This window comes from Aeromonas sp. S18(2024) (genome assembly GCF_041402525.1).
Taxonomy (GTDB): Bacteria; Pseudomonadota; Gammaproteobacteria; order Enterobacterales; family Aeromonadaceae; genus Aeromonas; species Aeromonas enteropelogenes.
The window spans coordinates 509,340-623,803 of the sequence record NZ_JBGLQV010000002.1 but is presented as its reverse complement, the minus strand read 5'-3'; the positions used below and the strand labels follow the sequence as shown (position 1 = coordinate 623,803).

The 114,464-nt window shown below is 58.1% G+C and carries 107 protein-coding genes and 2 tRNA genes (2 of these 109 cut by a window edge); 58 read left to right on the top strand and 51 right to left on the bottom strand.

What is annotated here, in order from left to right:
• The 9 genes from ACB034_RS06075 to ACB034_RS06035 all read right to left on the bottom strand — a co-directional run.
• Nucleotides 1-173, bottom strand: partial view of a PTS transporter subunit EIIC gene (locus ACB034_RS06075; protein ID WP_042028143.1) — the 5' portion only. Its footprint begins 1,258 nt before the window's first position; the window shows 173 of its 1,431 coding nt (coding positions 1-173); it begins with the start codon at nt 171-173; the stop codon falls past the left edge of the window.
• Nucleotides 174-269: 96 nt separating this feature from the next.
• A complete protein-coding gene (panF, locus tag ACB034_RS06070; RefSeq protein WP_371172340.1) occupies nt 270-1,721 on the bottom strand; it encodes a sodium/pantothenate symporter in 1,452 nt (483 codons plus the stop codon).
• Entirely contained in the window at nt 1,711-1,974 is a 264-nt protein-coding gene (locus ACB034_RS06065) for a YhdT family protein (protein ID WP_042028224.1), read from the bottom strand. Before ACB034_RS06065 ends, panF begins: the two co-directional genes overlap by 11 nt.
• A 94-nt stretch (nt 1,975-2,068) precedes the next feature.
• Complete coding sequence (gene accC / locus ACB034_RS06060) at nt 2,069-3,409, bottom strand: acetyl-CoA carboxylase biotin carboxylase subunit (RefSeq protein ID WP_124239058.1); 1,341 nt, start codon at nt 3,407-3,409, stop codon at nt 2,069-2,071.
• Nucleotides 3,410-3,424: 15 nt separating this feature from the next.
• Nucleotides 3,425-3,883, bottom strand: coding sequence for an acetyl-CoA carboxylase biotin carboxyl carrier protein (gene accB, locus ACB034_RS06055; protein WP_371172339.1), 459 nt, complete (start codon nt 3,881-3,883; stop codon nt 3,425-3,427).
• Nucleotides 3,884-3,919: 36 nt separating this feature from the next.
• A complete protein-coding gene (gene aroQ / locus ACB034_RS06050; RefSeq protein WP_026457432.1) occupies nt 3,920-4,369 on the bottom strand; it encodes a type II 3-dehydroquinate dehydratase in 450 nt (149 codons plus the stop codon).
• A 287-nt stretch (nt 4,370-4,656) separates the two neighbouring features.
• On the bottom strand, nt 4,657-4,785 hold the full coding sequence (locus ACB034_RS06045; protein ID WP_371172338.1) for a hypothetical protein: 129 nt from the start codon (nt 4,783-4,785) through the stop codon (nt 4,657-4,659).
• Nucleotides 4,782-6,728 carry an acetate--CoA ligase gene (acs, locus tag ACB034_RS06040; RefSeq protein ID WP_371172337.1) on the bottom strand — a complete coding sequence of 649 codons (1,947 nt, stop codon included), beginning with the start codon at nt 6,726-6,728 and terminating at the stop codon, nt 4,782-4,784. The genes ACB034_RS06045 and acs overlap by 4 nt, the downstream gene beginning before the upstream one ends.
• 240 nt (nt 6,729-6,968) lie before the next feature.
• Nucleotides 6,969-9,413 (bottom strand): EAL domain-containing protein, encoded by a 2,445-nt coding sequence (locus ACB034_RS06035; RefSeq protein WP_371172336.1) that lies wholly within the window; start codon nt 9,411-9,413, stop codon nt 6,969-6,971.
• Between the two features lie 262 nt (nt 9,414-9,675).
• Here ACB034_RS06035 and ACB034_RS06030 point away from each other — a divergent pair, with 262 nt between their 5' ends.
• Nucleotides 9,676-9,945, top strand: a complete 270-nt coding sequence (locus ACB034_RS06030; protein WP_042028137.1) for a hypothetical protein — start codon at nt 9,676-9,678, stop codon at nt 9,943-9,945.
• A 4-nt stretch (nt 9,946-9,949) separates the two neighbouring features.
• On the opposite strand, the gene ACB034_RS06025 is transcribed toward ACB034_RS06030, so the two are convergent.
• From ACB034_RS06025 to torC, 4 genes are all read right to left on the bottom strand, one after another.
• Nucleotides 9,950-10,318 (bottom strand): hypothetical protein, encoded by a 369-nt coding sequence (locus ACB034_RS06025; protein WP_042028136.1) that lies wholly within the window; start codon nt 10,316-10,318, stop codon nt 9,950-9,952.
• 4 nt (nt 10,319-10,322) lie between these two features.
• On the bottom strand, nt 10,323-10,991 hold the full coding sequence (gene torD / locus ACB034_RS06020; protein ID WP_042028135.1) for a molecular chaperone TorD: 669 nt from the start codon (nt 10,989-10,991) through the stop codon (nt 10,323-10,325).
• Nucleotides 10,992-11,089: 98 nt separating this feature from the next.
• Nucleotides 11,090-13,582: a trimethylamine-N-oxide reductase TorA gene (gene torA, locus ACB034_RS06015; RefSeq protein ID WP_371172335.1), complete on the bottom strand. Its 2,493-nt coding sequence runs from the start codon at nt 13,580-13,582 to the stop codon at nt 11,090-11,092.
• Nucleotides 13,583-13,609: 27 nt separating this feature from the next.
• Nucleotides 13,610-14,773 carry a pentaheme c-type cytochrome TorC gene (torC, locus tag ACB034_RS06010; RefSeq protein ID WP_371172334.1) on the bottom strand — a complete coding sequence of 388 codons (1,164 nt, stop codon included), beginning with the start codon at nt 14,771-14,773 and terminating at the stop codon, nt 13,610-13,612.
• 148 nt (nt 14,774-14,921) lie between these two features.
• Between torC and torR the strand changes: the two genes are divergently transcribed.
• The gene (torR, locus tag ACB034_RS06005) at nt 14,922-15,635 is read left to right on the top strand and encodes a two-component system response regulator TorR (protein WP_042073307.1); all 714 of its coding nucleotides are present in this window, start codon (nt 14,922-14,924) and stop codon (nt 15,633-15,635) included.
• A 64-nt stretch (nt 15,636-15,699) separates the two neighbouring features.
• On the opposite strand, the gene ACB034_RS06000 is transcribed toward torR, so the two are convergent.
• Nucleotides 15,700-16,104: a GFA family protein gene (locus tag ACB034_RS06000; RefSeq protein ID WP_342013086.1), complete on the bottom strand. Its 405-nt coding sequence runs from the start codon at nt 16,102-16,104 to the stop codon at nt 15,700-15,702.
• A 25-nt stretch (nt 16,105-16,129) separates the two neighbouring features.
• Nucleotides 16,130-17,182 carry a TMAO reductase system periplasmic protein TorT gene (gene torT / locus ACB034_RS05995; protein ID WP_371172333.1) on the bottom strand — a complete coding sequence of 351 codons (1,053 nt, stop codon included), beginning with the start codon at nt 17,180-17,182 and terminating at the stop codon, nt 16,130-16,132.
• A 70-nt stretch (nt 17,183-17,252) separates the two neighbouring features.
• Here torT and torS point away from each other — a divergent pair, with 70 nt between their 5' ends.
• The 14 genes from torS to ACB034_RS05925 all read left to right on the top strand — a co-directional run bounded on the left by torS (nt 17,253) and on the right by ACB034_RS05925 (nt 33,830).
• Nucleotides 17,253-20,093 carry a TMAO reductase system sensor histidine kinase/response regulator TorS gene (gene torS / locus ACB034_RS05990; protein WP_371172332.1) on the top strand — a complete coding sequence of 947 codons (2,841 nt, stop codon included), beginning with the start codon at nt 17,253-17,255 and terminating at the stop codon, nt 20,091-20,093.
• Between the two features lie 164 nt (nt 20,094-20,257).
• Nucleotides 20,258-21,511, top strand: coding sequence for a serine hydroxymethyltransferase (glyA, locus tag ACB034_RS05985; RefSeq protein WP_061476031.1), 1,254 nt, complete (start codon nt 20,258-20,260; stop codon nt 21,509-21,511).
• 154 nt (nt 21,512-21,665) lie between these two features.
• Nucleotides 21,666-22,115: a transcriptional regulator NrdR gene (gene nrdR / locus ACB034_RS05980; protein ID WP_005298086.1), complete on the top strand. Its 450-nt coding sequence runs from the start codon at nt 21,666-21,668 to the stop codon at nt 22,113-22,115.
• 57 nt (nt 22,116-22,172) lie between these two features.
• Entirely contained in the window at nt 22,173-23,282 is a 1,110-nt protein-coding gene (ribD, locus tag ACB034_RS05975; protein ID WP_371172331.1) for a bifunctional diaminohydroxyphosphoribosylaminopyrimidine deaminase/5-amino-6-(5-phosphoribosylamino)uracil reductase RibD, read from the top strand.
• A 126-nt stretch (nt 23,283-23,408) separates the two neighbouring features.
• Entirely contained in the window at nt 23,409-24,062 is a 654-nt protein-coding gene (locus tag ACB034_RS05970; RefSeq protein WP_224210277.1) for a riboflavin synthase, read from the top strand.
• A 132-nt stretch (nt 24,063-24,194) separates the two neighbouring features.
• Complete coding sequence (gene ribBA, locus ACB034_RS05965; protein WP_371172330.1) at nt 24,195-25,304, top strand: bifunctional 3,4-dihydroxy-2-butanone-4-phosphate synthase/GTP cyclohydrolase II; 1,110 nt, start codon at nt 24,195-24,197, stop codon at nt 25,302-25,304.
• A gap of 130 nt (nt 25,305-25,434) precedes the next feature.
• The gene (ribE, locus tag ACB034_RS05960) at nt 25,435-25,905 is read left to right on the top strand and encodes a 6,7-dimethyl-8-ribityllumazine synthase (RefSeq protein ID WP_026456817.1); all 471 of its coding nucleotides are present in this window, start codon (nt 25,435-25,437) and stop codon (nt 25,903-25,905) included.
• Between the two features lie 14 nt (nt 25,906-25,919).
• Nucleotides 25,920-26,333, top strand: a complete 414-nt coding sequence (gene nusB, locus ACB034_RS05955) for a transcription antitermination factor NusB (protein WP_033114140.1) — start codon at nt 25,920-25,922, stop codon at nt 26,331-26,333.
• Between the two features lie 201 nt (nt 26,334-26,534).
• Entirely contained in the window at nt 26,535-27,494 is a 960-nt protein-coding gene (thiL, locus tag ACB034_RS05950) for a thiamine-phosphate kinase (protein ID WP_042028119.1), read from the top strand.
• Nucleotides 27,491-27,985, top strand: coding sequence for a phosphatidylglycerophosphatase A (locus ACB034_RS05945; RefSeq protein WP_124239044.1), 495 nt, complete (start codon nt 27,491-27,493; stop codon nt 27,983-27,985). The genes thiL and ACB034_RS05945 overlap by 4 nt, the downstream gene beginning before the upstream one ends.
• Before the next feature lie 486 nt (nt 27,986-28,471).
• Complete coding sequence (locus tag ACB034_RS05940) at nt 28,472-30,196, top strand: dipeptide ABC transporter ATP-binding protein (protein ID WP_371172329.1); 1,725 nt, start codon at nt 28,472-28,474, stop codon at nt 30,194-30,196.
• A gap of 59 nt (nt 30,197-30,255) precedes the next feature.
• Complete coding sequence (locus tag ACB034_RS05935) at nt 30,256-31,812, top strand: ABC transporter substrate-binding protein (RefSeq protein WP_026456636.1); 1,557 nt, start codon at nt 30,256-30,258, stop codon at nt 31,810-31,812.
• Nucleotides 31,813-31,909: 97 nt separating this feature from the next.
• Nucleotides 31,910-32,884, top strand: a complete 975-nt coding sequence (locus tag ACB034_RS05930) for an ABC transporter permease (protein ID WP_026456637.1) — start codon at nt 31,910-31,912, stop codon at nt 32,882-32,884.
• A gap of 4 nt (nt 32,885-32,888) precedes the next feature.
• Nucleotides 32,889-33,830, top strand: coding sequence for an ABC transporter permease (locus tag ACB034_RS05925; RefSeq protein WP_042028115.1), 942 nt, complete (start codon nt 32,889-32,891; stop codon nt 33,828-33,830).
• Nucleotides 33,831-33,941: 111 nt separating this feature from the next.
• Here ACB034_RS05925 and dxs read toward each other — a convergent pair whose 3' ends face one another.
• Genes dxs through xseB form a run of 3 tightly spaced genes read right to left on the bottom strand, consistent with a single transcriptional unit; the run spans nt 33,942 to nt 36,974 of the window.
• The gene (gene dxs, locus ACB034_RS05920; RefSeq protein ID WP_371172328.1) at nt 33,942-35,810 is read right to left on the bottom strand and encodes a 1-deoxy-D-xylulose-5-phosphate synthase; all 1,869 of its coding nucleotides are present in this window, start codon (nt 35,808-35,810) and stop codon (nt 33,942-33,944) included.
• Between the two features lie 21 nt (nt 35,811-35,831).
• A complete protein-coding gene (ispA, locus tag ACB034_RS05915) occupies nt 35,832-36,722 on the bottom strand; it encodes a (2E,6E)-farnesyl diphosphate synthase (RefSeq protein ID WP_371172327.1) in 891 nt (296 codons plus the stop codon).
• The gene (xseB, locus tag ACB034_RS05910; protein ID WP_042028110.1) at nt 36,723-36,974 is read right to left on the bottom strand and encodes an exodeoxyribonuclease VII small subunit; all 252 of its coding nucleotides are present in this window, start codon (nt 36,972-36,974) and stop codon (nt 36,723-36,725) included. It lies immediately after the preceding gene.
• Between the two features lie 212 nt (nt 36,975-37,186).
• Here xseB and pomA point away from each other — a divergent pair, with 212 nt between their 5' ends.
• The 3 genes from pomA to greA all read left to right on the top strand — a co-directional run bounded on the left by pomA (nt 37,187) and on the right by greA (nt 39,489).
• Nucleotides 37,187-37,945, top strand: coding sequence for a flagellar motor protein PomA (gene pomA / locus ACB034_RS05905; RefSeq protein ID WP_026455722.1), 759 nt, complete (start codon nt 37,187-37,189; stop codon nt 37,943-37,945).
• 8 nt (nt 37,946-37,953) lie between these two features.
• Nucleotides 37,954-38,856 (top strand): flagellar motor protein MotB, encoded by a 903-nt coding sequence (locus ACB034_RS05900; protein WP_026455723.1) that lies wholly within the window; start codon nt 37,954-37,956, stop codon nt 38,854-38,856.
• A 156-nt stretch (nt 38,857-39,012) separates the two neighbouring features.
• A complete protein-coding gene (gene greA / locus ACB034_RS05895) occupies nt 39,013-39,489 on the top strand; it encodes a transcription elongation factor GreA (protein WP_042028108.1) in 477 nt (158 codons plus the stop codon).
• A 50-nt stretch (nt 39,490-39,539) separates the two neighbouring features.
• Here the strand turns inward: greA and ACB034_RS05890 are convergent, their stop codons facing one another.
• Nucleotides 39,540-40,133: a PilZ domain-containing protein gene (locus ACB034_RS05890; protein WP_124239039.1), complete on the bottom strand. Its 594-nt coding sequence runs from the start codon at nt 40,131-40,133 to the stop codon at nt 39,540-39,542.
• A 106-nt stretch (nt 40,134-40,239) separates the two neighbouring features.
• On the bottom strand, nt 40,240-40,536 hold the full coding sequence (yhbY, locus tag ACB034_RS05885) for a ribosome assembly RNA-binding protein YhbY (RefSeq protein ID WP_026455726.1): 297 nt from the start codon (nt 40,534-40,536) through the stop codon (nt 40,240-40,242).
• 97 nt (nt 40,537-40,633) lie between these two features.
• On the opposite strand from yhbY, the gene rlmE reads away from it, so the two are divergent.
• The 15 genes from rlmE to pnp all read left to right on the top strand — a co-directional run bounded on the left by rlmE (nt 40,634) and on the right by pnp (nt 56,036).
• Entirely contained in the window at nt 40,634-41,263 is a 630-nt protein-coding gene (gene rlmE, locus ACB034_RS05880) for a 23S rRNA (uridine(2552)-2'-O)-methyltransferase RlmE (protein ID WP_371172326.1), read from the top strand.
• A gap of 45 nt (nt 41,264-41,308) precedes the next feature.
• On the top strand, nt 41,309-43,258 hold the full coding sequence (gene ftsH, locus ACB034_RS05875; RefSeq protein WP_124239038.1) for an ATP-dependent zinc metalloprotease FtsH: 1,950 nt from the start codon (nt 41,309-41,311) through the stop codon (nt 43,256-43,258).
• 60 nt (nt 43,259-43,318) lie between these two features.
• Entirely contained in the window at nt 43,319-44,164 is an 846-nt protein-coding gene (gene folP, locus ACB034_RS05870) for a dihydropteroate synthase (RefSeq protein WP_371172325.1), read from the top strand.
• A gap of 17 nt (nt 44,165-44,181) precedes the next feature.
• Complete coding sequence (gene glmM / locus ACB034_RS05865) at nt 44,182-45,516, top strand: phosphoglucosamine mutase (protein WP_371172324.1); 1,335 nt, start codon at nt 44,182-44,184, stop codon at nt 45,514-45,516.
• Between the two features lie 131 nt (nt 45,517-45,647).
• Nucleotides 45,648-46,412, top strand: a complete 765-nt coding sequence (gene tpiA / locus ACB034_RS05860; protein WP_124239035.1) for a triose-phosphate isomerase — start codon at nt 45,648-45,650, stop codon at nt 46,410-46,412.
• On the top strand, nt 46,413-46,739 hold the full coding sequence (gene secG, locus ACB034_RS05855; protein WP_026455732.1) for a preprotein translocase subunit SecG: 327 nt from the start codon (nt 46,413-46,415) through the stop codon (nt 46,737-46,739).
• A 7-nt stretch (nt 46,740-46,746) separates the two neighbouring features.
• Nucleotides 46,747-46,831 (top strand) — tRNA-Leu (locus ACB034_RS05850).
• Between the two features lie 92 nt (nt 46,832-46,923).
• A tRNA-Met gene (locus tag ACB034_RS05845) sits at nt 46,924-47,000 on the top strand.
• Nucleotides 47,001-47,166: 166 nt separating this feature from the next.
• Nucleotides 47,167-47,625 (top strand): ribosome maturation factor RimP, encoded by a 459-nt coding sequence (gene rimP, locus ACB034_RS05840; RefSeq protein WP_042028103.1) that lies wholly within the window; start codon nt 47,167-47,169, stop codon nt 47,623-47,625.
• A gap of 14 nt (nt 47,626-47,639) precedes the next feature.
• The gene (nusA, locus tag ACB034_RS05835) at nt 47,640-49,142 is read left to right on the top strand and encodes a transcription termination factor NusA (RefSeq protein ID WP_026455734.1); all 1,503 of its coding nucleotides are present in this window, start codon (nt 47,640-47,642) and stop codon (nt 49,140-49,142) included.
• Nucleotides 49,143-49,162: 20 nt separating this feature from the next.
• Entirely contained in the window at nt 49,163-51,865 is a 2,703-nt protein-coding gene (infB, locus tag ACB034_RS05830; RefSeq protein ID WP_042073280.1) for a translation initiation factor IF-2, read from the top strand.
• A gap of 55 nt (nt 51,866-51,920) precedes the next feature.
• The gene (rbfA, locus tag ACB034_RS05825) at nt 51,921-52,355 is read left to right on the top strand and encodes a 30S ribosome-binding factor RbfA (RefSeq protein ID WP_042028100.1); all 435 of its coding nucleotides are present in this window, start codon (nt 51,921-51,923) and stop codon (nt 52,353-52,355) included.
• A 1-nt stretch (nt 52,356) separates the two neighbouring features.
• Entirely contained in the window at nt 52,357-53,307 is a 951-nt protein-coding gene (gene truB / locus ACB034_RS05820) for a tRNA pseudouridine(55) synthase TruB (protein ID WP_026455737.1), read from the top strand.
• Between the two features lie 143 nt (nt 53,308-53,450).
• On the top strand, nt 53,451-53,720 hold the full coding sequence (rpsO, locus tag ACB034_RS05815) for a 30S ribosomal protein S15 (protein WP_026455738.1): 270 nt from the start codon (nt 53,451-53,453) through the stop codon (nt 53,718-53,720).
• 168 nt (nt 53,721-53,888) lie between these two features.
• The gene (pnp, locus tag ACB034_RS05810) at nt 53,889-56,036 is read left to right on the top strand and encodes a polyribonucleotide nucleotidyltransferase (RefSeq protein WP_124239032.1); all 2,148 of its coding nucleotides are present in this window, start codon (nt 53,889-53,891) and stop codon (nt 56,034-56,036) included.
• Between the two features lie 91 nt (nt 56,037-56,127).
• Here the strand turns inward: pnp and ACB034_RS05805 are convergent, their stop codons facing one another.
• From ACB034_RS05805 to ACB034_RS05760, 10 genes are all read right to left on the bottom strand, one after another.
• Nucleotides 56,128-57,186, bottom strand: a complete 1,059-nt coding sequence (locus tag ACB034_RS05805) for a chemotaxis response regulator protein-glutamate methylesterase (protein WP_371172323.1) — start codon at nt 57,184-57,186, stop codon at nt 56,128-56,130.
• Nucleotides 57,183-57,674, bottom strand: a complete 492-nt coding sequence (cheD, locus tag ACB034_RS05800; protein WP_052445763.1) for a chemoreceptor glutamine deamidase CheD — start codon at nt 57,672-57,674, stop codon at nt 57,183-57,185. The genes ACB034_RS05805 and cheD overlap by 4 nt, the downstream gene beginning before the upstream one ends.
• Nucleotides 57,675-57,679: 5 nt before the next feature.
• On the bottom strand, nt 57,680-58,483 hold the full coding sequence (locus ACB034_RS05795; protein ID WP_371172322.1) for a protein-glutamate O-methyltransferase CheR: 804 nt from the start codon (nt 58,481-58,483) through the stop codon (nt 57,680-57,682).
• 51 nt (nt 58,484-58,534) lie between these two features.
• Nucleotides 58,535-60,706, bottom strand: a complete 2,172-nt coding sequence (locus ACB034_RS05790; RefSeq protein WP_371172321.1) for a methyl-accepting chemotaxis protein — start codon at nt 60,704-60,706, stop codon at nt 58,535-58,537.
• Between the two features lie 47 nt (nt 60,707-60,753).
• Nucleotides 60,754-61,317 carry a chemotaxis protein CheW gene (locus ACB034_RS05785; RefSeq protein ID WP_061476111.1) on the bottom strand — a complete coding sequence of 188 codons (564 nt, stop codon included), beginning with the start codon at nt 61,315-61,317 and terminating at the stop codon, nt 60,754-60,756.
• 219 nt (nt 61,318-61,536) lie between these two features.
• The gene (locus ACB034_RS05780; protein WP_371172320.1) at nt 61,537-63,747 is read right to left on the bottom strand and encodes a chemotaxis protein CheA; all 2,211 of its coding nucleotides are present in this window, start codon (nt 63,745-63,747) and stop codon (nt 61,537-61,539) included.
• 23 nt (nt 63,748-63,770) lie between these two features.
• Nucleotides 63,771-64,097: a lipid asymmetry maintenance protein MlaB gene (locus ACB034_RS05775; RefSeq protein ID WP_042028090.1), complete on the bottom strand. Its 327-nt coding sequence runs from the start codon at nt 64,095-64,097 to the stop codon at nt 63,771-63,773.
• A 13-nt stretch (nt 64,098-64,110) separates the two neighbouring features.
• Nucleotides 64,111-64,479, bottom strand: a complete 369-nt coding sequence (locus ACB034_RS05770; RefSeq protein WP_026455745.1) for a response regulator — start codon at nt 64,477-64,479, stop codon at nt 64,111-64,113.
• Between the two features lie 9 nt (nt 64,480-64,488).
• On the bottom strand, nt 64,489-65,691 hold the full coding sequence (locus ACB034_RS05765) for a methyl-accepting chemotaxis protein (protein ID WP_201940697.1): 1,203 nt from the start codon (nt 65,689-65,691) through the stop codon (nt 64,489-64,491).
• Nucleotides 65,692-65,976: 285 nt separating this feature from the next.
• Nucleotides 65,977-67,065 (bottom strand): ketoacyl-ACP synthase III, encoded by a 1,089-nt coding sequence (locus ACB034_RS05760; protein WP_371172319.1) that lies wholly within the window; start codon nt 67,063-67,065, stop codon nt 65,977-65,979.
• A 202-nt stretch (nt 67,066-67,267) separates the two neighbouring features.
• Here ACB034_RS05760 and ACB034_RS05755 point away from each other — a divergent pair, with 202 nt between their 5' ends.
• The 3 genes from ACB034_RS05755 to ACB034_RS05745 all read left to right on the top strand — a co-directional run bounded on the left by ACB034_RS05755 (nt 67,268) and on the right by ACB034_RS05745 (nt 71,037).
• Nucleotides 67,268-68,215, top strand: a complete 948-nt coding sequence (locus tag ACB034_RS05755; RefSeq protein WP_371172318.1) for a LysR family transcriptional regulator — start codon at nt 67,268-67,270, stop codon at nt 68,213-68,215.
• A gap of 129 nt (nt 68,216-68,344) precedes the next feature.
• The gene (locus ACB034_RS05750) at nt 68,345-68,956 is read left to right on the top strand and encodes a LysE family translocator (protein ID WP_223378856.1); all 612 of its coding nucleotides are present in this window, start codon (nt 68,345-68,347) and stop codon (nt 68,954-68,956) included.
• 209 nt (nt 68,957-69,165) lie between these two features.
• The gene (locus tag ACB034_RS05745; RefSeq protein ID WP_371172317.1) at nt 69,166-71,037 is read left to right on the top strand and encodes a U32 family peptidase; all 1,872 of its coding nucleotides are present in this window, start codon (nt 69,166-69,168) and stop codon (nt 71,035-71,037) included.
• A 177-nt stretch (nt 71,038-71,214) separates the two neighbouring features.
• Here the strand turns inward: ACB034_RS05745 and ACB034_RS05740 are convergent, their stop codons facing one another.
• The 3 genes from ACB034_RS05740 to ACB034_RS05730 all read right to left on the bottom strand — a co-directional run bounded on the left by ACB034_RS05740 (nt 71,215) and on the right by ACB034_RS05730 (nt 74,153).
• The gene (locus ACB034_RS05740; RefSeq protein WP_371172316.1) at nt 71,215-72,003 is read right to left on the bottom strand and encodes an SIR2 family protein; all 789 of its coding nucleotides are present in this window, start codon (nt 72,001-72,003) and stop codon (nt 71,215-71,217) included.
• A 126-nt stretch (nt 72,004-72,129) separates the two neighbouring features.
• Nucleotides 72,130-72,609, bottom strand: coding sequence for a methylated-DNA--[protein]-cysteine S-methyltransferase (locus ACB034_RS05735; RefSeq protein WP_371172315.1), 480 nt, complete (start codon nt 72,607-72,609; stop codon nt 72,130-72,132).
• The gene (locus ACB034_RS05730) at nt 72,606-74,153 is read right to left on the bottom strand and encodes an AlkA N-terminal domain-containing protein (RefSeq protein ID WP_371172314.1); all 1,548 of its coding nucleotides are present in this window, start codon (nt 74,151-74,153) and stop codon (nt 72,606-72,608) included. The genes ACB034_RS05735 and ACB034_RS05730 overlap by 4 nt, the downstream gene beginning before the upstream one ends.
• A gap of 301 nt (nt 74,154-74,454) precedes the next feature.
• Here ACB034_RS05730 and ACB034_RS05725 point away from each other — a divergent pair, with 301 nt between their 5' ends.
• From ACB034_RS05725 to ACB034_RS05700, 6 genes are all read left to right on the top strand, one after another.
• Entirely contained in the window at nt 74,455-74,844 is a 390-nt protein-coding gene (locus ACB034_RS05725; RefSeq protein ID WP_052449271.1) for a type IV pilin protein, read from the top strand.
• Between the two features lies 1 nt (nt 74,845).
• Complete coding sequence (locus tag ACB034_RS05720) at nt 74,846-75,265, top strand: GspH/FimT family pseudopilin (protein ID WP_223378847.1); 420 nt, start codon at nt 74,846-74,848, stop codon at nt 75,263-75,265.
• The gene (locus ACB034_RS05715) at nt 75,265-75,663 is read left to right on the top strand and encodes a prepilin-type N-terminal cleavage/methylation domain-containing protein (RefSeq protein ID WP_216994143.1); all 399 of its coding nucleotides are present in this window, start codon (nt 75,265-75,267) and stop codon (nt 75,661-75,663) included. The genes ACB034_RS05720 and ACB034_RS05715 overlap by 1 nt, the downstream gene beginning before the upstream one ends.
• A complete protein-coding gene (locus tag ACB034_RS05710; RefSeq protein ID WP_371172313.1) occupies nt 75,657-76,205 on the top strand; it encodes a PilW family protein in 549 nt (182 codons plus the stop codon). The genes ACB034_RS05715 and ACB034_RS05710 overlap by 7 nt, the downstream gene beginning before the upstream one ends.
• Nucleotides 76,202-77,821 carry a hypothetical protein gene (locus tag ACB034_RS05705; protein WP_371172312.1) on the top strand — a complete coding sequence of 540 codons (1,620 nt, stop codon included), beginning with the start codon at nt 76,202-76,204 and terminating at the stop codon, nt 77,819-77,821. Before ACB034_RS05710 ends, ACB034_RS05705 begins: the two co-directional genes overlap by 4 nt.
• A 92-nt stretch (nt 77,822-77,913) precedes the next feature.
• Nucleotides 77,914-78,315: a VOC family protein gene (locus tag ACB034_RS05700; protein WP_371172311.1), complete on the top strand. Its 402-nt coding sequence runs from the start codon at nt 77,914-77,916 to the stop codon at nt 78,313-78,315.
• 72 nt (nt 78,316-78,387) lie between these two features.
• Here ACB034_RS05700 and ACB034_RS05695 read toward each other — a convergent pair whose 3' ends face one another.
• From ACB034_RS05695 to ACB034_RS05680, 4 genes are all read right to left on the bottom strand, one after another.
• Complete coding sequence (locus ACB034_RS05695) at nt 78,388-79,866, bottom strand: carboxypeptidase M32 (protein WP_371172310.1); 1,479 nt, start codon at nt 79,864-79,866, stop codon at nt 78,388-78,390.
• A gap of 114 nt (nt 79,867-79,980) precedes the next feature.
• Nucleotides 79,981-80,562, bottom strand: a complete 582-nt coding sequence (smrA, locus tag ACB034_RS05690) for a DNA endonuclease SmrA (protein WP_371172309.1) — start codon at nt 80,560-80,562, stop codon at nt 79,981-79,983.
• Nucleotides 80,563-80,661: 99 nt separating this feature from the next.
• Entirely contained in the window at nt 80,662-80,832 is a 171-nt protein-coding gene (locus ACB034_RS05685; RefSeq protein ID WP_082037553.1) for a DUF3149 domain-containing protein, read from the bottom strand.
• Between the two features lie 121 nt (nt 80,833-80,953).
• A complete protein-coding gene (locus tag ACB034_RS05680) occupies nt 80,954-81,844 on the bottom strand; it encodes a TraB/GumN family protein (RefSeq protein ID WP_371172308.1) in 891 nt (296 codons plus the stop codon).
• An 87-nt stretch (nt 81,845-81,931) separates the two neighbouring features.
• On the opposite strand from ACB034_RS05680, the gene ACB034_RS05675 reads away from it, so the two are divergent.
• Entirely contained in the window at nt 81,932-82,264 is a 333-nt protein-coding gene (locus ACB034_RS05675; protein WP_124239012.1) for a DUF1904 family protein, read from the top strand.
• A gap of 83 nt (nt 82,265-82,347) precedes the next feature.
• On the opposite strand, the gene ACB034_RS05670 is transcribed toward ACB034_RS05675, so the two are convergent.
• From ACB034_RS05670 to ACB034_RS05655, 4 genes are all read right to left on the bottom strand, one after another.
• Nucleotides 82,348-83,175 (bottom strand): SDR family oxidoreductase, encoded by an 828-nt coding sequence (locus tag ACB034_RS05670; protein WP_342013063.1) that lies wholly within the window; start codon nt 83,173-83,175, stop codon nt 82,348-82,350.
• A 107-nt stretch (nt 83,176-83,282) separates the two neighbouring features.
• A complete protein-coding gene (locus ACB034_RS05665; protein ID WP_061475998.1) occupies nt 83,283-84,731 on the bottom strand; it encodes an OprD family outer membrane porin in 1,449 nt (482 codons plus the stop codon).
• A 490-nt stretch (nt 84,732-85,221) separates the two neighbouring features.
• Entirely contained in the window at nt 85,222-87,159 is a 1,938-nt protein-coding gene (locus ACB034_RS05660) for a methyl-accepting chemotaxis protein (protein ID WP_371172307.1), read from the bottom strand.
• A 120-nt stretch (nt 87,160-87,279) separates the two neighbouring features.
• Complete coding sequence (locus tag ACB034_RS05655; RefSeq protein WP_371172306.1) at nt 87,280-88,170, bottom strand: DMT family transporter; 891 nt, start codon at nt 88,168-88,170, stop codon at nt 87,280-87,282.
• A gap of 288 nt (nt 88,171-88,458) precedes the next feature.
• On the opposite strand from ACB034_RS05655, the gene ACB034_RS05650 reads away from it, so the two are divergent.
• Nucleotides 88,459-89,370 (top strand): LysR substrate-binding domain-containing protein, encoded by a 912-nt coding sequence (locus ACB034_RS05650; protein ID WP_371172305.1) that lies wholly within the window; start codon nt 88,459-88,461, stop codon nt 89,368-89,370.
• Between the two features lie 55 nt (nt 89,371-89,425).
• Here the strand turns inward: ACB034_RS05650 and ACB034_RS05645 are convergent, their stop codons facing one another.
• The 6 genes from ACB034_RS05645 to ACB034_RS05620 all read right to left on the bottom strand — a co-directional run bounded on the left by ACB034_RS05645 (nt 89,426) and on the right by ACB034_RS05620 (nt 95,832).
• Nucleotides 89,426-90,670, bottom strand: a complete 1,245-nt coding sequence (locus ACB034_RS05645) for a cytosine permease (protein WP_371172304.1) — start codon at nt 90,668-90,670, stop codon at nt 89,426-89,428.
• A gap of 15 nt (nt 90,671-90,685) precedes the next feature.
• Complete coding sequence (locus tag ACB034_RS05640; RefSeq protein WP_042028063.1) at nt 90,686-91,081, bottom strand: gamma-glutamylcyclotransferase; 396 nt, start codon at nt 91,079-91,081, stop codon at nt 90,686-90,688.
• A gap of 63 nt (nt 91,082-91,144) precedes the next feature.
• The gene (locus tag ACB034_RS05635) at nt 91,145-92,101 is read right to left on the bottom strand and encodes a carbamate kinase (protein WP_371172303.1); all 957 of its coding nucleotides are present in this window, start codon (nt 92,099-92,101) and stop codon (nt 91,145-91,147) included.
• Between the two features lie 2 nt (nt 92,102-92,103).
• On the bottom strand, nt 92,104-93,516 hold the full coding sequence (locus ACB034_RS05630) for a DUF1116 domain-containing protein (protein ID WP_371172302.1): 1,413 nt from the start codon (nt 93,514-93,516) through the stop codon (nt 92,104-92,106).
• 8 nt (nt 93,517-93,524) lie between these two features.
• Entirely contained in the window at nt 93,525-95,072 is a 1,548-nt protein-coding gene (fdrA, locus tag ACB034_RS05625; protein WP_371172301.1) for an acyl-CoA synthetase FdrA, read from the bottom strand.
• Between the two features lie 94 nt (nt 95,073-95,166).
• On the bottom strand, nt 95,167-95,832 hold the full coding sequence (locus tag ACB034_RS05620; RefSeq protein WP_026456678.1) for a cysteine hydrolase family protein: 666 nt from the start codon (nt 95,830-95,832) through the stop codon (nt 95,167-95,169).
• Between the two features lie 102 nt (nt 95,833-95,934).
• Between ACB034_RS05620 and ACB034_RS05615 the strand changes: the two genes are divergently transcribed.
• From ACB034_RS05615 to ACB034_RS05605, 3 genes are all read left to right on the top strand, one after another.
• Nucleotides 95,935-96,159: a hypothetical protein gene (locus ACB034_RS05615; protein WP_042028059.1), complete on the top strand. Its 225-nt coding sequence runs from the start codon at nt 95,935-95,937 to the stop codon at nt 96,157-96,159.
• A gap of 284 nt (nt 96,160-96,443) precedes the next feature.
• Complete coding sequence (locus ACB034_RS05610; protein WP_371172300.1) at nt 96,444-96,911, top strand: DUF2877 domain-containing protein; 468 nt, start codon at nt 96,444-96,446, stop codon at nt 96,909-96,911.
• Between the two features lie 375 nt (nt 96,912-97,286).
• Nucleotides 97,287-98,621 (top strand): tyrosine-type recombinase/integrase, encoded by a 1,335-nt coding sequence (locus tag ACB034_RS05605; protein WP_371172299.1) that lies wholly within the window; start codon nt 97,287-97,289, stop codon nt 98,619-98,621.
• A 9-nt stretch (nt 98,622-98,630) separates the two neighbouring features.
• Here ACB034_RS05605 and ACB034_RS05600 read toward each other — a convergent pair whose 3' ends face one another.
• The gene (locus tag ACB034_RS05600; RefSeq protein ID WP_279981774.1) at nt 98,631-99,653 is read right to left on the bottom strand and encodes a hypothetical protein; all 1,023 of its coding nucleotides are present in this window, start codon (nt 99,651-99,653) and stop codon (nt 98,631-98,633) included.
• Between the two features lie 585 nt (nt 99,654-100,238).
• On the opposite strand from ACB034_RS05600, the gene ACB034_RS05595 reads away from it, so the two are divergent.
• From ACB034_RS05595 to ACB034_RS05585, 3 genes are all read left to right on the top strand, one after another.
• Nucleotides 100,239-100,415, top strand: coding sequence for an AlpA family transcriptional regulator (locus ACB034_RS05595; RefSeq protein ID WP_279981773.1), 177 nt, complete (start codon nt 100,239-100,241; stop codon nt 100,413-100,415).
• A gap of 427 nt (nt 100,416-100,842) precedes the next feature.
• A complete protein-coding gene (locus ACB034_RS05590) occupies nt 100,843-101,511 on the top strand; it encodes an inovirus Gp2 family protein (RefSeq protein ID WP_371172298.1) in 669 nt (222 codons plus the stop codon).
• A 122-nt stretch (nt 101,512-101,633) separates the two neighbouring features.
• Nucleotides 101,634-102,662 (top strand): Fic family protein, encoded by a 1,029-nt coding sequence (locus tag ACB034_RS05585; RefSeq protein ID WP_198505936.1) that lies wholly within the window; start codon nt 101,634-101,636, stop codon nt 102,660-102,662.
• 32 nt (nt 102,663-102,694) lie between these two features.
• Here ACB034_RS05585 and umuC read toward each other — a convergent pair whose 3' ends face one another.
• A complete protein-coding gene (gene umuC, locus ACB034_RS05580) occupies nt 102,695-103,954 on the bottom strand; it encodes a translesion error-prone DNA polymerase V subunit UmuC (RefSeq protein WP_371172297.1) in 1,260 nt (419 codons plus the stop codon).
• A complete protein-coding gene (gene umuD / locus ACB034_RS05575) occupies nt 103,935-104,378 on the bottom strand; it encodes a translesion error-prone DNA polymerase V autoproteolytic subunit (RefSeq protein WP_049048522.1) in 444 nt (147 codons plus the stop codon). Before umuD ends, umuC begins: the two co-directional genes overlap by 20 nt.
• A gap of 116 nt (nt 104,379-104,494) precedes the next feature.
• Here umuD and ACB034_RS05570 point away from each other — a divergent pair, with 116 nt between their 5' ends.
• Entirely contained in the window at nt 104,495-104,683 is a 189-nt protein-coding gene (locus ACB034_RS05570) for a DUF3283 family protein (RefSeq protein ID WP_050664990.1), read from the top strand.
• Nucleotides 104,684-104,727: 44 nt separating this feature from the next.
• On the opposite strand, the gene ACB034_RS05565 is transcribed toward ACB034_RS05570, so the two are convergent.
• Nucleotides 104,728-105,645 (bottom strand): WYL domain-containing protein, encoded by a 918-nt coding sequence (locus tag ACB034_RS05565; RefSeq protein WP_224159575.1) that lies wholly within the window; start codon nt 105,643-105,645, stop codon nt 104,728-104,730.
• Nucleotides 105,646-106,025: 380 nt separating this feature from the next.
• Between ACB034_RS05565 and ACB034_RS05560 the strand changes: the two genes are divergently transcribed.
• From ACB034_RS05560 to ACB034_RS05535, 6 genes are all read left to right on the top strand, one after another.
• Complete coding sequence (locus ACB034_RS05560) at nt 106,026-107,270, top strand: hypothetical protein (RefSeq protein ID WP_371172296.1); 1,245 nt, start codon at nt 106,026-106,028, stop codon at nt 107,268-107,270.
• 244 nt (nt 107,271-107,514) lie between these two features.
• Complete coding sequence (locus ACB034_RS05555; RefSeq protein ID WP_371172295.1) at nt 107,515-107,958, top strand: hypothetical protein; 444 nt, start codon at nt 107,515-107,517, stop codon at nt 107,956-107,958.
• 133 nt (nt 107,959-108,091) lie between these two features.
• Entirely contained in the window at nt 108,092-108,691 is a 600-nt protein-coding gene (locus ACB034_RS05550; protein WP_279981766.1) for a DUF1819 family protein, read from the top strand.
• The gene (locus ACB034_RS05545; protein WP_095593102.1) at nt 108,688-109,311 is read left to right on the top strand and encodes a DUF1788 domain-containing protein; all 624 of its coding nucleotides are present in this window, start codon (nt 108,688-108,690) and stop codon (nt 109,309-109,311) included. Before ACB034_RS05550 ends, ACB034_RS05545 begins: the two co-directional genes overlap by 4 nt.
• Before the next feature lie 173 nt (nt 109,312-109,484).
• Nucleotides 109,485-113,180, top strand: coding sequence for a BREX system P-loop protein BrxC (gene brxC, locus ACB034_RS05540; protein WP_279981765.1), 3,696 nt, complete (start codon nt 109,485-109,487; stop codon nt 113,178-113,180).
• A 184-nt stretch (nt 113,181-113,364) separates the two neighbouring features.
• Nucleotides 113,365-114,464 carry the 5' portion of a DUF262 domain-containing protein gene (locus ACB034_RS05535; RefSeq protein ID WP_371172294.1) on the top strand. Its footprint extends 652 nt past the window's final position, so 1,100 of the gene's 1,752 nt are visible here — the first part of the coding sequence; it begins with the start codon at nt 113,365-113,367; its stop codon lies off the right edge, out of view.

Genomic DNA, 114,464 nt, shown 5'->3' with positions numbered 1-114,464 from the left:
TGGCTGAAGATCGCCTGACCGGTGAGGGAGAGCACAGCCATGTCCAGCGCATCGGGTTGCCCGAGTCGATAGACCAGGGCCGCCACCGGCAAGATGGAGACGGGCAGCAGCAGGGCATAGCCAAGCCGCTGCAGGGCTTGGGTAACGACTTGTCGGGTGTCTTTTACGGGCATACGACGCCATTATTCTGTGACTCGGCGCACAGTTTACCCGTAAAACACCCATTTGGGGATAGTTTCTGAACCCCTAATTCATTTTTTACTCAATTTTTACTCGAACAACTCCCGCACTTCCCGCGAGGGCGGAGCACTGAGCAGGCTCACCACCACGAAGGCGAAAAAACCGAGAGTCAGGCTGGGCACGATGGCGTGCAGACCAGCCAGCTTGATCCCCCACTGGCTCAGGATGCAGTAGCACAGAATGCCGCAGATCATGCTGGCCAGGGCGCCGCGACCGTTGGCCCGCGGCCAGTAGAGGCCGAGCACTAGCGGCCAGAGGAATACCGCCTGCAGGCCGCCGAAGGCGAGCAGGTTGAGCCAGATGATCATCTCGGGGGGCTGCAGCGCCGCCAGCAGTACCAGAGTGCCGAGGATCAGGGTGCAGAGCAGGGAGAGGCGAGGAATGCGTACCTCCAGCTTCTCCTGCTTCGGATTGAGGTAGTTGAGGTAGAGATCTTTCACCAGGGTGGCCGAAGCCTGGATCAGCTGGGAGTCGATGGTCGACATGATGGCCGCCATGGGCGCCGCCAGGAAGACCCCGGCCAGCCAGGGGGGCAGCACCTCCATCATGAGAGAGGGCATGATCTTGTCCGGACTGTCCATGCCGGGCAGGATGGCGCGGCCGAGGGCCCCGGCCAGGTGCATGCCGAACATCAAGAGGGCGCTCACCACTGTGCCGATCAGGATGCCGCGATGAAGCGCCTTGCTGTCGCGATAACCAAAGCAGCGCAAGGCCGAGTGGGGCAGCCCCACCACCCCGATGCAGACCAGGATCCAGAAGCTCAACATGAAGGGCTGGGTCAGCATGTCGCCGGCCCCCTGCGGGCTTACCAGCTTGGGATCTATCTCTTTGAGCTGGTGGATGAGGTTGGGCAAGCCATCCCCCACGATCAGGATCCCCGCCAGCAGGGCACCGGTGCCGATCAGCATGATGATCCCCTGCAGGGCATCGGTCATCACCACGGCGCGAAAGCCGCCGATGATGGTGTAGAGCAGCACGCAGCCGGCAAACAGGAACAGCCCCTGCTGGTAGGAGAGGCCGGTGGCGGTCTCCAGCAGGCGGGCCCCGCCGATGAACTGCACTACCATGGTGGCGATAAAGGCGAGGATGATGGTCACCGAGCCCAGGATCACCACGGCCCGGCTCTGGTAGCGAGCCCACAGCATGTCGTTGATGGTCACCGCATTGACCCGGCGGGCGATGATGGCGAACTTCTTGCCAAGTACCCCCAGGGTGAGCCAGACGGTGGGCAGCTGGATCATCGCCAGCAAGACCCAGCCAAGACCAATCTTGTAGGCAGCGCCGGGGCCGCCGATAAAGGACGAGGCCGACGTATAGGTGGCTACCAGCGTCATGGCCAGTACCAGGCCGCCCATGCTGCGGTTGCCGATGAAGTACTCGCTGACGAAGTTGCCGGCGGCGCGATGGCGGCTGGCCCAGAAGCCAACCCCCAGCACCAGCACCAGATAGATGAAGAGCGGCAGCATCAACTCAAGATTCATGGGAGGGCTCCTTGGGCTGAAGCGGCTCGGGATCGAGGGGGATCTCCACGAACAAGCGGTTCACCATCAGGGCGCAGAGCAGGATGAACAGTAGTGGCATCACCATGCAGCTGAGCAGGAACCAGAGCGGCAGCCCCCACAGCTCCAACTGCGGCGGAATAAAGTAGGCGGTGCCATACCAGGCAAAGAAGTAGAGCAGGGTCAGCAGCAGGCAGAAGACTGCTTCCCGGCGGGCGAGAGCGAAACGGTTCACCTTGGCCTCCGACAATTTCGAGGGGCGCAAGGATAACAAAAAAGGGCCATGTCGCCATGGCCCTTTTTCAGCAGAGGATCTGCGGACGTGAGTCTTACAGACCCAGCTTCTTGTGCAGGTAGTGGATGTTGGTTCCACCGTGCTGGAAGTTTTCGTCCTTCATGATCTCTTTTTGCAGCGGCACGTTGGTCTTGATCCCCTCGACCACCAGCTCGTCCAGCGCGTGGCGCATGCGGGCGATGGCGATGTCACGATTCTCGCCGTAGCAGATCAGCTTGCCGATCATCGAATCGTAGTGGGGCGGTACCTTGTAGCCCGCATAGATGTGGGAATCCCAGCGCACGCCCAGACCGCCCGGTGCGTGGAAACGCTGCACCAGACCCGGCGAGGGCATGAAGGTGGCCGGATCCTCGGCATTGATCCGGCACTCAATGGCATGGCCACGGATGCGGATGTCCTGCTGGGTGATCGACAGGGGCTGGCCGGCGGCGATGCGCAGCTGCTCCTTGATGAGATCCACGCCGGTGACCATTTCAGTAACCGGGTGCTCAACCTGGATACGGGTGTTCATCTCGATGAAATAGAACTCGCCGTTTTCGTACAGGAACTCGAAAGTACCCGCACCGCGGTAGCCGATCTCGATACAGGCGCGCACGCAGCGCTCGCCGATGAACTTGCGCATTTCGGCGGTGATGCCCGGTGCCGGTGCCTCTTCCACCACTTTCTGGTGGCGACGTTGCATGGAGCAGTCACGCTCGCCCAGATAGATGGCGTTGCCCTGGCCGTCAGCCAGTACCTGGATCTCGATGTGACGCGGGTTCTCCAGGTACTTCTCCATGTAGACCATGTCGTTCTTGAAGAACTGGCCCGCTTCGGATTTGGTCAGCGCGATGGCGGAAGCCAGTTCGGCTTCGCTGCGCACCACGCGCATGCCGCGACCACCACCGCCACCGGCGGCCTTGATGATCACCGGATAGCCGATGCGCTTGGCGATGGCGGCGTTGTGCTTGGCGTCGTTGTCGACCGGACCGTCGGAGCCCGGTACGCAGGGGACGCCCGCCTTCTTCATCGCCTCGATGGCGGAGACCTTGTCACCCATCAGGCGGATGGTCTCGGCGCGCGGGCCGATGAAGATGAAGCCGGACTTTTCGACCACTTCGGCAAAATCGGCGTTCTCGGAGAGGAAGCCGTAACCCGGGTGGATGGCCACGGCACCGGTTACCTCGGCGGCGGCGATGATGGCCGGTACGTTGAGGTAGGAGTCGGTACTGGCCGGCTTGCCGATACAGATGGATTCGTCGGCCAGCAGCACATGCTTGAGCTCCCGGTCGGCGGTGGAGTGAACGGCCACTGTCTTGATCCCGAGCTCTTTGCAAGCGCGCAGGATCCGCAGGGCAATTTCACCGCGGTTGGCGATGACTACTTTGTCCAACATGGGTGGCGATTTCCCTTATTCGATGATGAACAGCGGCTCGTCGAATTCGACGGCCTGACCATTTTCAACCAGGATCGCTTTGATCACACCGGCTTTGTCAGATTCGATTTGGTTCATCATTTTCATGGCTTCGACGATGCACAGGGTATCGCCGACATTGACGTGCTGGCCCACTTCCACGAACGGCTTGGCTTCCGGGCTGGAGGAGCGGTAGAAGGAGCCGACCATGGGGGAGCGCATCAGGTGACCGCTCGGGGCGGCATCGGCGGCGGCCGGCGCAGCAGCCGGTGCGGCGGCAGCAACAGGCGCTGCAACCGGAGCAGCTTGCGGCATGATCATCTGCGGGGCGGCAGTCACCTGACCGGAGAAGTTGCGGCTGATGCGAACGGACTCTTCACCCTCGGAGATCTCCAGTTCGGCGATGCCGGACTCTTCAACCAGTTCAATCAGCTTCTTGATTTTGCGGATATCCATTAGCATTCTCTTTCTTCTTTATCAGATAAGTGATTATCAAGCCGCGCGCAGGTGGTGCACGGCCGCGGTTAAAGCGAATTGATAGCCATCGGCTCCCAGCCCGCAGATGACGCCCTTGGCGACATCGGAGAGGTAGGAGTGATGACGGAAGGGCTCCCTGGCATGAACATTTGACAGGTGCACTTCGATAAAGGGGATGGCCACACCCAGCAGGGCATCGCGGATGGCGACACTGGTGTGGGTGAAGGCGGCCGGGTTGATGATGATAAAATCCACCTGGCCCATGGCCTGATGAATGCGGCCGACCAGCTCGTGTTCGGCGTTGGATTGCAGGTGTTCCAGGCTGACGCCGAGTTCACTGGCGCTGTGCGCCAGATCGGCGACGATCTCATCGAGCGTCTTGCTGCCGTAGATACCCGGCTCCCGTTTGCCCAGCAGATTCAGGTTTGGTCCGTTAAGCAGAAGGATTCGGTGATTTTGCGACATATTGAGTACATCCTCGATGATATTGCTGCTATCTGTCAGCTATCTTGCGGACTACCAGAAATCTAGCCATTTTCTGCGCAAATGGGTGTGCCCTGGCACACAGATTTCGCAATTATATTGATTTCGTGAAAATTAACAGCATTTTACTGGTCTAATCTCTACATCTGCCTATTTTTTGCTCACTTATGTGCCCCGTCCACCATCTGCGCAGGGGGCCGATTCCGGCTCCGCAGAAACAACAAAGCCGACCCAGGGTCGGCTTTGTTCATCGATAAAACGGGGCTCGATCAGGCGGCTTCCGACTTCTCGCGGATCAGCTTGTCTACCACACCCGGATCCGCCAAGGTGGAGATGTCTCCGAGGCTGTCGGTTTTGCCGGTGGCGATCTTGCGCTGCATTGTGGAACGCATGATCATGCCGCTTCCGACTTCTCGCGGATCAACTTGTCCACTACCCCCGGATCCGCCAGGGTGGAGATGTCTCCCAGGCTGTCAGTCTCGCCGGTGGCAATCTTGCGAAGGATGCGGCGCATGATCTTGCCGGAGCGGGTCTTCGGTAGCCCCTCGGCCCAGTGGATGACGTCCGGAGTGGCGATGGCGCCGATCTCTTTACGTACCCACTCCTTGACCTCTTTGTGCAGCTCGCGGCTCGGCTCTTCCCCGGCGATCAGGGTGACGTAGGCATAGATACCCTGACCCTTGATCTCGTGGGGCACGCCGACCACGGCCGCCTCGGCAATCTTGGGATGGGCCACCAGGGCCGATTCGATCTCGGCGGTACCCATGCGGTGGCCGGAGACGTTCAGTACATCATCCACCCGACCTGTGATCCAGTAGTAGCCGTCGGCGTCGCGACGAGCTCCGTCGCCGGTGAAGTAGCGACCCGGGAAGGTGGAGAAGTAGGTCTGCTCGAAGCGCTCGTGATCGCCAAACACGGTGCGCATCTGACCCGGCCAGGAGTCGGTGATCACCAGGTTGCCCTCGGTGGCCCCCTCCAGCGGTTCGCCCATGTTATCGACCAGTGCCGGTTGTACCCCGAAGAAGGGACGGGTTGCGGAGCCGGGTTTCAGGTCGGTGACGCCGGGAAGCGGAGTGATCAGGATGCCGCCGGTCTCGGTCTGCCACCAGGTATCGACGATGGGGCAGCGCTCGTCGCCTATGGTGCGGTAGTACCACTCCCAGGCTTCCGGGTTGATGGGTTCACCCACGGATCCCATGATGCGCAGGCTCGAACGGGAAGTACCCTCGACTGCCTCGTTGCCCTTGGCCATCAGGGCGCGGATGGCGGTGGGGGCTGTGTAGAGGATGGTGACCTGGTGCTTGTCCACCACTTGGCTCATGCGGTTGCTGGCCGGGTAGTTGGGCACCCCTTCGAACATGATGGTGGTGGCACCGTTGGCAAGCGGGCCATAGACCAGATAGGAGTGACCGGTGACCCAGCCCACGTCGGCGGTACACCAGTAGATGTCTTCTTCGTGGTAGTCGAACACGTACTTGAAGGTGAGGGTGGCATAGACCAGGTAGCCGCCAGTGGTGTGCAGCACCCCTTTGGGCTTGCCGGTTGAACCTGAGGTATAGAGGATGAACAGCGGATCTTCGGCGTTCATCGCTTCGGGCGGGCAGTCGCTGCTGACGGTGGCGGTTGCTTCGTGCCACCACACATCGCGATGGCTGTGCCAGGCGACATCGCCGCCGGTACGCTTGAGCACGATCACCTTGTTGACCTGGGTTTCCGGGTTGGTGAGCGCTTCGTCCACATTCTTCTTGAGCGGCACGGCACGCCCGCCACGCAGCCCCTCGTCGGCGGTGATGACGATGTGCGAACCCGAATCTATGATGCGACCGGCCAGCGCTTCCGGCGAGAAACCACCGAAGACGATGCTGTGTACGGCCCCGATGCGGGTACAGGCCAGCATGGCGATGGCCGCTTCCGGCACCATGGGCATGTAGAGGCAGACCACGTCACCCCTACGCACCCCTTGTGCCTTGAGCACGTTGGCAAATTTGCACACTTCGCCGTGCAGCTCGCGATAGGTGAGCTTGCGATCCTCGGTCGGGTTGTCCCCTTCCCAGATGATGGCGACCTTGTCACCACGCTCGCGTAGGTGGCGGTCCAGGCAGTTGGCCGAGACGTTGAGCTGGCCATCCTCGAACCACTTGATGGAGACGTGGCCCGGGTCGTAGGAGGTGTTCTTGACCTTGGTGTAGGGCTTTATCCAGTCGAGGATTTTGCCCTGCTCGCCCCAGAAGGCGTCCGGGTTTTCAACGGAGGCCTGGTACATGGCCTCATAGCCTGCCTTGTCCAGCAGGGCGCCGTTGCTGATATGGGATTTGACCGGGTAGACCTTGCTCTCGCTCATCTGTCACTCCTGTGAAAACATCCTTTTAATAATTGAGTAACAACTTATACCTTTGGCATGAGGGGGCAATTAGACTTTTGGATAGGCGGTGCTCCGCACCCGTACACAGGGGATGACAGAGGGGAAAGTCTTTGCAACGAAACGCCCATGGAGGGCTTTTTTTATCCGGTTGTCAGTTAGGGGGTAGGAAAATTGGCCCCCGGCATTTGCTGCACCGAGGGCCTGTTTCAATAGTGTGACCTAGGATTGGGGGGGCGGAGCCAGCCGGTGGCTCATATGCTCCACCTGTAGCGGCTTGCTGAACAGATAGCCCTGACCTTCACCGCAGTTGAGCGACTGCAAGAAGGCATACTGGGCCTGGGTCTCGATCCCTTCTGCCGTGACCTCCATATCCAGGCTGTCCGCCAGATTGATGATGGTGCGGCACAGCTCGCGGCTGTTCTTGTCATCGGGTAGCGCCTGGACGAAGGCGCGATCTATCTTGATGCGATCGATGGGCAGGCTTTTTAGCAGGCTTAGGGATGAGAAGCCGGTGCCAAAGTCGTCGATGGCGATCTGCACCCCGAGATTTTTCAGGCGGGTGAAGAGTTCAAGACTCTGATCGACCCGCTGAATGATGCTCTCGGTGACTTCGATTTCCAGCCGCTCTGGCGGGAATCCGGTCTCCTTCAGGATGGCGGCGACCCGCTCCACATAACCGGGGGAGCGCATCTCCCGCACCGATACATTGACCGAGAGGCGGGGCACGTCAAGACCTGCCGCCAGCCAGCGCTGCCCTTGGCGGCAGGCGCTGCGCATCACCCACTCCCCGATTTTTTCGATCAGTCCGCACTCTTCCGCCACCGGGATAAAGCGGGTCGGAGCGATCATCCCTTCATGGGGGTGTTGCCAGCGTATCAGGGCCTCCAGTCCACTTAAGTAGCCAGTAGTGAGGTCGGTCATGGGTTGGTAGAAGATACAGAGCTGATTTTGCTCCAGCGCCTTGAGCAGCCCTTGCTCCATCTGCATTCTTTCCCGGGCACGGGCGGCCATGCAGGGGGTATAGAACTGGTAGCCGTTGCGCCCCTGGCTCTTGGCTTCGTACATGGCGCTGTCTGCTGCGCTGATCAGGCTCTCGGGCGTATCGGCATGGTCCGGGTAAAGGGCGATCCCGATACTGGCGGAGATGGCGACCTGCTCATGGGCCAGTGCTACAGGCTCACGCAGCACATCCAGCAGGGTACTGGCCAGCATCTCCAGCTCTTCGGGTTGATCCAGATAGGGGATTAACACCAGAAATTCGTCGCCACCGAGCCGGGTGGCGAGATCGTGTGCTTGCAGGCAGCCGTGGATCCGCTCGGCCAGGCGCTTGAGCAACTGATCGCCGACCCCGTGGCCCAGGCTATCGTTGATGAGCTTGAAGCCGTCCAGGTCGATAAACAACAGCCCCAGTCGCTTTCGGTTGAGTTTGGCCGTCTTCAGCTCAAGGGTCAGCCGCTCCTGCAACAGATGGCGGTTGCCAAGCTCCGTCAGGGGATCGTGGTAGGCCAAATGGTTGAGCTCGGCCTCGACCTTGCGGATGGCGCTGATGTCGGAGAGGGCTATCACGAAGTGAGTGGTGTTGTTGAAACTGTCGTAGACGGCGCTGATTTGCTGCCAGGAGGAGAAGTAGCTGCCATCCTTGCGCAGGCACAGTCGCTCGCCATGCCAGGTATTGTTGCCCGGTTGCAACTGGTACCAGGGATAGTCGCGCGCACCGTGAGTTTGCGGATGCATGACCATATCCATAGTGTGCCCCATCACCTCGTCAGAGTCGTACTGGGTCAGCATGGTGAATGCCGGGTTGACCGAGATGATGTGGTGGTCGTGATCGAGAATGATGATCCCTTCGGCCGTGGTATCGAACACCACGTTGGCCTGGTGCAGCCGCTCCTCCTGGCGGCGGCGGGCGGTGGCATTGTGGATCACCCCCATCACACGGCGCCCGACGGATTCGGTGGCAGGGACGTGATCGGCATGGATGTCGACCCAGTGACGCTCATCGAGGTGGTTGATGTAACTCAAGGTGAGGTGGATTGGCTGATCCCCCAGCAGGGCGGTCTTGAGCTGGTTGCCGGATTCGGGCTCGAAACAGTCGACGAACGACTGCAGCCCCCCGAGGAAGCGGTTGTTTCGAGGGCCCAGCAGGGAGCCAATCTGCCCCTCAAACAGCAGACGGTCTTCTGTAACATGCCATTCCCAGACCCCGATCTGGGCCGCGCGCATCGCCAGTTGCAGCCGCTGCTCGGTTTCGTACTGCTCCGTGATGTCCCGCACGATGGCGAGGATCCCGTTAAGCTCCCCCCTTTCATTGCGCATCGGGCTGTAGGTGGCTTGCCAGCGTCGGTAGCTGCAGCCGTGAGCGGCGGTTTGACCCGAGATGGCGATATCCACATAGGGCACACCGCTGCGCATGATCTGCTGAAACATGGGCTCCAGGGTAGGGGCCAGCTGGGGCACCACCTCCCGCAATAACTTGCCATGGTGCTCCGCGATGCTCTTGCCGTTGATGTCGGCCAGTACCTGGTTGACCTTGCGATAACGAAATTCGCGATCGAATACGCCTATGCCCAGCGGCGCCGTATCCATCAGCTGTTCCAGAACGGTGTGATCAGACAGCTGGGTCAGGAGTGCCTCGGCATCGGCATTGAAAAGCTTCCCGTCCATGAAGACCTCGGCATTGACTGATTTGTTATTTAAGTGGATTTCAGTATGGCACGAACTCTCGGGTAGGGAGTCAGCTGGGGTTAGGTGATCGTTTTCAGAGGGCGGCAAAAACCTCGTTCAGACCAGGCAGCAAGGGCATCTACGGAGAGATCTGCCCTCTGATAAAGGAATTAATAGCGACCTTGCTCTTTCCTCGAGCATAAGATGCGGCAAAAATATGGAAAACAAGGCGTATGAGAGACGATAAAGAGGAGTTTGTTTGATGATTGGATTGATGTTGCTGGCCGCAGCCTGGCAGTTTGAGGCCCCCGCGTTCGAATCGGATTTTGCCGGCCAGGGCTATGTGGAACAGGGGGCTGGACTGGCGCCATCGGTGCGTGAACAGGTAGCCGATTCATTGAACCAGTCGCTGGTCGATGAGCCGTTCCCGCTCCAGTTCAAGAAAACGCCCCGCTATCAGGGCGACTCTCCGCTGACCCGCTATCTCAACGAACGGGATGACAGCTGGCAGCTGGAAATCGGCGGCCAGTAGGCCGTCACCCCTTCTCGCGGCCGAAGGCCTGAATGCCCCGCACGAAGACCAGCCAGCCGATCAGGTGGAAAGGCAGCGCCATGGCGTAGAGCAGCAACCAGTGGGCCTCGGTGCCGCTGCTATTGATGAAATCGATCCAGGAGGCCAGCAGGGCCAGCATGCCCGCTATCTGGAAGCGGCGGCGCAGCACCACCTCGACGCCCAGATTGGCAAGATAGAGCGTCAGCAGTATGCCGGCAAAGCCGGTGAGCTGGGCGGTGCCGTAGAGTTCTCTGTCCGGGTTGAACAGCAGCACGGCGAGGGGAGTAATGCCCTGATCCAGCGGGATCAGGGCCAGCAGCCAGCATGCGATCAGGAGCAGGGCTGTCTTCATCGGCTTAGCCGGCGCTTTGGGCCGGTTTGATCAGGCTCAGGTAGTTGGCATCCATCTTGAGGAATACCCCCAGCAGCCGGGCACTCGCTCCGTAGAAGCCGAATTCGTCGGCAGCGCGACAGGCGCTCTCGAACTGCTCGAACCACCCCAGCAGGTGATGGTGCAGCAGCGCTTCCTGCTCCTTGAGCCACTCCTCGCGCTGGGCGGCCGTGGTCGCCTCGGCGGCGCGGATGATGAGGTTGCCCATCAGGTCCAGCTCGATGGCCAGGTGATCGGCGGGCTCCTTGTACTTCTCGCTGATGTTGATGCCGAGGCGATCGAGGCGCGCCTGCATCTCGGCCATGGGGGCCTGCATTAGCAGCTTGCCATCACCGCGGTAGAGCGACTCATAGGGCAGGGCACCCTGCTTGGGATCGACCAGAAACAGGCCGGCGAAGTCGGCAGCGAGCTCCAGCTGGCGATCGGGGCGCACCAGCAGGCGGGCGATGGCATCGTTCAGTTCGGCCACGGCCTCGCGCATGGGGTCGAGGGTAGAGAGGCTCTTCAAGAAGCTGCGTACGTCGTAGGTGTCGTATTCAGCGATCTGTGCATCACTGAGTTCGGCAGCGAACAGGGTGGAGAACCACCAGTAAAGCTCGGCCCGGCGTTCGCTGGTAGCCATAAATTCCTGCATTTTTCCTCCGTGGATGACAATCGGGAGCCATAGAGGCTCCCGATTCTAACGACTTTAAAAATAAAGGAAACTCAAGGGGGGACTTTCGTCCCCCTGGTTCACAGTGCCGGGAACATGGGATCTATGCCCTTGGCGGATTCCGGTGCCCCGAAGGCAGTGACGGCTGGCGCCTGCCCTTGGAACTTCTCGATCTCCACCAGCGCGGTGTGGGCCGTGGTGGCTTGCGCCAGGCTGGAGGAGCCGATGTCCGCGGTCAGCACGTTGGGATCGCCATAGGTACAGAGAGTCCCCACCTTACCGCCTTCCTGCGGGCCGTACCAGGCACCTTCCTGGATGCGCACCACGCCGGGGGCGTAGTCTTCGCTCACCACCAGACCGGCCAGAACCTGACCGCGGCCGTTGAAGACCCGCACCAGATCCCCGTCCTTGAGCCCGCGTGCCTTGGCGTCCTGCGGGTTCATGTAGACCGGCTCGCGACCCTGCACCGTGTAGGTGGCACGGTAGTTGTCGGAGGAGCAGAGCTGGCTGTGCAGGCGCTTGTCCGGGTGACAGGATTGCAGGTGCAGCGGGAACTGCTTGCTGCCATGGCCGCCGTGGGAGCGCTCGTAAGGCTCGATCCAGACCGGGTGGCCCGGGCAATCCGCGTAACCGTAGTCGGCGATGGTCTTGGAGTAGATCTCGATAAGACCGGACGGGGTGCCCAGCGGCTCCAAATCCGGTTCCTGACGGAACGACTCGTGACGCACCCAGGGCTTGCCCGCCGGGAAGGTGACGAAACCTTCACCATGCCAGAACTGGCTGAAGCGGGGCAGGCGGATGCCGATGCCGCGGCCCTGCAGGCGGGCATCGTCATAGATGCTCTGGATCCACTCCAGCTTGGTCTTGCCACCGGTGAACTCGGCCTCGCGGTCGAAGCGACGGCACAGATCGGCGAAGATGTCGTAGTCGTCGCGCGCCTCGAACAGCGGTTCGACCACCTTGTGCATGGCCAGGATGCCGGCGTTGGAGTGGGAACCCCACTGCTCGATGTCATCCCGCTCATAGGTGGTGGTGGCCGGCAGCACGATATCGGCGAAGCGGCAGCTGGCGGTCCACTGGTGATCCACGCTCACCACGGTTTCCAGCTTGCGCCAGGCGGCGATCATCTTGTTGCGATCCTGCTGGTGGTGGAACGGGTTGTTGCCGCAAAACACCGCCATTTTCATCTCCGGGTAGGTGATGGTCTGACCGTTGAAGGCGATGGTCTTGCCCGGGTTCAGGATGCAGTCGACGAAACGGGCCACCGGGATGAACTTGGAGTAGCCCTTCCAGTCGCCGTTGTGCAGCGGCTTGACCCCGGGAATGACGGAGCTGAAGCCGGACATGATGGGACCGGTAGAAGTGATGGTACCGGCGCCGTTGTAGTGCCAGCCAAAACCGTAGCCGCCCCCCGGCAGGCCAATTTGGCCCAGCATGGAGGCCAGTACCACCAGCATCCAGGCGTACTGTTCGCCGTGGTGCATACGCTGCACACACCAGCCGCCGATGAGCTGGGTGCGGCCGCTGGCCATGGTGCGCGCCAGCTCGCGAATGGTCTCGGCAGGCACGCCACAGATGGCGGAGGCCCACTCGGCATCTTTCACCTGACCATCCTTGGTGCCCAGCAGATAGGGCAGGAACTTGTCAAAGCCGGTGGTGTAGTTTTTGAGGAAGGCCTCGTCGTGACGCTTTTCGCTGTAGAGGGTATGGGCGATACCCAGCATCAGGGGCACGTCGGTCTGCGGGTTCAGGGTAACCTGATCGCAATTGAGGTACTTCTGGGTCTTGGACTTGACCGGGTCGACGCTGATGACCTTGATCTCGCCCTTGGCCACTTTCTCTTTCAGCTGTGCCCAGTATTCGTAGACGCTGTGATCCGGCACCAACCAGCCCACCTGCAGGTTCTTGATGGGATCAGAACCCCAGATGACGATGGTCTTGCTGTGCTCCAGCACCAAGGGCCAGGAAGTCTGCTGCTCGTACACCTCCATGGCGCCCGCCACGTGGGGCAGGATCACCTGGGCGGCGCCGGTGGAGTAGTCACCGGCCTTGGCCAGATAGGTACCGTGCAGGTTCATGGCGCGGCCCAGCATGGCGCCGGCGGAGTGCAGCTTGCCGACCGACTGCCAGCCTGAGTGACCGGCGTAGAGGGCGCTCGGGCCATAGGTCTTCTGCACCCGCTCCAGCTCGTGATAGAAGAAGTCCAGCGCCTGGGACCAGGTTACCCGCACGAAGCGGTTCTGGCCGCGCTCGCTGGTGTCGGACTGGTGGCCCTTGCGCAGCCAGTCCAGACGCACCATGGGGTAGCGGATGCGGGAGGGGTTGTAGACCACTTCACTCAGGGCCTTGAGCATCTCGGTCGGATGCTTGTCATGCTCGAACGGCAGGGTCTCGACCCAGCGGTCGTTGACCACACGGGCGCGGAAGGCGCCCCAGTGGGAGCCGGACTGCACCAGTTTTTCGCCGGACTCGGCGGCCATCACGGCGCGACCGAGCAGGGAGGGGCCGATCAGGGCACTGGCACCGCTGGCCAGCAAGCCACCCAGAAAACCACGACGGGAAATATTGATCATCTTGTTATTCCTCTTTCGAATCCGGAATTAGTGGCTGCCCTGACCACCGGTATCGGCGGCATGGTTTTGCAGGTACTTGAGCAGGGTGCGCTCCTCTTCCTTGCTCAGGCGATAGTAGGCAGACATGGCCTTGAGACCCGAGATCCAGCCGTTGGCGGTGAAGTGAGCCGGATCCGGCGCCGCGTGGCAGGAGTTGCAGGTGGACTTGTACATCTCGCCGGCATAATCCCAGATCGGTTTGAGGGAGGATTCGAGGCCCTTGCCATCGACCCAGGCCTGAACCTGCACCTGTTCCCACTTGATATGGGTGGCGCTGTCAGTTTCCTGTTTCAGGATCTTCTCGTTTGCCTTGAGCTCGTCACGGATGGTGGCCACGAAGACTCGCTTGCCCATGTACTCGCTCAGCACGCGGCCCTTGCCTTCGGTTTCGCGCCAGCCTTCGATGGTCACCTTGAGGCGATCGCCGCTGCGGGCCACGACTTCGATGCGGGAGGCGGGCAGCAGCTTGCCGACCGGATCGGTGCTCTCTTCGCTTTCGTAGAGATCCTTCTCACCCAGGGTGTAGAGGGTCTCGGCGGCCGGTGCCTGCTGGGCTTCGCTTGCCAGGGTGGCGTAGGTGGCACGGAAGCCGCCCGCCATGTTCGGCAGTTCATGAGCGATGCCCTTGTGGCACTCGATGCAGTTCATGTTCTTCGCGGCGGCCTCGGTCATCGCCTTGGCGGCGGCAGGAGACTGCTTGGCGTGGTCCATGTTGTCGTAACTGTGGCAGGACTTGCAGGTCTTGGAGTTCTGGCTGCTCATGCGCGCCCAGACCTTCTCGGCCAGGTGCAGACGCCGGTCTTCAAACTTCTCCTGGGTGTCGATGCTGTGACCGATGTACTGCTGATAGAGGTCGTTGGCCGCCTCCATCTTGCGGGCTACCTTGCCGATGAAGTCCTTCGGCTGGTGGCAGTCGGTACAGACGGCCTGGACGCCGGAGGCGTTCTTGAAGTGAATGGACTCCTTGTACTCGGGGTACACGGTGTCCTTCATGGTATGGCAGGAGATACAGAACTCGAGGGTACTGGTCTTCTCGAAGCCGTAGTGCAAGCCAACGGTACCGGCCAGGGTGACCCCGACGCCGGCCAGAACCAGCGCCAGCACCGACCAGCGACGGCTGGGTGTGCGCAGGAAATGCCACAGTTTTTTCATAATGGTCTCTCACATCACTTTTTTGATGGAGGCCATGATAGGGAGGCGTTGTGAACAGGGCTGCCGTCGGAAATTAATGAAATAGGGGTATTTATGACAAAATATGAATAGAATAACCCTCCCTTGTTGAACGCCGCGGACCTTGCCCATGAGCCACCACATTCTGGTTGTTGAAGATGATGCCGTCACCCGCGAGAAGCTGACCGGCTATTTCGAACGGGAAGGCTATCGGGTGACCGCGGTCGAAAACGGCCAGGAGATGCGGGCCGTGCTGGCAGAGCAGGAGGTGGCGCTGGTGATGCTGGACATCAACCTGCCGGGGGAGGATGGCTTGCTGCTGACCCGTGAACTGCGCGCCCGCAGCACTGTGGGGATCATCCTGGTCACCGGTCGCAGCGATGCGGTGGACAGGATCGTTGGCCTCGAGATGGGAGCCGACGACTATGTCACCAAACCATTCGAGCTCAGGGAATTGCTGGTGCGGGTCAAAAACCTGCTATGGCGCATCTCCCTGGCCGCGGCAACGCCGTGCGAGCCGGCCCCGGCCGACGATGCGGTGCGCTTTGGTCCCTGGCGCTTCGATATTCCCCGTCGCCAGCTCAGCAAGGACGGGGTGCCGGTGCGCCTGACCAAGGCGGAGTACGAAGTGCTGGTGGCCTTCATCGCCAATGCCGGGCGGGTGCTTAGCCGGGAGCGGATCTTGGCCCTCACCAGCCACCGCGGCGATGGCCCGAGCGATCGCACCATAGATGTGCTGATCCGCCGGCTGCGGGGCAAGATGGAGCAGGATCCCCGGGATCCCCAGCTGTTTGTCACCGTACACGGGGAAGGCTACCTGTTCGCAGGCGAGATAGCTTCTTAAAACCAGGGGCGCCATATCAGGGCCTGGTGCTTTTCCCCGCGCAGGCCGTCATATCAAGAGGGACTCAGGCCGGTGGCCGGGTGTCGAACTGCGGGCAGTCGTCCCCGATCTGGTGCCAGGGTGCCTTGGAGCCGACGAAGATGTGAAAGGCGGGGCGCTGGCTCGGCGTTTCGTCCAGCACGCCCAATCTCAAATTGATCTTGCCGCTGCTGCGTTTCTGACTGAACAGGCTGGAGCCGCAGTGGCGGCAGAAGGCGAGGGTCGTCTCCGCCGATTTCTCATAGCGGGTGATGGCATCAATGCCCTTCACCACATTGACCTTGTCACCATCCAGCCCGCCGACGGAGGCGTAATCCGCCCCTGAAAACTTGCGGCACTCGCTGCAATGGCAGTTGCCCATGTAGTCGAATTGATCCGGCAGGGTCAGGGCGACGGCGCCGCACAGGCAGCTCGCATGCAATGTTCTCAACTCTTCTTCCTTGAGTTTGGTGGCGTTACTTGCCGCTGGCGTCGGTACCGACCCGGTAGACGGGGCGAAAAGCGCCATCAGACAAAGAGTTGCCCGGGTCGGCCAGAGGGGCCTCCAGGGTCAGGATGGGGGGGCCCATCACTCGCGGGCACTGGCGTTCGCCAGCATCGGGCTTTTGCAGCAGACAGACCGCCTGGGCCACCGCAAGGCGTCCCTGCAGGCGCATCTGATCGCTGTTGGCGGCCAGGATCTTGTCCCGGCGCAGGCCGCGCTGGACCCCGTGGCTGAAGTAGGTGCTCAGCACTTTGGGACGATCGAGCTGGCGCTGCGCCAGCTCGTTGACCGCCACTTCGGCGGCGATGGCGCCCCCCACCAGATAGTCGAGGTCAGGATGGCGAGCCAGGGTCTGCTGCACCAGGGTACGCTGGATCTCGCGGCTGTTGTCGCCGCGCGCCGTACTCACCAGTCTGATGGCGCTTCCCTTGATGCCGTCGGCAAAACCCGGCTCGACGAAGTTGTTGCCGCCGCTCGCCTGCGGGCCGGGGAAGAGGGCCACCGAGACCGGTGGGCTTCCGGCAGGGTGGCGCTGTGCCAGCCAATGGCCAATCTGCCAGCCCATCTGGTACCAGGAGACCCCCACCTTGGCCCGCACCAGCCCGGCGGGCAGATCATTGACCAGGCCGAATACCGGCAGCGGGCTGGCCTTGATCGCCTCGTTCAGGCCGTCGTAGCTCACCGCGCCGAGCAGGATGGCGTCGCTCCCCTCGCTCACGCACTGCTGCAACTGCTGGCGCTGTTCGGCAATGGCGCCGTAACCGCCCGCCTCATGAATGCGCAGTTTCACGCCAAGCCGCTTGGCCTCTTCCACCATGCCCTGATTGACCGACAGCCAGTAGGCGTCGCGCAGATGGGGATAGAGGGCGCACAGGGTCAGGGGGCGCGCAAGGGGGGCTGGCGCTGGCCAGTCGAGGCTGACCGGTTGGCCGCTGAAGGTGCCGTCGGGCCAGTGATCCACCTCAAAGGCAAGAACGGAGGCCGGGAGCAAGATGAACAACAGGGAGAGATAGACGCTTCGCATGGCCAGGGGTTTTGTTAAAGTGTGGAGCCATATTATCCGGTCAAAGTCGACCACAACCAAGGTACTTCCCGTGAGAATCTTTTCCGGCCTGGGCGGCAAGTTGTTGCTGGCCTTCTCCCTGATGGCGCTGTTGACCCTGAGCGCCTCCCTGCTGGGGTGGATCGGGCTCACTCATCTGCGTCAGCTGGAGCAGGGGGTACAGCAAACCCTGGCGGATCAGGAGTTGGCCCGCACCCTGGCACGCCTGAGCGGCGAGATCCAGAGCTCCTCCCATCTGCTGGCCTCCGCGACCAGCGAAGGGGAGCGGGAGCATCAGGGGCGGCTGCTCACCCTGCAGGGGCAGCAGATGCAGCGCGTGCTGGAGCAACTGGGCCATGGGGGTGGCAAGCAGACGCCCGATGAGTTGCACCAGCTCAGCCAGACCATCATCGGCAACCTGGGCCAGCAGGGCTGGCTGGTAGGGGAGCGGCTCACGTTAATGGCTGAAGGTAGTGCCCTGCGCTCCCGCCTGGTGGAAGCCGCCGGTCAGGTGGCGGAGCTGGCCCGCAGCCAGATGGAGAACGCTGAAACCGTGATGGTGGCGGGGCTTGGCTCTCTCTATTCACTGCAAGGACGGTCTGCAGATCGGGCTATCGATCGGCTACTGGAGCAGGATCTCGACTGGCTGGAGCAGATGACGGAGCTGCGCCATCGCACCCTGATGCAACAGCAGCGCATCGAGGAGATCTGGCGCAGCGAGCAGCAGGAAGGGCTGCAAACCCTGCTGCAGGACGTGCGCCGTGAGTTGGCTATCCTGCGGTTGCGATCCGGGGCTGTGACTGACCCCGCGCGCCGCCAGGCGGTGGAGCAGGCGCTGACTGTGCTGGAGCAGAGCGATCGGCTGGTGCAACTGCGCAGCGACTGGCTCGGCAAAGGGGAGGCGCTGCGCGTGCTGGCCGCCGCCAACGAGGCCCTGATGGAGAGCCTCAACCGTCAGGTCGGTAGCCTGGTGAACAAGGCCCGGGACTCCCTGGGGGAGAGCCAGCAAGCCCTGAGTGCCCGGTTGCAACTGCTGGAACAGGCCCTGATGGTGATCGGCCTGTTCACCCTGGTGCTGCTCATCCTGCTGATGTGGCGCATGGTTTATGGCCGCATCGTCTGGCCGCTGCAGCATGCAGTGGAGGGAATGAGTCGCCTGGCCAAGGGGGATCTGACGCCGTTGACGCCGGTCGGGGAAGCGGGGCGTGACGAGCTGGCGGAGCTTGCGCGCGCCCTGCAAGTGTTTCGTGACAACGCCATCGAGCTTGGCCGCTACCAGCGGGAGCTGGAGTCGCGGGTCGAGGAGCGCACGGAACAGCTCAGCCATGCCAATGCGCGCCTCAACGAAGAGGTGGAGAAGCAGCGGCTGGCCCGCGCCGAGGCAGAGCAGGCCAACCGGGCCAAGTCGGTGTTCCTCGCTACCATGAGCCACGAAATTCGTACCCCCATGAACGGCATCCTCGGCGGCCTCACCCTGCTGGAGGACACCCATCTCAGCGAGACCCAGCAGCGCTACTTGGCCGCCATCGAACACAGCGGCGAATCCCTGCTGGAGATCCTCAACGACATCCTCGACTACTCCAAGATAGAGGCGGGCCATGTGGAGGCGCGCCGCGAGCCTTTCCCCCTCCATCAGCTCGCCGATGAGCTTATTGCCCTGTTCAGACCGAAGGCCGAGGGAAAAGGGGTGGCGCTGGCGCTGGAGTATGCCCCTTCGCTCCCCCCCGTGGTGGAGGGGGATGTGGGCAAGCTACGCCAGGTGTTGGCGAACCTGTTGGGCAATGCGGTCAAGTTTACCGGCGAGGGGCACATCACCCTGGTGGTGGCCCCTCTGGCTTGTGCGGGGCCCTGTGCCGAGCCTTGCATCCGCTTCGTGGTGAAAGACACGGGCCCCGGCATCCCGGCGGGGGAGCAGGAGGCGGTGTTCGAGGCCTTCCGCCAGCGCAAGCGGGACATGGGCCATCAGGGGGGCACGGGGCTGGGGCTTGCCATCAGCCGCCGGCTGGTGGCGGCCATGGGCGGAGAGCTCAATCTCTCCAGCGAACCGGGTCAAGGGTGTGAATTCAGCTTCAGCCTGCCGCTGCAGCGCTCGGCTGCCCGGTTGCCGACGAGCTCCCAGCCGGTGCGCCTCGGCCAGCCGCGGGAGATCCTGCTGGTGGAGGACAACGAGATCAACCGGCTGGTAGCCCAGGGCATGCTGGCACGCCTCGGCCACCGGGTTACTCTGGCCGAAGACGGGCGCACCGCGCTGGCGCGGGTGACCGAGCGCCCCTTCGAGCTGGCCCTGCTCGATATCAATCTGCCGGACATGGATGGCATGACGTTGCGCGAGGATCTGGTGGCCATCAGCGAGGAGGAGCATGGCCGCGGCCTGCCTGCCATCGCCATCTCTGCCCAGATGTACCCGGAGGATATCCGCCACTGTCTCGCCGCCGGGTTTGCCGATTTCGTCGGCAAGCCGGTGCGACTGGCGGCCCTGGCCAGCGCCATCGAACGCCAGTTTCAGGAAGAGGGCGAGCCTGCCGCACCACTGCTTGTCGATCAGGGTTTGCCGCCCGTCCCGGCTGAGCCGACGCGGATCGCCAACCCGGTGCTGGAAGCTGACCTGCACCTGCTGGGCGGGCCGCGCATCCGCCAGCTGGCCGAGTTGTTCGCTAGCCAGGGGGGCGAGCTGGTCGCCAGACTGGAGCAAAGCGATGATGAAGAGCAGAGGCGATCTCTGGCCCACAAGCTCAAGGGGAGCGCCCTGGCCCTGGGGCTCGGAGAATTTGCCGATTACTGCGCCGTGCTGGAGGCTGGAGAGGGGGATCCTGGCACATTGAGGGGGCGTTTCGAGGCGGCGCAGCAAGCGTTGGAAGCGTGGTTTTCACACAATGTTCCCCCGGCATCCTGATCGAGGAGGGGGGCCTTCAGATCTGAAGACGTGATCGCACTCGTTTTTTACAACATAAATTCAACATTTTTTTGGGTGGTTGGACTGTCTCTTTGATCCAGCTCACGTTACAATGCGCTGCCCCACTTCACCTAACGCGCAAACGATTTTCAGGAGAGAAACGGATGTTGAAACGTGACATGACCATCGCCAATTATGATCCGCAATTGTGGCAGGCCATCACAGACGAGACCCGTCGTCAGGAAGAGCATATCGAGCTGATTGCGTCTGAGAACTACACCAGCCCCCGCGTCATGGAAGCCCAGGGCTCCCAGCTGACCAACAAGTACGCCGAAGGCTACCCGGCCAAGCGCTACTACGGTGGTTGCGAGTATGTGGATGTGGTCGAAACCCTGGCCATCGAGCGCGCCAAAGAGCTGTTCGGTGCCACCTACGCCAACGTGCAGCCGCACTCCGGCTCCCAGGCCAACAGCGCCGTCTACATGGCCCTGCTGCAGCCGGGCGATACAGTGCTGGGCATGAACCTGGCCCACGGCGGTCACCTGACCCACGGCTCCCCGGTCAACTTCTCCGGCAAGCTGTACAACATCATTCCCTACGGCATCGACGAGTCCGGCAAGATCGATTACGACGAGATGGAGCGTCTGGCCGTTGAGCACAAGCCGAAGATGATGATCGGTGGCTTCTCCGCCTACTCCGGCATCGTCGACTGGGCCCGCATGCGCGAGATCGCCGACAAGATCGGTGCCTACCTGTTCGTCGACATGGCTCACGTGGCTGGCCTCATCGCCGCTGGCGTCTACCCGAACCCGGTTCCCCATGCTCACGTGGTCACCTCCACCACCCACAAGACCCTGGCCGGTCCGCGCGGTGGTCTGATCCTCTCCGCCGCTGACGACGAAGATCTGTACAAGAAGCTCAACTCCGCCGTCTTCCCGGGTGGCCAGGGTGGCCCGCTGATGCACGTCATCGCTGGTAAGGCCGTAGCCTTCAAAGAGGCGCTGGAGCCCGAGTTCAAGACCTACCAGGCCCAGGTTGTCAAAAACGCCAAGGCGATGGCCGCCACCTTCATCGAGCGCGGTTACAAGATCGTCTCCGGCGGTACCGACAACCATCTGATGCTGGTTGACCTGATCGGCCGCGAGCTGACCGGTAAGGACGCTGACGCAGCGCTAGGCAAAGCCAACATCACCGTCAACAAGAACTCGGTGCCGAACGATCCGCGTTCCCCGTTCGTCACCTCCGGTGTGCGTATTGGTACCCCGGCCATCACCCGCCGCGGTTTCAAGGAAGCCGAGTCCATCCAGCTGACCCACTGGATCTGCGACGTGCTGGACAACCACGACAACGACGAAGTGCTGGCCAACACCCGCGAGAAGGTGCTGGACATCTGCCGCCGTTTCCCGGTTTATGCATAATCAGCCTGACCTTTTAGGTTGAAGAGCAATGCCACCCTCGGGTGGCATTGTTTTTTCTGGGCTTTTACCGGTTTTGGATGGCCGTGTTACACTGAGCGGCCTAGTGCCTGGCCCCGCGGGGCAGGAGCCCGTTTTTGTTAACGCCGGAGGTCCGATGCATTGCCCTTTCTGTAGTGCCGTTGATACCAAGGTGATCGATTCTCGCCTGGTGGCAGAAGGCCATCAGGTACGCCGCCGTCGTGAGTGTCTGCTCTGCCACGAGCGTTTCACCACCTTCGAGATGGCCGAGCTGGTGATGCCACGGGTCATCAAGAGCAACGGCTCGCGCGAGCCGTTCAACGAGGACAAGCTGCGTGCCGGCATTCTGCGGGCGCTGGAGAAGCGCCCGGTGAGCATGGAGGCCATCGAAAAGGCGGTCAACCATATCAAGTCCCGCCTGCGCGCCACCGGCGAGCGTGAAGTCGCCTCCGAGCTGGTAGGCAATCTGGTGATGGACGAACTCAAGGGGCTCGACAAGGTGGCCTATATCCGTTTCGCCTCCGTCTATCGCAGCTTTGAAGATATTCGCGAGTTTGGCGAAGAGATTGCCAAGCTGGAGAAGTAAGCCTGCGTCAGGCTTTGTATGAATGACCCTCTTTTCTCGCCTGTAACGGGAGCCCAGATGTTTAGTCAAGACGATTACCGATGGATGAGCCGGGCCCTCGAACTGGCCCGTCGTGGCCGCTACACCACGGCGCCCAACCCCTGTGTCGGCGCCGTGCTGGTGAAGGCCGGCGAAGTGGTGGGGGAGGGCTGGCACCAGCGTGCCGGTGAACCCCATGCCGAGGTCTATGCCCTGCATGCCGCGGGTGAAAAGGCACGCGGCGCCACCGCCTACGTGACTCTGGAACCCTGTTCCCACCATGGTCGTACCCCGCCCTGCGCCGAGGCGCTGATCAAGGCCGGCGTGAGCCGGGTGGTGGCCGCCATGGTAGATCCCAACCCCCAGGTGGCCGGTCGCGGCCTGCGGATGCTCTCCGAGGCGGGGATCAAGGCTGATTTCGGCCTGCTGGCTGGCGAGGCCGAGGCGCTCAACCCGGGCTTTTTCAAGCGGATGCGCACCGCGTTTCCGCTGGTGACGGTCAAGCTTGGCGCCAGTCTCGATGGCCGCACCGCCATGGCGAGCGGCGAAAGCCAGTGGATCACCTCCCCCGATGCACGCCGCGACGTGCAGCGGCTGCGGGCCCGCCACGATGCGGTGCTCTCCAGCGCCGAAACCGTGTTGGCTGATGGCGCCTCCCTGACCGTGCGCTGGGATGAGCTGCCCTCCTCGGTCAAGGCCGCCTATCCCAAGGAGACCCTGCGCCAGCCGCTGCGGGTCATCGTCGATTCGCAAAATCGCCTGACCCCCGACCTGCCCCTGTTCCAGAGCGAGAGTCCTGTGCTGCTGGCCCGCCACCAGGCCGGCGGAGAGTGGCCTGCGTGGGTGCAACAACTGGAGCTGCCGCTGCACGAGGGAAGGCTGGACCTTGTCAGCCTCTTCATGCAGTTGGCCAAGCAGAACGTCAATTCGGTACTGGTGGAAGCGGGGCCGCGGCTGTGCGGCGCCCTGCTGGACAAGGGGCTGGTGGATGAGCTGGTGCTCTATCAGGCACCGAAACTGATGGGTGATGAGGGGCGCGGCCTGTTCCATCTGCCCGGGCTCACCCGTCTGTTCCAGGCGCCTAAGCTCAATATCAAGGATGTACGGCTGGTGGGGCAGGATATTCGCATCACGGCCAGGATTGCCTGACGAGCCGGCTGCTTCCACGGTTGGTCGTGTGAGGGAGCGCAAGCCATTCGGACCATGGCTAAAGATAACCTGAACTTTTCATTTTCAGCGGGGCCGGCCGGCCCCGTCATCAGCAAGGTGATCTGCATGTTTACCGGAATTATCGAAGCGGTGGGAACCCTGGCCAGCCTGCGCCGCCAGGGCGAAGACATGGCCCTCACCGTACACGCGCCGACCCTGGATTTTGGCGATGTGAAACTGGGTGACTCCATCGCCACCAACGGCGTTTGCCTCACCGTGGTGGCGCTGGGTGACAAGAGCTATACCGCCGACGTGTCGCTGGAGACCCTGTCGCGCACCGGCTTTGCCGAGGCGAAGGTGGGCGATAGAGTCAACCTCGAGAAGGCCTTGATGCCCACTTCCCGCCTCGGCGGTCATCTGGTCTCCGGCCACGTGGACGGGGTGGGCGAGGTCAAGAGTGTCGCCAGCAGCGGCCGCGCCATCGAGTACTGGATCAAGGCGCCAGGGGCGCTCTCTCGCTACATCGCCGAGAAGGGATCCATCGCGGTGGATGGCATCAGCCTCACGGTCAACGCGGTGCAGGGGGATCTGTTTCGCCTGACTATCGTGCCCCACACCGCTCAGGAGACCACCATAGCCCAGTGGAAACCGGGCCGGCGGGTTAACCTCGAGGTGGATCAGATTGCCCGCTATCTGGAGCGGCTGATGATGGGCAAGAGCCAGGAGAGCACGGCCTCTAACCTGACGCTGGAGAAGCTGGCCAAGGCCGGTTTTCTCTGAGGCGAAGCAAAACGCCGTTCTGTGATCCCGCTCCGATTGAAATGGGCCAGGGAGCCCCAATCTAGAGCCACATAAACCCAGGTCGAGTTGAGCCCGCAGGCTCAATCCCCACGCACATTGATGGAGTAGCCCATGGCGCTGAGCACAACCCAGGAAATCATTGCCGATATCAAGGCTGGCAAGATAGTGATCCTGATGGACGACGAAGACAGGGAGAACGAAGGGGACCTCATCATGGCCGCCTCCTGTGTCCGCCCGGAAGACATCAACTTCATGGCCCGCTACGGCCGTGGCCTCATCTGCCTGACCCTGACCCGGGATCGCTGCAAGCAGCTGGCGCTGCCGCTGATGGTCGATCGCAACAACGCCCAGTTCTCCACCGCCTTCACCGTGACCATCGAAGCGGCTGAAGGGGTCACTACCGGCATCTCCGCCGCCGATCGCGCCGTGACCGTACAGGCTGCCGTGGCGCCGGACGCCAAGGCCTCCGATCTGGTGCAGCCAGGCCACATCTTCCCGCTGATGGCGCAGGATGGCGGCGTGCTGACCCGCGCCGGCCACACCGAGGCGGGTTGTGACCTGGCTCGTCTGGCCGGTTACGAGGCGGCCTCCGTCATCGTCGAGATCCTCAACGAGGATGGCACCATGGCGCGCCGCCCGGACCTCGAGATCTTCGCCGAGCAGCACGGCATCAAGCTTGGCACCATTGCGGATCTTATCGAGTACCGCAACCAGCACGAGACCACGGTCGAGAAGGTGGCCGAATGCAAGCTGCCCACCGAATATGGCGAGTTTGATCTCATCACCTTCCGCGACACCATCGACAACCAGGTTCATTTTGCCCTGAAAAAAGGCGAGGTGCAGGCGGATCAGCCGACCCTGGTGCGGGTCCATCTGCACGACGTGCTGAGCGATCTGCTGATGACCGACCGCCACGCGGCGCGCAGCTGGCCGCTGCCCAAATCCATGGCCCGTATCGCTGACGAGGGCGGGGTACTGGTGATCCTGGGGGCGGAAGCCCATGGCGCCGAGCTGCTGGCCCGGGTCAAGGGGTTCGAGGCCGCCGACAAGGGGCTGGCACCGGAAGGGGCCAAGTGGCAAGGCACCTCGCGCCGGGTCGGCGTCGGCTCCCAGATCCTCAAGGCGCTGGGGGTGGGCAAGATGCGCCTGCTGAGCTCGCCGAAGAAGTACCACGCCCTCGGCGGTTTTGGCCTGGAAGTGGTGGAATACGTCGGCGAATAAGCGCCTCGTTTCGCTTAAATCACTATCATGGCCGCCTGTTGCGGCCATGGTTTTTGTCGTGGGTCTGTTGTGCTAGAATGTGCGCACTTTTGACTCCGGCCCTTTTGATTGCACAGATACAGGATTTCCAATGAAGGTTATCGAAGGAAATATTGCCGCTCCAGCAGCGCGCGTTGCGATTGTCGTTGCCCGCTTCAACAGCTTCATCAACGACAGCCTGGTGAGTGGCGCAGTGGACGTACTGAAGCGTCAAGGCCAGGTACAGGACAGCAACCTGACCCTGGTGAAAGTGCCGGGTGCGGTTGAAATGCCACTGGTCATCAAGAAACTGGCCAAGAGTGGTCAATACGACGCCATCGTGGCGGTCGGCACCGTCATCCGTGGCGGCACCTACCACTTCGATCTGGTCGCCAACGAAAACAGCAAGGGCATGGCCCAGGTAATGATGGAATATGAAATTCCGGTTGCCTTCGGCGTACTGACCACTGAAAACATTGAACAAGCCATCGAGCGTGCAGGTACCAAGGCGGGTAACAAGGGTGCAGAGGCTGCACTGGCAGCGCTCGAAATGATCAACGTCCTGAAAGAACTGGACGTGTAACGAGGAGAAATGCATTGAAACCGTCCGAGCGCCGTAAAGCCCGCCATTGCGCCACCCAGGCCATCTACCAGTGGCAGATGACCAAGGCCAATGTGGGTGACATCGAAGAACAGTTCAAGATCGATCAGGACACCAAGGGTGTGGACCTGAACTATTTCCGCGATCTGCTGTTCGGGGTATCGCTCCACTGCAACGAGCTGGACAAGGTGTTTGCACCTTTCCTCTCCCGTCCGCTGGAAGAAGTGGACATGGTGGACAAGGCGATCCTGCGTCTGGCGACCTATGAGCTGACCCGTCGTGATGATGTACCGCCGCGCGTGGTGATCAACGAAGCGATCGAGCTGGCCAAAGCCTTTGCTGCCGATGACAGCCACAAGTTTGTCAACGGTGTACTGGACAAGGTGATCAAGTCGCTGGACAAGCGCTGATCCTGACGTTCATCAGCATTCAATGCTGATAGATGCTCTGTCGCGAGAAGTCGTCAGCAAGGTGAAGAGCAGCGCAGGGGCCGGAATGTATAGAAATACATGAGGAGCCCGAGCAGCAGATGAGCCTTGATCACGATTTCGCAGCAAGAGCAGCAACAGCATCTAATAGAGGAGCCAGCTTAACTGCTGGCTTTTTACTGTATGGGTGAATTTGAGCTGATTGATAAGTACTTCAAGGTTCCCCACGCCCGCAAGGACGTGGTGATGGGCCCCGGAGACGACTGCGCCCTGCTGACCCTGCCTCCCGATACCCAACTGGCGGTGAGCACGGATACCCTGGTGAGCGGCGTGCACTTCTTTCCCGACATGGATCCGGTGGATCTCGGCTACAAGGCGCTGGCGGTCAACCTGTCCGATCTCGCCGCCATGGGGGCCGAGCCGCGCTGGGTCTCCCTGGCCCTGACCCTGCCCGCCATCAACGAGTCCTGGGTGGCCGGCTTTGCCGAAGGTTTCCTCGAGCTTGCCGAGTACTACAACGTGGCCCTGGTCGGGGGCGACATGACCCGTGGCCCCCTCTCCATCACCATCTCGGTGAAAGGCTCAGTACCGGCCGGACGTGCCCTGATGCGCAGCGGCGCCCGGGCCGGCGATGGCATTTATGTCACCGGCACCCTGGGGGACGCCGCCCTGGCGCTCTCCCACCTGCTCGGCAAGCGTACTCTCAACGAGAACCAGCTGGCGGCCGTGCTGCCGAGGCTCGATCACCCCCATCCCCGCATCCTGGCCGGTCAGGCCCTGCGCGGGCTGGCGGGCAGTGCGCTGGATCTCTCCGACGGGCTGGCCTCGGATCTTGGCCACATCCTCAAGGCATCCGGCGTGCGGGCCCAGATCGATCTGGATCTGCTGCCCCTCTCGCCGGTGCTGCAGGATGCGGTGAGCGAGCAGGAGGCGTGGCAACTGGCCCTGGCCGGTGGCGACGACTACGAGCTCTGCTTCACCGTGCCGGAAGAACACCGCGGTGCCCTGGATACGGCGCTGGCTCACAGTGGCGTCAAGTTTACCCGCATTGGTCGCATCGTGGCCGGTGATCCCGGGATCGACTATCTGCGCGGCGAGCAGCCGGTCGAGCTGGCGCTGAAAGGATGGGATCACTTCGCATGAGTTTGTTCAGAATAAAGCCCGAGCTGAAACGGCTGAACCTGAAGAACCCGCTCCATTTTTTGGCGGTGGGCTTTGGCTCCGGTCTCTCCCCCAAGGCGCCGGGCACCATGGGAACCCTGGCCGCCATCCCGCTCTACCTGCTGGTGAGTGGTCTGGCTACCCCCTGGTTTATCGCCCTGTTGCTGGTGGGCTTTGTGGCGGGAATTCGCATCTGCCAGAGCGCCACCGATGCCATCGGCATGCCGGATCATGGCGCCATCGTTTGGGACGAGGTAATAGGCTTTGGTGTCACCATGATAGCGGCGCCGGCTGGTTGGGAATGGGTTGTGGCCGGCTTCGTGCTGTTTCGCCTGTTCGACGTGCTCAAACCCTGGCCCATTTCCTGGTTTGACCGTCGCATCCACGGCGGGCTTGGCATCATGCTCGACGATCTCATCGCCGGATTGTTCGCCCTGTTTTGTATGCAATTGCTGGCCTTCTGGCTCGGCTGAGCAACCCCTTCAGGGGAGGACGGCTCTGCTCCTCCCCGATTTATATCTGCTTAATTTTCATTCGTCGGCATATGCTGCCAGTAAAAATCCATTTCACATAAATATTCACTACTCAATCGAAGCTCGCTACTAATAATGCAATAGTGCTTATTGCCATCTGTTGCGCCATTGTTGAAATTAAAGTATTGATACAGTGTAATTGATGGGTTTATAGGCTGTATTTGTGATGAAAATCATAACTTTCATCTACTGTGTTGTTGGTTATCTGAGCAAAGTATTGCGAAATTGTATAACTCAATCATTTACACCCGTTGGCAAACCGTCTAAGTTACTCGCGGGTTATTCCAAAAAAATGCAAAAAACCCGCCCGGATCGCTGGTTTCACTGCCTCATGGATTGAGCAACTATTGCCCAAGGTAACAACCGGCATCTGCGGCTGATTTACGGACGAATTATTTGGGACGGATGTCCCCCGCAGAGGTAAACATGTCCTTGCTCGAAGTAAAGAACTTGCGGATCGAGTATCCCTCCCGCTATGGGGTGCTGGCCGCAGTCAAAGATCTCTCTTTCTCCATCGAAAAAGGGGAAATCGTCGGCGTCGTGGGTGAGTCAGGTGCCGGCAAGTCCACCATCGGCAATGCCGTCATCAATCTGTTGAGTCCTCCCGGTCGCATCGCCCGCGGCGATATCTATCTCAACGGTGAGCTTATCTCCGGCAAGAGCCAGAACGAGATGCGGGCCATTCGCGGCTCGCGCATCGGGTTCATCTTCCAGGATCCCATGACTTCCCTCAACCCGTTGTTCACCGTCGAACATCAGCTGGTTGAAACCATCCTCGCCAATACCGATCTGACCCGCCAGCAGGCCTTTGACAAGGCACTCGAGCTGATGGGGGCGGTGGGGATCCCGAATTCGGATCTGCGCATCAAGCAGTATCCGCACCAGTTCTCCGGCGGCATGCGCCAGCGGGTGGTCATCGCCATCGCCCTGTCGTGCGACCCCGAGCTCATCATCGCCGACGAGCCGACCACGGCGCTGGACGTCTCCATCCAGGATCAGATCCTCCAGCTCATCCGCACCCTGTGCAAGGAGCGTCAGGTGGGCTGCATGTTGGTGACCCACGACATGGGGGTGGTCTCCAACGTCACTGACAAGGTGGCTGTGATGTATCGCGGCGATCTGGTGGAATTCGGCACCACCGAGCAGGTGCTGGGGGCTCCCAACCATCCCTACACCCGCAGTCTTATCTCGGCGGTACCCCGCTCCGACGTCAAGCTGGTGCGCTTCCCGCTGGTCTCCTATATCGAGGATGCCGGCGCTCCGGATACCAGCATCGATCTCAAGACCCACTGGCTCGGCCAGAGCCAGGATGAGCGCTCATACGAAGGAGCCCTGCTGCGGGTGGAGAACGTGGATCTCAAGTTCGTCACCAAGGACTCCATCTTCCCGAGCCGCCGTCAGTATGTGCGGGCCTGCAACAACATCAGCTTCGAGATCTTCGAAGGGGAGACCTTCGGTCTGGTGGGAGAGTCGGGTTCCGGCAAATCCACCATCGCCCGTGCCATCACCGGTCTCTATCCGCCTGACACCGGCAAGATCGTGTTCGAGGGGATCGATCTGACTGCGCTCAAGAGCGAGAGCGAGCGTCGCCCATTGCGTCGCCAGATGCAGATGGTGTTTCAGAACCCCTATTCGTCGATGAATCCGCGCATGAAGGTGCGCGACATCATCGCCGAGCCGATCCGCTTCCACAAACTGGCGGACAGCGAGAGCCAGATCGAGGGGATTGTCGGCGATCTGCTGGATCACGTGGGGCTCGGCCGCGGTGCCGGGGTCAAGTATCCCCACGAGTTTTCCGGCGGTCAGCGCCAGCGCATCTCCATCGCCCGTGCCTTGGCAACCCGTCCGCGCTTCCTCATCTGCGACGAGCCCACCTCGGCGCTGGATGTGTCGGTGCAGGCCCAGATCCTCAACCTGCTCAAGGATCTGCAGAAGGAGCTCGGTCTCACCATGCTGTTCATCAGCCACGATCTGCCGGTCATCCGCCAGATGTGCGATCGCATCGGGGTGATGCAGCACGGCAACCTGGTGGAGGTGGCCGAGACCGAGAAACTGTTTACCAATGCCGAGCATGAGTACAGCCGCAAGCTGATCTCGCTGATGCCGGAGTTCAAGGGAATGTCCCGCGAGGGGCTGGAAATCGCAAGCTAGGAAAGCACCGGTTCGCCGGTTTGTCTGTCAATAAAAAAGCCAAAAGCATGGAGAAAACAATGAAGAAAGGATTGTCCAAAATTGCCATGGCGCTGTTTGCCGCCGGTTTCGCGTTCAGTGTCTCTGCCGCCGATATCAAGGTAGGCGTCGCCTCCGATGCCACCTCGCTGGATCCCCAGGAGCAGCTCTCCGGCCAGACTCTGGAAATGTCCCACCTGGTGTTCGATCCCCTGATGCGTTACACCCAGGACCTGCAGTTCGAGCCGCGCCTGGCCGAAAAATATGAGCGTATCGACGACAAGACCGTCCGCTTCCATCTGCGCAAGGGCGTCAAGTTCCACTCCGGCAATGACTTCACCGCCGATGACGTGGTGTGGACCGTCAACCGTCTGAAGGCTTCCCCTGACTTCAAGGCGATCTTCGACCCCATCGCCGAAGCCAAGAAGGTGGATGATTTCACCGTCGATCTGATCACCGCCAAGCCGTTCCCGTTGGTGCTGCAGACTGTCACCTACATCTTCCCGATGGACTCCAAGTTCTATACCGGCAAGACCGAAGCGGGCAAGGACAAGGCCGAGATCGTCAAGAACGGTGACTCCTTTGCCTCTACCAATGTCTCCGGTACCGGTCCGTTCAGCGTCAAGTTCCGCGAGCAGGGCGTGAAGCTGGAATACGTGCGCAATGCCAACTACTGGGACAAGGCTTCCAAGGGCAACGTCGAGAACCTGACCGTGGTACCCATCAAGGAAGACGCCACCCGTGTGGCCGCCCTGCTGGGTGGTGACGTGGACATGATCTACCCGGTTGCCCCGAACGATCTGGAGCGCGTCAAGAATGGCAAGGATTCCCAGCTGGTCACCCTGTCCGGTACCCGTGCCATCATCATCGAGCTGAACCAGAACACCAACCCGGCGCTGAAAGACAAGCGCGTGCGTCAGGCGATCAACTACGCCATCAACCAGGTGGGTATCGTCGACAAGATCAACAAGGGCTTCGGTACCCCGGCCGGCCAGCTGAGCCCGAAAGGCTATGCAGGCTATAACGAGGCGCTGGTGCCCCAGTATGATCTGGCCAAGGCCAAGGAGCTGATGAAGGAAGCCGGTTACGAGAAGGGCTTCAAGATGAGCTTCATCTCCCCGGCTGCCCGTTACGTCAACGACGTCAAGATCGCCCAGGCTGTCTCCGCCATGCTGGCCAAGATCAACATCAAGGTGGATCTGAAGACCATGCCGGTGGCCCAGTACTGGCCGGAGTTTGACAAGTGCGCCGCCGACATGCAGCTGATTGGCTGGCACTCCGACACCGAAGATACCGCGAACTTCTTCGAGTTCCTGACTTTCACCAAGGACGCCAAGACCGGCATGGGCCAGTACAACTGTGGTGGCTATGCCAACGCTGAAGCGGACAAGATGGTGATGGATGCGAACACCGAGACGGATCCGGCCAAGCGTGCCGCCATTCTGCAGAAGGTGGAAGCCATGCTGATTGAAGATGCCGCCTATGTGCCGCTGCACTGGGAAGATCTGGCTTATGGCGCCAAGAAGAACGTCGACATCAAGCCGGTGGTCAACGTAATGAACTTCCCTTACCTGGGTGACCTGGTGGTCAACAAGTAAGCGCAAGTCGCAAGGAAGGACGGGGTGGCGCGGCCGAGGTTGCGCCACCCACTAACAGAAGCCTGTGCCATGACACAGGCCACGTAGAAGGACAAGCATGTTTACATTCCTGCTGAAACGGTTCTATCAGGCCGTGATAGTGATGTTCGTCATCAGCCTGGTCGCCTTCTCCATCCAGGACAACCTGGGGGATCCGCTGCGCGAGCTGGTGGGACAATCCGTCTCCGAGTCCGTGCGCCAGGAGCTGCGCGACAAGATGGGCCTCAATGATCCCTTTTTGGTCAAATACAGCCGCTTTCTGAAGAATGCGGTGCATGGGGATCTGGGCACCTCCTATTTCTTCAAGCGACCGGCTCTCGAGGTGATCCTCGACAAGTTGGTGGCTACCCTTGAGCTGGTATTTGCCGCCGCGATCATCATCGTCGTGGTCTCCATTCCGCTCGGGGTCTACTCCGCGATCCGCCCGCGCAGTATTCCCACCAAGATCATCATGGCGGGAAGCAGTATCGGCATCTCGATCCCGGTCTTTTTAACCGCCATCATGCTGATGTATCTCTTCTCCATCCAGCTGGGCTGGCTGCCTGCCTATGGCCGTGGTGAGACTTACAACCTGCTGGGCTGGGAGTCCGGCTTCTTCACCTGGGATGGCATCAAGCACCTGATCCTGCCGGCGGTGTCGCTCTCCTCCATCATGCTGCCGCTGTTTATCCGGTTGGTACGTTCCGAGATGCTGGAGCAACTCTCCTCCGAGTACGTCAAGTTTGCTCGCGCCAAGGGGCTGGACAACAACAAGGTCTACTACCAGCACGCCTTGAAGAACACCATGCTGCCGGTCATCACGGTGGGCGGCGTGCAGATCGGTACCATGGTGGCCTACACCATACTGACCGAGAGCGTGTTCCAGTGGCCGGGTACCGGCTTTTTGTTCCTCGAGGCCATTCACCGGGTCGATACCCCGCTCATCACCGCCTACGTCATCTTCGTCGGCCTGATCTTCGTGGTGACCAACACCCTGGTCGACCTGCTCTACGGGTTGATCAACCCGACCGTCAACTTGACCGCTAAGGGGTAAGCACATGAGCAATGCAGTAACTGCGAGCCCGAGCCGCTGGGCGCGCTTCAAGAACTCCGACATCGTCTACTACTTCCTGCGGGACAAGGTAGCCATGTTCAGCTTTGCGGTCTTCGTGGTCTTCGTGCTGGCGGCGCTGCTGGCGCCCTGGATTGCACCGCACAACGTCTATGACCAGACCAGCTTCGATCTGATGGATGCCGAACTGCCGCCCTCCTGGCTGGAAGGGGGCGAAGAGCGCTTCTGGCTCGGCACCGACAACCAGGGCCGCGACATCTGGAGCACCATCCTCTATGGCGCTCGCATCTCGTTGACCATAGGTCTATTCGCGGTAGCGCTGCAGCTGGTGCTTGGCATCGTCATCGGCCTGCTGGCCGGTTACTTCGGTGGCCGTATCGACAACCTGCTGATGCGTTTTGCCGACGTCCAGCTGTCGTTTTCCACCATGATGGTGGCCATCATCATCTCCGCCATCTTCCAGGCGACCTTTGGTTCGGAGTTCTACTCCAAGTTCGCCATCCTGATGCTGGTGGTGATCATCGGCATCGCCGAATGGCCGCAATACGCCCGGACCGTGCGCGCCTCCGTGCTGGCGGAGAAGAAGAAGGAGTATGTGGAAGCGGCCAAGGTGATGGGCTTTCGCGCCCCGCGCATCATGTTCCGTCACATACTGCCGAACTGCCTGTCGCCCATTCTGGTGATCTCCACCGTGCAGGTGGCCAACGCCATCATGAGTGAGGCGGCGCTCTCCTTCCTCGGGCTCGGCATGCCGGTGGATCAGCCGTCCCTCGGTTCGCTCATCAGTGTGGGCTTCAACTACATCTTCTCCGGCTCCTGGTGGATCACCGCCTTCCCGGGCATCTGTCTGGTGGTGCTGGTGCTGGTCATCAACCTGCTGGGTGACTGGCTGCGGGATGTGTTCAACCCCAAAATCTACAAAGGTTGACGGTGCCCTGTTCACGGAGCGGTTGCGACGATTTGTGAACAGGTTCCAGACTATGGATGACAAGAAGGGCGCCATATTGGCGCCCTTCTTTATTGCTCGCGGGGAATTTCGTCAGGCTTGCAGCCAGCGCTCAATGCTGGCCTGGATGCCTGCATCATCCAGTCCCAGCAGGGCGTAGATCTCCTGCTGGGTGCCTTGTTCCACGAAGCGATCCGGCAGGCCCAGGTTGAGCACCGGCTTGCACTGTTTGCTGCGCATCAGCAATTCGTTCACCGCCGAGCCGGCACCGCCCATGATGGCGTTGTCCTCGAGGGTGACGAAGTGATCGTGAGTTGCGGCCAGGGAGAGCACCAGCGCCTCATCCATCGGCTTGACGAAACGCATGTCCACCAGGGTGGCGTCGAGCGCCTCGGCGGCGGCCCAGGCGTGCTGCAGCAGGGTACCAAATGCCAGGATGGCGGTGCCCTTGCCTTCCCGTAGCACGCGACCCTTGCCAAGCTCGAGTGCCTGCATCTCTTGCGAGACGGGGGCATCGCTCGGGCTGCTGCCACGGGGATAGCGTACTGCCGCCGGCCCCTGATGCAGGTAGCCTGTGTAGAGCATCTGGCGGCATTCGTTCTCGTCGGACGGAGTCATGATCACCATGTTGGGCACGGTGCGCAGGAAACTGATGTCAAACGCCCCCTGATGGGTCGGGCCATCGGCCCCCACCAGACCGGCCCGGTCGATGGCGAACAGCACCGGAAGATCCTGCAGGGCCACGTCGTGGATCACCTGATCGTAGGCGCGCTGCAGGAAGCTTGAATAGATGGCGACCACCGGCTTCTTGTCGGCGATGGCGAGGCCGGCGGCGAAGGTGACCGCATGCTGTTCGGCGATGGCCACGTCGAAGTAGCGATCCGGGTATTGCTGGCTGAATTTCACCAGTCCGGAGCCCTCGCGCATGGCGGGGGTGATGCCGACCAGCTTCTCGTCTTTCGCCGCCATGTCGCACAGCCACTGGCCGAAGATGGCGGAGAAGGTGGGCTTGCCGCCGCCGCTCTTGGGCAGGGTGCACTCGTCGGGATTGAATTTGGGGACGGCGTGATAACCGATGGGGTCTTTCTCCGCCGGCTCGTAGCCCTTGCCCTTTTTGGTCTTGATGTGGAGCAGCTGGGGCCCCTTGAGATTGCGCATGTTGCGCAGGGTCTCGACCAGGGCGTCGATATCGTGGCCGTCGATGGGGCCGATATAGTTGAAGCCGAACTCCTCGAACAGGGTGCCCGGCACCACCATCCCCTTGAGATGCTCCTCGGCCCGTTTGGCCAGCTCCTTGACCGGCGGCAGACCCGCCAGCACCTTCTTGCCGCCTTCGCGGATAGTGGTGTAGAGCTTGCCGGACATGACCCGGGCCAAGTGATTGTTCAGTGCCCCGACGTTCTCGGAGATGGACATCTCGTTGTCGTTGAGGATCACCAGCATGTCCTTGTGGACGTCACCGGCGTGATTGAGCGCCTCGAACGCCATCCCGGCCGTGATGGCACCATCGCCGATCACCGCTACCACCTTGCGCCCCAATCCTTCACTCTCGGCCGCGACCGCCATGCCGAGCGCCGCACCGATGGAAGTGCTGGAGTGGCCAACGCTGAGGACGTCGTATTCGCTTTCGCCCCGCCAGGGGAAGGGGTGCAGACCATCCTTCTGGCGAATGGTGTGGATCTGGTCGCGACGTCCGGTCAGGATCTTGTGGGGATAGGCCTGGTGGCCCACATCCCAGATCAGGCGATCGAACGGGGTGTTGTAGACGTAATGCAGGGCAACCGTCAGCTCGACCGTGCCCAGACCAGAGGCAAAGTGGCCGCTGGAGCGGCTCACCGAGCGCAGCAGATACTCGCGCAGCTCGTTGCACAGTGCAGGCAGCCGCTCCTTGGGCAGAGAACGCAGCTCTATCGGGGTATCCGCGAGGGCCAGGTTGGGGAAATTGCTAATATCAACGCTCATATTGTTACTGTTATCCAGCGTTTAGTGGGTTCGCTCGATGATGTAATCGGCAAACGCTTCCAGAATGTCGGTATTGTAGGGTAAAGATTGCAATGCTGTTAAGGCTTTACCATGGAGTTCGCGAGTCAGTTCACGGGCATTGTCGAGTCCGAGCAGCGCAGGATAAGTGCTTTTCTCCTGCGCCAGATCGGAGCCTTGCGGCTTGCCCAGGGTGGCGGTATCGCTGGTAATGTCGAGGATGTCATCCTGCACCTGGAAAGCGAGGCCAATGGCGGCGGCGTAGGTCTGCAGCGCGGCCAGGGTCGCTTCATCCACGTCGGCCTTGCACAGGGCCCCCAGCATGACGGCGCACTCGATGAGGGCGCCGGTCTTGTGGCGATGGATCTGCTCCAGTTCGGCCAGGTTGATTTGACGACCTTCGGCCTGCAGATCGAGGGCCTGGCCACCACACATCCCTAAATATCCCGAGGCGCGGGCGAGGGCGCTCAGCATCCGCACCCGGTTGGCCATCAATTCGCCGGGCAGGGGGTGATCGGCCAGGATGGAGAAGGCCAGGGTCTGCAGGGCGTCACCGGCCAGGATGGCGGTGCCTTCATCGAAAGCCTTGTGCACGGTCGGTTGGCCGCGACGCAGATCGTCATTGTCCATGGCGGGCAGGTCGTCGTGCAGGAGGGAGTAAGCATGGATGCACTCGACTGCGGCGGCCGGGCCGTCCAGCAGTTCGCTTTTTACTCCCAGCATTTCGCCAACTGCGTAGACCAGGAAGGGGCGTACCCGCTTGCCACCGAGCAGCAAGCCATACTTCATGGCATCGCGTAGGCGCGGGGCCATGGCGGGCAAGGATTCAAGTTGTGCTGACAAACAGTCGTCGATACGTTGACGATGCAGACGGGAAAATTGGTCCAGCGCCACTCACTCCTCTCCTTGTTCTGGCTGGAAGGGGGCGAGTTGTTCACTGCCATCGGCCTGGCTCAGCAGGATCTGGATCTTCTGTTCGGCCTGTTCCAGCTTCTGCTGACCGGCGCGAACCAGATGAATGCCCTGTTCGAACTGCTTGAGTGCCTCTTCCAGCGGTAAGGAACCTTGTTCCAGCTGATGAACGATGGTTTCCAGCTCTTCCAGAGTGGCATCAAAACTCAGACGGTCGATTTTTTTACTGGCCATGTCCATCCTCGGGGATTGAAAAAAACGGCTTATATTAACATCGACCGCCCCCATGGGGGAGGCAGAAAAACACCCATGGCTCAAACTCTCCGACAATTGGTCGATAATGAGACATCATTCCGAGCGGATGTGTGCTTGCCGCCTGGGGCGCAATAGCAGAAAATTCAACAAACTATAAATAGCAACAAGCACCGGTGACAGGAGTAGGGATTGTGGATCTAGGTAGTCTGATTGGGGTAGTGCTGGGATTCGGGGTGGTCGTATACGGCATGCTGCTGGGTGGTCCGGTCAGCATGTATGTGGATGTCCCCTCTGTCATGATCACCGTCTTGGGTTCCATCTTCATCGCCATGATGAAGTTCAACCTTGGCCAGTTCCTGATGGCTTTCAAGGTGGCGGGCAAAGCCTTCATGTACAAGGGCGACAAGCTGGAAGACCTGATTGCCAAGGCGGTTGAACTGGCCGATGCCGCCCGCAAGGGGGGCTTTCTGGCACTGGAGGCAGCCGAGATCCCCAGTCCCTTCATGAAGAAGGGGATCGACATGCTGGTGGATGGTCACGATGCCGATGTGGTGCGTTCGGTGCTGGAAAAAGACATCGATCTCACGGCGGAGCGCCACTCCAGTGCCATCAAGGTGTTTCGCACCCTGGGGGATCTCGGTCCGGCCATGGGCATGATCGGTACTCTGGTCGGTCTGGTGGCCATGCTGTCGAATATGAGCGACCCCAAATCCATCGGCCCGGCCATGGCGGTCGCCTTGCTGACCACCCTGTACGGGGCCATTGAAGCGAACATGATCGCCATTCCCATCGCTGACAAGCTGGAGCTGCGTAGCGGCGAGGAGAGCTTGAGCCGTGCCCTGATCCTCGACGCCATCATGGGGATCCAGGATGGCCAGAACCCGCGGGTGATCCAGTCCATGCTGCAGAACTACCTGAACCAGTCCAAACGCAATGATGGCACCGAGTAGGGGGCATAATGTCTAAATGCAAATGTCCGCCACCAGGGCTGCCCGGCTACATGGGGACTTTCGCTGACCTGATGTCGCTGTTGATGTGTTTCTTCGTGTTGTTGCTGTCGTTTGCCGAGATGGACGTGCTCAAGTTCAAGCAGATTGCAGGCTCGATGAAGAACGCATTCGGGGTGCAGAACATTCTGGAAGTGAAGGACATCCCCAAGGGGACTTCCGTCATCGCCCAGGAGTTCAGACCCGGTCGTCCCGAACCGACCCCGATCGATACCATCATGCAGCAGACCATCGACATGACCCAGACCGAACTGGAGTTCCTGCCGGGTGAGGCGGAACAGGCGGGTGGCCAGGATAAAAGCGATGGCAAGCAGACCGGGGGAGATACGCCCCAGACGTCGCAAACGGCACAGCAGGCCCAGCAGCAGTCCAACAACCTGGCCAAAGCACTGGCCGAGCAGCTCAAGGATCAGATCCAGGATGGCGCCATCGAAATTGAGGCTTTGGGGCAGCAGATCATCATCCGGATCCGCGAGAAGGCCTCCTTCCCTGCCGGCTCTGCATTCTTGCAACCCCAGTTCTGGCCGGTTATCCGCAAGGTCGCCGCTCTGCTGAAGGATGTTCCCGGGGAGATCACCATCTCGGGCCATACCGACAATGTGGCGACCGAGAACGAGTTGTTCAGCTCCAATTGGGATCTTTCCACCCAGCGTGCGGTGGCGGTAGCCCACCAGATGATCAAGGTGCCCGGTTTCGATCAGAGTCGTTTGGTGGTGCAGGGAATGGCCGATACCCAGCCGCTGGTGCCCAATACGACGGCCGAAAACCGTCGGATGAATCGACGGGTGGAGATCTCCATCATGCAGGGCAAACCGACGATTTCCGAGCCGATATCCGTGCCGAAAGCACAGTGATCACGGCCATAAACAAGTGTGCAAGTGGGATCTGTGTCGGGGCGCTGACATGGATTTTGTGCCGGCTTCATATTAAGATGCCCCATCCGAACCGATTGCTGCGACCGGCTGATGCTTGGTCGCAGTCTCTTTTTTCAAGCAACCCAGGTTTCGACTATGAATCATACTCCGATGACTGTTCGCGGCGCTGAAAAGCTGCGCGAAGAGCTCGAATATCTCAAGACCGAGCTTCGTCCCCAGATTATCGAAGCGATTGCCGATGCCCGTGAGCACGGCGATCTGAAGGAAAATGCCGAATACCATGCCGCCCGTGAGCAGCAGGGGTTCTGCGAAGGACGTATCCAGGAGATCGAAGGCAAGCTCTCCAATGCCCAGGTGATCGATGTCACCAAGATGACCAACAATGGTCGGGTGATTTTTGGCGCTACCGTTACCCTGCTCAAGAGCGAGACCGAGGAAGAAGTGGTCTACCGCATCGTGGGTGACGATGAGGCTGACATCAAGCAAAACCTCATCTCCGTCAATTCCCCCATTGCCAGAGCCCTGATTGGCAAGGAAGTGGATGATGTCGCCATCGTCAAGACGCCGGCTGGCGATGTGGAATACGAAATCCTGGAAGTCGCCTACATCTAACAGGATGGCAAGGTGCCGAAACAGGGGGGCATAGGCTCCCCTGTTTGTCTTTACCCGGTTCGATAGGCTTCGGTGAAGGCATCCTGGTGGCGCAGGAAAATCCAGTTGCGTAGACGCTCCAGATCAGGTTTGGCCATCTGGAAATGCAGCGCCCAACCCTGAAGGCCGTTTTGCTGGTGAATATGCCTGATCAGCTCGGCGCAAAGGGGGAGTGGGGCCAGTTCGTGAATATAGAGAGTACCGCTGAGAGTGGCGCCTTTATGCAGGTTTGCGGGCAAGCCTTCCACGACCAGACCGTCCAGTGACAGGCTGTGCACCTGATAGTCGGTTCCGGCCACCCTGAAACGGGCTTTCTCATCGAGACGCCAGGCTCGTTGGTGTGGGTAGCCGAGTTCCTTGATGACAGGAGCGGCAATGCGTGGCTCGATAAAGCCGTCATCCCCCTGGGTGAAGCGCAGGGGAAAGCGAAGCTGATGTCCTGCGAAGCGGGCTTCAAGTACGAGCCGATCGGCGCGTTGCAGCAGTCCAACCAGAGGAGTTGCGAGGTAACCGCTCAGAGATTGTCCGGCGGTGTTTTCCTGATCGTTTCCCAGGTCCCGCAACATGGCCAGTTCATCTTCGGTGAGAATCTGGTGGTGTTCCATAGCGGCTCTCTCCACGACTATTCATCGCAGGTTAAGGGCTTTGCGACTACCTTTGCAAGCGACTCGGGAAGGAAATGAAATAAGGAAAGAGCGATGCTCTTTCCTTTTACTTGCGGGGCAGCTGGATTTTGGGTTCGTTGGCCTGACGGTAGATGGTCAGCACATGACCCATGCTCTGCACCTTGATTGCACCGGTTTCACGGACGATAGCATCCATAACCAGTTGTTTCATCTCGCGATCTTCAGAGGCAACCTTAACCTTGATCAGCTCGTGATGGTTCAGTGCCAGATCGATCTCGGCCAGTACGCCTTCGGTCAGACCATGTTGACCCAGCAGGACGACAGGCTTGAGGCTGTGGGCAAGGCCCTTGAGGTACTGTTTCTGTTTATTGTTGAGAATCATCGCAATTTCTTCATAAGTCAGGGTTGAAAGGGGCGTATTCTACCCCCACTTAGCCCTTAATACTAATAACCCTTGTGGTTTTTTAAAGTCGATTATCATGACCCAGAAAAAACGTTCCGCCAGTTCAACTCGCTGGTTAAAAGAACATTTCGACGATCAATACGTCAAAAAAGCCCAGAAGATGGGGCTGCGTTCCCGTGCCGTTTTCAAGATTGACGAGATCCAGGGCAAAGACCGTTTGCTCAGGAACGGCATGACAGTGGTGGATTTGGGGGCGGCTCCGGGTGGCTGGTCCCAGTTCGCGGTTGAACAGGTGGGTGAGTCGGGTCGTGTCATCGCCTGTGACATTTTGCCTATGGATCCCATTGCCGGTGTCGATTTCCTGCAAGGGGACTTTCGGGAGGAAACTGTGCTCGGCGCTTTGCTGGGGCGAGTGGGTCCCGACAAGGTAGATGTCGTGATGTCTGATATGGCACCCAATATGAGCGGTACCCAGCAGGTGGATCAGGCCCGGGCCATGTATCTGGTCGAGTTGGCACTGGACATGTGCAACCAAGTATTGCGCAGCGATGGCAGTTTTGTGGTGAAGGTGTTCCAAGGGGAGGGTTTCGACGCCTATCTCAATGAAATACGTCAACTTTTCACAACTGTCAAAATTCGCAAACCAGACTCATCCCGAGCCAGATCACGGGAAGTCTACATTGTGGCTACCGGTTTTAAACTGTAGTACCCTAACCTTCATCGTTAACTGTCAGTCTGCGAGGTTACTGATTTGAGTGACATGGCGAAAAACTTAATCCTGTGGCTGGTCATCGCCGTCGTATTGATGTCGGTGTTCAATAGCTTCAGCCCCAGCGATACCACCAGTCGCCAGCTGGACTATTCCAGCTTCGTTAAAGAGGTGACCCAAGAGCAGATCCGTGAAGTTCGGATGGACGGCAAGGTCATTAACGGCGTCAAACGGACTGGTGAGCGTTTCACCACCATCATTCCTGCGCCGGATCCCCAGCTGCTCAATGACATGCTCAACCATAACGTAAAAGTCATGGGTGAGAAGCCGGAGGAGCCGTCTCTGCTGACCTCCATCTTCATCTCCTGGTTCCCGATGCTGCTGCTGATCGGTGTCTGGGTCTTCTTCATGCGTCAGATGCAGGGCGGCGGTGGCAAGGGTGCCATGTCGTTTGGCAAGAGCAAGGCTCGCCTGATGAGTGAAGATCAGATCAAGACGACCTTCGCCGACGTCGCCGGCTGCGATGAAGCCAAGGAAGAGGTCAAGGAGCTGGTTGACTATCTGCGCGACCCGAGCAAATTCCAGAAACTGGGGGGCAAGATCCCGACTGGCGTACTGCTGGTAGGTCCTCCCGGTACCGGTAAGACTTTGCTGGCCAAGGCCATTGCCGGTGAAGCCAAGGTGCCGTTTTTTACCATTTCCGGTTCCGATTTCGTCGAGATGTTCGTGGGTGTGGGCGCCTCCCGGGTGCGTGACATGTTCGAGCAGGCCAAGAAATCCTCTCCCTGCATCATCTTTATTGATGAGATCGATGCTGTCGGCCGCCAGCGTGGCGCCGGTCTGGGTGGTGGTCACGACGAACGTGAGCAGACTCTGAACCAAATGCTGGTCGAGATGGATGGTTTCGAAGGCAATGAAGGCATCATAGTCATCGCTGCCACCAACCGTCCTGACGTGCTGGATCCGGCCTTGTTGCGTCCTGGTCGTTTCGATCGCCAGGTGGTGGTCGGTCTGCCGGATGTCCGTGGTCGTGAACAGATCCTGAAAGTACACATGCGCAAGGTTCCGTTGGCCGATGACGTCAACGCAGCCCTCATTGCCCGTGGTACACCCGGTTTCTCCGGTGCCGATTTGGCCAACCTGGTCAACGAAGCGGCCCTGTTCTCCGCTCGCGAGAGCCGCCGTGTGGTTTCCATGGCCGAGTTCGAGAAGGCGAAGGACAAGATCATGATGGGGGCGGAACGTCGCTCCATGGTGATGAAAGAGTCCGAGAAGGAGATGACCGCCTATCACGAAGCGGGTCACGCCATCATCGGGCGTCTGGTCCCGGATCATGACCCTGTATACAAGGTCTCCATTATTCCCCGTGGTCGTGCGCTGGGTGTGACCATGTATCTGCCGGAGCAGGATCGCTGGAGCCACTCCAAGCAGCATCTGGAGTCCATGATCTCCAGTTTGTACGGTGGTCGTCTGGCAGAAGAGCTGATTTACGGTGCTGAGAAGGTATCGACTGGTGCCTCCAACGACATCGAGCGAGCCACCGATATCGCCCGCAAGATGGTGACCCAGTGGGGTATGTCCGAGCGTCTCGGTCCCATGCTCTATGCGGAAGAAGATGGTGAAGTATTCCTCGGTCGCAGCATGGCCAAGGCCAAGCATATGTCTGACGATACGGCCCGTATCATCGATGCCGAAGTAAAGCAGGTCATCGATCGCAACTACGACCGTGCCAAGCAGATCCTGCTGGACAACATGGACGTGTTGCACAGCATGAAAGATGCGCTGATGAAGTACGAAACTATCGACGCCAAGCAGATCGACGATCTGATGGCCCGTCGCGAAGTGCGTGCCCCCAGCAACTGGCATGATGAGCACGGTGATACACCGCAAGGTGGTTCCACCGTTGCTGCTGAACCCAAACCGGCTGCAACCGCGACGGAACCGGTGGCGGATGTCGATATCGACAAGGCCAACGATCTCCCGGCTAAATAATCGTGACTCTTCAAACCCCGGGCTTGCCCGGGGTTTTTCTTTATCTAGACGGAAATGAAGATGCAGTTAATCAGCAAGGGGCTCAGCCTCTCCCTCGATCGTCCTCATGTCATGGGGATCCTCAATGTGACGCCGGACTCCTTCTCCGATGGTGGCAATTTCACCCAGCTTGAGCGCGCGATGACCCACGCTCGCCAGATGGTGGCCGACGGTGCGACCCTGATCGATATCGGTGGTGAGTCGACCCGACCCGGCGCTCCTGATGTAAGCGAACAGGAAGAGCTGGATAGGGTTATCCCCATCGTCGAGCGATTGGTACGCGAGTGCAATGTGATGATCTCGCTTGATACTTCCAAGGCCACCGTGATGCGCGAAGGGTGCAAGGCTGGCGCCCATCTCATCAATGACGTTCGCGCGCTGCAAGAGCCGGGTGCGCTGCTTGCCGCCGCAGAAGCTGACGTACTTGTGTGCCTGATGCACATGCAGGGGCAACCGAGAACCATGCAGGTCGAGCCTCATTACGATGATCTGCTGGAGGAGGTGAAAGCCTTTTTCGACGAGCGGATCGCCGTCTGCGAGGCTGCCGGGATTGGGCGCGAGAAGCTGCTGCTGGATCCGGGTTACGGCTTTGGCAAGACGCTGGTGCACAACTACCAGCTACTGGCGGCGCAAAAGGAGCTGCTCTGCTATGGTTTGCCACTCTTGGTGGGCATGTCTCGAAAGTCTATGATAGGCAACCTGCTCGCCCGTCCAGTGGATGAGCGCCTTGCCGGAAGCCTTGCCTGCGCTTTGATCAGCATGCAGCAAGGCGCCAGGATCATTCGGGTGCACGATGTGCGGGAAACCATGGATGCATTGCGGGTTGGCTGGCAGGCAATGACGGGACAAGATTTTATTTCCAAATAAAAAAACGAGAACAGACAATGGCAAGAAAGTATTTCGGTACCGATGGGGTACGCGGCAAGGTGGGTGAGTACCCGATCACTCCGGATTTCGTAATGAAGCTGGGTTGGGCTGCGGGCAAGGTGCTCTCCAAGAAGGGTACCCGCAAGGTGCTGATCGGCAAGGATACCCGCATCTCAGGCTACATGCTGGAGTCGGCCCTGGAGGCAGGCCTCTCTGCCGCAGGCCTCAAGGCCATTCTGATGGGCCCCATGCCCACGCCGGCTGTGGCCTATTTGACCCGTACCTTCCGTGCTGAAGCCGGTATCGTCATCAGTGCCTCACACAATCCCTTCTATGACAATGGCATCAAGTTCTTCTCTGCCGATGGCACCAAGTTGCCCGACGAGGTCGAGATGGCCATCGAGGCCGAGCTGGATCATGAGCTCAAGTGCGTTGACTCTGCCGAGCTGGGCAAGGCTGTTCGCATCGATGATGCCGCTGGCCGTTATATCGAGTTTTGCAAGAGCACCTTCCCCTCTCATATGAACCTGGAAGGGCTGAAAATGGTGGTTGATTGCGGCCACGGTGCCACCTACCACATCGCCCCTTCCGTGTTCCGTGAACTGGGAGCAGAAGTGATCACCATGGGGTGTGCGCCGGATGGTCTCAATATTAACGACGGTGTCGGTTCTACCGCCCCTGAGGCGCTGGTCACCAAGGTGCTGGAGTGCAAGGCCGACCTCGGGGTGGCATTTGATGGGGATGGTGACCGTCTGATCATGGTTGACCATACCGGCTATCTCATCGACGGTGATGAAATTCTCTATATCATCGCGCGTGATGCACTGCGCAATGGTCGTCTCAAGGGCGGAGTTGTTGGAACCCTGATGGCCAACATGGGGCTGGAGCTGGCGTTGCAGACGCTTGGCATCCCGTTTGCCCGTGCCAAGGTGGGTGACCGTTACGTTCTCGAGATGATGGAAGAGAAGGGCTGGCGGATCGGTGGTGAAAATTCCGGTCACATTATCTGCCTGGATCAGACCACCACCGGGGATGGCATTGTCGCCGCCCTGCAGGTGCTGACCGCCATGCGCAGCGCCGAGATGCCGTTGGCCAAGTTGCGCTCAGGGATGAACAAGTTCCCGCAGGTGCTGGTGAATGTTCGCTTTGCCGAGGGCAAGGATCCGCTCTCTGCCGATGCGGTCAAGCAGGAGGTGGCAAAGGTGGAGCAGGAGCTGGCCGGTCGTGGCCGCGTACTGCTGCGCAAATCCGGTACCGAACCCCTGATCCGGGTGATGGTGGAAGGTGAGCATGAACAGCAGGTTCATGACATGGCACAGCGTATTGCCAAGCAAGTTGAATCGGCGCTTTAATGAGCATTCAGGGCGGCTTTTTAGTCGCCCTGGTTGTATCTTGTTCAATCGATTCAAAAAATTGAAAATAGCACTTGTCAGCTGACAATCCTCTGGATATTATCAGCCCCGCTTTCGCAAGGGAGTTGTCGATGGGACATCGCAAGCCGTTTGTAGCAGCCAACTGGAAGTTGCACGGTAGTAGGTCGCAGTTAGAGCAGTTTACGAGTCAATGCCTGAAGGGCGTTGGTGATGATGTAGATGTTGTTTTCTGTCCGTCCCATGTGCATCTCGACTTTGCCGCATCATTGCTCGGTGAGCAGATGGCGATAAAGTTGGGGGCTCAGAATGTGAGTCAGCACACAGCAGGCGCTTACACGGGAGAAGTTTCGTGTCAGATGCTGGTTGAGGCAGGATGTCGCTACGTACTGGTAGGGCACTCCGAGCGCAGGCGTCTCTTTGGAGAAACCAGTTTTATCGTCGCAGAGAAATTTGCGGCTGCCAGAGCGGCAGGGCTTGTTCCAATCCTCTGTTTGGGTGAGTCGGGTGCAGCAAGGCAAGCGAGAAGAACCTTTGAGGTCATCGCGGAAGAGCTGGACATCGTCATAGAGAAAAATGGCGCGATGGCTTTCGATAATGCTATCATCGCCTACGAGCCGATTTGGGCTGTAGGTACAGGTAAATGCGCCACACCCGAGCAGGCACAAGAGGTTCATTCCTTTATACGTGGTCGCTTGGCGGAGGATACTCCGGTAATAGGTGAGAAAGTTAGAATCATCTATGGTGGGAGCGTGACGCCAGCCAATGCGAGAGATTTGTTTGCCCAGCACGATGTAGACGGTGGTCTTATTGGTGGTGCAAGTCTCGATAGCGATGCGTTTTTAGGAATTGTTGAAGCGGCAAAGGGTGCAAGTTAAATGTACGAGATTCTTTTGGTCGTTTATCTGCTGGTGTCACTGGCTTTGATTGGTCTGGTGATGATTCAGCAAGGTAAAGGGGCTGACATGGGCGCCTCCTTCGGCGCAGGGGCATCAAACACAGTGTTTGGCTCCAGTGGTTCAGGAAACTTCCTGACCCGAACAACAGCGATTTTGGCTACTCTGTTCTTCGTAATTAGCTTGGTGCTTGGATCCATGTCCACTCACAAGGTAAAACAGGGTAGTGAATGGGAAAATCTGCAACAGACCCAACAGGTTGAGCAGAACAAAGCGCCAGTGAAGAAAGATACTGACGTTCCCGAGTAAGAGTTTTGCCGTGGTGGTGGAATTGGTAGACACGCTATCTTGAGGGGGTAGTGCTCTAGGGTGTGCGGGTTCGAGTCCCGCCCACGGCACCAATTAAGCAGTAAGCTCGGGTGACCGGGTGTGTTATAGCCAGTCAGTCTTGTTTCATCGGAGTGATATGGCTATAATCTCGCACGATTTCGGACGCGGGGTGGAGCAGCATGGTAGCTCGTCGGGCTCATAACCCGAAGGTCGTCGGTTCAAATCCGGCCCCCGCAACCAAATTTCACGCATTTCCTACGCTCAGGAAGGCGGTCGCTGCGAGGCGACAATCAGGGTAAAGCGCCAAGCCCCGATTTGATATCGGGGCTTTTTGTTATGTGCAATTTACTCTGAATGGATCTCTATCTGGGCTTTATGCCCTTTTTTTGTTTTTCGGAGGGTGACTTTGGCTACGTTGGAACAACGTTTGACCGATATGCTCGAGGCGCCGGTCGTTGCCTTGGGCTTTGAACTTTGGGGTATCGAGTTTATCCGTGCGGGTAAACACTCCACCTTGCGCGTCTACATTGATGGCGAGCAGGGCGTGACCGTCGAGAACTGTGCTGAGGTCAGCCATCAGGTTGGCGCCATCATGGATGTCGAAGATCCCATCACCGAGGAGTACTACCTCGAGGTATCTTCCCCGGGTCTGGATCGCCCGCTGTTCAAGGTTGCCCAGTTCGAAAAATACGTTGGCCAAGAGGCGGCGGTAACGCTTCGGATGGCAACAAACAACCGCCGCAAGTTCAAAGGCGTAATCAAAGCCGTACAGGGCGACATGATCACCTTGATGGTAGATGGTAAGGACGAAGTGTTGGCTTTCACCAATATCCAAAAAGCGAACATAGTGCCGAACTTTGGTTAACGAGGCTATCGGATATGAATAAAGAGATTTTGCTGGTCGTTGACGCAGTATCCAACGAGAAAGCGGTACCCCGCGAAAAGATCTTCCAGGCGTTGGAAACTGCCTTGGCGACTGCGACCAAGAAAAAATATGAAGGCGAGATTGAGGTTCGTGTCGAGATCGATCGCAAGACCGGCGATTACGATACCTTCCGCCGCTGGGTAGTCATCGCGGATCAGGCCGCCATGGAAAACCCCTACGCCGAAATCACTCTGGAAGCGGCGCAGATCGAGCAGCCGGACATCCAGATCGGTGAATATGTTGAAGATCAGATCGACTCCGTGACCTTCGACCGCATCACCACCCAGACTGCCAAGCAGGTCATCGTGCAGAAAGTGCGCGAAGCCGAGCGTTCACAAGTCGTTGACCAGTTCAAGGACAAAGAAGGCACCATCATCAGCGGCGTGGTCAAGAAGAGCAACCGCGACAACGTGATCCTGGATCTGGGCAGCAATGCAGAAGCCGTGATCTTCCGCGACGACATGCTGCCGCGCGAAACTTTCCGTCCTGGTGACCGCGTCCGTGGTCTGCTCTACGCAGTGCGTCCGGAAGCCCGTGGCTCCCAGCTGTTTGTCAGCCGCTCCAGCCCGGACTTCCTGAAAGAGCTGTTTCGCATCGAAGTGCCGGAGATCGGTGAAGAGATGATCGAAATCATGGGCGCCGCCCGTGATCCGGGTTCCCGCGCCAAGATCGCGGTAAAGACCAACGATCGTCGCATCGACCCGATCGGTGCCTGCATCGGGATGCGCGGTGCCCGCGTTCAGGCCGTCTCCGCCGAGCTGAGCGGTGAGCGCGCCGACATCGTGCTGTACGATGACAACCCGGCCCAGTACGTGATCAATGCCATGGCGCCCGCCGATGTGGCCTCCATCATCGTCGATGAAGACAACCACACCATGGATATCGCAGTGGAAGCGGCCAACCTGGCCCAGGCCATCGGCCGTAACGGTCAGAACGTGCGTCTGGCATCCCAGCTGACCGGTTGGGAGCTGAATGTGATGACCGTTGAGGACATGCGTGCCAAGCACCAGGCCGAGAACGATCGCATCATGAACCTGTTCACCAGCACCCTGGACATCGATGACGATTTCGCCAGCCTGCTGATGGAAGAGGGCTTCTCCACTCTGGAAGAGATCGCCTTCGTACCGGTCAACGAGCTGCTGGCCATCGACGGTCTGGATGAAGACATGGTCGAAGAGCTGCGCAAGCGCGCCAAGGATGCCCTGACCACCAAGGCCCTGGCCAAAGAAGAATCTTTTGATGGCGTTGAGCCGTCTGAAGAACTGCTCAATCTGAACGGTCTGAGCCGTGAAATGGCTTACGCACTGGCGGGCCGTGGCATCGGTACCCTGGAAGATTTGGCAGAGCAAGGCATCGATGACCTTGCCGATATCGAAGGGCTGACTGCCGAGAAGGCCGGTGAGCTCATTATGGCTGCTCGCAACATCTGTTGGTTCGGGGAAGAGCAGTCCGAGTAAGATCAAACGGAGGAAAATGAATGGCAGAAGTATCAGTCAAACAACTTGCCACTGACATCGACACACCGGTTGATCGTCTTCTCCAGCAGTTTGTCGATGCCGGTATCAGCAAGAGCAAGGCCGACGACATGGTTAGCGAGTCTGAGAAGCAGACCCTGCTGGCACACCTGAAGAAACAGCATGGAGGTGACGAGGTCACTGCTCCTGCCCGCATGACCTTGCAGCGCAAGACCAAGAGCACCATCAGTGTTCAGGGGACTGGCGGCAAGAACAAGGAAGTGCAGGTAGAAGTACGCAAGTCTCGCACCTATGTAAGACGCTCGGCGCTGGAAGATGAACAGCGTCAGGCGGAAGCCGAGGAAAAAGCGCGTTTGGAAGCAGAAGAAAAAGCTCGTCGCGAAGCCGAAGAGAAGGCTCGTCTCGACGCTGAAGAGAAGGCTCTCCGTGAGGCTGAGCAGGCTCGTCGTGAAGCTGAGGAAAAGGCGCGGATCGAGGCACAACAAAAGGCTCGACAGGCTCAACAGCCCGCCAAAGCAGCCAGTAGCACAGCTCAGCAAGAGGCAGAAAAGATGGCCAAGCGCGAAGCAGAAGAACTGAAGCGCCAACAGGAACAAACAGCTTTGCAAAAAGCTGAAGAACTCGCCGCGAAGAAAGCCGAAGAGGCTCGTCTCATGGCAGAACAGAATGCAGCCCGCTGGGCTGAAGAAGACGCCGCCCGCGCCAAAGAGAGCAGCGATTATCACGTGACCACCTCCAAGCATGCCCAGGCTGCAGAAGATGAGCTGGATCGCAAGGAAGAAACCAGCCGCCGTACCGCCGCTGCCGCCAAGGGGCCGAAGAAGGCCGGTCGCCGCGACGACGATCGCAATGACCGCAACTCCCGCGATCCGCGCGCTCGTAAAGGCAAGCGTGGCAAGGTTGCTACCCCGAATGCCATGAAGCACGGCTTCAACAAGCCGGCTGCCGCGGTTAACCGCGACGTGGTGATTGGCGAGACCATCACTGTGGCCGAGCTGGCCAACAAGATGGCGGTCAAGGGTGTCGAAGTCATCAAGGTGATGATGAAGATGGGCGCCATGGCTACCATCAACCAGGTTATCGACCAGGAGACCGCTCAGCTGGTCGCCGAGGAGATGGGCCACAAGGTGGTGCTGCGCCGCGAGAACGAGCTGGAAGAGGCAGTACTTAGCGATCGTGACGAGACCTCCGAAGCCAAGCCGCGCGCACCGGTCGTGACCATCATGGGTCACGTTGACCACGGCAAGACCTCGCTGCTGGACTACATCCGTAAGGCCAAGGTTGCCGCAGGCGAAGCCGGTGGCATTACCCAGCACATCGGTGCTTACCACGTTAAGACCGAAAGCGGCATGATCACCTTCCTGGATACTCCGGGTCACGCGGCGTTTACCTCCATGCGTGCTCGTGGTGCCAAGGCGACCGATATCGTGGTGCTGGTTGTTGCTGCCGATGACGGCGTGATGCCGCAAACTATCGAAGCTATTCAGCACGCCAAGGCGGCCGGTGTGCCGCTGGTTGTTGCGGTCAACAAGATTGACAAGCCGGAAGCGGATCCGGATCGCGTCAAGACCGAGCTGGCCCGTTACGACGTCATGTCCGAAGACTGGGGTGGCGATTGCCAGTTCGTACACGTCTCCGCCAAGTCCGGCGAAGGCATCGACGATCTGCTGGAAGCCATCCTGATCCAGGCCGAAGTACTGGAGCTGAAAGCCGTGGTTGACGGTATGGCCAACGGTGTAGTCATCGAATCCTTCCTCGACAAGGGTCGTGGTCCGGTTGCTACCGTACTGGTACAGGAAGGTACCCTGCGCCAGGGTGACATCGTGCTGTGCGGTCTCGAATACGGTCGTGTGCGCGCCATGCGTGACGAACTGGGTCGCGAGATCAAAGAGGCCGGTCCGTCCCTGCCAGTGGAAATCCTCGGTCTGTCCGGTGTTCCCTCTGCCGGTGATGAAGCGACCGTGGTGCGTGACGAGAAGAAGGCCCGTGAAGTGGCTCTCTACCGTCAGGGCAAGTTCCGCGAAGTCAAGCTGGCTCGCCAGCAGAAGGCCAAGCTGGAGAACATGTTCGCCAACATGACCGAGGGCGAAGTGTCCGAAGTGAACGTGGTGATCAAGGCCGACGTACAGGGTTCCGTGGAAGCGATCTGCGACGCTCTGGTCAAGCTCTCCACCGACGAAGTGAAGGTGAAGATCGTGGGTTCCGGTGTGGGTGGTATCACCGAGACCGATGCGACCCTGGCTGCCGCTTCCAGCGCCATCCTGGTGGGCTTCAACGTCCGTGCCGACGCCTCTGCGCGCAAGGTCATCGAGGCCGAGAGCCTGGATCTGCGCTACTACTCCGTCATCTATGACCTGATCGACGAAGTGAAGCAGGCCATGAGCGGCATGCTGGCGCCGGAGTACAAGCAGGAGATCATCGGTCTGGCCGAAGTGCGCAGCGTCTTCCGCTCACCGAAGTTTGGCGCCGTTGCCGGCTGTATGGTCACCGAAGGTGTGGTCAAGCGCTCCAACCGTATCCGTGTTCTGCGTGACAACGTGGTTATCTATGAAGGCGAGCTGGAATCCCTGCGTCGCTTCAAGGATGACGTCAACGAGGTTCGCAACGGTTACGAGTGTGGTATCGCGGTCAAGAACTACAACGACGTACGCGAAGGCGACCAGATCGAAGTTTACGAGACCGTTGAAATTCAGCGTACTCTGTAAGCCGAGAGTCAGACAAAATAGGGGGCCGCGGCCCCCTTTTATCGCAGGATAGATTATGGCCAGAGAATTCAGCCGGACCCGTCGGGTCGGGCAGCAGATCCAGCGTGAAATCGCGCTGATCCTGCAGCGTGAGGTGAAAGACCCGCGCATCGGCATGGTGACCGTTTCCGACGTGGAAGTGTCCCGTGACCTCAACTACGCCAAGGTTTATGTCACCTTCTTGCAGCTGGAGAATGACGCCGAGCGCATCAAGGAAGGGCTCAAGGCGCTGACTGAAGCGGCCGGTTACATCCGCAGCCTGCTGGGCAGCGCCATGCGCCTGCGTGTGGTGCCTGAGCTGCGTTTCTTCTACGACCAGACCCTGGTCGAGGGGATGCGTCTCTCCAACCTGGTGACCAATACCATCCGTGAAGACAAGCGTCGCATGGCCGAGTCAGGTCGTGAGGATGACGTGGCCGCTCCGGATGACACGACTGAGGATAAAGCCTGAGATGACCCGAAGACGTCGTTTCAAGGGCCGTGATGTGCACGGCATTCTGTTGCTGGACAAGCCGACCGGCCTGACCTCCAACGATGTGTTGCAGAAGGTAAAGCGGATCTACAACGCCGCCAAGGCCGGCCACACCGGCGCCCTGGATCCCCTGGCGACCGGCATGTTGCCGATTTGCCTGGGCGAGGCCACCAAGTTCTCCCAGTATCTGCTGGATGCGGACAAGCGCTACGAGGTGACTGCCAAGCTGGGCGAGCGCACCAACACCAGCGACTCCGATGGCGAGGTGGTTGCCACCCGTCCGGTGAACGTGGCCGTGGGTACCCTGATTGAGGCGCTGGACCAGTTCCGCGGCCCCATCATGCAGGTGCCGTCCATGTACTCCGCCCTCAAGCATAATGGCCGTCCGCTCTACGAGTATGCCCGCGAGGGGATCGAAATTGAGCGGGAAGCCCGCCCCATCACGATTTTCGAGCTCAAGCTCATCAGCTTCGAAGGGGACGAGGTCAAACTGGAAGTGCACTGCAGCAAAGGCACCTACATCCGCTCTCTGGTCGATGATCTGGGGGAAGTGCTGGGTTGTGGCGCTCATGTCACCCAGCTGCGCCGCACCCAGGTGGCCAGCTATCCGTACGATCGGATGCTGACCCTGGAGCAGCTTGAGTGCATCTTCGAGCAGGCCAAGGCCGAAAGCATTCCGCCGCGCGAGCAGCTGGATCCCCTGTTGCTGCCGATGGACACCGCCGTGGCGTCTCTGCCCGAGGTGAACATGTTGGCCGTAGTGGCGGCCTATGTGAACCAGGGTCAGGCAGTTCAGGTGCCAGGTGCCCCAACCAGCGGTCAGGTTCGCATGACGGTCGGCCCCGAGCGCGAGTTCATCGGTGTCGGCGAAATTGATGATGATGGTCGGGTTGCCCCCAAGCGCCTGGTCCGTTATCACGACGAGGAGTGATCCTCAGGCGGTATCCGTGCTCTTGCCCGTTGCGCGTCTTTATCATTGCGAAAAGGGGCGGGGGCGATTATGATACCGCCCTCATTTCACGGCTGAATTAGAGATTGGCTGTGAACCTTTAAACACTCTACTGGAGTAATACCATGTCTCTAAATGCTGAGATCAAAGCTCAAATCGTTGCCGAGCACGCTCGTGGCGCCAACGACACCGGTTCCCCCGAAGTGCAAGTTGCCCTGCTGACTGCCCAGATCAACCATCTGCAAGGTCACTTCAAGGAGCACTCCAAGGATCACCACGGTCGTCGCGGTCTGCTGCGCATGGTTTCCCAGCGTCGTAAGCTGCTGGACTACCTGAAGCGTAAAGACGTTCAGCGTTACGCTGCTCTGATCGCCAAGCTGGGTCTGCGTCGTTAATCGACCATCAGATTTCGCGAAAAAGGGGAACCGTCAGGTTCCCCTTTTTTTATTCCCTATCAGCGCGTTGCCTGCCTCACAGAATTTGTGTCACCGCTTACCTTTTGCATCGAATCAAGTATACTTGTGCGCGAATTTAAAGAGCCAAATTGTAAAAAGGAAATTCACGTGAATCCTATTGTAAAGTCATTCCAGTACGGTCAACACACCGTCACACTGGAAACCGGTGTGATGGCCCGTCAAGCCACTGCGGCCGTGATGGTCAGCATGGACGATACCTGCGTCTTCGTGACCGTTGTTGGCAAGAAAGAGGCCGATCACGGCCGTGATTTCTTCCCGCTGACCGTCAACTACCAGGAGCGTACCTATGCTGCTGGTCGCATCCCGGGTGGCTTCTTCCGTCGTGAAGGCCGTCCGAGCGAAGGCGAGACCCTGATCTCCCGTCTGATCGACCGTCCTATTCGTCCGCTGTTCCCGGAAGGCTTCCTCAATGAGGTTCAGGTGGTTGCCACCGTCATGTCCGTGAACCCGGCCGTCTCTCCCGACATCGTTGCCATGATCGGCGCCTCCGCGGCACTGGCCATCTCCGGCATCCCGTTTGGCGGCCCGATCGGTGCAGCCCGCGTGGGTTACATGAACGGCCAGTACGTGCTGAATCCGACCACCACCGAGCTGCCCCAGAGCGATCTGGACCTGGTAGTTGCCGGTACCGCCAACGCCGTGCTGATGGTGGAATCCGAAGCGGCCATCCTCTCCGAAGAGGTGATGCTGGGCGCCGTGGTATACGGTCACGAGCAGATGCAGGCCGTGATCAACGCCATCAACGAGTTTGCTGCCGACGTTGGCACCAAGCCGTGGGACTGGACTCCGCCTGCCGTCAACGAAGCGCTGAAAGCCAAGGTTGCCGAGCTGGCCACTGCCGAACTGGGTGAAGCCTACCGCATCACCGAGAAGGCCGTGCGTTACGAAACCATCGCTGCCATCAAGGGCCGTGTGGTTGAGCAGGTGATCGCCTCCGGCGTGGAAGAAGATGCCAAGAAGATTGGCGAAGAGTTCCACAGCCTGGAAAGCCGCATCGTTCGTGGTCGCGTAGTACGTGGCGAGCCGCGCATCGATGGTCGCGATCCCGAGATGATCCGCGCCCTGTCCGTCGCCACCGGCGTACTGCCGCGCGCTCACGGTTCTGCCCTGTTCACCCGTGGTGAAACCCAGGCCATGGTTGTTGCGACCCTGGGTACCGAGCGTGACGCCCAGAACATCGACGAGCTGACCGGCAACCGCGCCGATCGCTTCATGCTGCACTACAACTTCCCGCCGTACTGCGTCGGTGAGACCGGCATGATGGGCAGCCCCAAGCGTCGTGAAATCGGTCACGGCCGTCTGGCCAAGCGCGGTGTTGCTGCCGTGATGCCGAGTGCCGACGAGTTCCCGTACGTGGTGCGCGTGGTCTCTGAAATCACCGAATCCAACGGCTCTTCCTCCATGGCTTCTGTCTGTGGTTCCTCCCTGGCGCTGATGGACGCTGGTGTGCCGATCAAGGCCTCCGTCGCCGGTATCGCAATGGGTCTGGTGAAGGAAGAAGAAGGTTTCGTCGTGCTGTCCGACATCCTGGGTGACGAAGATCACCTGGGCGACATGGACTTCAAGGTTGCCGGTACCACCGAAGGTGTGACCGCCCTGCAGATGGACATCAAGATCGAAGGCATCACCAAAGAGATCATGGAGATTGCCCTGAAGCAAGCTCGTGGTGCTCGCCTGCACATCCTGAAAGTGATGGACGAAGCCATTCAGGCACCGCGTGCCGAGATCTCCGATTTCGCCCCGCGCATCCACACCATCAAGATCAACCCGGAGAAGATCAAGGACGTCATCGGCAAGGGTGGTTCCGTGATCCGCGCCCTGACCGAAGAGACCGGCACCAACATCGAGCTGGATGATGACGGTACCGTCCGTATCGCCGCCGTTGACGGTGACGCTGCCAAGGAAGCGATCCGCCGCATCGAGGCCATCACCGCCGAGATCGAAGTGAACCGCATCTACGAAGGCAAGGTCGTCCGTCTGGCCGACTTCGGCGCCTTCGTCAACATCCTGCCGGGCAAAGACGGTCTGGTACACATCTCCCAGATCACCGATGCTCGCGTGCAGAACGTGGCCGACTACCTGAAGATCGGTGACGTGGTGAAGGTGAAGGTACTGGAAGTGGACCGTCAGGGCCGCGTACGCCTCTCCATCAAGGAAGCGAACGCGCCGACCGAAGCCGCTGCTCCGGCTGCCGATGCCGCTCCGGTCGCTGCCGAAGCACCTGCTGCAGAATAAGACGTAGTGCTGACCGGGCTTGCTCGGTCTGGCTGACCAATCCGGCTCCCCCAGGGGAGCCGGATTTTTTTATGGCTGGCCAGCAGAGTGGCTATCTGCCGAGAATGGCGTGATGCATCTCGTCGAGCGGGAGTATGTGGCGTGCGGCACCGAGCTTGATCGCCTCCTTTGGCATGCCAAACACCACACAGGAGGCCTCATCCTGGGCATAGGTATTGGCACCGGCATCCAGCATCTCCCTGAGCCCTCTGGCGCCATCATCTCCCATGCCGGTCATGATGATGCCGGTCGCGTTTTTGCCTGCGTATTTGGCCACGGAGCGAAACAGCACATCCACCGAAGGGCGATGTCGGTTGATCAGGGGACCGTCGACCACCTCCACATGGTAGTAGGCACCGCTTCGCTTGAGCAGCATGTGCTTTCCGCCGGGGGCGATCAGCGCGAGTCCCGGGATGACCCTGTCATTGTTTTTCGCCTCCCGCACTTCGATTTGGCACAACCCGTTAAGGCGAGCGGCAAATGATGCCGTAAATTTCTCCGGCATATGCTGCACGATGACGATCCCCGGGCTGACTCGGGGAAGGGCCGTCAGCACAGCCTCCAGCGCCTGGGTACCGCCGGTGGAGGTACCGATGGCGATGAGTCGCTCCGTGGTTTGGGCCATGGCATCTCGCGTCGGTGCCAGTATCGCGTCAGCGTGGATTTTGGTGGCAACCTGCAAGGGGGCCGGTTTGCCGAGTCGCTTGAGGTTGGCTTGGGAGGCCGCTCGTACTGACATGGCCAGATCGTGGGCTGACTCCTGCAGAAAGCTCTTGATGCCCATGGTCGGTTTGGTGATGATGTCTGCAGCGCCGGCTGCCATGGCTTGCAAGGTGGTTTCGGCTCCCTTCTCGGTCAAAGATGAGCAGATGACCACCGGGGTGGGGTGCTCAGCCATTATTTTGGTGAGAAAAGTGATGCCATCCATCCGTGGCATCTCCACATCCAGCACGATGACATCCGGCCACTCCTTCTTCAGTTTCTCCAGTGCAAACAACGGATCGGAGGCGGTCGCAATCACCTTGATGTCGGGCTCCTGTTCCAGCACCCCTTGCAACACCTGTCTAACCACGGCGGAATCATCCACCAGCATGACTCTTATCTGTTTCATTCCCCCGTCCCTCGATGATGTGGCAGACGATGATGACGCACCCAAACATGGCCGTTGTTGAGCTCGAAGATGAGGCTTCGGTGGCCAGAGAGGCCCAGATGATGCGCTTTTATGGTGAGGCCCAGATGCCGGGTCAACTGCCATGCGGCCTGGATATTTTGGTCGGCCACATTGGGGTAGTCTCCGGCAGGGGTCGTTATGTCAAACATGTGTCCGCCACCAAAAAGCTTTACTTCATACTCCTGGATCGGAGACGGATATTGCCGGATAGCCTCGAGAAACAAGGTGATCGCTTCGTCGCCATAACGGCCATCCAGGGTAGTGGTTTTGACTCCCCGGGTCGGCAGCATGTAGTGACACATTCCTCCCGATTTATGTTGTGGGTGCCACATGGTGATGGCGACACAGGACCCCAGATGGGTTTTGATAACGGCGTCCTCCTGGCCGAAGAAAAACTCTCCGGGGTGCAGCATGATCTCGCGTTGCATCATCATCACCGCTTTTGATAGATGGAAGGAGAAACCAGATGCAGACCATGAGGCAATCCGTTGAGGCTTTCGGCATGGCTGACAAGCAGGTAACCCCCGGTCCTGAGTCTGGGTACCAGCCGCTGCACGACCTCGGCCTTGGTCTCCTTGTTGAAGTAAATCATTACGTTGCGGATGAATATGACATCGAACATGCCGATGTCGGGCAGCTCCTGGATGAGGTTGATGTGCAAAAACCTCACTCGCTCCTGCAGCTTGCGGTCGATGATAAAACTGCCTTCCTGTTGCCCTATGCCCTTCAGGCAGTATTTCATCAGGTATGACATGGGGATATTGTGCGCCCGTTCTATGGGGTAGCGTCCCAGCCTGGCCTGTTCCAGCATGCGTGACGAGATGTCCGAGGCTATGATTTCCCAGTTGAAGCCGCCGTGTTTTTCCGCCAGGGTCATCGCCAGACTGTAAGGTTCCTCCCCGGATGAACTGGCTGCACTCCATATCCGCAATGTCCGCTCCTTTGGCACGAGCGGCAGCACTGTATTGCAGAGAAAGTCGAAGTGTTTGGACTCCCTGAAGAAGTAGGTTTCATTGGTTGTCAGCAGATCCAGCGCCAGTTGCAACTCCTGATGATGGTCGCTCATGATCAGGCGAAAATAGTCACCATAACTGTCCAGCTCGTAATGGTGCAGGCGTTTGGAAAGCCGGCTGGCCACCAGTGCTTTCTTGGCCGGTGACAGGTCGATACCTGCGGCCTGATGTAACCAGCGCTGGAACTGGCCAAATTCGTCGTCATGAAGTTGAGTCTGGTACAAGGCTATGCTCCCGGCTCGGCAAAGCGGCCTGGTTGCCCAGGCCCCGGCACACTAGAAACGGACAAAGTCTCCCTCGTTGAATGGTCGTGGCGGAAGACCGGGCTGCTCACGGCCATTCCCCTCCAGAACAAAGCGCCCCTTGGTACTGTTCTGGGGTTGTGCGACGTTGTGACCATTGCTCCTGTGGCTCTGTTCGAGAGTGAAGAATTCCATGACAAGCTGCAGTTGCTCTGCCTGGCTGCTCATTTCTTCTGCTGTAGCGGCCAGCTCTTCGCTGCAGGAGGCATTTTGCTGGGTGACCTGGCTGAGCTGGCTCATTGCCTGGTTGATTTGGCTGACACCGGTTGATTGCTCGGCAGAGGCTGCACTAATCTCCTGCACCAGATCGGATGTCTTGTTGATGGAGGGAACCATCTGATCGAGTAGCCGGCCGGCCTTTTCTGCCATTTCCACGCTGCTGGAGGCCAGCTCACCTATCTCTTGTGCCGCTACCTGGCTGCGCTCCGCCAGTTTGCGCACCTCGGCTGCGACGACAGCAAACCCCTTGCCATGATCCCCCGCTCGCGCCGCTTCGATGGCCGCATTGAGGGCCAGCAGATTGGTCTGATAGGCTATGTCGTCGATAATGCCAATCCGTTTGGCGATCTGTTTCATGGCATCGACGGTCAGTTGGACGGCCTCACCGCCTTCGACAGCTTCCTTGGCTGCCTTGCTGGCCATGCCGTCTGTCACCTGGGCGTTATCGGTATTCTGGTTGATGCTGGCGCTCATCTGTTCGATGGATGCGCTGGTCTCTTCCATGCTGGAAGCCTGTTCACTGCTGGACTGGCTGATGGACTGGGCGGTGGCACTCACCTGCTCGGCTGCACTCGACAGATTGTCGGAGGCGCCGCGGACCTCGGTCACTATATTGGTTAGGGAATCGATGGTCTTGTTGAGGGCATCCTTGGTGGTACCAAAGACTCCCGGGTAGTCTGTCTCTATCTTCTGGGTCAGGTCTCCCTTGGCCAGACACTGCACGATCCGGATCACGTCATTGAGGCTGGTATCGATCACGTTGGCAATCTGGTTGATGCCTTCGCCCAGATTATGGAAGAAGCCGGATTTGCCGGCGAGATCCATGCGGCTGTGCAACTCGCCATTGATCACGGATTGTACTATTTCCGACATTTCGTGCTCGATGGCAACCTCTTTGGTGCGATCCGCCCACTCGACCACCGACCCCAGGCGTTCGCCACTGTCACTGAATACCGGGTTGGCGATCAGCGCAAAGGTACGTCCACCAAGCTGTATTTGGGTGCGGTAGGTACTGTTGAGCTTGGCCAGCATGGTCCGCTGGTGTCCCGGGTTCTTATGGAAGCTGTCAATATTGGCCCCCATCAGATTCGCAGTATTGAAGTTGTTGAGATCTTTCTTGATGTCCGGCTCGGCCAGCTTGAGCATCTCGGTGACGGAGTCGTTCATATAGATGATGTCGAGGTTGGTATCGGCGATCATGACGTTGGTGCTGGCACAATCGAGTGCTCTCTTGACCCTGAGGCTTTCATTAGCCGCGATTTTGGCGGCTTCATTGGCGGCCTTGACCTCATTTTCGATGGCGATCTCTTTGGTGCGATCAGCCCATTCCACGACTGACCCTAGCCGCTCGCCATTGTCACCAAATACGGGGTTGGCAATCAGCGAAAAGGTTCTGCCGCCAATAGTTATCTGGGTGCGATAGGTTGTATCGAGCTTTTGCAGCATGGCCCGCTGATGGCTCGGATTCTTGTGGAAGTTGTCGATGTTCTTGCCCATCAAGTTTTTAACGTCCAGATTGGGCAGTTCCTTGCGAATATCTTGCTCCGCCTGGCCGAGCATGGTGGTGACCGCCTCGTTCATATAGATGATGTTGAGGTCGGTGTCGGCAATCATCACGTTGGTCGATGCGCCGTCCAGCGCCTTGCGCACACGCAGATTCTCCCGGTACTGGGTCTGGTTGCTCTCGATAGTGTCCAATGCATTCCGCAAGCGGGTTTGCAGCAGGTTGAGGGTTTCATTGAACTCGTGGCAGAGGTCCCGTAGCGGGCCGGTGAGGGTAGGCAGATCTATCTGGCCAGCTGTTTGCTCGAGGGTGATGGCGTGATGGATGCGCCGAGTTTCCTCAGCAAGCCTGGTTAGCTGCTCTTGCTGCTGGTTGTAGCTGGAGCCATTGCTGAAGAGCTTTTCAAACAGTGATTGAGTCATGAGCCTTATCCTTGTGCGACATGCCAATGCGTATTGAGCGTGAGTAATCAGGATGCCTGTATGTATTCCGGTAATTTTTCCGGTTGCTGCGCCAGTTCACTGAGCTGTGCCATCTCCTCAAGTGACAGGACTTTTTCCGTATCAATGAGGATGACGAATTTGCCGTTGACCTTACCCATGCCGCTGATGAAGTCAGCCCTGATCCGGGCACCAAAGCTGGGGGGCGGTTCGATTTCACTGGGTGAAATGCTGAGGACTTCGGAGACGGAATCCACGACCACACCGATATCCTGGCTACCTTGTGTATCGTCATGATGGTGTAGACCTTCAATGATGACGATGCAGGTACGCCGGGTGATGTTGGAGGGCGCATTGCCAAAGCGGGCGTTGAGATCAACGACTGAAACCACGGCGCCGCGTAGATTGATCACACCGCGAATAAAGCTTGGCATCATGGGTATGGGGGTGATGTTCCCGTATTCGATGATCTCTTTGACTCCCAGGATATTGATGGCAAACATCTCTCCGTTGATGAGAAAAGTCAGGTACTGGGCGTCACTGTGGGATGTGGCGGGGGGGGCAACCACGGCCACTTCGGTCGATGGGGTCATATCAGCCTCCGGTTGAAAAAAGATGAGGAATGCTTCGGCGATGTGCTGCAAGTGGCATCTGACTGCACCCCCTGGCGTGGTTGGCTGGCTTGTGGCCAGGCCTCCTGTGCCAATATGTGCCGAAGGACATGGGCGATGACGCTATCAACCTGCATACAAGCCGTGTACTGAACGAGAGGAATAGTGAGGATATTGAAAGTGTGCTGCACAGTGTTTTCCTCAATTGATGCGCGGTTGATGTTGCAGCCGTGCCAGGGTCTGCCTGTTGATAAGGCCAGACTCCTGATGGATGGCGTGCTGGATCAACGAGGGAATATCAAGGATGAGGGCGACTTCGCCCCCTCCCAGAATGGTGGAGCCACTGATCCCTTGCAGACGCTGGAATAATTTGCCAAGGGGTTTGATAACGGTCTGGAATTCACCCAGCAGCTCGTCGACAACCAGTCCCGATTTTTTGCCGCCGTGGCTGACGACCACGATATTCTCACGGCGCCCCTTGCTGCCCCGGGTGTCGAAATAGTGTTGCAGACGGATAAAGGGGAGGACTTCTCCTCGCAAGTTGATGAAATTTCGCCCCTGGGTATCGGCCAAGGCACTGGCGGTCAGTTCTACGCACTCGATCACCATATCCAGCGGGATGACGTAATAGGTATCACACACCTTGACCAGAAAGCCGTCGATGATGGCGAGTGTGAGGGGCAGTCTTATCTGTACCCGGGTGCCCTGGTCCGGAATGCTGTCCAGATCCACGGTTCCGCGCAGGGCTGTGATGTTGCTCTTGACCACATCCATGCCGACGCCACGCCCGGAGAGGTTGGTAATGGCTTCTGCTGTGGAAAATCCAGGTTCAAAGATGAGGTTGTAGATCTCCTGATCGGTGAGCGTGGTACCTGCGCCAATCAAGCCTCGTTCCTGCGCTTTTTGCAGGATCCTGGTTTTGTTGAGGCCGGCTCCGTCATCCTTGATTTCAATCACTATGCTACTGGAGTCATGGTAGGCGTTGAGCGTCAGGGTTCCTTTTGCCGGTTTGCCGGCCAGCTGCCTTTGCTCTGCCGGTTCGATTCCATGATCCATCGAGTTTCTGACCAGATGCATCAGTGGGTCGCCAATTTTCTCCACCACCGACTTGTCCAGTTCGGTATCGGCACCCGAGATCACCAGGGCGATATCCTTGTTGAGCTCCTGGCTGACATCACGCACCACCCGCTGAAAGCGGTTGAAGGTATCGCCGATGGGCACCATTCGAAGGCGCAAGGCATTGTCCCTTATCTCTTCCACCAAGTTGGCAATGACGGACGTCGCTTCCTGTAGCTGGCTCTCTCTACTGCGCTGGGCCAGCATATTGGCGCCCGAGCTGGCTACCACCAGTTCACCCACCAGATTGATCAGGTCATCCAGCTTGTCAGCATGGACTCTGACATAGCGTCCTTCCTTGCTCTTGTTCTCCTTGGTCTGGCGCTGCTTTTTCAGGGCTGCATCGACCACGACTTCATCGATGGAACCCTGAGAGATGAGGATCTCTCCCAGTTTTGAGGCAGGGTGCTCTGTGGCCGAATGTTGTAGCTGGAGTCCGTGGCGCAGTTCTTCTGCGGTTAGCGCGCCGGTCTTGACCAGGAGTTGCCCCAGCATTTCGCTATCTTCCGGCAGGACATTGATAAGGTCTATGTATTCGCTGATCTTGCTGTGAGGCGGCAAGATGGCGATCTGGCAATCATCCCTGACGAATTCAAAGACATCGCTGATCGCAGCCTTGTCTGCCTGGGAATCCAAATCGACCTCGAAGCCGAGGTAGCAGCTTTCCGGATCGAACTCCTCCCAATCCGGTATGGCCTGATGGATGGTTTCCAGCGAGCGTATGGTACCCAATGTGCCGAGATAGCGCAGAAATGCGGCGGGATCCATGCCGTTACGCAGCACATCAGGCCCAAAACGCAGGGATATATGCCAAAGGGAACCGCTGGACAGTGGCACTTCCTCTTTTTCGATGGGAGGAGGCGAAGGCATTATCGTGTCGGGCAACTGGGCTTCCTGGGCATTCTGGTGCCGAATAAGGGCCAGGCGCAGCTTGTCATCCCGAGCGAGGGCGTCGGCGGTTAGGCTATCTCCCTGCTCAGCCACCACTTCTATCAGCAATTGAATGTGGTCGCAGCTCTCCAGAAGATCCTTGATAAGCGCCGAGGTCACCGATAATTGCTGGTTGCGGATCTGATCCAGCAGATCCTCGACAATATGGGTAAACCCCACGATAGGAAGCAGACCAAACAGGCCCGCGGAGCCCTTGATGGTGTGAGCCGCCCGGAATATGGCCCCGATGAGCTCGTTGTCGTCAGGATTTTCCTCCAGCAAGAGCAGAGAGGACTCCATTTCTTCAAGCAATTCGCGAGCCTCGGCAATATAGGTCTGCAGGGCCAGGTCAAGATTGATGCTCACGGGTGACTCCTCGGCATGGCGATTCAAGGGTGTTCAGCATGGGGAAACAGGGTGGGATCCCCAAAAAATCCCGACAATTGGCACAGTTCCAGCAGTTCGAGCACCGCATGGCTGTGCCAGACCAGGTGCAGCGGATAGCCATTGGCCAAGGCAGTCTTTTTGGCTGCCAGCAATAGCTGTAGCCCGGCACTGTCGATTTCAGTCACATTGGCCAGATTGAGTTCCAGCTCTTGTCCCTGGTGCAACAGGGGAGAGAGCGCCTCTTTCAGTTCGGCTACCGTGTAGATAGTGACGTCGTCAGGCAGGGTGAGCACAGTCTTGTCACCTTGCAGTTCGCGCTGCAATTCCATGGCTGACTCCAGGTTACGGCATGATGAGCTTGGCGACGGCCGCAAGCATCTGTTCCGGCTGGAAAGGTTTGACGACCCAGGCCTTGGCGCCGGCGGCCTGTCCCTCCTGCTTCTTGCTGTCCTGCGATTCGGTAGTCAGCATGATGACGGGGGTGAACTTGTAGCTGGAGAGTTTCTTGGCCTCTTTGACGAAACTGATGCCATCCATATTGGGCATGTTAACGTCGCTGATGATGAGATTGATCTTCTTGCCGTCGAGCTTGTTGAGGGCATCCTTGCCATCTTGCGCTTCCAGTACGTCGTAGCCTGCGGTTTTCAGCGTCATGCCAACCACCTGGCGAATGGTGGCCGAGTCGTCCACGATCAGGATCGTTTTACCCATGTCTCTCTCCTAGAAAAAAGTGATGTCTGCACTGCTGGCGGTGGGCTTGGTCGAACGACCATGATGAATGTCCCTCTGCTCATCCGTGGCATAGGTGAGTTCCATGTCGGCCAGCCAGCTATCGGCGTCGATCATGATCGGGCCGGAAGTGCGTACCTGTTGTTCCGGGTCGTTCAGATGGCTTGAAAGATGCTCCATGTTGTTGCGTACCTGGTTGAGGATCTGACTGACCCTGTCCTGAAACTGCAGTGAAATGATGACATTGGAAATTTCGTGATGAATATCGGTGCTTTCGCTTTGCAGCAGGGAAGCCGATTCGGCGAGGCTGTCGGTCGCCTGACGAAACCGGGTCAGCACCTGTTCGATAGCCTGCTCCGAGTTGGCGACCGAGACGTGATCCCGGGCGGCGGAGCTTTCGGCAATTTCTGAGACGCGACCAATCCCTGCGTTGATGGTATCGACCTTGTCACTCATCTTTTGGGCGGTTTCACTGGAGAGGCGGGAGAGGTTGCGTACCTCATCGGCGACTACGGCAAATCCTCGTCCTGCTTCACCTGCCCGCGCCGCTTCAATCGCAGCATTAAGAGCCAGCAGGTTGGTCTGGGAGGCAATCTTGGCGACATCCAGCGCCATGGTGTTGAGCTCCAGGGTATAGGCGGTCAGGCTCTTTATTTCTGCCAACATGGCATCACGGTTTTCCTGGGCTGAATGCATCAGGCTGAGTACCTCATTGAGCTGGAGCTGACTCTCGCTCAACACGGCGGCCATCCCTTTTGATTCGGTGCCACCCAGATCGCCGGCAGCCTGATGGGAGGCGCTGACCGCTTCTTCCAGCTTGTTGGCGAGCCCGCTGAAGCGCTGTGTCAGATCGATCATCGCCTCTTCAGTTTGCTGCCGGGAGCTCTCTATCTGTTGTGACCAGATGGGGACTGCCTTTTGACAGACCTCTTCCAGCCCGATGATCGCATTGGCGAAAGAGGCCGGAGTGGTGTCCTGCTCGTCGGTTGAGGCGTGAGTGTGGCGGGCCTGATTGACGCGATGGGAAGTCCAGAGTGCGGCTCCAATGGCCAAGGAGCCGTTCAACAACAGGTAAAGCAGAGAAGAAGATCCGGACAGAAGCTGCAGGCAACCTAGCAATCCCAGCCCGATGCAGCTCAGCCAGCAAACCGGATCCCATAGCGGGTTGATCACGCCACTTTTGTGTTGTGCCATACGCAACTTATCCCTGTGCTAGTCATTAGCTTGGCCGTCGGGTTGTGCCATCGAGATTGGCAACCCGGGGCCTGGTTATATTTACTATTGGCTCAGTAAGGGTAGCGTAAAAAAAATAGTTGGTTGCAAGTCAGTATTGCTTGCCGAAAAAGAGGTAGGGCCTTGATAAGGGGAGTGGATGCTGAGCGTTATTTCCGCCGATATCAGCAAGATAGCGAAATCTGGGGTAGCGAAGGAGAGAAAGACAAATAAGGAGCCTGCCATGGCAGGCTCCTTGAAACATGATCAGGCCTTGTTGGCGTGAGCCTGCTGGCAGCCTTCGACGGCATGGGCGATCAGCTCCAGCGCGCTCTGCTCACACGCAGGCAGCTCTTCATCGCACTGACTGATGGGGGTGATGCGATCGCCCCACTTGATGATGGCTGCACCCCAGGTGAGGCCTGCGCCAAAGGCAGCGGTCAGCAGATAGGAGTTCGGCTTGACGCGGCCTTGTTCCAGCGCTTCGCACAGGGCAATGGGCACGGTGGCGGCGGAGGTGTTGCCGTAGTTTTCGATGTTCACCATCACCTTTTCCATGGGCGCGTTCATGCGCTTGGCCAGGGTTTCGATGATACGGATATTGGCCTGGTGCGGCACGATGAGATCGATCTGCTCGGGAGCAATGCCGGCCTGTTCCAGTACAGTGCCGGTTGCCTCACCCATGCCGCGGACGGCTCGTTTGAAGATCTCGGGACCTTCAAAATTGAAGGTGAACAGGCCGTCAATGTCGGCAAAACGCACGCGATCTGTGCCGAAATTCGGTACATGCAGGATCTCCCGCGCTTCGCTGTCGCAGCCGAGCTTGTTGGCGATGAGGCCGCTTTCCTGCTCGTTCGCTTCGATGATCACGGCACCGGCGCCATCGCCAAACAGCACGGCGGTATCGCGGCGGGCCCAGTCCAGCAGATAGGTCAGACGCTCGGCACCGATCACCAGTACCTTCTTCATCATGCCGGTCTGCACCAGCGAGGTGGCGACGGAGAGGGCGTAGACGAAACCGGTACAGGCGGCGTTGAGGTCAAACACGGCGGCATTGGTGGCACCAAGCTTCTTCTGTACCGCGGAAGCAGCGCTCGGCAGCAGGTTGTCCGGAGTGGCGGTGGCCAGGATGATGCCATCGAGATCGCTGGCCTCGAGACCGGCGCAGGCGAGAGCGCGGCGACCAGCCAGGGTGGCGAGATCCGAGGTGCTGACGTGGGAGATCCGGCGGGCCTTGATGCCGGTACGCGGATAGATCCACTCATCCGACGTATCCATGATGGTGCTGAGGTCATCGTTGGTCAGCACTGAGGGAGGCAAGCATTTGCCCCAACCGGTGATATTGGCGTATTTCATCTTGTTACCGCTTCTCAATGTGGATCGCCCGCGGGCGGAAAATCGCGCAATTATGCCGCACGAGACAACTACTGTCATCTTGTGGTCATGGTTATCTGGCAGGGAAGATGTGGCAATGAGCCGCAAAACAAGGGAAATTTCGCTTAAAGGGAAGGACTTGCCTGCCCTAAGATAGGGTTTTCTCCCTAGACGAGGCGACACCTTGCTCAAAGCCAATCTCAATCTGTTGCCTACCCTCAAGGTGCTGCTGGAGACTCGCAACATCAGTCGGGCGGCGGAGCTGCTGCACCTGAGCCAGCCTTCTATCAGCAAGCAACTTGCCTTGCTGCGCAGCGAGTTTGGTGACGAGCTGTTGGTGCGGGAGGGACAACGCTGGCTGCTGACGCCGCGGGCCGAAAGCCTGGCCGTCCAGCTGGCGGACTCTCTCGGTGCGTTAGAGCGGCTCTATGAGCCGCCCGGATTCGAGCCCAGCCGCTGTGAACGAGTGTTCCGGCTCGCCTCGTCCGATTACGTGGCCCAACATATCCTGCCCGATATCTGTGCAGCGCTCGCCAAAGAGGCGCCATTGGCAGCGCTTGAGTACAGCTTGTGGGACAAACGCCAACTGCCGCAGTTGTGGCAATCACAGCTTGACCTGGTCTCCACCATCACGGAGCAGGTGCCGGATCAGATCCGCGGCCTGCATCAGGGGGAGGATCGGTTGGTGGTGTTGATGGGCCGTCGGCATCCGCTGGCAGACCGTCGCCTGACACTCGATGATTACCTCGCCTGGCCACACCTGCAGGTGAGCGGTGGCGGTGACAAGGATAGCCCGGTGGAGCAGGTGCTGGCGCCACAGGGCCTCTCCCGGCGATGGTTTGCCCGGGTGCCCTTCTTTCAGGCGGCGGTGGAGGTATTGCTGCGCACCGACTGCCTGATGACCACACCCGCTCATATCGCCTGGCAACTCTCCTGCAATAACGAGCTCGCTTTTGTGGATCTCCCCTTTTCGACCCGCACCCAGCACTATCATCTGCTGTGGCATCAGCGCCACCATCAGGACCCGGCCCATCGCTGGTTTCGCGAGCTGGCCTATCCCTTCCTGCGAGACCACTTGCAAGGCACAGTGGCCGAGAGTCGCAAGGTGCTGGCTCAGACCCGGAGCCGTTAGTGTCAGTCGGTTATGCCACAGCATAGCCAATGGTTATGGGATCTATTCATAACTTTCACTTCTGGCATAGCCATGCACCCCTTACCCTGAATCCAGTTACAACATATTCAGGGTGAGGGTAAACACAAAATGGAACTGACGAGTTGGCTGGCATTGGCCGCAATCTGCGTGATGGGGGCCATCAGCCCGGGGCCGAGTCTGGCGCTAATCATTCGCAATACGGTGCAGGGAGGGCAGGGCCACGGGGTGGCGACCGCGTTGGGTCACGGTCTCGGGGTGGGTATCTACGCGCTTATCACTGCGCTTGGTCTGTCGCTGCTGATCACCCAGACCCCCTTGTTGTTTGATCTCATCCGTTACGGTGGCGCCGCGTTTCTCGCCTGGCTCGGGGTCAAGGCACTGTTGGCCAAACCCGCCAGTGGCGAGTTGCGTGAAGAGGAGATGCACCAGCTGCGCGGTCGTCAGGGGGCGTTCGAGGGCTTTATGGTGGCCTTTCTGAACCCCCAGCTCGCTATCTTCTTTATCGCCCTGTTCAGCCAGTTTGTGCATGCCGATACCGGCTGGTATGAGGGGAGCATCATGATGCTCACCGCTGGCGGTATCGATGCGCTCTGGTATGTGCTGGTGGCGTTGGTACTCTCCCGTGGCCCTGTGTTGGCCTGGCTCAAAGCCAAATCCTTCGTCATCGACAAAGTCAGTGGTCTGGTGCTGCTGGGGTTGGCGCTCAAGGTGGTGATTTAGCATCAGTATCAGGTGATGCTCCCTGAGGGAAGGTTGATAAGCGCAGCCTGCCGTAAAGGAGGAGAGGGAATTTCCCTTGCCAAAGGAGAAGCTCTCTGCGCGGCAGCTCTAATCCTGTATTTCGCAGTGATCTTAAGCGGGATCAAGGCAATCAGGGTGGCAATGGCCTAGAGTGGCTGCCATTTGCTGTCCGCCCTGATCCCGAGACCATGCACCAGAACAAGCACTCCTTAAGTCACAACAACCGGTTGGAGCTACTGGCTCCGGCCAAGAACCTTGCCTATGGCATTGAAGCCATCAATCACGGTGCCGATGCCGTCTACATGGGCGGACCCGCCTTTGGCGCCCGCAGCGCGGCGGGCAACAGCATAGAGGATATCGAAGCGCTGGCGAGCCACGCCCACCGTTTCGGAGCCCAGGTCTTCGTTGCCTTCAATACCTTGCTGCATGACAGCGAGCTGGAGCAGGCCCGGCGCCTGACCCACCAGATTTATGAAGCGGGGGCCGATGCACTTATCGTGCAGGACATGGGGCTGCTGGCGCTCGATCTCCCGCCCATCGCGCTCCATGCCAGTACCCAGACAGACAACCGCACCCCGGACAAGGTGAAGTTCTTGCAGGATGTGGGCTTCTCCCAGGTGGTGCTGGCGCGTGAGCTGTCGCTTGCGCAGATCCGCGAGATCAGTGCGGCCACCAATGTGCAGCTGGAGTTTTTTATCCACGGGGCGCTCTGCGTTTCCTACAGCGGCCAGTGCAACATCAGCCACGCTCGCACCGGCCGCAGCGCCAACCGCGGCGAATGTGCCCAGCTCTGCCGGCTGCCCTGCTCGCTGCAAAAGCCGGATGGGGAAGTGCTGGTGGCCGACAGCCATCTCCTCTCCCTCAAGGACATGGACCAAACCGACAACCTGGAAGCGCTGATCGAAGCGGGGATCCGCTCTTTCAAAATTGAGGGCCGCCTCAAGGGACTGGACTACGTCAAGAACGTCACTGCTTGGTATCGCCAGAAGCTCGACGCCATTCTGGAACGCCGTAGCGATCTGGTGGCCTCCTCGGCCGGCCGTTGCAGCTACAGCTTCACACCGGATCCGAAAAAGAGCTTCAACCGCGGCAGCACCGACTATTTCCTCCATGGTCGCCAACAGGGGATCGACTCCACCCGAAGCCCGAAATACGTGGGTGAACCGCTGGGCCGCGTCACCAGAGTCACCCGAGATGGCATCGAGATCGACGGCAAGCCCGTGACCCTCAACAACGGCGACGGTCTCGGCTTCTTCAAGCCGAACAACGAGTTGGTGGGGATGCGCCTCAATAAGGTTGAAGAGAAGGCAGAGAGTAAGCTGTTACTCCTGTCAGAGCGCATGCCGGGGCTGAAGGTAGGCACCGAGATCTACCGAAACCACGATCAGGTGTTCAGCAAGATGCTGGAAAAGGTGAGCGCGGATCGCCGTATCCGGATCGATATGCAGCTATCCGAGTGCGATGAAGGGATCCGGCTTGAATTGACCGACGAGCAGGGCATCAGCGCCGCCGTCACGCTCCCCTGTGACAAGCAGCCAGCCGACAACCCGGAGCGGGCGTTGCAACAGGCGCGTGACCAGCTTGGTAAACTTGGTAACACCCTGTTTGTGGCGCGCAAGATTGAGTTGGCGTTTACTCACCCGCTATTCGTTGCCGCATCACAACTCAACGCTCTGCGCCGGGACGGTATCGCCGCGCTGGAAGCTGTGCGCCTGGCCAGTTACCAGCGTCCCGAGCGACGCATCGCCCTGCGCGATGTCAGCTATCCCCAGCCCCGGCTCTCCTACCTTGGCAACGTGCTGAACAGTGCGGCCGAGCAGTTCTTCCGCGAGCACGGGGTGGAGCGCATCGCACCGGCCTATGAGGCGAACAAGGAGGAAGGGGAAGTGGTGCTGATGATCACCAAGCACTGCATTCGCTACAGCCAGAACCTCTGCCCGAAAGAGGTGCCTGGCCTCAAGGCCGAACCACTGGCGCTAAAGATGGGCAAGGATACCTTCCGCCTGCGCTTTGACTGCCAGCGTTGCGAAATGCATGTAATGGGAAGTCTGAAGCGTTGAAGACGTCTCCCCTTTTCCTTAATGGAAAGGGGGGCTATCTTGGTAAATCCCTGCACTAGTTAACACAATTAAGTTATATATGAGGCAAGTTTTTATATTATTTACGAATTTAAATATCGTTAATGGTTAAAAACGATGTAGATGAGCTGCATTTAAAATGCTGACTGTGATTCTTAACTATTGAAATTTACTCAGAAACTCTTCCAATGCCTCTCCTGGGTTCTCTTTTTCAGAAGAGATCATGCTGATACCCCACTGTTCAAGCACAGCTTCTTGTACCGGGTTTGGTTTCGCTGAAAAAATATAAGATTTTGGTTGTGCATCGCCTGCTTGATTGGCTTTCCATAACTTGGATAGCTTATAAAATAAAAGTCGCAGGTTGATATCTGCCAAGCTATATCCAATAAAAAGCACAGATTTACCTAAAACATCTGAACGAAGCTTTATATCAAGCGGTGTTTCAAATTCAAGCCGTTCAAAGTAGCTCGTTTCATCAATAATAATCGACTTATCATCATCGAAATCACCATGAAACTTTACCACCTGTATATTGCCGCTTTTGATTCTTGTAAAGTCTGACACCGAGGCTATTTTGGTAAATGGCTTGCTATAATAGGCAAGGGCATTCTCAATCCATCTATCATAGTTGGTTGTGTATATTATGGGAAAATTGGCTTTGGCAATATACTCGTGCACTTTTGAGTCTGAAATGTCAATTTCAGGGGAATGCCAAATTCTATCCATCCAGCTTCTTAAAGGGCCAATACTTCCTTTCTTTAAACGATAGTACTCTGCCAATGCATAATGATCGCCAAAAGATCTATATAATTCTGGTTCATAATCCAGATACTTGGCTATTTTGTCGATCAGAGTGGACCATGATGGAAGACCAAGGTTCATAGACACGCCTGCACCAACAAAAAGAATCACATTTCCCTGTCTGTAGGCAGATAATAGTTGTTCCATATTTAATATCTCCTCAATAAATATGGTTCTACCACTATACCTATTTCAGGGACTTGCATGAAGTCGTAAATGTAAAGTGGATATCTATTTATGATAGACAGGGTCTATGGTTAGCTAGATATCACACTATTTAACCTTAATATTTTCCAGTTGCAGCAAGGCTTTCTTAATTTCCAATCCTCCTGCATAGCCGGTCAGGCTGCCATTCTGGCCGATCACCCGATGGCAGGGGACGATAATCGAGAGCGGATTGCGACCGTTGGCGGCGCCCACTGCCCGCATCGCATTTGGTTTGCCAATGGCGCGCGCGATATCGCCGTAGCTGCGGGTCTCGCCGTAGGGAATGTCGCACAACGCTTGCCATACAGCCTGCTGAAACTCGGTACCGCTGGCGGCGAGCGGCAGGGTAAAGCGCTGCAGGCGACCGGTAAAATAGGCCTCGAATTCGGCAAGATAGGGAGCGAGCGTCTCGCCATCTTGTTGCCAGCCGCTCATATCGGGCAGCGCTCGCAGGCCTGCCACAAAGTCCACATGCACCAGGCCGCGCTCGTTGATGGCGATCAACAGATCGCCGCAGTGGGTTGGCAGAATATCGTAGCGGATCATGGGGTTATCTCCTTGTGTTCGTTGTTTCCAGTGTTTTCGCCTGGGTGGGCTGGGTCAATCAGCTGCGTCGGCGCTTCACTCATGGCGTGCCACAGCCAGCTGGCGGCGTACGCTCGCCACGGTTGCCACGCCTCGCTTTGCGCCACGACCTCTTTCACCGACAGCTTGTCGCCGCCTCCCAGTGCCTTTTGCAGCACCAGATCGGAGGCGGGGAAGGCGTCTGTGTCCAGCCCGCAGCGCAGTCGCCAGTAGGCGACCGTCCAGGGGCCTATGCCAGGCAGCGCCAGCAGTTGCTCGTCGCTGGCACTGACGAGGGAGAGTTCGCCGCTCGCGATGGCGGTGGCCAGTCCCTGCAGCGTGCGAATGCGGCTGCCGGGCATGCCGATGCCATCGAGATCAAGCTCGCACAACTGGGCTGGCGTGGGCAGCCGAGCCACTCCGAATTGCGCCCCGGTACGCGCCACCAACCGTCCCAGTATGGTGATAGCGCTTTTGACCGATACCTGCTGGCCGACGATGGCGCGCAGCATCACCTCGTACTCATCCCAACCGCCGGGTAGCCTCACACCAGGCCAGCGCGCCTGCAGGCGCGCCATCAGCGGATCTTGTCCGAGTTGCTCGCCGATGCGCTGCATGTCGGCATCGAGATCCCACATCCGGCGCACGCGATACAGGAGATCAGGGAGTGCTGCGGGTGGCAGATCCTGCACGGTGAGCGTCAGGCTGTGCCCCTTGCCTTGTGTGATGCGCACCAGACCACTCTGATCGCCGACACTGTGGCGTCGCTCATACACCTCATCATCCACCCGCTCCAGTCCGGGGATCGCCCGCAGCCGGTAGAAAGCGAGCATGGCCGCCACATCAAACGGGGGCCGATACGGCAGCTGCAACGTCAGCGTTGCACCGCGATCATCCGGCAGTTTGTTGTTAGCCACCACCCCCTGGTCCTCTCGCTGGCGCAGGGTGCGTGGCGCCAGGCCATACGCCTGCAGCCAGGCGTCGTTGAAGCGGCGAATGCTCGAAAAGCCAGCGGCAAATGCGATGTCCGTGATGGATAGTTGCGTCTCTGTCAGCAGCCGTTTTGCGAGCAGCAGGCGACGTGTCTGCTCCACCTGTTTTGGCGACGCGCCGATGTGCTGCCTGAATTCGCGGCGCAGCGTGCGCTCACTGATGCCGGCTTGTTCGGCAAGTGCGGCGAGCGAGCCATCCGCCAGCTCACCGCGCTCGATCCGCGCCAACAAGCGGGCGAGCGCATGGGGCAGATCGCCGCGGGCTGCGGGGGCGAGCTCGGGGCGACAGCGCAGGCATGGGCGCAAGCCATATTGTTCGGCGGCAGCGGCACTTGGGAAGTAGCACACATTGTGTTCGTGCGGCGGCCTGGCCGGGCAAACGGGGCGGCAGTAGATGCCGGTGGAGATGACACCGGTAAAGAAGCGGCCATCGAAGCGTGCATCGCGGGCAAGTCGCGCGGCGTGGCACTGCTCGCGGCTGAGGCCGTGGAGCGTCTCTTCCTGCAGATGGTCGTGGCTGGGTGACTGGGTCATGACATGGCGGCTCGGTACGGGAGACATGATGAGAGAGTAAGGGGGCGAAGGGACAGTGACTAGCCAGAAACGGACAGGGATAGCAAAAAAGCACGCATGAGCCCTTCGATATGAGTGGCACGTACAATCGGATTCATTTGCGTAAAAATTAATAACCGATCACATATTCATCAAATAGTCATTGCCTGGCGGGACTCGATAATGTCCAATCTAAATAGTTTTTTCTCTTTGATTATTAAGTATTACCAATACACAGCTAACTTACTGATATAACACAATAACCACTTGCCAAGGACGATAAGTGAAATATCTTTCTGAAGGGGCCCGTGTCCGGGGCTTCAGCTTGACCGAACTGCTGATCACCATGACGGTAGTCAGCATCCTCGCCGCCATCGCGCTGCCCACCTATCGCAACTATCTGGAGAAAGGGCGGCGCTATGAAGCGCAGCAATTGATGATGGAGCAGGCGCTTGCACTCGAGCGCATCTTCACTGAGCAGGGCCGCTATCCCGTGCAATTCACGCTCCCTGCGAACTCCGATTTTTATCAGTTCAGCTACAGCCAGCTGGCGCAGTACACCTATCTGCTCAAGGCAACACCGACTCGTCTGCAAAAGGACAGTTGCGGCACCTTGACGCTGGATCACACCGGATATCGTGCCGCCGCGCGCAGCGATTGCTGGGGGTCATGAGATGAGGATACGGGGCTTTACCCTGATCGAATTGATGGTGGCAGTGGTGATCGCGGCCATCCTGCTGCTGGTCGGTATTCCCTCCCTGAGCGAACGACTCGCCGCCGAGCGGCTGGAGCGCTCCACCGGGGAGCTCGCATCCGCCTATCGTTTCGCGCGCAGTGAAGCGGTGAAGCTGACGCTGCCTGTGGTGCTGCAGGGCACACAGAACGGGGGCTGGGAGGTGACGGCAGACAGCAAGCTGCTCAGGCAGGCTGCCGCCCCCGGCGGTGGTGTGAGTATCTCGCCGTTTGCTCCCATCACCATAGCGCCGACTGGCAGCAGCGCTCAGGCCGAGATCACCCTGGCCAATCGCCTCGGCGAGCAGCGCGTGCTCTGCATCGCCCCAAGCGGTCAGCTGCTGCACGGGAGCTGTTCGTGATGAACTGGCAACCCGGTGCCATGGGGCGTCAGCAGGGGTTCAATCTGGTGGAGATCATGGTCTCCATGGTACTCGCGGTGATGGTATTTCTCGGGCTGGCCAAGGGACAGGTGGTGTCGCTCAAACAGGCGCACTACAGCCTGCAGACGACTCTGGCCACCATAGCGGCGAGCAACGGCGTGGAGCAGATTTGGGGCACTCTGTGTGAAGTACAGCGCACGCCCGAGCGTTTCTCCGATGCTGACTATCTCGCCCGTTTCGCCCTGCAGCCGGGGCAGCGCCTGCTGTTGCCTGCACGTTACAGCGACAACCTCGTGGTGACCATAGAGTGGAATGATGAACGGGTCTCCGGTGCCAGGCAGGTGGCGTTGAATGCCGGATTTCCACCCCTATGTTGAACACCATGCACAGACAGCGCGGGGTCAGCCTGGTGGAGCTGATGATCGCCATGGTACTCGGCCTGCTGCTGATGCTGGCGGTCTTTGCCGGCTATGCCCCCATCAAACGCACCGTGGTCCAGAGCAAGGCGCTGGAGCAGGCGAGCGAGGTGCTGCGCTTTGCCACCCTCACCTTCACCAGCAGTATCAAGCAGGCGGATCGACTGATCGCCGTCACCCCGGATCGGCTGACGCTGGGATTCAGAGTGGAAGGGGGGGCCGAGGTGCTCTCCTGCCTTGGCAATCGCAAGACCGCAGATTTTACCGAGCAGTACCGGTTCACGCCGCCCGTGCTCAGCTGTGACGACGGCGAAGGGGCACGTCTGCTGGTGACCGGGCTCAAGGAGCTGGAATTTGGCGAGCAAGGGTCGCTGGTCACTATCCGCATTCTGCCGGAAGGCTTGCCAGCCTATCTGGCCCCGGGGGTAACAGTACAGGTGGCGCGACGCAAGGCCATCTGGGATGCCGCACTGGCTGGTCAGGCCGCAGGAGGAGCGGGATGAACAAGGGATTGCAACGACAGCGGGGGGCCGTCTTGCTGGTAGTGCTGGTGCTCAGCCTGCTCTCGAGCCTGTTGGTGCTGACCAGCATCCAGGACAACCAGATACAGACTCGGCTCAGCGGCAATTTTCACAAGAAGATCAATGCCCAGCTCAGTGCCGAGCAGGGGATGAACGAGAGTTACCGAGCCTTGCGGACCACCCTGGAGGAGACGCCACGCAGCGAGTGGGCCGTGCTGATCCGGGCCATACCCGATCGGGGTAACGGGGTACAGGATGGCAGCCACTATCAAATCGACAAACCGGCGCAGGCGGTGGCTGACACCCTGGCGCTCTATAGCAGTGGCCATTTTCTGGAGGGGAGCGCCGGCCTCAATGCCCTGTTTTCCCTCAGGCGCCAGCCCGGCAACCTGATCTTCCAGGATTCGGTGGTCGCCTGCGAGGGGCTCAGCCTCTCCGGCAGTGGGCTTATCGACAGTTATGATTCGCGCAAGGGCAGCTATGGTGGCAGCAATGTCAACCAGAATGCCAGCGTGGCGACGGTCAGCGACCAGGCCAATGTGGTGCTCGATGGCCACTCACCCATCTGGGGCGATGTGCGGGCGACCGGCTCGGTTACCCTCAATGGCTCGTCCCCCGTCTCCGGCAGCCTGGCCGCGGGGGGCGATATCACCATCTCCCCGTCCTCCGACAAGATAGTGCGGGTGGATGGCAACCTGCAGGGGGGCGGCAACCTCACCCTGAAAGGAGGACGAATAACCGGCTCGGTGGCGATGAACGGCAACGTGGCCATGGGGTGGGGCACCAGCATCGACAGCGGCCAGCTCAACTATGGCGGGATGGGCACGTTCAACGACGCGGCGAACCAGAAGTATCTGGAGCCCCAATATCGCCAGCATCCCAAGCTGCCGCCAGTGGCGGGTCAGGTGTGTGATCCCCTCAACGTGACGGCGCTCGCCGGCTCTCCCCAGTTCGCCAACCTGCCCATCAATGGTGCCCTGACGCTGGGGTCGACCCAGCAGATGGTGCTGACCGAGAGTCCCGTCACCGGCTCTGTCTCCAGCACCAACCAGCACAAGCCGGCGTTACCCTTCCCGGGCAAGGGGGAGCTGTTTGGCAAGGAGCAGACCCTTTACCGGCTGGATAGCCTCAACATGGGGGCCGATGCGGCGCTGACCATCCAGGGAGACGTGGTACTGGTAATTGACCGGGATTTCACCATGAGCGGCAGCAACAAGTTGACGGTGGCCGAGGGTAGCAGCCTGACCCTGATCGTCGGCGGCAAGGTCGAGTTGGGGGCGGGGGCCGAGGTGAGCGCAGCCAAACAGGGGCTCACCGCAGAGGGCACTCCTGCCATCTCCCTCTATTCGGCCTACAGCGGTAAGGACGGGGTCAAACTGTCGGGCAACACGCCGCTCTATGCCGCTCTCTATGCTCCTCTGACCGAGATGAGCATCAGCGGCAGTGGCGGGCTGTATGGCGCGGTGCGCGCCAAATATCTGAACGAGAGCGGCGCAGGCGGTGTGCACTATGACGAGGCGCTCGGACTGGCGGATCTTGGCGCGGAACTTGGGCCTGCCCCCGTGCTGGCGCTGAAGCAGTGGCATTTTGTGCACTAGCAACAAGGCATCCGCACCGGCTTCAACGAAAAGGTCGAACCGGGCCGGCAACTGTGACAAGCTGGGATCCTGACACTCAAGGAGGATTGCCCATGCCTGGTCCTGCCCGTGCCGGCGCCCTGATCTATGCCAAAGATCCCGGTTTGCTGACTCACTTTTATCGCACCTTGTTGCAGATGGATCTTCTTAGCCAGGATAAGCAGCTGGTGGTGCTGGAGAACGGCGATTTCCAGCTGCTGCTCCACACTCTCCCCGAGCCCTATGCAGGCCAGGTCGTGGTCACCCAGCCCCCCGAGCTGAGAGAGCGTAGTGCCATCAAGCTGTTCTTTACCGTGCCGAGTCTCGCCTGGGCGGAGGCAAAAGCAGCCGATCTCGGCGGTGGCCTGTTGCCGCAGCAGTGGTCAGGCCCCGGCTTTGTGTTGCGTAATGCCTTTGATCCGGAAGGCAACATCCTGCAGTTGCGGGAGTTTCTCGGGGCCCCCGAGTCACACTGAATCCGCCAGGCGTGCGATAAAAAAACGGGGCAGCCAGGCTGCCCCGTTTTTTCATGTCACAGTGTCAGGCCATCACTTCAGATAGCGCTGTTCCAGATGCTGGCGCAGCCAGTGCGGGTTCAGCGCTTCACCGGTGGCGCTGCGCACCAGCTCGTCTGTGTCATGAAGGCTCCCCTGGGACCAGATGTGGCGGCCCAGCCAGGCGAAGATCTCCGGCAGGCGGCCCGCCTCAAGAAGGCTGCTCATACTGCCCAGCTCCTTCTCCAGTGCGAAACGCAATTGCGCCGCATACATGGCACCGAGCGTGTAGCTCGGGAAGTAGCCGAACGAGCCGTCGGTCCAGTGGATATCCTGCATGCAGCCGTTCTGGTAGTTGCCCTTGGTAGAGAGGCCCAGCCACTGCTGCATCTTGGCATCCCACAGCTCGGGGATGTCCGCCACCTCAATGCGTCCCTCGATGAGGTCGCGCTCCAGCTCGTAGCGCAGGATCACGTGAGCCGGATAGGTCACCTCGTCCGCATCGACCCGGATAAAGCCTGGTTCTACCCGGTTATAGAGCTTGGCCAGATTGGCCGGTGCAAAGGCCAGCTGTTCGCCAAAGTGGGTGCGAATGCATGGCGCCAGGAGCGCGAGGAAGGCGGGATCATGGCCCAGCTGCATCTCGCAAAACAGGCTCTGGCTCTCGTGAATGCCCATGGAGCGAGCCTCGGCCACCGGCTGGCCCAGCAAGTGGCGCGGCAGCCCCTGCTCGTAACGGGCGTGACCGGTCTCGTGCACTATGCCCATCAGGCTGGAGACAAACTCCTGCTCGTTGTAGCGGGTGGTGATGCGCACATCGGTCGGCACCCCGCCGCAAAATGGGTGGTTGCTCACATCGAGGCGGCCGTGGGCAAAATCAAATCCGAGCAGTCCCATTACCTCCTGGCCGAGCGCCTGCTGGCTGGCGATGGGGAAGGGGCCTTGCGGGATCAGGATGGTTTCGCTCTTTTGCTGCTCGCTCACCTGCTGGATGAGGGAGGGGAGCCAGCTGGCGAGATCGCCGAAGATCTCGTCGAGCCGGGCGCTGATCATGCCGGGCTCGTAGAGCGCCAGCATGGCGTCGTAAGGGCGCACCCCGAGGGCCTCTGCACGCAAGGAGGCGACCTCCCGCGACAGTTTCACGACTTCTGCGAGATTCGGCGCAAAACCGGCCCAGTTGTTATTTTTGCGCTGGCTGCGCCAGGCGTGCTCGCACTTGCTGCCGGCCAGCGACAGCGCCTCCACCAGCTCGCCGGGCAAGAGGCTGGCGTCCTGCCACTGGCGCTTGATCTCGCGCAAGTTGGCGCGCTGCACCTCATCCAGCGCTTCCGTCTCAGCCTTGGCAATCCAGTCGCCGAGCTCGGGAGCGGTACGCTTGTGGTGGATCAGCAGACCGAGCTCCGCCATGGCTTCGGCGCGGGCCTCGTTGCCCCCCTCCGGCATCATGGCAGCCTGATCCCAGCCGCAGATGGCCGAGAGGTGGGAGAAGCGGTGCAGCTGTTGCTGATGTTGTTCAATTTTTTGATATGACATGGGATTGTCCTTGTTATCGTCCCTGATGCTATGCACCCCGTACCTGGCATGATCGGGGTCGCTCGATGCTATCACTGCCATGACGCCCTGCGCCATGTTTGCCGGTTGGCCGGGTCAGCCGAGGCGCTTCTGGTGACGTTCGCGGTTTTCCGCCTTCTTGCGCTCGCTCTTTCGCAGCAGCACATAGAGGGCGCCGCTGCCGCCGTGACGACGTTCGGCGCTGTGGATGGCCATCACTGCCGGCAACTGCGGCAGCCAGGCGCTCACATAGCTTTTGAGCAGGGCGCGTGGCGTGCTGCGCTCCCCCTTGCCGTGCAGGATCAGCAGGCAACGGATGTCCCGCTGCTCGCAATCCTGAATGAATTGCACCAGAGTCTGGCGCGCCTCGTTGAGGGTCTTCTGGTGCAGATCCAGGCTCGCCTGCAACTCGTATTTGCCGAGCCGCAGTTTCTTGTAGACTCCCTCCTGTACCCCGTCGCGCTTGAAGCCGACGATCTCGTGGGGATCGCGCATCTCGATCGCCTCCATGGTGAGGTGATCGAGCTCGAGCAGCTGTGCAGTGGCGGCCTGGCGGCGGGCCAACTGGGCTTCGGTCGGGGTGGGTTTGCCCACTTGGGGATGGATATGATCGCTGCGAATGGGCCTGACATCGGCCACTTCATTCAGAAATAGCGAGAGTTCGTCGTTATGAGACACGGCAGGCTCCCCATCAGAAAAAGTGGGAGCCATTATAGCGGCGGGAAGCGAGACGGAAAACGGGACAGGCGGTCAGACGGGGCCGGCCGCCCTGGGTTGCTACGACTCGTTGTGATGGGGCTGCTGCTCTCCCTTGGGCGGCTGCGACTTCATCACCTTGTAGATGAAGTAGGCCGCATAAGAGCTGATCAGCAAGAAGGTACCGATCACCACCAGCATGGACATCAGCCCCACGCTGTTGCCAAACATCAGATCCAGCCAAAAATCCATTTTATTGCTCCTGTCACCCGATTGATGACAGGCATGATAAATACCTCTTTATCCGTAGGGAGATGATCCCGATCAACTCAATGGATGGTTATTAAACATCCACGCCGATTTGTGATCGTTCTCACTGGGCTCCTTGCGTCACGGTTGGCTGGGTCAGCGGTGTGATGCGCCACCCTTGTTGCTCCAGCTGGGCCAGCAGCCCCTGTTCGCCGTAAAGATGCAGGGCGCCTACCACGATGAAGCTTTCATTCGGCAGGCTCGGCCATTTTTTCAGCCAGTTGCGGTTGCGCTCCGCCAGCAGGGTCTGCTCCATCCAGCTCTGCAGGGCGGGGGGAGCCATCTCCTCCTTGAGCAGATTGATGAGGGTGGCTTCGTCCCCCTGTTGCCACGCCTTCATCACGGCGGTAAAGGCATTCTCGAGCATGGGCAGCTCGTCCAGGGTGCTGGCCAGCATCAGGGTCTGGTTGTCACCGACACTGGCGAGATAACCGAGCTGTTCCAGCAGGGTTTCGAAGCCGACGACGGGTTTGCCCTCTTTGGCGGCCAAACCGGCAAAGTGCTGATCGATGCCGAGTTGGCTGTCAAAGCCGGTCTTGGCCATGGCCGCCTGGGTGAGGGTAATGGCGGCAAACCAGGGGCGCAGTGGCGAGAGGGTCGCCTCATCCAGACCATAGCGGATCCCCGCCATCAGGGTGCGCTGGTAGAGCTCGGCAGGCAGGTACTCCTTGAGGCTCTTGCCATCGTTGAGCTGGGTGAGAGACGCCATCCCCTGCCACTGCTCCTGGCTGATGCTGTTCATGTCGACTTCCATCACCAGGGCGCGACTCTGCTGCCAGGCGCGCTCGACGGGCTCGGGCAACGGATAGAGCGTGGGCTTGCCCGCATGAATGGAGCCCATCAGCCAATGCTGCTCATCACCCTTGCTGACCCGGTAGAAAGCGGGATCGGCCAGGGCCGTCAGCGGCAGCAGCAGACAGAGCAGGAAGGAAAACAGTGTGCGGTGAAATTTCATGGGGCGCCTTATGTGTGTAGGGTGGCTTCTCTTCATGACTATAAACCCTATGATAAGACCTCCATTCAGATAACCAAGAGGTTTGCCATGCCCCATCTTCGTTTTCGCGCCATTTCCCTCGACACTCTGCAGCAGATCAGTGGTCCGCTGCTGGCCGAGCTCTGCACCCTGACCGGCGGCAAGCCGGAGTTTGTCACCATGGAGCTGATCGACAGCTGTCAGGTGCGCAATGGCACGGTGGAGACGGGCTCACCCTTCGTCGAGTTGCACTGGTTCGAGCGACCACAAGCGATGCAGGACGCGGCAGCCGGGCTCATCACCCGCCACCTGAAGGCAGCATTGGGGGAGCAGACCTATGTGGTGGTACAGGTGATCCCCATGGTGAAAAGCGCCTACTACAGCAACGGCGAGCACTACTGATCGAGGCGACGGTGCGCGTCGTGCCAGCGGTTTGCCCCGGCTAGGAGGCGTCGAGCAGGGCCTGGATGGCCTGCTTGCCCGGTTCAGGCCGATTTGGCGAGGATCCGGTCCAGCCAGCGGCTTGGCAACAGGCGGCGCAAGATCGCAAACAGCCGGGTTGGAAAGGTAACGGGGTAACGATGGCGCGGCCGCTTGCTGGTGAGGGCGTGCAGCAGCGGCGGGATGCAGGCTTCGCTTGGCAGGGTAAAGCCGCGGGCGCCGCCTTCACGCTCCAGCCGGCTCAGGGTCTGCTGGTAGGCAGCCTGATGGCGGCTTTGCGCCGGATCGATATGGCGCAGGAAGGCGGCGCGGGCATTGGCGCGAAAACGGGTGTCGATGGGCCCGGGCTCGATCAGGCTGATATGCACGCCGGTGCCGACCAGTTCAAGGCGCAGGGTATCGCTGTACCCCTCCAGCGCGAACTTGCTGGCGTTGTAGGCGCCGCGATACTTCATGGCCACCAGCCCCAGCACAGAGCTGTTTTGTATTATCCGCCCCTCTCTTGCCGCCTGCATGGCGGGTAAAACCTGACGGATCAGGTGGTGCCAGCCAAACAGGTTGGTCTCGAACTGCTCGCGCAGCGCCTCGGTCGGCAAGTCTTCCAGTGCGCCGGGCTGGCCGTAGGCACCGTTGTTAAAGAGACCATAGAGGCGTCCTCCGGCCAGTGCCAGCGCAGCGCCAGCCCCCTGTTCGATGGAGGCGGGATCCGCCAGATCAAGTTGCACTGCCAGCAATCCCGCCTGCTGCAACCGGGTCACATCCTCCGCCTTGCGGGCCGAGGCGATCACGGTGAAACCGTGCTCCCCCAACGCCTTGGCGGCGGCCAGCCCTATGCCGCTGGAGCAGCCGGTGATCAGCACAAAACGGGACATGAGAACCTTCCTTGTAGCCTGAGGGGAGTCGAGGCGCATGGTAGCCCGAGCGCCGGAAAAAAGAAAACCGGGCCGACTGGCCCGGTTTGCTGACAATCATTGCCTGCTTACATGATGGTAAACGGCATGATGACGTGGAACTTGACGTCATGCTCGGAGGCGAAGATGTTGGGGTAGTGAGTCCAACCGCCGCTCTGGGTGATGTCGTTGTTGTAGTCGGTGTAGTGCAGCTTGAACAGGGTGCCTTTCAGCTTGCCATCCTGCACGGTATAGCTGACATCGAAGTTGGCAGCCCATTCGGTGTCTTCACCGTTAGCGGCTTTCTTGCCCTGACCATCTTCGATATCCCAACCGTAGGCACCGGATACACCCACAGACCAGCCCGGAGCACCCACCAGATCATCCAGGGAGCGAGTCACGCCGAAGAACACGGCTTTCTCGTTGTTGGCGTTCCAGTCGGAGCGGGAGTCCCACCAAATTTCGTTGGCGCCCTGGGAGTTGGCGTAGCCGCGGGTCAGACGAGGCAGGTAGTTGCCTTCAGCACCTTCTGCCTTGGTCCACATACCTTCCAGGCGGAAACCGTACGGGCCTGCGCCCCATGCGGCGGTCAACGCTTGCTGCCAAGCCAGGCCGTCATAAGTCTCGATCTCGGAACCGCCCTTGGTGTAGGTGTCAGTTTCGGAGCCGTAGAACTGGTAGCTGGTGGAGAGGCCGCCCAGTACGTCAAACTTGTGAGCCAGTTTGAAGTGGTAGCTGTCCATGTAGTCTTCGGACTGACCGAAAGAGGCGGTGATGGCGGTACCATTTTCAAAGGTGTAGCGAGCCGCGACAGCGTGGATGTAGTCGATGACGTTTTCGTCAGCAAACGGATCCATCCATGCCTTGGCGCGGGAGAAGACCTGGGTCTCTTTGTACCAGGGAGCCTTGTACTCGTCGGCAATGGCGTAAGTCAGGTAGAGACCACCGAAGTTGCCTTCAACCTGGCCACCGCGATAGGTACCCGGCTGATAGGACCAGTTGACACCGATCTGACCCGGTACGTAGAGCTGGGTGTAACCACCCTTAGCGGTCAGGGCGCCTTCCAGGAACTTCAGTTTCAGAGCAGCGTTGGAGAGGCTGAAACCACCTTCAGGAGAGCCATCCTTGAAGTTGTTGCCCCAGCTGCGGCCAGCGAAGGAGAATTCGTTCTCCTGGTTGACGGCGTGGTCTTCGGTCACGGCCAGGTCATAGGCGCCAAAACCACCCAGATCCAGACCTACTGTGTCCCAGGCATAACCGGAGTTGAAGTTCAGGGCGGCTTGAACAGTGGAGTGGCTCAGGTTGGATTGGTACTGGCCTACATTGTTCTTGTCGTTGGGGTCACCGTCGATACGCTGACGATCACGCTGGAAGTAGAAGAGGCCGCCAGTGATTTTGGAGTCATTGACGAAGGCTTCATAGGATTTGCCGTATTCCGGGCTCATCATGTCCTGGGCTGCCAACGCCATACCGGGGGCGACCAGCGCGGCTACCACAGCGGCACTCAAAGCGGCGCGCTTGAAGATCACTTTTTCCATTTCTATTGCTCCTGATTTTATGGACTTAGCTTTTTTGTTCCGGCAGTTGGCAGCAGGCCTACCGCTCGGTATTGGCATTGCAATCAAAACCCCGAAGGGCAAAAAAATCGTTGTATCTGGTCTGCAGCCGCGACGTCTTGGCACATCTGCGGTGGGCAGCTCTGTTCATCACTAATTGTGTTTTTTGTGTTCCGATCCTTGGCTATCGGACAACTCAAGAGTACGTTCGCGGTGCGAAATATCAATTAAAAGTTCCCACCAAGTTTCAAAAATATGACCGAGTGCAAATAATCGTGACGGCCGCTCTCATACCGTTTCATCCCCCGTATGACGGCAATGATAACGTTTTCTTGCTTGCCGTCAGGGTGGTGGAACCTGCGTATCCTGCAGGGTTATGCCGGTGCGGGTATAACCCGTATGCAACATATAATTTTGCGATACAAAAAAACTCACTCCGCCATGGCGGAGTGAGTAGGGCGAATGGTGCGGCTCAGCCTTGCTGGCCGAGGATGCGGGGGATCTGCTGGGCCTGGTGATGGATATGGGATGAAACCTGGACCGACAGCTGGCTGACCTGGTGCGCATGTTGATGGATGCGGGCGATCAGGTCGGCAAAGCTGGCAAGCTTGTGTTCCTGACTTTTGGCGTTGTCCGCCCCCTGCAGGGCGATCACCGCCGTGTTGCGGGCTATTTCCCGCACCGCCAGGGTGGTCTGGCGCAACTGTTCGGCCTGGACCCGCTGGCTGCCGGATTCGCTGGTGATGCGGGTCAGCACGGTGGCAAGTTGCTCACCCGAGTGGGTCAGCCGTTTCAGTATGTCGGTGATCTGGTCAAGGGAACGTTGGGTATGGGCCGAGAGCGTGCGCACTTCATCCGCGACCACGGCAAATCCCCGCCCGGCTTCACCGGCCCGGGCTGCTTCAATGGCGGCATTGAGGGCCAGCAAGTTGGTCTGCTGGGCGATGTGGCCAATGACATCGACGATGGCGGAGACCTCGGTGACCGACCCCCTGAGCGCGCGCAGGGCCTCGTCGCTCTCGTCGATGGCGAGCCCGGTCTGATGGGTGGCGTGCAGCATATTGCCGACCAGCCCTTCGCTCTCGCTCATCGCCTGTTCGTTGTGATGGGCATGCCGGGCTATCTCGGCTGCGACCTGATGCACTTCGCTGGCCAGCTGGTTGAGCTCTCCCATCATCTGACCGCTCTCGTCGACCACCTGCTCCGTGGTGCGAGTGCTCTGGTGAATTTCATCGACCTGATTGACCATGCCCTGCAGGCTGGTGGAGACCGCCGACAGCTGGCCGGCCTTGTGTTTTTGTTCCTGCTGCAGGCGTCCGATCAGACGGTTGTAGCTGGCGACGATATCCGCCAGTTCGTTGCGCTCGCGCCCCGTCGGTAGGGGATCGGCCTGGCCGGTCTGATCCAGTAGCAGGAAGGCGCTGCGCAACCGCAGCAGTGGCCTGAGCAGCCAGCGGCGCTGCACCAGGGCAAACAGCAGCGCGACCAGCACCAGACACAACGCCAAGGAACCCAGTATGGTGGCAAGGTGGCGGGTCACCGCCAGACGCGCCTGGGCGAGCTGTTCTCCCATCAGCCCGGTTGCCTGCAGCATCTGCAAGATGTCCTCCTGTATCGCCTGACGGCCCGCCTGTTGCTGCCCCAGCGCCTTGCGGCTGTTGGCCAGCTCCTGTGGGTAACGTTTGATCAGCGACAGCAGTTCGCTACGAGGCTGCTCACCCAGCTCCTGGCGTTGTGGCTCACCCAGGGTGAATTCATCGGTCGGTGCCTCTTCATAGCGGCCGAGCAGAGGCAGGGCTTGCAACTGCTCCGCCTGTTTTTGCAGGGCGCCCAGTTCGAAGCGGATCCCCTCGAGCAACTTGTCGCGGCCCTGCGCCATGTAACGCTCGCGCAGATGGGCGAGTCCCGGTAGGCTGGCCAGCACGGTGGCGGCTCCCTCCCGGTATTGCCGGGCGACAGCTCCTTGCTCGTCGGAGTTGCCCGAACCGGCGTAACGCAACAGGGCAATGGCCTGGCTAGCGAGCTCGTTTTCGGCATGTTGCAGCAGTGACTGGCTGTTGCCGGAGAGCTTGCCGGCGGCAAGATAATCGTGCGCGATCCGCTGCTCCATCGCTGCCAGCTGCTGGCGCAGTGGCCCTGCCAGAGCATCGGGTTGTCCCGTCAGGCTTTCCAGCGCTTGCTGGCGCAGCGCCTGCGCTTCAGTGAGTCGTTGCGGATCGCCACTATCCAGATAGGCGCGCAGGGTATCTTGCAGGGAGACAGTGATCAGTTGCTGGCGAGCCTCATGCTGCTGTTGGGCGAGATTGCTCTGGCCCAGTTGCCGCCAGCCGTGGAGCAGGGCCAACGCCTGCCCTCCAGCAACCAGCAACAAGACGAGGGAGGAGAGGGTGGCGTAATGGGCGATTTTCACTGTGATCTTCCTGTATGCACAGACCATGGGGAGCATGGCGTGAGGCTAAACAGGATGCGTGGCATTTTTATGACAGGAGCCTTGCGCGCCTTGGTGGCAAGGGCGCCAGGCTCTCGACCGTCACTTCGGGTGTGCCGTTGCCAGTGCCGGGGTGGTTCGTTTGCCCTGCATGCCGAGCAGGGCTCCCCCCATGATGAGGGTGCCGGCCAGCAGGTGGCGGGGTGTGAGCTGCTCGCCGTTGAGCTGCACCAGTAGAAGAGTACTCAACAGTGGCGTGAGATAGGCAAGGGCACCGATCCGGCGTGGATCTCCGTCCCGCAGCGCAAGATACCAGGTGACGAAGGCGGCCCCCATGGGACCGATCGCCAATCCGATGATAAGCCACCAGTCACCGGTCGGGATCCGGGCAAGGGGCAGGGGCCCCTCCTGTAGCCAGGCCAGCAGCAAGGCTAGCAAGCCGGCGGGCAGGCAGGCTGCCGCCGTCACGACCGCCGGCGCCGGGGGAAGCCGGCGTGAGAGTACGGAATAGCCGCCCCAGATGATGGCGGCGCCGAGTGCCAGCAGATAGCCGGGCAGGTAGGCTTGTTGCAGTTGCAGCTCGCCATTGACCATCACCAGCACGGAGCCGGCCAGGCCGAGCGCTCCGGCCAACAGGTGGCGGGCCTGCAGCGGGTGACCCGGTAGCAGCAGGGGGGTGAACAGTATGATGCACAGGGGCCACAGGTAGTTGATGAGGTTTGCCTCCAGCACGGGAGCGTGGCGAAAGCTCATGAACAGCAACATGTGGTAGAACAAGAGGGCAGTCACAGTGACCAGCCAGGTGAGAGGGCTGGCTCGCCATTGGCGCCAGAATGGCAAGGCCCCTACGCCGCAAAACAGCAGTACCAAGCCCACCAATACCAGTGGCGATACGCTGGTGACTCTGGAGGTGAGGGCTGCCAGAGAGGCCCACAGCAGTATGGTCAGCAGGGCGAAACCGGTGGACCTGTCCCACCAGGAAGAAGCAGACATCCAACACTCCTTTGCAAGATGCACGACATGATAAAAAAGAGGGCCAGTCTAGCAGAGAGGTTTTGTTTTCGGTGACGGGGTTTTTATCCAAAAAGCGTAAAGGCCATAGAACTGGCCGTATTCCGGCCATCGGTGATCTGGCAGATGCCTGATCATGGCCAGAAATAACCCCAAATGCATGTGGAAAAGTGACCTGCTTTGGGTACCTTTTTCTGTCTTGATGGCGGTGGTCAAAAAACTGGATGACTGGTGATGTTATATTACGCTCCCGAAAAGGAGCTGTTTTGCATGGTTATTACCGCCGACGCGATCAAGGTTGTTATTGTCATTGCCCGCTGTGGCAGTTTTGCCGCCGCTTCCCAGGAGTTGCACAAGGTACCCAGTGCTCTCAGTTACACCCTGCATAAGCTGGAGGATGCCCTCGGCGTCATTCTGTTCGAGCGCCAAGGCAAGCAACTGGTGCTGACGGAGGCAGGTTACCACTTTATCAAGCGCGGGGAGCTGATCCTGGGTGAGCTTGGCAGCCTCGAAGATTCCACCCGCCTGATTGCCATGGGGGTTGAACCCGCGATCCGCCTCTCTTTTAACAACATCCTCTCGCTGGCGCCTCTCACCCCCTTGCTACGTGAATGTGAGACTCTTTTTCCCCAGACTGAGATCCAGCTCGCCATCGACGTGCACGACGGGGTGTGGGATGCCCTGCTGGCCAAGCGGGCCGATATCGCTGTAGGGGCGCCCAATCAGGTGATTGCCAATAGCGAGATCGGCGCAGAGCCGATGGGGATGGTGGAGTGGGTGTTTGCCGTGAGCCCGCGCCATCCGGTGGCACAATTGCCCCAACCCCTGACCGAGCGAACCCTGCGCCGTTATCCGGCGATTTGCATTCGAGATACTTCTGTACAGCTCAAGCCCAAGGAAGCTTGGTTGTTGCGTGGCCAGAAAGCGCTACAAGTACCCGATTTCCACAGCAAACTCTCGCTTCAGGCCGAAGGGGTCGGTATCGGTTTTGTGCCGCGTCACTTTGGCCAGCCACTGATTGATGACGGTCGTCTTCAGGTGATGACAGTAGAGTCGCCGAAACAGCCGACCCCACTGTTTTTGGCTTGGCAGCGCCAGCATACGCGTCCCTGCTTTAGCTGGTGGTTGCGGCAACTGCGTGATCCGGCCTTGCAACAGGGGTTGCAGGGGCCACTCTGCTAGCGCTGGTTCTGCTATGAAAAGGCCGCAGATGCGGCCTTTTTGGTATGTGAGGGAATCAGTGAGCCTGTTTATCGGCGAGCAGTGCCGGGCGGCGACTTAGCGCCAGATAACCGAGGCTTGCCACCAAAATGGAGTCCAGCGACGGGATCATGGTTAGAGTGATGACGCCGTTGGCGGTCAGGAAGCCGACCAGCGAGCCGAGGATCCAGACCACAAAGGTGCTCCATTTGATGGGTGGTTCCTGGGCCAGCAGTCGCTTGTCGTAGCCCTGGCTGCGATAGCGCAGGAAATCGGCGATGTAGATGCCGGCCACCGGCGGGGTGGCAATGCCCAAAAAGAGCAGGAAGGGGATAAACCAGCTCATGATGTCCATGCTGCCGATCAGGGTCGCCAGTATCCCCAGCGCTACGGTGATCTGCCACTTGGGAATGCGCTCAAGCAGGGTGGAGACCACCAATGTCCCCTGGAACATGTTGCCGGCGTTGCCGGTGACGCAGGCAAAGACCAGTAACAGTGCTGCCGGCAGTGCTGCACCGAGTGGCGCCATGGCACCCAGCAGGGAACCTTGACCCGTGATGTTGCTCGGGGTGGCACCAGCCCAGAACAGGAGCGGGTAGGCGATCATAAAGGTGAGCGCTGCGGCGATCAGGGCATGCTTGCGGTTATGCACGAAGCTGCCGAAATCGGGCAGGGTGGCCACCAGAACTATGATGGTGCCGACCACGCTTGAGACCGCAACACCGGTCTCCATACTGCTCAGGGCATCGCCAATGGGAGCGGGCGGGGTGTCGAGCACTACGCTCAGGATGTAGCAGAGCATCAGCGCAATCACGGGCACGGCCAGCTGGGCCACCTTGCCGAGCACGGCAAAGCCAAAGGCGGTCGATGCGGTGAAGATCACGCATCCCATAGCCACCAGCAGGGGCGCTGGTACCGACCAGCCCTGCTGGGCGAGCAGATCCTGCACCGTGTATCCGAACATGTTGGCGGTGACCGAGATCCAGCCAAACAGGCTGATGGCCATCAGGATGTTGATGGCAGTCGCCCCCTTGTTGCCAAAAGAGAACTTGACGATGCCATAGGTTGGCAGTCGGGCTTTTTCTCCCACGCTGATGGTGATGGCAGAGAGGATGGCCAGGATCAGCCCCCCCAGCGCCACGACGCTGACGAGTTGCCCCTCCTGCAACTGGTTACCCAGACTGGATGAGGAGAGAAGCACCGGGGTCATGGCGATGCCCAGCAGGATCATGGTGATGTGCAGGCCGGATGCCGTTCCCGGGCTCGTGTCGGTTTTGCGCATGATGAACTCCTTTGCTTAGTCGATGTGGTGGTGACCTGTGTAATTGCGCCAGCCGCCGGTTTCGGTGATCTCCCGCTGTCCCTCGACCAGCCAGGGCTCGGCCAGTACGCCCAGCACTTCCTGACCATCTTTCAGGGTGACCTTGCCAATGGAGAGGCCGGCGGGTTCTTTTTGCAGGATGTTGCCAAGTCCGGCGGGCGGCACAGCCCACAGCTCCAGAGCAATCTCGGCCCCTTCACCGGGGAAACGAACCATGCCGGGGTGGCGATCGCCGATGCTCCAGCAGCGGTAATCCGCTGTGGTGGCTGACTCGGCGACAAACTCGGCGCCGACGGCCAGCATGTTGGGATTCAGCTCCAGGCCGCGCATCAGGGTGCCGTTGACTGCGAGCAGAACCTTGTTATCAGACATGAGTACTCCTTAACGTGTGTGGTGATATGTGTCTCGTAGCGGGGCACCCGGCCCCGCCTGTCATCAGTGACCCAGAAAACGGGTGCCGGCCTGGCCAAGCACCGCCTTCCCCATGGAGGGCGGATTGGTGATAAGACCCACCCCGCTTGGACAACTTTTGAGGTAGCTCAGCATGGCCTCCACCTTGGGACCCATGCTGCCGGCACCGAAGTGACCGTCGGCCAGCAGCTGTGTTGCTTCGGCAAGGTTCAGGCTCTCGAGCCAGCGCTGCTCCGGCGTGCCGAAATGGATGGCGACCTGCTCGACACCGGTCGGGATCAGCAGCATGTCAGCCTGCAGCTCGATGGCGAGCAGGGCAGAGGCGCGATCCTTGTCGATGACCGCTTGTGCGGCTCGCAGAGAGCCGTCCTCTTCCCTCACCACCGGAATGCCGCCACCGCCGCAGGCAATGACCAGGGCATCCTGCTCGAGCAGGGCGCGGATGGTGGGGGACTCGACGATGCCAAGCGGTGCCGGGGAGGCAACCACCCGCCGCCAGCCACGGCCGGCATCTTCGGCAATCTGCCACCCTTGCTCGGCTGCCAGCTGCTCGGCGATCGTCTGGCTCATGTGCGCGCCTATGGGTTTGTCGGGATGCGCAAAGGCCGGGTCGCGACGATCGATCAGGGTCTGGGTGACCAACGCGATGACCTTGGTCTGTGCCAGTCCACGGCGTTGCAACTCGTTACCCAGGGCGTTCTGGAACATAAAGCCGATGGCGCCCAGGGTATCGCCGACGGCGTACTCGAGCGGCACGGTCGGCACTTCAGCGCTGGCCAGTTCGCTTCGGCGCAGGATAAAGCCCACCTGCGGCCCGTTGCCGTGGGTCAGCACCACCCGCCAGCCAGCGGCAATCAGGTCAGCCACATGGCGAGCGGTCTCGGAGACCGCGTCGTACTGTTGGTCAAGGGCCACTTCATCACGGCTTTTGATCAGGGCATTGCCGCCCACGGCGACGACGGCGAGTTTTTTCTTCTGCATGTTTATGACTCCAGTTCGTCGGCGATGGCCGAGAGGGCTGTAACGAAGCAGGCGAGCGGCGCTGTGGTGATCCCCGCACCAATCTGGCCGACACCGGCCTGCTTGTGGGCGATCCCTGTGTTGATGACCGGCAGTATGTTGCGATCCACGACCTTGCGGGCGTCGATGCAAGTGGCCGAGCCGGCAAAGTTGAGCGCAGGCAGGGTAAAGGCAGGGTGCTGGGCCAGGGTGATCTGCTGCATCGCCATGCTGTGGCCGATGGCATCGGCCGGGGTACCGCCGACGAACTTGACGATGGCAGGGGAGGCGGCCATGGCGAATCCGCCGATCCCTGCGGTTTCGGTAATGGCGGAATCCCCAAGATCGGCGGCCGCATCATCGACGCCGTACCCCGGGAAGAAGAGGCCGTTGACCGGATTGGCCGGAGCCTGGAACCAGCGATCGCCGGTGCCGGAGAGGCGGATGCCGAAGTTGACGCCATTACGGGCCATCACGGTCACCATGGTGCTGTGAGGCACGCCGTGCGCCGCATCAAGCATCACCTTGCAGGCAGCCATCGACAGGTTCAGGAAGAAGTGATCGTTGGCGGCGATGAACGCCAGCACCTCGGGCCCGCGGGCCAGACTGGCGAGAGTTGGTGCGAGGCGCTTGAACAGCAGACCACTGGCCGCAGCGTTGCGGTTATGGCACTCGTCTCCCATGTGCAGGGCCTGGGCGATCAGCGGCTTGAGCTCAATTTCACCGCACTGTTCGAGCGCGGCAGCCAGAGTCGGGGCCAGCACGTCGCCCATCCAGCGCAAGCGAGTCAGCACTTCGTCGCTGTTGGCGCCAAAGCGCAACACCTTGCCGAGCCCTTCGTTGAAGTTGCAAAACGCGCAGTTGCCGTGGGCGCGGTTCTCCACCACCCAGACCGGCATGGAGGGGCTGATGATGCCGGACATGGGGCCGACCGCCTGATAGTGGTGGCAGGGCTCGAGCGCAACATCGCCCCGCGCGGCCATGGCCATAGCGCTGTCGACATCCGGGGCCCAGCCTTCGAACACGATGGCGCCGGCGATGGCGCCCTGCATCGGGCCGCACATTTCGCTCCAGTCGATGGGAGGGCCTGCGTGCAGAATGCGGCGCTTGCCGCGTAGCGCCGCGATTTCGCGGCTGGCAACGCTCACGCCGATCAGTGAGGGTTGGGCCTCGAGGTAGCGTTGCATCGCCTGCTCGTTGGCAGCCTGAATACGCGGATCTTCCAGCAGGGTAGCCAGCGTCCAGTTGGCGGCATCATCCCCCTCGGCGACCGGCTGCCAGGCCAGATGCAATACCTGGCCTCCGGCGTCGATCAGATTGTCGGAAAAGCCCTGCAGGCCCAGACCGAGCACCCGGAGCGGTTGTTGAAACAGGGGATTGGCGGATTGAATGCTCATCTTGATTCTCACTTCAGTTGCAGGGCCAGTCGGGCAGCGAGCTGGGCGGCTTGCATATTGCTTTGGGCGATCAGCACGCCAGCCTCACGTAGACGATCGATCTGCTGCTGGCGCGGCTGGGGATCGAGTTCTGTACCGCAAACGTGGGCGATGGCGATAAGCTGGCGTCCGGTCTGTTCGGCCTCGTGGCGGGCACGCGCCAGCGTGGCGAGCAGCTCACCGGTGGGATCGAGGCTGGCGCCATAGCCCAGCACCACATCAAACAGCAGGATGGCGGTGGCGGGATCGGCGGCTTCCTGCAACAGACGAGCGTTGCGCAGGGTCGGGTCGATCATGGGGTGGGGGCGACCCTGGGTAAATTCGTCATCCCCCATGTCCACCAGACTATGGCCGTAACCACGGGCGGGGTCTTGCAGCGAGCTTGCGCCTTTGACCGGCGCGTTGGATTCGCAGGCGAGACCGGCTGTGATGAGGGCTAGCTGGGCTTCGTAACAGAAGGTGCCCCCGGCAAAGATGCCGCGAATATCCCGCTGCCCTGGCGCCATGGCGCCGAGTGCGCTTTGCACCTGATCCAGTGCAGCGTCATCAAGGCTGATGGAGGAGGGCAGCGGTTCATCGCGCAGGATGGCGACGGCCACATCGGCTGCATGTTGCAGGCTGGTGGCAGGGATGACACCTTGCGCTGCCAGCGCGGCGCAGTCGGCGCCAAGGAAATGCACTACGACCGGTTTGCCGCACTCGCGGGCCAGGGCCAGTACCTGCTGGCTCACCGCTTCTGCGGGTGGCTTGGAGATGAGGGTGATCAGGCGGGTGTCGGGGTCTGCTGCCAGCATCCGGATCGCCTGCTGCATGCTCAGGCCGCCGATCTCCTCGTGCAGATCACGCCCGCCGGTGCCAAGCGCCTGGGAGACGCCTTCACCCAGATGATGAATGCGGCAGCTCACCTCTTGCAGACCGGTACCGGAAGCCGCCACCAGACCGATGGTGCCGCGGCGTACTACGTTGGCAAACCCCAGCGGCATACCGTTTACGATGGCGGTGCCGCAATCGGGCCCCATCACCAGCAGGTCTTGCCGGGCAGCAAACTCCTTGATGGCGAGCTCTTGTGCTTCGGGCACATTGTCGGAAAACAGCATGACGTTCATGCCAAGGTGCAACGCTTTGAGCGCCTCGGCGGCAGCGTAGCGACCGGGAACAGAGATGAGGGCGAGGTTGGCGTCGCTGTCGCGCTCCTTGCCCATGGCCAGGGAGGTAGCGGGACGCAGGCCCACGGCACCGGGGGCGTCGTCGACCGGTGCCGGACGCAGCAGTTCGTCGGCCAGTGCCAGTGCCTGCAGGCCAATGGCTTCATCGGCCAGCAAGGCGATCAGCAGATCGCTGGGTTTGGCCACCACGGAGAGCGCCATCCCCGCATCGCGCATCCGATCGAGGTTGGCCTCGGTTGCCATGGCGACCGAGGCCTGACGCACGCCCTCCAACCCGCTCAGGCGGGAGGAGATCTGCATCAGCGAGACGGAGTCCTTGTAGAGATTTGAATAGATTTTGTAATGCAACATGCCGGTGTTTCCGTAATTAACGGGTGTAGAAGGCCCGGACCCGGTCACGGACCCTCTGTCAGTCAGTAGAGAACGGGGCTGTGAGCCCCCGGGGTCAGCCCTTGAGGGCGGTGACCACGTGTGCGGAATCGCTGACCCAGCCGACGATGGCGCCCTGGGCCTGGATCATCTCGAGGGTGACCCGGTGAAATTCGGGGAAGTAGGAGGCGCAGCAATCGGCCGGGATCAGCAGCTCATAACCGCGGTCGTTGGCTTCACGGGCGGTGGTCTGCACACAGACCTCGGTGGTGACGCCGCAGATGATGAGCGAGCGGATGCCGCGCGCTTGCAAAATCAGGTGCAGGTCGGTGGAGTAGAATGCCCCCTTGCCCGGCTTGTCGATCACCGGTTCGCCCGCGATGGGATAGAGCTCCGGGATGATGTCGTGTCCCGCTTCCCCTTGCACCAGAATGCGGCCCATGGCGCCTTGCTCACCGATGAAACGCTTGCCGCCGCGAACCAGTTTGGCGGGCAGGCAGTCGGTCAGATCCGGGCGGTGGCCTTCGCGGGTGTGGATGACCAGCATGCCGTTGGCACGGGCTGCGTCGAGGACCTTGCGGCAGGGGTCGATGGCCCGTCGCACAAGGGAGACATCGTTCCCCAGGGCATGGCCAAATCCATTGGGCTCGACGAAATCACGCTGCATGTCGATCACGATGAGGGCGGTGGTGGCCGGGTCGAAAGTGAAATCGAAAGGCTGTGCACTGATACGCTTGTTCATGGTGTTCTCCTACGGGATGGATGATTCATGTGGCCAGTCTATGGAGGGCTAAGCGGGGCTGCGCAGAAAGAAATTGGCTCCAACCAACAAAAGATTTGAGGGATGGCATTTCACCACGGTGGCACAATGGCGCAAACCGCGATCACCACTGGTGTTGCGCCAGGGCAGGCCTCCATTCCTCCGGATGTGACTATCGATAAAGAGGATCCCGGAACTGTGATCTGCTTCGCCAATCTGTATTCAAGGAGCATCTTTTGTCGTTCTTTTCCCTTTCCGCTGTGCGGGGTTGTGAACGTGTTCGAGCCATTCCTGTTTCGAGTATTCTGACCGTGCACTCCCGCTTCGAGCGCAGTTGTAATCTGGTCTCATGCCAGGGGGAATGGCTCACGCTGCTGGTATGCGACATGCCGTTGCCTCCTGCAGGGGTGGTGCTTGCAACGAGGCAGCTGCCCGATGCATTGCAACCGGGTAGCCGTTGGCGCTGGTGCGGGAGTACGCTCCAGGGGTGTGACGGCGAGATCGCATTAGCCGATTGCCGATGGCACTCGACTTGCCTGACAGGAGAGCGAATCCTGGGCACAGCCCTATTGTCTGCACTGGATCACTTCTTGGTGCAAAATCCTCCTGCTGGCGGCTTCTGGGCGCAGTGGCATGGCAAGGATCGCGACTATCTGACCGCATCGCTGGTGATGCTGGAGAACGGGTTGGGGGGAGTGGAAGACGAGCTGACCCCGGCACTTATTTCCTTGCTCGGTTATGGCCATGGTTTGACCCCATCCGGCGATGATTTTCTGTTGGGAGTGTTATTTGCGCTGGAGAACCAGGCCCATCCACGTCGTGACGAGCTGATCGTTGCCCTGAGCCCACTGCTTGGTCGCACGACGGACATTAGCGCAGCCATGCTGAGATTGGGAGCTGCAGGCCATTATGGCGAGCGTTTGCTGCAACTGGCGGCAGCGCGAGGAGATGACATCTTCACGGCCATCGAACAGGTTGCCGATTATGGTCACTCATCGGGTCATGACATGCTGTGCGGTGTTCGATATGCGCTGAGCCTTGCCCGTGAACGGGCAAGATAGCTACGGCTTGTCGCAGATGGGTCGGATACGGAATATTGCTACATTTCCTGGAGTGGCTTGAGGGCCATCACGTCACGGCTGAATATTCACAGATTGTTCTGAGCCAAAATGACCAAGGGGTTGGCATCATGACGATGCCAACCCCTTGTTTTGTATGGCGCTCCCGACTGGAGTCGAACCAGTGGCCTGTCCCTTAGGAGCCAAGGTAGGTAGTGTTTCAGAAGGTTTTATAAAGTTGAATTTCTGATGGTAACCTATTGTTTTTAATATTTATTTTTCTTGTTGTGGGTTTCAGCTAGTTTCATGAAGTCTCACCCTATATCATGTTTGCTGTGGTACCCCAAGTGGTACCCCAAACAGGGGGGAGAGAATGCTATGGCAAGAAAACCGGTAACGCAGGATCGAGAGATCCCCTCATTGATTTTGCAAGGGGAGGCTTCGATTACCCGCTACGCGGTGAAATCTCCCCATGGCGGTGGATTAGCTATTGAGGTTAGGGCAGGGAAGAGCAAGCGGTTTGTCTATCGTTATCGGATTGCTGGTACTCAGGCGACAGTTGTTCTGGGTAATTACCCTGCGTTGTCGTTGGCGCGAGCCAGGCTTGAGCATGCAGAGCTGGCTGCCCTGGTAAAGAAAGGGATTGATCCACGCAAGCATGTTGCTAGTGAAAAGGCTAAAAATGAAACGGCCCTGACGATGGATGAGTTGCTTGGACGATGGCTTGATGCGCAGCGTGTTGCTGAGGTTGTCAAACCCAAAACCCTCCAATGTCATCAGGAGCGTTGGAATCGTCATCTCAAGAAAACTCTGGGCAATATTCGTTTAATCGATCTGACTCGTGCCCACTTGGCGCAAGCGTTAGAGATAACCCGACGTGCAACAAAAGACGAAACCCGTAAGGGGTTGGGAACGCTAAACCAGATGTTGGATTATGCGGTGGTTCACTGCCTGATTGAGGCCAACCCTGCGAGACTGTTGCGACCCAAGGATTTTGGTGCCAGTGCCGGTTCGCCAAGAGAGAGATGGTTGACAGTCCCAGAATTGCGCAGGCTATGGAAGGCGATTGATGAGGATCTTGGGAGTGGTGGTAGCTTGGCGGCTGGAGGGCGTGGCGTTTCTCGACATGCAACGATTTCTTTACCTGCCGCAAATGCGATTAAGTTATTGATACTAACCGGATGTCGTAGAGGTGAAGTCGCTAATATGCGTTTTTCACATATTAGAGATGATATCTGGACGATCCCTGATACTAAGAATGGAAAGCCACATTCGGTATTCTTATCTCGACAGGCGAAAGCGTTGATTGAGGAACAGGCACTATATGTAAACGGTGACTTTGTTTTTGAATCAGACAGACCCAAAAGTGACGTAATTGAGCCAATTTTAGTTGACTCGATAACCAGAGCTTTAAGGCGTTTCATTTCTCGTTCATTATCTGATATGGAGCCATTTACCGTACATGATTTACGGCGTAGTGCTGCAACAAATTGGGCTGAGAGATTAGATGCAGAAGAGAGAGTGATTGAATTATGTCTGAATCATCTCCCACTCAATAAATTGGTTATAACCTACCATCGGTCGCGACATGACGATAAGAAAAAAATGCTATGGCAACGCTGGGGCGAGTTGGTTGAACTTGAAGTAGCCAATGAGCCACAAAAAACTAACCCTCATGGAAATGTTATTGAGTTTATAAGAAAAGCAAAATAAAAAGGCGGACTAGTGTCCGCCTTTTTTTATTTTGTCATATTCTTCTCTAATCAGCCTTGTGACTACCTCATTTTTTCTTCTATCTGTGTTTTCACAAACAAAGTCTAGTTTTTTAATAATATCTTCGGATAGCACAATACTTACCGCCCTTTTACCATTATTTTTATCACGATATGCCTTTTGTGACCAAGCAGATTTCATATTCTTCTTTAATAAAGATCTCTTATCTTGGTACTCATTAAGTAAATCAAATGTTGTTATGATGCCGAGATATTTGTCTAGCCTGTGATTATCATTTATAAACCAATCTGGAGCCGCGTCCTTGTGTATATATGACCACGCCCAGTTAATTTTATCTGGATCATTTTTAGGTATCCAAGTCTCCAAATCATCAAAGTTTCTTATGTTAGTCCATTTATTTTCCAATGTTTTTATGTTTTTTTCTTTTTCATTTAGTGAAACATCCCACGTATCAAAAAAAGAAATCACATTACGTTTGATGATTTTGTTGTTGGTTGTATTTAGCTCAACAAATCTAAATGCATCTTGTTGCAAGCCAAAAGATATATAGGAGGTTTCTTTGATGATATTTTCTGGTGAGATATATAGTGTTTTTTCAAATCTTGTGCTGTTTGTGTTCATGTTATTCCCAAAAACAAAGTCAGCATCATTAACCAATTCAATTTTTTCTTTAGCACATTTAATATATGCCCATATGAAATTACATAGTCGATCATTATCAGTGTTTATCCACTCGAAATATGATTTATCTAAGCATTCTGCCTTAAGGATTTCATTGATGTATGCAATACCGGAAGAAGAAATACCATTTGCAATCATATTGTCGTGTAAAGCTCGTATGTTAACTCTATTTAGTGTTTTTTCGTTGTTTATTTGTAATTCATGAAGTAAGGCATCATGTCGTCGTTCAAGGGGTTTGAATTTTTTAATTTCAACCCTGTGAATGTTGCAAATGAAAGATAGCTCTCTTTCGGATAAAGACATTAAAGGAGCACCCACTACTTCAGCCATTAAAACCTCCGATTACTAAGTAATTTTTCGATTGATTTATTCTTGTTTGTGGTTTGTTTATATGTTGTTTTTGATGTTTTATCAATTGGTTTTAGTTGTTTTTTTTGAGAAGTATGGCCCATATAGCCTTACTTTTACTGGTTGCTAGCAGAACAGTACCGACGTAGAGATGGTTGAAGTAGAGCCTGCATGTAGCTGAGGTAGACTGTTACGAGGTGTGCAGACTCTTTGTTTTATCTAAGTCATGAGGGGGGAAGTGTTAGGTTTAATGTATTAACGAGATTTTCAGACAGATGAGAGGTACTGATTCAGTATTGAATTTTCAATATTCTTGGTATCGAAACGTTACTAGGTCATGATAATGTTTTAAGTTCGTTTATAGACATAAGCACAATGCTGTCAACCATATGTTCGTGGTTTATCTATTTTTTAGGTATGCGCTTTTATAGAGATGTGTATGCTACAGATATAATATATTGATGATGCGTATGATAAAAATGTAGTGCCTACACTCTTGGTGTTTTTATGATGGGGATTGTTTTTTACATGTGAGCCCACTCCTATGGACGACAAAAGGAGCTCATCATGAAACTAATTAAATTGAAAGATGTCATGGCAATGACATCGCTATCTAAGGCATCTGTTTACCGTCAGATGAATGACGGGAAATTTCCAGCATCAGTCAAGATCGGCCCAAGATCTGTTGCTTGGGTTAGCTCTGAAATAGAGTCGTGGATTGAAGATAAAGTAAATCTTCGCTAGGGCTAATTTCTGAATAATAATTTGAACAAATTAGCTTGTTGCTCAGGCTACAAGTCTTGTCCTATCTGGGATAAGAGTTTTTAGACTGGTTTGATATTCAATACATTTGTGTAGGTAATAGTAATATATGTTTTAAGTTGAATGAATGTGTATATTTAAATGCAATGATACCTTCATTGAAAATATATTGACAGCCTATGAACCTGCCTGCTTGAACCATGCTAAGCAATAGCCATCACTGATCATGGTAGTTTAATTGCTCTATTCCGTATTCAAAGAAAGTGTTAATCGCATCTATACACAAACTATCCTGGTGATTACACCAGTTAATAGACCTTGTTTAAAAACACTACCGCTCTATCCGAAAAACATACCCATCAGTATTTAAACCTTCAATGTCTATCAACAATCTATTGGGAGAGTTCAAATGTCTGTTTCTATAGAAGAGTATGTCCTGCTTGCTCAGCAGTTCTACGAAGGACAGAATTATCGCTTTAATGTGGATAATTTAGAGAAAATCCTCTCTGTATTGGAGAGCGCTCTTAAGCATTACCCAAGAGTGTTTGCTTTTCGAGTTGACTTTCATTTTGAACAACATACTGGCTTTGGAATGTATTTAGCCTTAAAGCCTGAGTCGGGCTCAAGGATAATTAAGGAGTTCTTTTCAAGGCTTAAATGGCTCATTGAGCGCGATGAGTCAGAACGACGTTATGAAGGCAAGAGGGTTCATTTGACTGAGATTAGATACGTTTGGGCTAAGGAGCAAACAGCCGGTGCTCCCTGTCCTCACTATCACATGATGATATTTTTGAATAGGGATGCTTACTACAAATTAGGGAATTATGAATCTGAAAGAATGAACCTTGCTAATAAAATAAGAGTGGCGTGGCACAGCGCTGTGTATGATGAAAATATCAATCTGCAAGATAGTAAAAAAATGGGATTGGTGCATTTCCCCAAGAATGCTGAGTATCTCATTGAGCGGAATGATACCGAGTCACTCAAGAAGATGCTTGTGCGGGCAGCCTATCTGGCTAAAAACGAGACAAAGCGGCGTGGACAAGGGTACCGCTGTTTCGGGGGGAGTAACATTTGAAGGCTTATTGGTGTTGATAAGAGACTTTTACTGCAGCTTTAGATGGCATCTGATCCGGGAGTTTCTCCTCCCGGATCTGTTAAGCTAATCCTCATTTGTTATCGCATCAGTTGGAGTAACCCATGGCAGCCTATTCCCCCCCCTTCACCCTGACCCATGCCATGTTGAGTCGAGTGGCGGAGATCGCCGAGTTGGTGGGGCAGTGGCGGTTTGCTCAGAGCTCCCAAGTGCCGATGCTGCGTCGGGAGAACCGGATCCGCACTATCCAAGCCTCCTTGGCTATAGAGCACAATACCCTGAGTGTCGAGCAGGTGACGGCAGTGATTGAGGGGAAGACGGTGCTTGGGCTTCCACGGGAAATCCAAGAGGTACGTAATGCGTTTGCGGCCTATGAAGCAATGCCTGATTGGGATCCGGCTTCCGCTGATGATCTACTCGGTGCTCACGGACTTCTGATGCGTGGACTCTGCGATGATGCGGGTCACTGGCGTAGCGGTGGCGTAGGTATATATCGAGGCGAGCAGTTAGTGCATATGGCTCCCCCTGCGAACCAGGTCCCTCGTCTGATGGGACAGCTATTGACTTGGCTGGCTGAGACCGAGGCGCATCCGCTGATCGCGTCCTGTGCCTTGCATTATGAGTTGGAGTTTATTCATCCCTTTGCGGATGGAAATGGTCGGATGGGACGTTTATGGCAGACGGTGATCTTGAACCGCTGGCAGCCTGTAATGGCCTTCTTACCCGTGGAGACGGTCATTAAGGCACGGCAAGATCACTACTATCAGCAGCTAAGTCAGGCTGATAGTCGCAGTGATTGTACCGATTTCATCCTCTTTTTGCTGGAAGCGCTGCGCGATGCGCTGACCCAAGCGATTGCGATTCAACCAACAGCAGTATCACCTCATCAGGAAAAAATGCGGGTAGAAATGAAGGTTGAAACGCAGGTAGAAAAACGGGTCAAAACCCCCCAGGCCATCTTGGCGGAACTGGCGGCTGAGCCAACCATAACGCTCAAGCAAGTTGCAGAGCGTATTGGCAAGTCGACCAGTACAGTGGAGAGAGCTGTTGCCATGCTGGTCAAAGAAGGGCGATTACGTTTTGTTGGGCCGCGTAAGAGCGGACGTTGGGAGGTACTGGATCCTGACGCGTAAACCATCCAGCCCCGCAACTAACCGACTCAGGACTACCTAGCCACCGGCAGGTCCTCCCAGCGGGTGGTGTAACAGGGGCTCAAGTGCTCTTGTCGCATCATCCACTCGGCTGACCCCATGCCTTGGCTGGCAAAGCCTACGCGCCCCAATCCCTTGGCTTTGATCTGGTCCATCACTGCCATCAGCGCATCCGATTGAGTGGAGGATGGGGCAAACAGATCGGCCTGTTGCTGCCCCTTGGGAGTGAACTCACTCAGCATGACCCCGCCTTTCTGATAGCGGTAACCGTCGCGCCAAATCTGCGGTAGCAGTACGTTCACTTGCTGCAGCAACAACCGGGTGTCATCACTAGGGCAGACCAGCCGAACGCCAGCCTGCTCACTGCAGTAAGGGGCTCGTTCATCAAAGGGGCTGGTTCGCACGAACAGGTGCACCCGCTGGCAACACATCCCCTCGGCCCGCAGCTTCTCGGCTGCGCGAGCCATAAAGCCTGACAACGCTTGGGCCATTTCTCCACGGTCAGTCACGCGCTCACCAAAGGAACGGCTCGAGAGGATCTGCAGCTTCGCCGCCGGTTCAACGGTCAGCTCTGCGCAAGGCAGGCCACGCAGCTCCTGTACGATCCGCTCGACCACCACGCCGTATTGGGCGCGCAGCCCTTTGGCATCACTGGCCACCAGGTCAGCCACGGTGTTGACGCCTTGAGCCACCAACTTGGCCCCCAAGCGCCGCCCTATGCCCCACACCTCATCCACCGGGGTGATGGCCATCAGCCGGGCGCGGCGCAGCTCGTCACGCAAGTCCACGACGCCGCCAGTGGCAGGCCACTTCTTGGCAGCATAGTTGGCCAGCTTGGCGAGGGTCTTGGTGGGGCCGATCCCGACCCCTACCGTTAGGCCGGTCCACTGCCACACTCGCTGCCGGATCTGTTGCCCATAGGCTGTCAGGTCCCCGGCAAACGACTCAGACAGTGACAGGAATGCTTCATCGATGGAGTAGACCTCCAGCTCGGGGGCCATGGTCTCCAACGCGCTCATCACCCGGGCAGACATATCGCCATAGAGCGCGTAGTTGGAGCTGAACGCCACACCGCCATGCGCCTCGAACTGCTCGCGGATCTTGAAGTAGGGCCCGGTCATCTTGATGCCCATCGCCTTGGCCTCGGGGCTGCGCGACACCACGCATCCATCGTTGTTGGAGAGCACCACGATCGGGCGGCCACGCAGCTCAGGGCGAAACAGCCGCTCACAGCTGGCGTAGAAGTTGTTTACATCAACGAGCGCTATGGCCATCACGCTGCCTCAGATTGCCAATCACATGGGTGACCACCCCGAATAGCTCCAGGGAGAGGCTCATGCAAGGGTCGATAGGCGCAAACGCCGGATTGGCTGGCAACAGCCGCAGCCTCGGCTTGAGCTGCAAGGTCTTGACCGTGAAGCCGCCATCGAGCAGTGCAATCACCACATCACCATGGCGCGGGGTCAGGCTCTTATCGACCACCAGCAAGTCACCGGGAAAGATGCCGACCCCGGTCATGCTCTCCCCCTCGGCACGCAGATAGAAGGTTGCTGCAGGATGCGGCACGCAGTGGGTGTTGAGGTCCAACTTCCCTTCCAGATAGTCGCTGGCTGGGCTGGGAAAGCCGCAAGAGGCACGGTGTAAGAACAGCGGGATGGTCACCTCGGCGGGTGATGGGTCTGGGGTTAACAGCTTCATGGTAACAATACCTGTATTTATATACAGGCATTATAGCGCACCACCTTTGAACCAGCGCAAGTCCCGCATGCCACTGATGGCGTACCATTGCGCCAATAGATAACAAAGAGGTCAGTATGAGTCACAATCTGTGTGCCCTACCGAAAGAGCAGCAAGAACGGGTCGAGGTCGAGAAGGCCGCCGCATATGCCGTATGGAAGGAGCGCAACGGTCACTTGGCCAGCGCAGAAAGCGAAGCAAGCCAGCATAAGGGTGAGCTGGGCAGCTATTTTCTTGAGCAAGTAAGTAGGTACAAAAGGGGCTAGCCTTCCTGTAGTCATGTTTTTATTCTGGGAACACCCTAAGTCCCTTAACTCTCGCGCAAATCCGGGCTTCGGAGCTTGAAGATGCAGCCCTTGGCTACCAACTCGTCCCGGTTTGCCAGCACCAGCGGGTAGAGCAGCGGATGCTGTTCGTGATCGCCGTTATAGCTCACCTGCATGCGCTCCAGCGCGTAATGCATCAAAGGGATGCGCTGGTTGAGCAGCAGCTTGCCATCTGGCATGGCATAGTCACTGGCAATGATGGCCTGTTGTCCTGCGCTGAGGGTTGGATTGGGTATGACCACCGCAGTGACCTGGGTGTTCCACTCAAGATCCTGATCCCGGCCGTGAGGGGAGGTATCCAGTAGCTCAGGTTCCCCACGAAACCGGCTCATCACAAAATCCAGATACACCCCTTTTTTCTCGCAGTAAGCGCGCACGTGCCAGCGGATCCCGTCATAGACCAGGGTATGGGGCACGATATTGCGGCCGCTTTGCTCCTCTGAGCTGAGGGATACGTAATCGACATCGACCCGCAACTGACCGCGAGCCGCTTGCACCAGACCCCGCACAATCTTGGGGTCGATATGGCGGTTGGGTACATCCAAGATCTCGATATGGCCGTAGCGCAAATCCATCAGCGGCAGGGTCAACAGCCCCGCTTCATGTTGGCGTTGGTGCTGTTTTTCACGATGTAACAGCATCAGGTACTCATCTACCTTTCCTTCACTAAATCGCGGCACGAATTGCTCGGTGGGCTTGTATCCCTTCAGGCTTCGGTCATAGATCAACCCTTCTGGTGAGTAGTAGGTCAGGTAGTGATTGATATCCCGTGATGCTTGCTGGCGGCCGATATTGAAGGCTGTCATTAGGTGATTGGTGGTCAGCCGACCTTCCCATTGCAACACGATCTCTAGCAGGCGAAAGCGTAGGGTCTGATCCCAAGTGAGCTCTCTGGGGGCCATATGTGCTCCAAAATGCGACATGTGTATGTAACCAGTATCGGCATGAGTATACAGGCGACATATACTGAGTTAATCACAGTGTGGTGAAAAAGATTGTGCTGTCTGTACCACGTTCTACCAGCATATTGCCGAAGTGCAGCTCAACTTCGGTTGCTCTCACAATCACAAGATCATGCCAGGCTTTGCCGCCAGGCCCTATACCTCAAGGCTTTCGGGGTGGTGTAGTACGATTAGGTGTATTTATTTAGTACAAGGGTACCAAGTAGATGAACGTAGTAGAGACTCAAAGGGGGTAGGTGAAGGGATAAGGCAGAGGACGTTGCCACTCTATTCTGCGGCTTACCAGAAATGAAGGTTGAGCTTATTCAGGTGACCGATTGATGGACTTTCAGAATAAAATACCCTTCGCAATTAAGAGCGAGACCGGTGCAATTGTCTCGGTCGATGATGTTGAAAGAGGACTTGCAGCCAGTTGTCATTGTCCCAGTTGTAAAGGATTGCTCGTTGCCAGAAAAGGTGAGCAAAACCGCCACTGCTTTGCTCATTACCGTGACAGCCAGGAAAAATGCTTCTACGCCTTTGAAACCAGTGTGCGGTTGATGCTGCTCTCTAAGCTGGAAAGTGTAGTGAAGCTCAATACACCTGCCCATTACACCTCGTTTGATGGGGCCAAGGAACTGGTTGCTAAGGCCCATGCTGATATAGGCGTTCAATTTGTTCCGCAAGCAGAGACCCATGGTGTTCCGGCAGGGCTATTTCAGTTGATGTCCCGACCAGACTTCCACCTTGCCTTACACTTTCCTGCCGCGCACGAGCCTGTAGGGTTGTACCCGCTGTGGCTTGGGCGATTCATTGCCAAACACCCTAAAACAGGCGTTTTGGCTGTTCGTTATAGCCAATTTGGCGACCGGATGTTCGATAAGTCTCGCTCGGCAGGGATGGACACGACGACTTTGATGCTGACGATTCTCAGCGAAAATCCCAACTGCCTGCATTGGCTCTATCACCCACGCGAGGAGATGGCGCTGATCGCCCTGGAGCAGCTTGCCGAACAGCGACGGCAAGAAGCAGAGGAGAAAGCCAGACAGCAGCAACTAAAACAAGAACAACTGGAGGAAGCGCGGCGTCAGTATGAGGCAAAGCAAAGGATGCAACGCGAGCACCAAGCGGCGATTACGGCTCAGATGAGATTGGCTGAACAGGATCGTGCCGCCCAGATAGCACGAGACTATGCCGCACGGGCTGCGCAAGACAGCGACAAGACCAGCAATGGGGGGCAGTATCCACGATCTACGCCGACCGCGTGTCGTAATTGCCAACTACAGCACCAACGTCTTGATGCTGACGGCTACTGTTATCGCGAAATTTGCATCAGTTCTCGTGCGAAACGAATAGCAAGAGCAGAAAAGGCAGAAGCGTCTACACGGTATTCCTACGCCAGCATGCGAGGTGGCGCAAATGTAAACCGCACTCCCCAGAAACAGACCAACCCGGTTGCCAGTCCGCAACCCGTGAGCGACACGCAACGCCAGTGGTACTCCTCTATCAAACCGGGTTCCTGCCCTCACTGTGGGGGAGATAGAGGCAACGGCCCTAATGGCTGGTGGTGTGAGAAATGTAAATAATTCTTTCAAATTCAAGATAATACCAATGTGTTGGTATCTTTGGGGTTCTTCAGTGGTACATGGGGAAAAGCTAGTTGACTGTCTGAGGTCATACACAAGCTAATCCCTGAATCGCCCCCTGGTTTTCTAGATTCTCTGCGATATCCGCATCCGCCTGAAAACACGACATGTGCAAAACCCCAGTATCGAAGCTGCGCGGCAGGCCCGGTATAGTCAGCCGAGACCACCTCAGAGAGGGCATGCGATGAGTAACCGAACCGGTTTTTGGTTAGCAGCACGCCAGTTGTCGCTGGCCGCTCTGCTGCTTGGGCTGCTGCAATCAACAGCATTGGCAGCCAACTGCACCTATAGGGAGGGTACGTTGGGCCATACCCACTACCGGTGTGACGATGGTAAGCAGGGCGTCCTGCGTGAGGATTCTCTCGGCAATATCAGGGATTCGGGCTCGGGCATCACCTGGCGCACTGATGTCTTGGGCAACCTCAAGGGCAGTGACGGTACAACCTACCGTGAAGATGCATTGGGTAATGTGCGTGGTAGCACCCCAAAAACTGGGGTGCGGGTGATCTGGCGTGAGGATAGCCTCGGCAATTTACGTGCTTCCGACGGTACCGTCTGTAGAACCAACGCTCTGGGGCAGTTGAAATGCCGTGGTGAAAGCCTGCCGCCAGTCTTGTTGGGGCAATGACCATCGAAAATGAGGGAGTTGTCGTCGTTCAGGCAGCCCCAGAGGGATAACTGTGCGCTTGGTTAAAGGCAATGTGGCTCGTTTCGCGTATGATAACCGTGTCTTAGAACCCATTGTCGAATAGAGAGTAGTTATGACGGCCAAAGCATATCTGGGCGACATCATCGGTGGCAGTATCATGTTGCGTGAGAGCAGAGTGGTTGCTGAACTACTGCTACAACATCCGGATGAAGTGAGCTGGAGTGATGCCATTGTTAACGAAAATGCATTACAAAAAACCTCTGTGCATAGTGCTAAGCGGATGGCATCAACTCTTCGCAAAAGACTTGAGCCGATGGGACGGGATTTCTGGACTGCACTGCTGCAGGTGTCTGATGACCTGGCAAAGCAGATGTTACTGCTGGCAACCATATGTCAGTCTCCCGTTCTAGGCGATTTTATGGCAACGGTTGTTTCCGATGCTAGGCGCATGTATCGAGAATCACTGCGTAGCGATGACTGGCAGGAATTTTTTTTGTCTCGGCAACGGGTTGTTGATGGCCTTGAACAATTTTCAGCGAGCTCAATTCAGAAAATGGGGAATAACGTTTTTAAGATCCTGGCAGATGTTGGGTATCTTGAGTCTGGTCGTTCGAGAAAATTGCAGAATCTTTACCTGTTACCCGAAGTGAGAGAGTGGTCGATGCGCTTGGGCTGTCCAAAAGCCTATGAGGCGATGGAGTCAGCACGATGAAGGTGCGGTGGGATAGCGAGCCGCAACTTAAGGCTCGCTTGGAGCAGATAGAAGCGCGGTTGCAAAGTGACAGTTTCTTGAACAACCGAGAATTGGGAGGGGAGATCGGATTTTATATCTTCGATTATCCGCCTCAATTTGAGTTGATCGTGCGCGAGTATCTCGAATCAAGCCTGCTCCAGGTGCGTAAGCAAGGGCTGCAATTTTTGCACCTCAACTTGTTTGAAGAACTACTCGACATGTTGCAGGGACGAAAGCTGTTAGATAAGGCCTTTGAACTGGAATTGAAAAAAGGGACGGATGAGTTGGCCAAAGCGTTGAAAGGCCCGCTCGAGCAAGGGCGTGTTGCCCAGCATTTGATGAGCAAAATTCATCCAGCCAATCCGCAGTTTGTGCTGTTGTCCGGCCTTGGCCAATGTTGGCCATTACTTCGTGGCCACAGCTTGCTCAATGCTCTTCATGCACATATGGGTGCGATCCCTCTGGTGCTCTTTTATCCAGGGCGATACAACGGTCTTGAGCTCTATCCCTTTGACCTGGATCGCGCCGAAGTGGCAACAGCCAATTACTATCGTGCGTTCCAGCTAGTGCCGCATGCTTCAAAATACCAAGGTGGATAGCCACCTTGGTTTTCAGAGATAGGCCAATGAGCTGTGACCTAAGTGGCATAGAGGGATTGTTTCTTTACAAAAACTTTCGAACCTCAGCTATTGGTAAGCCAATCGCGCGATAACGCAAATCACTAAACCGCTACAAGAACGGTAACCTGCAAACAAGAGACATGGGATCATCGATGCAAATCAAAGAGCTATTTACCAAACAACTGGATCGTCCAATCAATGGCGTGGTGAAAGCCGAACAGCTGGATGAGCAAATTATCTGGACTGAGTTGGATGAATATGTGGTGACCCGTGAACTTGATCGCCATCTCCGCCATTTCTTCGAGACCTATTTGCCTGGCGTCACCCATCCTGATGATCCCAGCGTGGCTGGTAAGATAGGTATCTGGGTCTCCGGTTACTTTGGCTCCGGTAAATCGCACTTTATCAAAATTCTCTCTTATCTGTTGGGCAACCAGAGAGCCGTTCACGGTGAGCAGAGCAAAGCTGCTATCGATTTTTTCAAAGATAAGATCAGTGACAACCTGCTCTACAGCGATATTCACGCCGCAGTGAATCGTCAAACCGAGGTGATTCTTTTTAACATCGACAGTCGTGCTGATACTGAAGATAAAGAAGATGCCATCCTGAAAGTGTTCCTGCGGGTGTTTAACGAGCGGCTCGGCTATTGCGCCGATCATCCTCATATTGCACACCTTGAGCGAGAGCTCGATGCTCGTAATCAATATCAAGCGTTCAAGAGCAAATTTGCTGAGTTGACTGGCTCCTCTTGGGAAGAGGAACGTGATGCTTATGGCTTCTGCCGCGATGAAATGGCGCAAGCCTGGGCTCACGCCACAGGCCAATCGGAAGCCTCCTCGGTGCAGAGCATGGAAAACTTGGAGTCCATGTTTACGCTTGATATCAGCAACTTCTGCAAGTGGGTGCGGGAGTATCTGGATCGCAGTGCCCAAGAGAGTGGGGGTGATGGCAAACGCATCATCTTCCTGGTCGATGAAGTCGGTCAGTTTATCGGCAATAACACCCAGATGATGCTCAAACTGCAGACCATCACTGAGAATCTGGGGACAGCATGTGGTGGACGTGCATGGGTTATCGTTACCTCACAAGAGGATATCGATGCCGTACTTGGCGATCTCAGCGCGAAAAAAGGGCAGGATTTCTCAAAAATCCAGGGACGTTTTCATACCCGGATCTCCCTCTCCTCGTCCAATACCAACGAAGTCATCCAAAAGCGTCTGCTCGAAAAAACAGAAGCGGCTAAAGATCAGCTTGCTGAGTTGTTTATTCAGAAAGGCGATATCTTGCGCAACCAGCTGGCGTTTGATGCGACTACGACTGCCGAGTTGGCGAACTATCGCGACAACGTCGAATTTGTAGATCACTACCCTTTCATTCCCTACCAGTACTTGCTGGTGCAGAAGGTGTTTGAAGCGATCCGCAAAGTGGGGGCAACAGGTAAACACCTTTCTCGTGGTGAACGTTCTTTGCTGGACGCGTTCCAAAATGCGGCGCGACAGCAGATGAATCAAGGTGTTGGGGTATTGGTGCCGTTCCATGCTTTCTATCCGGCTATCGAATCGTTTCTGGATACCAACGTCAAACGCATTTTCGAACAGGCGGCTGAGAAACAGAGCCTCGACCCTTATGATGTCAGCATCCTCAAGTCACTATTTTTGATCCGTTATGTCGATCTGGTGAAGTCCACGCTCGATAACTTGGTGACCCTCTCAATCGAAGAGATTGATACCGATAAAGTCGCGCTCAGAAAACGGATCGAGGCCAGCTTGCAGCGTCTGGAGAATCAACTGCTGATCGCCCGCAACGGTGATGAATATGTGTTCCTCACCAACGAAGAGAAAGAGGTCGAGCAGGAGATCAAACACACTCTGGTTGAGAGCACTGAAATCACACGTCTACTGTCGAAGGTCATTTTTGATGAGGTAATGGGAGGGCGCCGCCAGTATCGTTATCCTGTCAACAAACAAGACTATCCAGTGAGTCGCTTCTGTAATGGTCATCCTTTCGATGGCAGCTTGCAGACTGATCTTGTGCTCAAAGTCATCTCTCCGCTTGATGCCAATTTCGATGGTTACAACGATCAGGGCTGCAAGGCGCTCAGTCTGGAAGGTCAAGGTAGCATCGTGATCCGCTTGCCTGATGAAAAGCGGCTATGGGACGAATTTGATACCTGGCTTAAAACCGAGAAGTTCTTGGCTGGTAACCGTATCCAGCGGCCGGAACAAGAGAAGCTGTTGGCTGAAAAGGCGTTGGAGAATACTCAGCGCCGCAATCGTCTGAAGTCGCTGTTTGAGGAGTTGGTAAAGCAGGCTCAGTTTTTTGCTATTGGCAACGAGCTACAGACCAAGTCAGGCAGTGTCGCGAATATGCTTGATGAAGCCTTTAGCTACGTGATCGAGAATTCGTTCCAAAAGCTCAGTTTGCTCAAGAGCTGCGGTGCCAACCCGATGCAAGAGCTTAAAGCGGTGATCGTTGCTGATGATACGGCGCAGCTCAACATGCATCTGGGTGACCAGGATCCGAACAGCAGTGCCAAGCAAGAAATTGAGTTTTACTTGAATGTATCGGAAGAGGCCAACAAGCCGGTCTACCTCAAAGAGTTGCTCGAGCGTTTCAGTGCTCGCCCTTATGGCTGGAACCGTGATGAAGTGATGCTGCAAGTCGCCCATCTGGTGTTGCTGGGTAAGGCTGCCCTATCGACCCCTAACGGCGATCTGCCACTTAATCGCAGCTATGACCAGTTCACCTCGGTGCGCAGCCATACCAGTCTGCGTATTCGCCGGGTGCGCCAGCATAGCGAGCAGCAGATTGTGAAGGCTGCACGTCTTGCCAAAGATATCTTCCAAAAACCTTTCGATAGCAGTGAAAAAGAGCTGGCGAGCAAGCTGCAAGGCGAGCTAAGCCAGTGGCAGAAACTGCTTCAAGAGTTCGAGTTCAAGGCAAAGCAAGGCCATTGCCCTGGACAAAGCGTGCTGGAGAGTGGCAAACGACTGGTGGCAGGCCTGTTGGATCTGGGCAATAACAGCTATGCCCTGATCGAAGCGCTATGTGCCCAGGCCAATGATTTGCAGGATTTTGCTGAAGATTTTGAAGAGGTTGAAGAGTTCTATACCCGACAGTTTGACACCTGGCTGCAACTGCACCGAGCCTTGGGGGAGCAGTTCCGCGCTAACCGTCATGCACTTGAGCAAGACCCGGCTGCCGCAGCGCTATTTGCACAGCTGCAAGCCATTCACGATGACAAGCAGCCCTATGCCAAGTTGCGTAACGTCGGCACCTTGGTTGAGCAGATTAGCGCGATTAACCTTCGTTTGGTTGAGCAGCAGCGGGTAGTGAGCCTGCAAGCTATCGAACGAACCCAAATGGGAATCAAATCTTCCGTCAGTGACTTGCCAAGTGATCTACAAAATCAGGCCATGCGCCCCTTTGTATTGCTCAAAGAACGGGTCAGCAAGAGCGTCTCACTCCATGAGCTGGTTAGTCTGGTCAAGGAGGCTGATGACGAAGAAGACAAGGTGATCGAGCTTATCAACCGCTTCAGTGCGCAGCAGTTGCAGGCAGAAAAAGACCGTGCTGAAGCAGCCAGAAATGTTGGGGGATCAGCGCCGTCACAGGTCCAGGAGCCAGCCGCAGGGACGAGTAGCGGTAGTGCCCAGGCGACCGTTGAAAAGCCGGTTGTCAAACCTAAGCCCGCCCCTAAGCCGATCGAACTGGTCTCCCCCACCGAGCTGCTGGGCGATAACCACCTCTTTATTGAGACTGAGCAGGATATCGAAGCCTATCTGGGCAAGCTGCGTAGCCGCTTGCAGCAGGCCATTGATGGTGGCAAACGGGTGCGGATTAAATAACAGCCCAAGAGCCTCCCCTGTTGCTCATTAGAGCAACAGGGGAGGCTAATAAAGCGACAATAACAAGCATCTGTTCTGATTGTTTGATGATATACCGTCACGTCAAGGGTGATCGTTGACCTTCTTTAATTGGCTTAGCATCGAACTATTGGGCAGATAACAATAATGAAAATGGGATAAAAACATGTACCAAGCCGGTGGAACTATCAAGGATTTGCTGACCAAGGTTGAGCAGCATGATTATATTTTACCCGCAATTCAGCGCGAATTTGTCTGGAAGCCAGAGCAAATTTGCCAGTTATTCGACTCTTTGCTGCAGGGCTATCCCTTCGGAACCTTCCTCTTTTGGAAAATAAAGTCTACTCACCAGCGTGAGTATCAGTTCTACGACTTCATGCGTCACTATCACCAGCGTGATCGGGTGCATTGTGAAAAGCTTGATCTCATTGGTGAGCAGGATCGCGTTGCCGTACTCGATGGTCAGCAGCGCATGACAGCCCTCAACATTGGTCTTCGCGGATCCTACAGCTGGAAGACGCAGGGAAAGTGGTGGTCCAGCCCAGATGCATTTATCGAACGTCGCCTATATCTGAACTTGCTGGTGGCCGGTGAGGTTGAAGGGGGTGCTCGTTATGATTTTCGTTTCTTGAGTGAAGAGGAAGCTGCTCGTCAAGACCATGAGCACCACTGGTTTCTGGTCAGTCGGATCATGGCCATTGATATCGATGAATTAACCGATGAGCTAGATGATATTGATCTGGACAAAGAAAGCCGCAAAACCGCGCGAAATACCCTGCGTTTGCTGCATCGCACAATCCATCTGCAAGACAAAATCTCTTATTACGAAGAGTCAGAGCAAAGCCTGGAGAAGGTTCTCAATATCTTTATTCGGATGAATAGCGGGGGGACAGCGCTCTCCTATTCTGATCTGCTGCTATCTATCGCTGTGGCACAGTGGAGCAAGCTGGACGCCCGGGAAGAGATCCACAAATTGGTGGATGAGCTCAACCAAATTGGTGATGGCTTCTCATTTAGCAAGGATCTGGTGCTCAAAGCGGGTCTGATGCTGTGCGATATAGGCAGTGTCGGCTTCAAGGTTGAAAACTTCAGTAAAGAGAATATGGCCAAGCTGGAGGAGAACTGGGAACCAATCCGTAAGGCGTTGCAACTGGCCGTCAACCTGCTCGCCAGCTTTGGCTTTAATGGCTACAACCTAGGAGCCGATAGCGCACTATTGCCGATAGCTTACTACCTCTTTAGGCGTGAACTTGGCGACAGCTACCT

What these genes read in the sequence shown, in the direction of transcription:
- ACB034_RS05745 (WP_371172317.1), top strand. Translation starts at nt 69,166, where the DNA reads ATGCACCAGAACAAGCACTCCTTAAGTCACAACAACCGGTTGGAGCTA.
- ACB034_RS06035 (WP_371172336.1), bottom strand. Translation starts at nt 9,413, where the DNA reads ATGGACGGGAAGCTTTTCAATGCCGATGCCGAGGCACTCCTGACCCAG.
- torC (WP_371172334.1), bottom strand. Translation starts at nt 14,773, where the DNA reads ATGAAAAAACTGTGGCATTTCCTGCGCACACCCAGCCGTCGCTGGTCG.
- ACB034_RS05890 (WP_124239039.1), bottom strand. Translation starts at nt 40,133, where the DNA reads ATGGAACACCACCAGATTCTCACCGAAGATGAACTGGCCATGTTGCGG.
- panF (WP_371172340.1), bottom strand. Translation starts at nt 1,721, where the DNA reads ATGAATCTTGAGTTGATGCTGCCGCTCTTCATCTATCTGGTGCTGGTG.
- tpiA (WP_124239035.1), top strand. Translation starts at nt 45,648, where the DNA reads ATGGGACATCGCAAGCCGTTTGTAGCAGCCAACTGGAAGTTGCACGGT.
- ACB034_RS05765 (WP_201940697.1), bottom strand. Translation starts at nt 65,691, where the DNA reads ATGGCACAACACAAAAGTGGCGTGATCAACCCGCTATGGGATCCGGTT.
- ACB034_RS05560 (WP_371172296.1), top strand. Translation starts at nt 106,026, where the DNA reads ATGGACTTTCAGAATAAAATACCCTTCGCAATTAAGAGCGAGACCGGT.
- ACB034_RS05635 (WP_371172303.1), bottom strand. Translation starts at nt 92,101, where the DNA reads ATGCAGAAGAAAAAACTCGCCGTCGTCGCCGTGGGCGGCAATGCCCTG.
- ACB034_RS05700 (WP_371172311.1), top strand. Translation starts at nt 77,914, where the DNA reads ATGCCTGGTCCTGCCCGTGCCGGCGCCCTGATCTATGCCAAAGATCCC.
- thiL (WP_042028119.1), top strand. Translation starts at nt 26,535, where the DNA reads ATGGGTGAATTTGAGCTGATTGATAAGTACTTCAAGGTTCCCCACGCC.
- ACB034_RS05585 (WP_198505936.1), top strand. Translation starts at nt 101,634, where the DNA reads ATGGCAGCCTATTCCCCCCCCTTCACCCTGACCCATGCCATGTTGAGT.
- ACB034_RS05715 (WP_216994143.1), top strand. Translation starts at nt 75,265, where the DNA reads ATGAACTGGCAACCCGGTGCCATGGGGCGTCAGCAGGGGTTCAATCTG.
- ACB034_RS05640 (WP_042028063.1), bottom strand. Translation starts at nt 91,081, where the DNA reads ATGTCTGATAACAAGGTTCTGCTCGCAGTCAACGGCACCCTGATGCGC.
- ACB034_RS05760 (WP_371172319.1), bottom strand. Translation starts at nt 67,065, where the DNA reads ATGAAATACGCCAATATCACCGGTTGGGGCAAATGCTTGCCTCCCTCA.
- secG (WP_026455732.1), top strand. Translation starts at nt 46,413, where the DNA reads ATGTACGAGATTCTTTTGGTCGTTTATCTGCTGGTGTCACTGGCTTTG.
- infB (WP_042073280.1), top strand. Translation starts at nt 49,163, where the DNA reads ATGGCAGAAGTATCAGTCAAACAACTTGCCACTGACATCGACACACCG.
- brxC (WP_279981765.1), top strand. Translation starts at nt 109,485, where the DNA reads ATGCAAATCAAAGAGCTATTTACCAAACAACTGGATCGTCCAATCAAT.
- ribBA (WP_371172330.1), top strand. Translation starts at nt 24,195, where the DNA reads ATGGCGCTGAGCACAACCCAGGAAATCATTGCCGATATCAAGGCTGGC.
- ACB034_RS05705 (WP_371172312.1), top strand. Translation starts at nt 76,202, where the DNA reads ATGAACAAGGGATTGCAACGACAGCGGGGGGCCGTCTTGCTGGTAGTG.
- glmM (WP_371172324.1), top strand. Translation starts at nt 44,182, where the DNA reads ATGGCAAGAAAGTATTTCGGTACCGATGGGGTACGCGGCAAGGTGGGT.
- ACB034_RS05925 (WP_042028115.1), top strand. Translation starts at nt 32,889, where the DNA reads ATGAGCAATGCAGTAACTGCGAGCCCGAGCCGCTGGGCGCGCTTCAAG.
- accB (WP_371172339.1), bottom strand. Translation starts at nt 3,883, where the DNA reads ATGGATATCCGCAAAATCAAGAAGCTGATTGAACTGGTTGAAGAGTCC.
- dxs (WP_371172328.1), bottom strand. Translation starts at nt 35,810, where the DNA reads ATGAGCGTTGATATTAGCAATTTCCCCAACCTGGCCCTCGCGGATACC.
- ACB034_RS05655 (WP_371172306.1), bottom strand. Translation starts at nt 88,170, where the DNA reads ATGTCTGCTTCTTCCTGGTGGGACAGGTCCACCGGTTTCGCCCTGCTG.
- ACB034_RS05685 (WP_082037553.1), bottom strand. Translation starts at nt 80,832, where the DNA reads ATGGATTTTTGGCTGGATCTGATGTTTGGCAACAGCGTGGGGCTGATG.
- ACB034_RS05555 (WP_371172295.1), top strand. Translation starts at nt 107,515, where the DNA reads ATGAGTAACCGAACCGGTTTTTGGTTAGCAGCACGCCAGTTGTCGCTG.
- rlmE (WP_371172326.1), top strand. Translation starts at nt 40,634, where the DNA reads ATGACCCAGAAAAAACGTTCCGCCAGTTCAACTCGCTGGTTAAAAGAA.
- ACB034_RS06045 (WP_371172338.1), bottom strand. Translation starts at nt 4,785, where the DNA reads ATGATCATGCGTTCCACAATGCAGCGCAAGATCGCCACCGGCAAAACC.
- ACB034_RS05680 (WP_371172308.1), bottom strand. Translation starts at nt 81,844, where the DNA reads ATGAAATTTCACCGCACACTGTTTTCCTTCCTGCTCTGTCTGCTGCTG.
- yhbY (WP_026455726.1), bottom strand. Translation starts at nt 40,536, where the DNA reads ATGATTCTCAACAATAAACAGAAACAGTACCTCAAGGGCCTTGCCCAC.
- ACB034_RS05805 (WP_371172323.1), bottom strand. Translation starts at nt 57,186, where the DNA reads ATGAAACAGATAAGAGTCATGCTGGTGGATGATTCCGCCGTGGTTAGA.
- umuD (WP_049048522.1), bottom strand. Translation starts at nt 104,378, where the DNA reads ATGAAGCTGTTAACCCCAGACCCATCACCCGCCGAGGTGACCATCCCG.
- cheD (WP_052445763.1), bottom strand. Translation starts at nt 57,674, where the DNA reads ATGCAACGCGAGATCATGCTGCACCCCGGAGAGTTTTTCTTCGGCCAG.
- fdrA (WP_371172301.1), bottom strand. Translation starts at nt 95,072, where the DNA reads ATGTTGCATTACAAAATCTATTCAAATCTCTACAAGGACTCCGTCTCG.
- ACB034_RS05665 (WP_061475998.1), bottom strand. Translation starts at nt 84,731, where the DNA reads ATGGAAAAAGTGATCTTCAAGCGCGCCGCTTTGAGTGCCGCTGTGGTA.
- ACB034_RS05770 (WP_026455745.1), bottom strand. Translation starts at nt 64,479, where the DNA reads ATGGGTAAAACGATCCTGATCGTGGACGACTCGGCCACCATTCGCCAG.
- umuC (WP_371172297.1), bottom strand. Translation starts at nt 103,954, where the DNA reads ATGGCCATAGCGCTCGTTGATGTAAACAACTTCTACGCCAGCTGTGAG.
- rpsO (WP_026455738.1), top strand. Translation starts at nt 53,451, where the DNA reads ATGTCTCTAAATGCTGAGATCAAAGCTCAAATCGTTGCCGAGCACGCT.
- ACB034_RS05545 (WP_095593102.1), top strand. Translation starts at nt 108,688, where the DNA reads ATGAAGGTGCGGTGGGATAGCGAGCCGCAACTTAAGGCTCGCTTGGAG.
- ACB034_RS05790 (WP_371172321.1), bottom strand. Translation starts at nt 60,706, where the DNA reads ATGACTCAATCACTGTTTGAAAAGCTCTTCAGCAATGGCTCCAGCTAC.
- xseB (WP_042028110.1), bottom strand. Translation starts at nt 36,974, where the DNA reads ATGGCCAGTAAAAAAATCGACCGTCTGAGTTTTGATGCCACTCTGGAA.
- ACB034_RS05935 (WP_026456636.1), top strand. Translation starts at nt 30,256, where the DNA reads ATGAAGAAAGGATTGTCCAAAATTGCCATGGCGCTGTTTGCCGCCGGT.
- ACB034_RS05565 (WP_224159575.1), bottom strand. Translation starts at nt 105,645, where the DNA reads ATGGCCCCCAGAGAGCTCACTTGGGATCAGACCCTACGCTTTCGCCTG.
- torD (WP_042028135.1), bottom strand. Translation starts at nt 10,991, where the DNA reads ATGCAGGAATTTATGGCTACCAGCGAACGCCGGGCCGAGCTTTACTGG.
- accC (WP_124239058.1), bottom strand. Translation starts at nt 3,409, where the DNA reads ATGTTGGACAAAGTAGTCATCGCCAACCGCGGTGAAATTGCCCTGCGG.
- folP (WP_371172325.1), top strand. Translation starts at nt 43,319, where the DNA reads ATGCAGTTAATCAGCAAGGGGCTCAGCCTCTCCCTCGATCGTCCTCAT.
- torR (WP_042073307.1), top strand. Translation starts at nt 14,922, where the DNA reads ATGAGCCACCACATTCTGGTTGTTGAAGATGATGCCGTCACCCGCGAG.
- ACB034_RS05775 (WP_042028090.1), bottom strand. Translation starts at nt 64,097, where the DNA reads ATGGAATTGCAGCGCGAACTGCAAGGTGACAAGACTGTGCTCACCCTG.
- ACB034_RS05620 (WP_026456678.1), bottom strand. Translation starts at nt 95,832, where the DNA reads ATGAACAAGCGTATCAGTGCACAGCCTTTCGATTTCACTTTCGACCCG.
- ACB034_RS05645 (WP_371172304.1), bottom strand. Translation starts at nt 90,670, where the DNA reads ATGCGCAAAACCGACACGAGCCCGGGAACGGCATCCGGCCTGCACATC.
- ACB034_RS05740 (WP_371172316.1), bottom strand. Translation starts at nt 72,003, where the DNA reads ATGGAACAACTATTATCTGCCTACAGACAGGGAAATGTGATTCTTTTT.
- ACB034_RS05695 (WP_371172310.1), bottom strand. Translation starts at nt 79,866, where the DNA reads ATGTCATATCAAAAAATTGAACAACATCAGCAACAGCTGCACCGCTTC.
- nrdR (WP_005298086.1), top strand. Translation starts at nt 21,666, where the DNA reads ATGCATTGCCCTTTCTGTAGTGCCGTTGATACCAAGGTGATCGATTCT.
- ACB034_RS05735 (WP_371172315.1), bottom strand. Translation starts at nt 72,609, where the DNA reads ATGATCCGCTACGATATTCTGCCAACCCACTGCGGCGATCTGTTGATC.
- truB (WP_026455737.1), top strand. Translation starts at nt 52,357, where the DNA reads ATGACCCGAAGACGTCGTTTCAAGGGCCGTGATGTGCACGGCATTCTG.
- torA (WP_371172335.1), bottom strand. Translation starts at nt 13,582, where the DNA reads ATGATCAATATTTCCCGTCGTGGTTTTCTGGGTGGCTTGCTGGCCAGC.
- ACB034_RS05650 (WP_371172305.1), top strand. Translation starts at nt 88,459, where the DNA reads ATGGTTATTACCGCCGACGCGATCAAGGTTGTTATTGTCATTGCCCGC.
- ACB034_RS05600 (WP_279981774.1), bottom strand. Translation starts at nt 99,653, where the DNA reads ATGGCTGAAGTAGTGGGTGCTCCTTTAATGTCTTTATCCGAAAGAGAG.
- ACB034_RS05670 (WP_342013063.1), bottom strand. Translation starts at nt 83,175, where the DNA reads ATGTCCCGTTTTGTGCTGATCACCGGCTGCTCCAGCGGCATAGGGCTG.
- ACB034_RS05605 (WP_371172299.1), top strand. Translation starts at nt 97,287, where the DNA reads ATGGCAAGAAAACCGGTAACGCAGGATCGAGAGATCCCCTCATTGATT.
- ACB034_RS05945 (WP_124239044.1), top strand. Translation starts at nt 27,491, where the DNA reads ATGAGTTTGTTCAGAATAAAGCCCGAGCTGAAACGGCTGAACCTGAAG.
- ACB034_RS05750 (WP_223378856.1), top strand. Translation starts at nt 68,345, where the DNA reads ATGGAACTGACGAGTTGGCTGGCATTGGCCGCAATCTGCGTGATGGGG.
- ACB034_RS05730 (WP_371172314.1), bottom strand. Translation starts at nt 74,153, where the DNA reads ATGACCCAGTCACCCAGCCACGACCATCTGCAGGAAGAGACGCTCCAC.
- torT (WP_371172333.1), bottom strand. Translation starts at nt 17,182, where the DNA reads ATGCGAAGCGTCTATCTCTCCCTGTTGTTCATCTTGCTCCCGGCCTCC.
- ACB034_RS05785 (WP_061476111.1), bottom strand. Translation starts at nt 61,317, where the DNA reads ATGACCCCATCGACCGAAGTGGCCGTGGTTGCCCCCCCCGCCACATCC.
- rbfA (WP_042028100.1), top strand. Translation starts at nt 51,921, where the DNA reads ATGGCCAGAGAATTCAGCCGGACCCGTCGGGTCGGGCAGCAGATCCAG.
- ACB034_RS05900 (WP_026455723.1), top strand. Translation starts at nt 37,954, where the DNA reads ATGTCTAAATGCAAATGTCCGCCACCAGGGCTGCCCGGCTACATGGGG.
- ACB034_RS05570 (WP_050664990.1), top strand. Translation starts at nt 104,495, where the DNA reads ATGAGTCACAATCTGTGTGCCCTACCGAAAGAGCAGCAAGAACGGGTC.
- ACB034_RS05590 (WP_371172298.1), top strand. Translation starts at nt 100,843, where the DNA reads ATGTCTGTTTCTATAGAAGAGTATGTCCTGCTTGCTCAGCAGTTCTAC.
- ACB034_RS05710 (WP_371172313.1), top strand. Translation starts at nt 75,657, where the DNA reads ATGTTGAACACCATGCACAGACAGCGCGGGGTCAGCCTGGTGGAGCTG.
- acs (WP_371172337.1), bottom strand. Translation starts at nt 6,728, where the DNA reads ATGAGCGAGAGCAAGGTCTACCCGGTCAAATCCCATATCAGCAACGGC.
- nusA (WP_026455734.1), top strand. Translation starts at nt 47,640, where the DNA reads ATGAATAAAGAGATTTTGCTGGTCGTTGACGCAGTATCCAACGAGAAA.
- ACB034_RS05720 (WP_223378847.1), top strand. Translation starts at nt 74,846, where the DNA reads ATGAGGATACGGGGCTTTACCCTGATCGAATTGATGGTGGCAGTGGTG.
- ACB034_RS05630 (WP_371172302.1), bottom strand. Translation starts at nt 93,516, where the DNA reads ATGAGCATTCAATCCGCCAATCCCCTGTTTCAACAACCGCTCCGGGTG.
- ACB034_RS05675 (WP_124239012.1), top strand. Translation starts at nt 81,932, where the DNA reads ATGCCCCATCTTCGTTTTCGCGCCATTTCCCTCGACACTCTGCAGCAG.
- ACB034_RS05940 (WP_371172329.1), top strand. Translation starts at nt 28,472, where the DNA reads ATGTCCTTGCTCGAAGTAAAGAACTTGCGGATCGAGTATCCCTCCCGC.
- ACB034_RS05550 (WP_279981766.1), top strand. Translation starts at nt 108,092, where the DNA reads ATGACGGCCAAAGCATATCTGGGCGACATCATCGGTGGCAGTATCATG.
- ACB034_RS06025 (WP_042028136.1), bottom strand. Translation starts at nt 10,318, where the DNA reads ATGAAGACAGCCCTGCTCCTGATCGCATGCTGGCTGCTGGCCCTGATC.
- ACB034_RS06030 (WP_042028137.1), top strand. Translation starts at nt 9,676, where the DNA reads ATGATTGGATTGATGTTGCTGGCCGCAGCCTGGCAGTTTGAGGCCCCC.
- aroQ (WP_026457432.1), bottom strand. Translation starts at nt 4,369, where the DNA reads ATGTCGCAAAATCACCGAATCCTTCTGCTTAACGGACCAAACCTGAAT.
- ribD (WP_371172331.1), top strand. Translation starts at nt 22,173, where the DNA reads ATGTTTAGTCAAGACGATTACCGATGGATGAGCCGGGCCCTCGAACTG.
- ACB034_RS05615 (WP_042028059.1), top strand. Translation starts at nt 95,935, where the DNA reads ATGGCATTTCACCACGGTGGCACAATGGCGCAAACCGCGATCACCACT.
- ribE (WP_026456817.1), top strand. Translation starts at nt 25,435, where the DNA reads ATGAAGGTTATCGAAGGAAATATTGCCGCTCCAGCAGCGCGCGTTGCG.
- ACB034_RS05930 (WP_026456637.1), top strand. Translation starts at nt 31,910, where the DNA reads ATGTTTACATTCCTGCTGAAACGGTTCTATCAGGCCGTGATAGTGATG.
- ACB034_RS05595 (WP_279981773.1), top strand. Translation starts at nt 100,239, where the DNA reads ATGAAACTAATTAAATTGAAAGATGTCATGGCAATGACATCGCTATCT.
- ACB034_RS05970 (WP_224210277.1), top strand. Translation starts at nt 23,409, where the DNA reads ATGTTTACCGGAATTATCGAAGCGGTGGGAACCCTGGCCAGCCTGCGC.
- glyA (WP_061476031.1), top strand. Translation starts at nt 20,258, where the DNA reads ATGTTGAAACGTGACATGACCATCGCCAATTATGATCCGCAATTGTGG.
- greA (WP_042028108.1), top strand. Translation starts at nt 39,013, where the DNA reads ATGAATCATACTCCGATGACTGTTCGCGGCGCTGAAAAGCTGCGCGAA.